This is a genomic window from Ancylomarina sp. YFZ004, assembly GCF_054254355.1.
In genome coordinates, this window is the sequence record NZ_JBTCHQ010000016.1 from 1 (window position 1) to 104,052 (window position 104,052).

Sequence of the window (104,052 nt, forward strand, 5' to 3'; positions counted from 1 at the left end):
TTGAAGTTTTTTAAAGAAATAATTTCTTACCAAAATTTCAACTCTCGTCGCAATAGTTACTCCAGATTTTTTAAGAACTTTTCGCTACTTAAGCGGCTGCAAATATAAGAACTTTAATTCTGAATTTGCAAGCCACGATTCATTTTTTTTTGAAATTTTATTTTCAGAAAAATTTAGAGCTAAAAAATGAGAATCTGATACAAAGATCAAAATTCTCAGCTCCTCGCGAATCGTGAGGTTGTTTAGTAGGTGTAAATAACCTTTTAAAAATAAAAAATTCCTACGACCACCCTACCACTGCCTATAAAATACTACTAAACAACCATTTTATAAATCCACTCTCCGTTGAAAGTGGCTACAAATATAGGGGTAAAACACAGCTAATTCCAAATGAATTCTAATAAAAAAACAAAGAAAAATAACATCACCTTGATTTAGTGGCACTTAATCTTCAAAATGATTTCAAATAAGTATTTTAAATTCTATTTCCCTGTAGAAAGCAACTCATCAAGTCGCTTCAATTGCTTATCGTCACCCAATACAAAAAGTTGGACATTTTCATCGAGAATAATATTTGGAGAAGGATTGTATATATAGTTTCCTTCATCATCTTTCAAACCAATAATATTAGCTCCTGAAACATTTCTTACATTCAAGTCTAAAATTGACTTACCTACAAAACAGTTTGCAAGTTTGGAACAAGAAACTTCTATTAGGTTTACGCCCTTAATTGATTGCAACAAAATCTTATCTATAAACTCAATAACATCAGGCTGAGCAACTAACTTAGCCATCTGTTTCCCACCAAGCAGGTCGGGCATAATAACATTATTAGCACCAGCGCGCTTCAACTTATTATCAGATTGTAATTTAGAAGATCGAGAAATGATTCGGATATCTGGACTCAACTCTCTAGCTGTAAGACAAACATACACATTAGCCGCATCATCAGGAATAGCAGTAATTAAAGCTTTCGCTTTCGATATATTCGCAGATATCAAAACTTCCTCAAGAGTAGCATCACCTTGCACAAACAACAGTTCAGGTATCATTCTAATTTTATCAATGCTTGACTCTTTTGAATCAATTACAATAACCTTTTCATCATGTTCTAGTAATTCTAGACTTGCTTGACGTCCGTTACGACCAAAACCACATACTATTACATGATCACTTAACTTCTCAATTTTTCTAGCCACTCTATAATCTTTTAAATTCCTACGAAAAACTCCATCTAAAATAAAACGGGTTACTGCTGAAACAATATAACCAAAGATACCAAAACTTGTCAGAATCAATAGAATTGTAAATATCTTACCATTATCTGTAAGATCATGCACCTCTTTAAACCCAACTGTTGAGATTGTGATCACTGTCATATACAACGCATCAATAAGACTATAGTCTTCATTAAGCTGCATATACCCTAGGGTACCGACACCAATAACAATAACCATGAGAATCAAAGCGAAACTCAGTGTTTTAACATTCTCTTCCCAGACTCTACGTCCCTTTAATGACATCCTTCGTATTTATGTGATAAAAAATAAAAACTAAATTAATCAATCTTATTAAATCACAATAAAGAAAATCATATTTATTATAAGCGAAGAATTCTGTTCCCTAGCTCACATTCCAAACATCTGAATTTATCGCAATACTCTGACTTGAGATGCAATAGAGACTGGGAATGATAAGCTGATTTCACATCTACTCCACACTCTCTCCAAGATTTAATAATCGAATTCCTCTCAGGCTTCATCTTTTCAAGACACGCTAAGGCCCTATCAACATAAAGATGATCCCCAATTTCTTTACCATAAACAAACAGAATGGGAACAATTGCATTGATAATTAATATATCGATGGTCGATTTACCCAGGACTTTCTTCTTAAAGTCAACTTTTTCTCCAAACCTGTAATGATTATCCCAATATTGAGAAGCCTGAGTTTCCAACAGCAGATAAAACTCATCAACATTTTCAACCTGTTTGATTTTAGAGAATAATGATTGTGACTGATAAATCAAATTAGCCAACTGAGCAATACGAACAGTTGGGAAGTTAACAGGGTGAATCCTCATAAATTTCCAACGCATTTTCTCAATAGACTTAAGCTTAAACTTGCTCTTCAAAAATCGATATTCTCTTTGCAAATCTGAATAATAGATATCCTCAGGAATAGAATCATCAAGAAAACCTGCTTGACCAAACAAAATGGCTTCCAATTGTAAAAGAGAATCCTTGTGTTTGGCGAGAATCTTCAGAGGAATTGATCTTGCTAGCTGCTCAAAAGGATCAGCATTTACCTTCAGACCAAAATATCGAGATAGTATTTGATAAAAGGTCTCTTCCCAAGAATTCCCATTTTGATGATAGATCTGTTTTATTTCATCCGACTTTCTCTCCATTCTTTCAAGCAACATTCTATCAAGCCAATGGTTTACAAAGAAATTATTCAACTTTGGGATATCAACTTGGCAAGGAATCCAAGACTGAGAAGACATCAAACTTTGATACCTTTTTAGATATTGATTTGGAATTTTCAGTTCCAAACAGGGTAACAATCGTCCATCAGACAAAACAACATCCCTATCATTTTCGAGAACAACATGTAAGATGACATTATTATAAGCAGAATCTACATCGTGATGATGCCTATACCAATCTGATGATTTCAAATGGATTTCAACATTTCCTGCCCAAAGCAGGTCATCGATTTTAATTCGAGCTTCAAAAAAGTCAGGTCCGGAATCTGTATTCAAGCTACCCGTATCGATTAATTCTAAATGATGCCCTTGACTTGATAACAAATTATCAGAATCAAAAAGTCGAAACTTCCAGATATAGTGGAGAAAATCCTCATTCATAAAACAGCTTCTAAGTTTTTAAATAGAATACTAAATTTATGATATGATTTCTAAGAATACAACAAAAAAAGCGATGATCTTAAGACCATCGCTTCTCTATACGCCTTATTACAAGACTATAAAATTCCTTTAGCATCCATTAAGACTGCCATTTCTTCTTGAAGTTCCAAGGCTTTTTCGCGAGCAACATCAGCAAAATTTGGTGTTGAATCTGCATAAATAATACCTCTTGATGAATTCACTAACAAACCACAATGGTCATTCATACCATATTTAGCAACTTCTTGCAAGCTTCCACCCTGTGCACCAACACCAGGAACCAGTAGGAAATGGTTTGGAGCTATCTTTCGAATATCGGATAACATTTCTGCTTTGGTAGCACCAACGACATACATCATATTATCCTGAGTACCCCACTCTTGTGATTTTTCAAGAACTTTTTCGAACATTTTCTGTCCACCTTCTTGAAAGAATTGGAAATCGAAAGCACCTTTATTAGATGTTAATGCCAATAGAATAACCCACTTGTCTTTATAAGAAAGAAAAGGTGTAACTGAATCTTCACCCATATAAGGAGCTACAGTAATTGAGTCGAAAGGCATATTCTCAAGAAAAGCACTGGCATACATTTTCGATGTATTTCCAATATCGCCACGCTTAGCATCAGCAATCAGGAATACTTCTGGGTAATTTTCCTTGATATAACAAACTGTTTTCTCAAGAGAAAGCCATCCTTTTGCTCCTTTACATTCGTAAAAAGCAATATTTGGCTTATAAGCGACAACCAAGTGAGCTGTTGCATCAACGATAGCTTTGTTGAATTCAAAAATTGGATCTTCCTCTTTTAGCAAATGTTCTGGCATCTTTTTCTCATCAGTATCCAAACCAACACATAGGAAAGACTTCTTTAATTTAATTTGCTCGAATAAAGCTTGATAGTTCATTTGTTATTTATTTTATGGTTGTTTAATTTCTTTTTATCTAAGACTCATTAAAATGAGATCAAAAAAAAGGCAGTAGTTAAAAACTACTGCCAAATATTATTATAAACCACTTTCCTTAAGTCGCTCTGCATTTTCTTCAACCTGAAGCTTATCGATAATCTCTTGGATATCGCCATCGATAATAGCACTCAAATTATACATCGTCAAGTTAATTCTATGATCGGTCATACGACCTTGTGGGTAATTGTAAGTTCTAATTTTAGCCGAACGGTCACCAGTAGAAACCATCGTCTTACGTTTAGATGAAATTACATCCAAATATTTTTGATACTCCAGTGCATAAATACGAGAACGCAGCTCAATCAATGCTTTATTATAATTCTTAAGCTGAGATTTTTGATCCTGACAAGTCACCACAATTCCAGTAGGATTATGAGTCAAACGAATAGCTGAGTAAGTTGTATTTACCGACTGGCCACCTGGACCTGAAGAACAGTAAGTATCCTTACGGATATCACTTTCTTTTACATCAATATCAAATTCTTCAGCCTCTGGCAATACCGCTACTGATGCAGCACTAGTATGTACACGACCTTGAGTTTCTGTTTGAGGGACACGCTGAACACGGTGTACACCTGATTCATATTTCAGGACACCATAAACGTTAGCTCCTGAAACATTCAACACAACCTCTTTGAAACCACCGGATGTTCCTTCACTACATGAAGACATAGATACTTTCCAGCCTCTGCCTTCACAGAATTTAGTATACATTCTGTGCAAATCACCTGCAAAGATACTAGCTTCATCACCACCAGCACCTGCACGGATTTCAACAATCGCATTTTTAGAATCCTCAGGATCAGCAGGCACCAAAAGCAATTTAATTTCTTCTTCCATTGCTGGTAATTGCTCCCCAAGTTCTTCCAATTCCATTTTTGCCATTTCGCGCAATTCGTCATCGCTTTCAGTGGCTAATATTTCTTTCGATTCAGCAATCGTTCCAAGTGCATTTCTATATCTCGTTGCAGCAGAATCGACTAACTCCAATTCTTTATATTCTTTGCTTAGCTTAACATAGCGTTTCATATCACTCATTATTTCAGGGTCGGTAATCAATTGACTAACCTCTCTGAATCGGATAAAAACACCTTCTAGTTTTCCAAGTAACACATTATCGCTCATCCTTATAATCTCTTAAATTTGCACAAAATTAGGAAAATAAAATCACATTAATCGACTTGAGGCTTATTATTAGAACATTTCAACATCTAAACCCATCATAATAACATGACTATTTTTTTTTCTACTAAGATAAAACAGAATCAACATATCTGATTCTGTCTGAATTTCATATACAAAGAAGCCGATCATCCTACAAAAGAACGATCGGCTTAATCTATATTATATATTTAGTATTCGAACTGTCCGAATTCACTTTTAATAGTCAGCTTTTTGCAATCAGAGGCTTCAACTCGTCCAACAATCTTAGCATCTACATCAAAACTCTTAGAGATCTCGATAATATCATTAGCAATTTCAGCGGGCACATAAAACTCATAACGATGTCCCATATTAAACACCTTATACATTTCGTCCCATTCCGTTCCACTCTGTTCTTTAATTAACTTGAACAATGGAGGTACATCAAACATATTATCTTTTACGATATGAAGATTGTCAATAAAGTGAAGAACTTTTGTTTGAGCTCCACCCGAACAGTGAATCATACCATGAATCTGAGAGCGATACTTATCTAAAGCTACTTTTACAATTGGAGCAAAAGTACGAGTCGCAGATAAAACCAATTTACCAGCATCCAAATCAGTACCTTCAACAGCATCAGTCAACTTGCAATTTCCTGAATACACTAGATCCTCTGGAACTGCTCCATCGAAACTCTCTGGGTATTTTTCAGCAAGATACTTAGAGAAAACATCGTGACGAGCAGACGTTAATCCATTAGATCCCATTCCACCATTGTAAGTTGCCTCATATGTAGATTTCCCGTATGAAGACAAACCAACAATAACATCACCCGCTTGGATTTTTTCATTAGTGATAACATCCTTACGTTTCATACGACACGTAACTGTAGAATCAACAATGATTGTACGAACTAAATCACCTACATCAGCCGTTTCACCACCTGTTGAATAGATATTCACACCTAACTCACGGTACTCTGCAAGTAATTCCTCAGTTCCATTAATAATTTCAGAAATAACCTCACCTGGGATTAGCTTTTTATTGCGACCAATGGTCGACGAAAGCAGGATATTATCAACGGCACCCACACATAGTAAATCATCAAGATTCATAATGATAGCGTCCTGAGCAATTCCTTTCCAAACCGATAAATCGCCTGTTTCTTTCCAATACATATAAGCCAGAGAGGATTTTGTTCCAGCCCCGTCAGCATGCATGATATTACAATACTCATCGTCTCCAGTAAGATAATCAGGAATCACCTTACAAAAAGCCTTTGGATAAAGCCCTTTATCTATGTTCTTTATTGCATTATGCACATCTTCTTTCGATGCGGAAACGCCTCTTAAGTTGTATCTTTCGTCTTTTTTCATGGTTGGATAGTAGTAAAAAAAGCGTCCTGCATGGCAGAACGCTTTTGTTAATTTTTTGCCGTCGTAAAGTTAGTATTTTTTCCCTTTAACGAAAGCTATATTCCTGAACTATCTCTTCGATCTTTTTGATCTGTCAGATCTTGACTCCGACTTCTTATCTATTCGTTCAATTTTAATCTCAGTTCTTCTATTCATCTGCATAGCAACCTGCTTGTCTTTCTTATTGCTAAGCTTGTATATAAACGCTTTACTAAGTATATCACCAACCTTTAGGAATGAATATTTATCCTGCCCCTCTTGCTTAACAACCCATGGTTTACTCTCACCAAAACTTAATGCTCTCAGGCGAGAACCGTTAACACCCTGCTCAACTAGATACTTAACACAGACTTGTGCTCTCAAATTAGAAACACTATCATTCACTGTTTTAGATCCAACATAATCAGTGTGAGAACTAAGCTCTATAATTATATCTTCATGTTCGTTCATGGTTTTCACTAGATCACTCAAAGCACTCTTAGCTTCATTTGTCAACGCCCACTCATTAAATCCGAACAAAACATTCTTTAAGCGAATTGGAACACCAATACCTTTAAGCTCAAAATTCAGGTCGATATTTAGCTTTTCATTCACAGAACCAGTCTCAATCACCATCTTTTCAGTTAAGAAATCATCTCCTGAAACTGTTATAGTGTATTTTGTATCAGCATGGACAGGCAACTTAAACTTACCATTCTCATCAATACTAATATTCGATTTCTCGTCTTTATCAGATTCCATCTTAACTCGAATATTCCTTCCGGCTAATCCCTCATCAAAACTAATTTGTCCTTCTACAACTTCAATTAACAATGAATCAATCTCCATCTTCTCAAATGAAAATATATCATCATTCCCTTTGTTCCTTGAAGATGCAAACAAACCTTTATTTTCTCCTGATTGAAAAACGATACTAAAATCATCAGCTATAGAGTTTATTGGGTACTTCATATTCTTAACATCCCAAACATCTGCACGAGGCTTAGCTGAATATATATCCAATCCACCCATTCCTTCTAATCTATCAGATGCAAAATACAACATTCCATTATCACGGCTATATGGGAAAATTTCATTTCTGTCGGTATTAATATCGGCACCTAAGTTGACAGGGCTTCCCCATTGACCACCTTCTGACTTTACCATCCAAATATCATTTCCACCGTAGCCGCCATCCATATCTGATGCAAAATACAGTGTTTCACCATCAGCTGAAATAGATGGGTGCCCAACAGAAAGCGAATCTGCCACAATATCAATCTTATTCAATTCGCCCCACTCTTCTCCCTGAATGGCAATACTATAAATCTTAGTTCCTCTATCTTTCCCATCAACTTTACGAGAAGATGTGAAATATAAAACGTTCGTTTCAGGATCTATACAGCCCGCTCCATCATTAAAAATAGAATTTACGCTATCACCTATACTAACGGGTCTTTGCCAAATAAATTCATCTTTTATTATTGTTTTTGAATCAATAACCTTTCCTCTTTTATTCTTTATATCTCTTTTTACCTCATTCGTATAATCAGATCGATATAGATTAGAGAATTTATCACCTGTTACGCCATCTTGTTTAACTCCAATGCGTCCTTTTCGGGTACTTGTAAATACAATAATATTTGTATCGCCACTAAAGTAATGAGGTGCAAATTCACTAGCCCTTGAATTAAGTTTATCCATAGGGTGGACCTTATAAGCCTGAGGGTTGTCTTTCCATTCTTTCATTCTTTCGAAGACTTCTACTAATCTTTCTTCATCTCCTCTTGAATTTTCAGGCACATAATCTTCATAAATGGAAAAAGCTTCTTCTGCATCTTCTATATTTCCATTCTTAATCTCAACCTGAGCAAGATGAATCAAAGCATCTGGAAAAGAATCGCGTCTTCGCGTTGCTTTTTTGTACCAACGTGCTGCTTTCTTAGGTTGATTTATTTTTTCAAAACTAAGTCCTGCTTTGAGAGCTACATCAGATTTAAATATATGATCATCTGATTTTTCGTAAGCCTTAGCATATTTAGATTCCGATTGATGATATAATCCTTTATCAAATAACTGATCGCCTTTGCGAGCGTAGTATTGTGGAGAACACGCCATGCAAAACAACAACGAAAGACCAAGTGTAGTTCCAGCTAAAACCTTCATATTAACAACAGTATAAAAAGTGCAAAATAAAATTAACTTTCCAATTTAGGAATTTCTGATAAAGATACAAAAGCAGATAAGCTTTCCTCTTATATTAAGAACATAAATATATGCACTCAGCTACAATAGATTCCGAAGAATATCTTTAAGCAAATTAAATACAAAAAAAGAGCCCCAACTTGGAGCTCCTTCTAATCTGCTTATTATAATTTAGGTTAGCCTATTTATTAATTATTGAACAATAATTCCCGATACTTAGGCAATGGCCACATTTCATTATCAACAACCAATTCAAGTCTATCGATATGATATCTAATATCATTTAAATAGTGGCAAACATTTTTATCGTATGCATATGCCGACTCAGTAGCATCTTCAATCATATTACACTCCTTACGAGCTGCAACCATTGCTACAACCTTAGCCTTAATTGAAGAAATATGACCTGAAATTTGCTTAATCAAATCTTTTCTTGCTCCAGCTAATTCTTCAAATTCGCTGTTAGTGAAAATATCTCTTAAACCTTGAACATTCTGTATCAACTTAGTTTGATAAGCTACTGCTACCGGAACAATGTGGTTAATTGCTAAATCACCAAGTACACGTGATTCAATCTGTATTTTCTTTGTGAACTTCTCCATCTCAACCTCAACACGAGCTTCAAGTTCTTTTTCACTCATAACACCACCACCAATTAATGCTTTCTTAGCTTCAGGATCTAAATACTTAGAAATAGATTCTGGCACACTCGTGATATTTGTAAGGCCTCTTTCTTTTGCTTCTTCCACCCAGTTGTCAGAATAACCATCACCATTAAAACGAATTGGCTTCGATTCAATAATCATCTTCTTCATTACCTGGAAAATAGCCTCATCTTTCTTAATACCTTCTTCAATTAGGAAATCTACCGAAGCTTTGAATTCGTTTAACTGAACAGCAACTGCTGCATTTAGAGCAGTCATTGCAGCTGCATTATTTGAACTAGAACCAACAGCACGGAACTCAAATCTATTTCCTGTAAAAGCAAACGGTGAAGTACGGTTACGATCCGTATTATCAAGAATAATCTCAGGAATACGACCGATACCCAATTTCAATGCTGTTTTTTCGTCTGGAGTCATCTTTCTTTCTCCAACTTCCTCAACAATTCTGTCTAACATTTTAGAAACTTCATCGCCTAGAAAAACAGAAATAATTGAAGGTGGTGCCTCATTTGCACCTAAACGATGACTATTGGATGCTGTTAAAATAGAAGCACGCAATAGGTCTTGGTTTTTAAAAACGGCCATTAACGTATTCACAACAAAACACAAGAATTGAATATTTGCTTTCGGATTTTTACCCGGTGCTAATAAAACAACACCTGTATCGGTACCCAAAGACCAGTTATTGTGTTTACCCGAACCATTAATACCTGCAAAAGGCTTCTCGTGGAATAATACTCTAAACTTATGATGACGAGCAACTTTTTTCATCACATCCATCAATAATTGATTGTGGTCGTTAGCCAAATTCGCTTCTTCGTAAATAGGAGCCAATTCAAACTGACTTGGAGCCACCTCATTGTGACGCGTCTTAACTGGAATACCTAATTTATGGCATTCTAATTCCAGTTCCATCATAAAATTAGTCACACGTTCTGGAATCGACCCAAAGTAGTGATCATCTAACTGCTGATCTTTCGATGAAGAGTGTCCCATCAAAGTTCGACCAGTTAAAGCCAAATCAGGTCTAGCCTGATACAATGCTTCATCAATCAAGAAATATTCTTGTTCCCAACCTAAATTGGTGTGTACCTTAGTTACGTTTTTATCAAAATACTGACAAACACCCACAGCGGCCTCGTCCACAGCTGCCAATGCTTTTAGCAATGGTGTTTTATAATCAAGCGCTTCACCTGTATAAGAAATAAATATAGTAGGAATACAAAGGGTTGTTCCTACAATAAAAGCAGGTGAAGACACATCCCAAGCCGTATAGCCACGTGCTTCGAAAGTCTGACGAATACCTCCTGATGGGAAAGAAGAAGCATCTGGCTCTTGTTGAGTTAGTAGGTCTCCAGAGAAATTTTCAATCATATGCCCGCCATCACCATAGTCTATAAAACCATCGTGTTTTTCTGCGGTACCATCTGTCAATGGCTGAAACCAGTGTGTGTAGTGCGTTACGCTTTTCTCTATAGCCCAGGCTTTCATACCTGCAGCAACACCAGAAGCCATTTTTCTGTCGATAGCGCCACCATTCTGATTGGCATCCATTACAGCCTTAAAAGCTTCTTTCGATAAGTATTTTCTCATAGAGTCCGTATTGAATACGAGATCTCCATAATAATCAGTCACCTTATTTGATGGCAAATTGATTTCCTTCGGAACCCTTGACAAAAGTTCTGTTAAAGCTTGAAAACGAATAGTGGACATGGTTGTTTGGTTTATAAGTTAGAATAAAGGGCTTTATTTATAAAAAAGTACTTTTTTATAAGTACACCCCCTATTTTGATACCACAAAGATGGCTAAAAGATTTTATTCAACAAAATCTAATTGAAAATACAGGGGGTACTGTTGAGATTTACTCGCAATAAACAAAAACACCCCTATCAGAAATAGGGGCTCAGGACAAAAAAACTATTAAAACAAGAAAAATATTTTTTATAATATTCCAATTAAAGCTGAAAATGAGAAATACTACGAGATATATGTATTAATTATCTACTGGAATTTTCTTCGCTTTTCTCAGAATATATTCTTTCACATCACTTTTGGAAGAAATTAAATCGTAGAATTCAGAAATATAAGCAAGCAACTTAAGGCGATTATCATTATCAAGGTATTCAAAACCAGAAATCAGTGTCATCAACTCATCACGATGTTCATGAAAAGTAGCAAAAGCCGTCTCAAATTCTTCATTAGTCCAACGATAACTTTTATAACGACGTTGGTATTTAGCTTCAAGATCTATTTGAGGATCGGGTACAAAATAATCATGGCCAATAAGTGCTGACCAATCGAAATCATATGGTACTGCAACTGGTAAACTGTGCTCATCAACCGACATCAGATCTACATTATGCAAACGTGAGACATCCCAATCACAATTTCCTATCATACATTGAAACAAAGACAGAACTAGTATATTAGAACGTAACACTTGATATTGTTTGACATTTCGAAACTTCAAAGCCTGACGCCCTATTCTGTCTGCCAAATGGGTTTTATCTTCTATAAAAAAACCATACCTCTGAATCGTATCACGAGCATGAACATCTATAAAATTAACATGTGCCAAACGTACTTGATAACTATAATCTGTAAAGACATTATACATTCTATAAATAAGAAACTCCTCAAGAGTATGCTGCTCATAGCCTTTCTTATAATTTTGGCAATGACTCACATATTTCAATTTATTTTGTCCTTGAAAAACAGTTCCATTTGTTTGATTAGTTTCAAATTTAAACCTTAAGGGTGGAAAATTGCACGTTTGTTTACGTAAACGGAAATGCCCTCTCGTTTTCAACTTGACTGCCATGTTTTTAAAAGCAGAAGAATGATTCTTTACGGTAAACTTAGCATCATGGTAAACTCTATTAGCTGAAACATCATCAAAAAGACTGACGTAATCAGCATAAAGGTCAATGCGAAGTGGTTTTTCCTCAGAGAAAACATCTGAAAAAGCAACACTATCCTTATTTTGAAAACTAGCTAAAACTTGAAAATAGTTCCCAGCTGTAATTAAAACTAGCAGCAATATAAATGGCCTTAGATTCTTCATCTTTATAATAAAATTTTTGAAGAAGAAAGAGCTCTTTTAGTTATTTAATATACTCCTTTTCTCCATTCAACAAACAGCGATAAAACTGATCACCGACAATTAATAATATTTGTGGTCGGAATTGCACATAACCCATGGGCACATTTAATGCACACAATTTTTTCTGAAATAAAAAACTAATCTCATCAAGTTCAGTATGACCAAACATGATCTGATTTACACCATAATATTTTAAAACCTCATCAACCTCAAATTCTGTAATCTTAGAATACGATCTCGATTCCACCATATAACCCCGATACCACAATGGGTTTCCTGGGAAATAGATTTTCTTTTTCAATTCTGCTGTTGACATCGATTCTGCATTCATTAAGCTGTATCGAATATCTCCATTTATCTGATCAATAGATAAGTTCTTCTTAACCACATCATAAGACAAACCTCCATGAACAAATAGTTTATCGTTTATTTTGATAACAGCATTCAAAGACCTTAACCATCTTCCTAAATCTGCATTTTCAGCAAAGAAATTATAATAGTTCGTTAATAATCTTTTACTCAAATTTCTGTACTTAGGAGCTATGTATCGAGAATCATTCATTAATACCATCACCTCGTGATTTCCTAATATCAAATGAACCTTTCCCCCTTTCTCTCTAGCCAGTCGAGATACGCGTCTAATAAAATACAAAGCTTCTGTTACCTGATCGCCTCTATCAAAAATATCACCAACAAAAACCAAGTGATTCTTTCCAAACAACCAATCTCCTTTTGCATTAATAACTTTATTGGCAACTAAAAGTTTTTTCATGGTTTTGAATTCACCATGAACATCACCTACAACCATTATAGAATCAACACCCGAATATTCTGATTGACTTGGCTTAGGCTTCCGTTTTCTTAACCAATATCGATTTTTATCACCATACATACCCTTAAATAGAAGAGAATCCTTCTTTACCTTGATAATCTTCTCCTTCAAGTCAATGGTATTCTCAGAATGCTTATGAGAAATATACCAAACCTTGACTTTGTCATTCTTCACCCAGAAAAAATGAGGTCCATCCAAATAATCAGGCAAATTGATCTTATTAACATCACCCGAAAAGATTTTGTCATAAGATGAAAAAGCACCTGAGCTTAGTCGTTTCTTTCTCTGAGCCTGTGCACAATACACAAACATTAAAAGAGACAAAAGCAAGATAAAACCTTTCATCTTAAAAATTAATTTATTTAACCACACCATATTTATCAATCTCAATACCAAAACAAACAATCTCCTATATATCAGTTAAATATGAATTCACCATTATAAATTAAGTGTTCACTATAGCTACAACTAGTGTTCATAAACGCACAGCTATCTAGTTCAAAAATGATTTTCGATTTTCTTAATTAGAAATGTTTTTTTGCAAAATAGTTGCGCCCAAATTTAAATGTCCCTTTTTACATATAACATCCCAACCGCGTTTTCTCAATTCTTTTGCAATAGCTGCATTTATCATGCCATGTCCTACCAAGATAGCAGTTTCTTCCTGACTAGCAAGCTTTTCTAGATTATCAGCTGACAAAACAATTCGTTTTTTGGCTTCTTCATAGCTTTCTATACTCTCATGATTAAAGCCCATCAACCAAAAAAGACGACTAACTCCTTTCCAAAGGTCTAAAGGGAGTTGGACTATAGAATTTGCATGAACAATCTTCAATTCAAATTCCCTAAAAATACTATCAGATACAATTACATATGAATCGCCAAAAAGACTGAGAGCTGTTTCTTGAGAACGAACTAAGCTTGAACAATAAATTTGATGGGGCTTATTTAAATCAATTTTCACCTTATTCAAATCTATTTCATGAATAGGTGCTTTATTGTAATTCTCAATATAGCTTTGAGCTTGACCTGAAGAACTTAAAAAGTTCTTATGCAAATTGGGTTTTGCATGACGAATCAAATAAATCTGAATTTTCCGATGCCCTTCTTTCAATAACTCATTTTGAACAAGATCAGAAACTTCCTTGACAGAAGTAAAAGGCAGATCGCACTTAATTTGCTGACCAAAAGAAGTTCCAATTGAAAAATAAACGATAATTATAAACTGAAGGAATAATTTGAACATATACGAAAATAAGAAATCTATCTGATATTACGCATAATTGTCTCTACTAGATAACATTCTCAGGAAGTTCAATATTGAATTTCTGAAGTCGACGATGCAAAGCATTCCAATTCAAGTTAAGAAGCTTAGCCGCCTGAGTTTTATTGTAATTACATTCCTCCAAAGCCCTAATGATAACTTCACGTTCAATCAAGGCTAAATCAAAACTATTAACCAATGGTGCTTGTGCTTCCTTTTCACTTACAAATGATGGGAAATGATCTAGATTCAGCGAATCACCATCACAAAGTATAACGGCACGTTCTATTAAATTTGATAATTCCTGGGTATTTCCAGGATAATTATATTCAATTAGCTTCCGCTCTGCATATGGATCAAATCCATGAATCATCTTTCTCATCTTCTCTGAATACTGACGTATAAAATAATTCATCAAAAAAGGGATATCTTCTTGTCTTTCGCGGAGTGGAGGGATAAATAAATTATACCCATTAAGCCTCTGCAATAGATCCATTCGAAAATTATTTTTAGATTTTAAGCCTTGTAAAGTATCACTACAAGCAGATATCAATCGAACATCTACATTACTCTTCTGTTTTGAACCAATTTTAGTATATGACTTATTTTGAAGAACCGAATTCAATTTTGCTTGTTGATAAATCGACAAGTCAATAATCTCATCAAAAAAGAGAGTTCCTCCTTTAGCTATTTCAATCCACCCCAACTGATCCCTTTGTCTAGTCTTTCTATTCTGATTGAAACCAAAATATTTCTTTTCAAACTTTGCATCAGAAACAGAAGCCATATTAATTGACACGAAATTTCTTGCTGCTCTAGCACTTAGATTATGAATTCCTTGAGCTATAGAATCTTTATACAATCCAATTTCTCCTGTTATGAGAACTGGCACTTGATCGTCCTCTGCTAACTCTTCCATCGTACTTTGAACTTGACGCATAGATTCACTACAATAAACAAAGTCTAAAGCACCTTTCCCATTTAGCTTCTGACTCAAAAAAGAATAATGCTTTTCAATATCCTTACTCTTCTTCTTCAATGCAACAAAGCTTTTTCCTCGTTCAATAGATATTTTTAAGGCTTTATACTCAATCGGTTTTTGCAAAAAATCAATAGCACCAGAATCAAAAGCTTCTTTTATTTGCTCATCTTCAGCACTACCACTAATAATGATTACATCTGTCTCAGGATGAATTTCCTTTACATTTTTCAAAACCTCCACACCAGTCATCCCTGAGAGATTGAAGTCACAAATTAAAACGTCTATTCGCTCTTTTAATAATAAATCAAAAGCATCGGATGGACAAAGTGCTGTATAAACAACAAAATCCTCTTCCAACCTACTTTGAGCTAATTTTAAGTAGACTGGATCATCATCAAGAATAAGGGTGCTTAATTTATTATTCATATTTTTTATATTCCAAAATGTATTCCCCACTTGAAAACTAAAAGACACAGCCACATATTTCCATGGCACATAATTAATTTAACAGCTTTTAAAATGGGATAACTAAACTACAATTTTTATTCATCAAACATCTAATTTTTAACATTTAAAGTTTTAAACATTGAAACATAAAAAAATAACACTTTCATGACATAACAAAACATAGATTTTCAACCAAAACTGAATTCTAAAATTATTTTTTTTGAAGGGAAAAATAGGGATACAAAAAAAGCCGATCTAAAAGATCGGCTTTCTGGGTGGTGCCACCTGGTTCCGAAAGCTTTCGGAACGAACCGTAAGTCACACATATTTTTCCAGAAGACGATTACTAATTTCAGGATACAACAACATATTCTCAATGTATTTCCTACTCTTCATACTCTTTATATGTGACTCGACAAGTCTTGCTTGTGCAATAGAATTGCAAATCATCTTATAATACAACATCCAATCATTTGCCCGCATAGTATATGAATGATCAAAGACTTTATCATTATGCAATTTTAATCTTTGATCGAAATCCTTACTATAGCCAACATAGTAACGGTCTACACTTTTACTATACAAAATATAGACAACAATTTCCATAAAAATAAAGATACAAAAAAAGCCGATCTAAAAGATCGGCTTCTTGGGTGGTGCCACCTGGAATCGAACCGGGGACACATGGATTTTCAGTCCATTGCTCTACCAACTGAGCTATGGCACCCAAAAGGTTATTCAAAAAATAATAGTGGTGCCACCTGGAATCGAACCGGGGACACATGGATTTTCAGTCCATTGCTCTACCAACTGAGCTATGGCACCTTATTATAATTTGTTTGTCAAGTTTTATATGTGGTGCCACCTGGAATCGAACCGGGGACACATGGATTTTCAGTCCATTGCTCTACCAACTGAGCTATGGCACCGCTTTACTTGAGCGACACAAAAGTAAGCAAAAAATTATCGCCTCCAAATAAAAACTACGAAAATAAACAGGTATTTTAATCGATATATAAAGTTCTTATTACCTTTGCAGCCTAATAAAACTCTATATGCTTTTCGAAACTCACACATTATCAAATGGTATCCGTTTAATCCATCGCCAGGTGGATCAAAAAGTAGCACACTGTGGAATCATTCTAAATACCGGATCGCGCGATGAAAGTGAAGACGAATGGGGAATTGCCCACTTTATTGAGCACGTAATTTTCAAAGGAACAACTAAGCGCAAGGCCTATCACATTCTAAACAGAATGGAAGATGTGGGTGGAGAACTTAATGCTTATACCACCAAAGAAGAAACTTGTATTTATGCCACTTTCTTAGATAAGGACTATAAAAGAGCTTTAGAATTAATCGGCGATATCAGTTTTAACTCGATTTTTCCAGAAAAAGAATTAGAAAAAGAAAAGGAGATTGTTCTCGATGAAATCAACTCTTATAAAGACAGTCCTTCAGAATTGATTTTTGATGATTTCGAAGATCTAATTTTCAAAAATGATCCTATCGGACGGAACATATTAGGAACGCCTGAAAACATTAAGAAATTTACAAAAGAGAACATCCAAAATTTCATAAAGAACAATTTCCATACTGATCAAATGGTTATTTCATCGGTCGGAAATATCTCTTTCAAGAAATTAGTAAAAATGGTTGAGCGATTTTTTGGTGAGATCCCTCAAAATTTGCGCACCAATAAAAGAGTGAAACCTAAAATATATAAGCCAAGAACTCTTGTTCTTGAAAAAAACACACATCAACGTCATTGCATATTAGGTAACGTGGCGTATGACTTAAACGACGAAAAACGGATTCCTTTATCACTACTAACAAACCTATTGGGTGGACCAGGTATGAATTCCCGTTTGAATCTTACTTTACGAGAGAGACATGGTTTGGCATATAATATAGAAGCTGGCTATTCTCCATATGTAGATACCGGTATTGTGAGCATCTATTTTGGGACAGATAAGGGTTATCTAGATAAATGTTTATCACTAATCTACAAAGAAATGGATCTCCTTTGCTCTAAGAAACTCGGAGCAATGCAATTGATACGAGCGAAGAATCAAATACTAGGACAAATTGCTATCTCTTGTGAAAACAATGAGAATTTGATGTTGAGCGTTGGTAAAAGCTACTTACTTTATGACAAAATTGATTCTCAGCAGGATATCTACGATAAAATCGAAAGTATTACTGCAGAGGAACTGCTTGAGGTCTCCAACGAGATATTAAATAAAGACCATTTGACCACTTTGATGTATAAATAAATCATGATTGAAGTAAACAAAGCCCTAGAAGATTACATACTTGGACACTCTGAGAACGAAGATCAGGTCCTAAAGGATTTAAGTAGAGAGACACATGTGAAGATGTTACGTCCCAGAATGCTTTCGGGGCATCTACAAGGAAAGTTTCTAAAGATGATCTGTCAAATGCAAAACCCTAAACGTGTTTTGGAAGTTGGGACTTACACTGGTTATTCTGCCATCTCAATGGCAATGGGAACTTCATCTGATTGTGAAATTCACACGATTGATTGTAACGATGAATTAGAAGGCTTTACTAGAAAATTCTTCAAACAATCTGGCTGCGAAGAGCGTATTAAATTTCATATTGGTGAGGCTTTAGACATTATTCCAAAGCTAACAGGTGAATTCGATTTGGTTTTTATTGATGCTGATAAACGTCAATACATTGAATACTACGAAGCCATAATGCCCCTATTAAAAGAAGGCGGCTTTATTCTTGCTGATGATGTTTTATGGGATGGAAAAGTGATTGAGAATATCGATCCTAACGATAAACAAACTCAAGGTATTCTAGATTTCAACAAACATGTTCAGGATGATGAACGAGTTGAAAACCTAATGCTTCCTATTCGTCACGGCTTAATGATGATTCGAAAGAAATAAATACGAGCGAACTTATATTTCAAGGCTTCAAAATAGAGAATCTCTCTTTTTGAAGCCTTTTTAATTCCAATCTTCTATTGGGTAAGTACGATCAGTCGTTTTTTTCCATCCATCTTTACAGTAATAGGCTTTTTAAATCTCACGTGTTTTATAGCTCCCTCAGCCTCAACCAAGTCTTGAGCCTTAAACATTTCATAATCAATATGTGATTCGGCCGAATGATGATAAACCGAACAATAGCCAATATTCATAGAGGTAACATTGTGAAAAAAATGAGATCCTGAGGAGGCTTCCAAAGGATAATCCTTGTAACTGGTTTCTACTATGAGTTTAGACCTGGAAATATCTTTCCACTTCACAGGAATGCCAATCCATCTATCACGAGTTCCCCAACGTCCAGGTCCGATAAGGATGTAATTTCGATTTTCATGATCCATTCTTTGATTAATTTCAGCAATCTTATCCGCAATCTCACTTGTCATATCTTTCACAAATAAATCTGGATCAACAAAAATAACGTCCGTAATATCTTCAACGATACCATTCCCCATTCCCTTATCAGAGAACATCAAGCTTGTAGCTGAATTAATTGTATCCATATCGATACTATAATCATCTGCTCCTGCGACTAAGGGTTTTATTTGCAAAATATAGAAGGCTGATTTCCCATCTTCATCTCTATTCAAATCAACAGAGAATTCTATCTCAACGGCTGAGCCCATTGCCTCTTGAACAATTTCAAGTACTGTTCGAATGGTTTTAGCCAAAGGAATATAATCGTATTTTAAAATATTCGCGAAATTTACAATCCTTGGTCCATATTTATCCAATCCTGGACTGATAATATCATTTTCAGTATCGTAAACTGAAGCACAATGTGTTAATGTTCCATGATCTTCTGCTTCATCAATGTCTAAACGAATAAGACCTGCTGTATCTCCTTCGAGCAAATTCAACTCTTCCTTTTTTAAATTAACCGCATAAAATTCAAGTTGTGAATTCTTGAATTGATCCTTAGGGGTATTATTCTCACTCGATGGAAATGCTGGTGAAAAACGATAAGCTTTTTCCCCATCAACCACATATTTCCCCAACCCAACAGCTACAACAGCAAAACCATCCTCTGGTTTCATATGTCCGTATGGGTAATAATTGTACGATTGAGCAACACCACTAAAGTGAGGATAGAAATAATCGCCATATCTGTTACCAACGACTTCCTGTATCACGATTCCCATCCTTTCCTCATCTACCGAATAATTACGCCCATGAATACTCGTTTGAGACTCATTGGAAAAAACAGAAGCATAAACCAATTTAATAGCATCCAAAACCTGTTCTAGCCTTTTATTTAAATCCGGATTACTATTGGGTAGTAAATAGGTTTGAAAAATCCCTGCTACTGGCTGCTGAAGAGAATCCTCAGATAAACCTGAAGATCTAACAGCCAATGGTTTATCAAAATTAGAGAGAATATGCTTGATTCGATTCTTCAATCGTGACCTCAAACGTCCTTTCAAGAATAGTTGCTGAATTTCGGCATAGTCTGAAACTTGCTTAATCTTATATATCAAACTATTACGCTCCATAAAATCCATATACTCATCAACACCAATTACGGCGGTCATTGGAGCTTTCACATTAATTCCGGGCACATAGCTACTCAAGTTTAAATTATAGAGCAATGAATTGACAAAAGCTAAACCTCTCCCTTTTCCTCCCAAGGATCCAGAAGACAACGATACAATATTCTCTGCATTAAAACCAGGTTGAGATTTAAAGGCGACGATCTTTCCTTTACGTTTTTCATTCCTAAACTCATGGATCATACTTATCAAATAGGACCGAATATCTTCTGCCGATTTAAAATCTGTCGTTTTATAACGGGCAATCATCTTTGCAATCTTAACCTCTCCACGAGCCATTAACCACAAAGAAAAATTATTACGATTGGCATGATAGATTAATGATTCTGCAGGTATATTATACAAATGCTCTTCAAATTCTCTAAGCGATTTTGCCGTTTCAATTGCATCGCCATGAATGTTCTTATACACAAAATCTCCAAAGCCTAGATATTCTTCAATAAAATCACGGATATCCTGACGCAAACTCTCTGAATTTTTATCAATAAAACTGCATTTTAATTCATCGGCATAAATGGCATTATCAACTTCCGATGATTGTAGTATAGCAGGTAAATTGGGCAATTCACTCCTAATCTGTTCGACCAATTTAATCCCAGCCTTATCATCCATCACATCATTCATCTTATACTTCACGTCAGAAATTAAACAGAGAAGATAATCCTTATAACGACTATAAATCGATAAGGCCTCTTCATAATTCAAAGCCAATAAAATTTTAGGTCGTGCCCGCATCCTCAAAATTTTATACTGAGGGTCGGTTGTAACATCATCGATAATACGTTGGGTTTGTGCCATCACACTCTGATACAGCAAGGGCAAATATCGAGAATAGTACTTCGCCGAATCCTCTACAAGCAGAATAACCCTCACCAAACCCACATCGGTATCATTCTCAGCATTAACCTGATCCTCCAAACTCTTAATCATGGCGATAAACACTTGAGACTCTCCATTCCAAACAAACATTTTATCGACGTAATGTAAGCTTTCACGCTGCTCTTCATAAAAACGAATATCAGCATCGTTATTCAACAACAGAAATATTGAGATATAAGGAAAATCTTTTTTCACCCTCTCACTAAGCTCTATTGGCGTCTTTTTATCGACACCAACCATCACAATAATCATATCGAAATGCTTAGAACGAAGTTGCTTCATTGCCTCATCGTAGCATGAAACACCGGTCACTCTTGGCATAGAAGATAAGTTCAACTGATGATACTCATCATATATCTGCTCAGTGAAACGCCCTTCTCGTTCAATATTATAGGCATCGTAAAGATTCGCCACCAATAAAATCTCCTTAACCTTAAAAGGCATTAGGTCGTGATAGACATCTCGGTTTGCATTATTTCTATTCAGATAATCATTCAGTAGATTCCTGTTCTCAACACGGACAAATGGCCCCTCAATGTATTCTTCGTCCGAATATTCTTCCTCCGTTTTCGTTATCAAATACTTTCCTGCTTCAGTATTGATATAACCCGAAATCATATTCGATATATTATCAATTAAATCTCTCTCCTCTTTAAGAAAAGGACCTTCGTATAAACCAGGAAATTCCTTGGTATAAAAAACTTCTATTAAGCCTGTTCTCTTATCAATACAATCAAAACTCTGACTCAACACCCACTTTGATTCGCTAAAATTTGGACTTAAAAATTGTTTCCCATCAAAACTAATACGCGCAGCCGTATAGGGCGGATATTGCATAGCCTCCTTCAATATAAAACTAATATGCTGTAAGGTATCGGGTATTGATTTAGCTTCCTTAATAATCCCAGTAGTCTTATTAATGGCAGACAACTCTTTTAGTCGCTCAATATTCTCCTTTGCTAATCGAGATACGTTTCTTTTATCTGGTTGTAAAGTCATAAGCCTAAATTTTGCACACTTCTAAATTTAACAAAAAATCAGATCATATAAAACCTTGACTCTCAAGTATTTCTTTTTTACCTTTAATAAGGAATCATATCCAATAGATTTCTCTCATTCTGCAAATTCTATTTTAACAATTTGACAACAAACTTTATTTCCAAACCTAAAACCACAGATATGACAAGTACGATGACAAGCACAAACAGATCGAGCTTTGGAGAGGAATTCATGAATAACTTAAAGAATCGGAATCCTGGTGAAATAGAATTTCATCAAGCTGTTCATGAGGTAACTGAATCCCTACTCGATTTTATTGAAGACAATCCCAAGTATAAGAATGCAAAGATTCTTGAACGTATGTCGGAACCCGAACGTATTATTATTTTCAGAGTCGCTTGGGTAGATGACAAAGGAGAAATTCAAGTCAATAGAGGTTACCGAGTTGAAATGAACTCAGCAATTGGTCCCTATAAAGGTGGACTTCGCTTTCATCCAACAGTGAATCTTGGTATATTAAAATTCTTAGCCTTTGAACAGGTATTCAAAAATAGCCTAACAACTCTGCCTATGGGTGGCGGAAAAGGTGGATCTGATTTCGACCCGAAACAAAAAACAGATGGTGAAGTGATGAGATTCTGCCAAAGTTTTATGACTGAACTATCAAAACATATTGGTCCTAATACTGATGTTCCTGCTGGTGATATTGGTGTTGGTGGTCGTGAAATTGGTTATCTATTTGGTCAGTATAAAAGATTGAAAAACGAATTCACTGGCGTTCTTACTGGTAAAGGACGAGAGTGGGGAGGCAGTTTAATTCGCCCTGAAGCAACAGGATATGGTACTGTTTATTTTGCTGACGAAATGCTTAAAACTAGAAATGATAATTTCAACGGTAAGATTGTAACTGTTTCGGGTTCTGGGAATGTGGCTCAGTTCACTACAGAAAAAGTAAATGAACTAGGAGGTAAAGTCGTCACTCTTTCCGATTCTTCAGGCTTCATACATGATCCTGATGGTATCGACGCAGAGAAATTAAAATTTGTCATGCGATTAAAAAATATAAAAAGAGGTCGAATTGAAGAGTATGCTAAAAAGTTCGGCGCTGAATATTACCCAAATGAAAGACCTTGGAAAATAAAATGTGATGTTGCTCTGCCTTGTGCTACACAAAATGAAATCAATAAGGAAGAGGCAGAACTATTAATCAACAATGGTTGTATTTGCGTTTCTGAAGGTGCTAATATGCCTTCAACACCTGATGCCGTTGAGGTTTATCTCAACAATAAAATCCTTTATGGTCCAGGCAAGGCAGCAAATGCCGGTGGTGTTTCTGTTTCTGGATTAGAAATGTCACAAAACGCCTTACGTATGAGCTGGTCTCGTGAAGAAGTTGACGGCCATTTGAAACGGATTATGCAAGATATTCATACCACTTGTGTAAAATATGGAAAAACAAAGGATGGCTTTATCAATTATGTGGATGGGGCAAATATTGGAGGCTTCGTAAAAGTAGCTGAAGCCATGCTCGCACAAGGTATCGTATAAAGAAAAAAGGCGCCAATGGCGCCTCTTTATTTATTCTATTAATCTATTATAAGTCTATTGATCCTGCCAATCGAAATCCTCTTCCATCTTTCACAAAACTCAGATCACCAAGTCTAAAATAAACGCCTCCTCGGTAAGAAACGCGTTCACACGAATCTGGAACATCTTCGAAACAAATCGATTCTGGAGCATCAACTCTTATATAACCATACTCTGGGTAATACTGATAATAACGACCCCTTGCATAGTAGTAATCACCATCGCAATGATTAATAATAGTTGGTCGAACTGAGAATTTCACTACAACATTCCCATATCTTGGATGTGCATAACATCTATGTCCATGACGTTTGTAATAACGACGAGCGACTTGTTTGTGGTGATTGTGCCCATGATTAGCATGACTGTTGTATCGGTGATTATCATGACGTCTCACTACTCTATCATTACGATAGTGATCGCCACCATAATGTCTGGTTTTCACCTTTGAATACTTTTCGTTATGTCTATGCTTCTTATGGCTCTTTGCATGATAATCTCTTTTCTTATCCTGCTTATGACCTTTTGTTCGTTTAGTATATTTACTTTTCTCGTTCCTGTTTCGCTCATCCTTATGTGATCTGTGTTGAGCAAATGTAGGTAGTCCTGAAAATATAATTGCTGCTACCAATACTATACTGGCAACCAACTTCTTTATTATCGATCTTCTCATGGCAATTGTATTTAAGTTTTCAAAAAACAGTTATCCTTTGGTAGGGATAAATCTTAAACTGATATATCACTCTTATTATTGCTCTACACTGCAAAGCTTGTGCCATAAAAATGAAGAAGCACCAAGCAAATGAATGCTTAGTGCCTATAAGAATATACAAATCAATTAGTTTAGATTTATTTTTTTATTTTATGATGCCCTTCTATAATATCCTCAATCAAACTATATATTAGTTAATTCCCTATCCCCCTCTAACTTTTATCATTCAAATCCTACATTTAATCAAAACTCAACAAAATAATTTATTAATAAACGTATATTAATAGAAACAAGAATAATATTTCTCATACTCTAGAATCAGCACCCTTAAAAACAACACTTTTATGAAATCCTCAACTCCAATTCTCCTTTTTCTAGCGGTTAGTCTTTTGACTCAATGTCATAAAAAACAAAATGAAGCCCCAGTGGAGACTAGTCCAATATCCACTAGTCCAGTATCGATTAGTTATGAACTGATTGTGGATGGCTTAACAATCCCGTGGGGCTTTACATTTCTACCGGACAGAAGTCTTTTAATAACTGAAAAATCGGGTATTCTATACCATTTTAAAGAAGGTCAAAAAAAAGAAGTTGAAGGTCTTCCCGATATATTTATGCGTGGTCAAGGTGGTTTAATGGACATAGTATTACATCCAAATTATGAAGAAAATAATTGGGTTTACTTCTCATTTGTTTCCACTCAAGGTGATGGAGAAGGCAGCAATACTGCTATTATGCGTGCTAGGTTAAATCCAGAAAAAAACATTCTAACTGATAATCAATTGTTGTATAAAGCTTCGCCTAATAGTACGGCAGGATACCATTTTGGAAGTCGAATCACATTTGATAATAATGGGTATTTATATTTTACCATAGGAGATAGAGGTAACAGAGACCAAAACCCCCAAGATATCAATCGAGATTGCGGAAAAATTTATCGTCTTTATGATGATGGTAGAATTCCCGAAGACAATCCTTTTGTAGGACAAGCCAATGCACGAACTGCCATTTATAGCTATGGACATCGTAATGGACAGGGCTTAACTAAACATTCCGAAACAGGAAAAATATGGATGCACGAACATGGCCCTAAGGGCGGAGATGAAATAAATATAATTGAAAAAGGGAAAAACTATGGGTGGCCAATTATTAGTTATGGCATTAACTATGATGGTACAATAATAACTGATTTAACACATAAGGAAGGAATGGAGCAACCTATTTATTATTGGACTCCTTCTATAGCACCAAGTGGTATGTGTTTTATTACTTCGGATATTTATAGAGATTGGAAAGGAAGCCTCCTAGTAGGTTCCTTAGCTTTTCAATATCTAGAGCGACTAGAGATTGAAAACAATCAGGTTATTAGCCGTGAAAAATTACTCCAGGATATAGGAAGAGTTAGAGATGTTCGCATAGGTCCAGATGGGCATATCTATGTCGCTGTAGAATCAAAAGGTATTATCAAAATTAATCTCAAAGAAGAATAAATGACAACCAAGATCATAACACTAAGCATCATATTAGCCTCTAGTTTTATTATGTGTAGAAATTCAGAATCCAGAAAAAGTAAAGAAAGAGGAGCTATAGTGTACAAAGATTTTTGCATCATGTGTCATCAAACAAATGGTAAAGGCACCAAATTAATTCCTCCTCTTGCAAATTCAGATTACCTTTTAACCAAAAGAAAAGCAAGTATAAAAGCTATCAAGTTTGGTCAGTCAGGTGAAATTATTGTAAATGGTAAAAAATACAATTCATCAATGGCTACAATGGGGCTTTCAGATGAGGAAGTTGCTGATGTCATGAATTACATTCTTAATTCCTGGGGGAATAAATCAAACGAAATTGTGACTAAAGAAGAGGTCAAACAACTAAAAAAATAATTTACTACATAACTCTTAAAAACTAAGATTCTAAAAGCAATGAATCAAATAAAATCCACCTTGTTCTTTCTTGTTTTATTCCCTGTGATAGCCAACTCACAAGAAACTATAGAACAAGACTCAGTAACCAGACATACATTAAAAACGATATATGTTAAGGCAGCCCGAATTGAAAGTCAGCTAGATCATCTGCCTTACGCTTATTCCGTTTTCCAGGTAAAACAAGCAGACCAATTCAAACCTCAACTTTCCTTACAGGAATTCATCAATCAAATCCCTGGACTGTATTCTCAAAATGCCAACAATAATGCTCAAGATTTAAGAATCTCGATACGAGGCTTTGGTTCTAGATCGGCATTTGGCATTAGAGGAATTAAACTTATTGTTGATGGCATTCCCGAAACCACTCCAGATGGACAGGGGCAATTAGATAACCTTAACCTTGGTATCATTCAACAAATTGAAGTAATTAAGGGAGCAGCCTCATCTCTATATGGCAATGCTTCAGGTGGTGTCATTGCTATTGAAACGAAAAAAAATTTCGACCATCCCTTTAGTGAATTGAGGACTTCAGTTGGATCATTTGGTATGCAAAACCATTCATTGAGTACAGGATTTGGAACAAGGCGCACAAAATTTATCATTTATGGAGCTTATAATTCATCCAATGCTTATCGAGATCATAGCAGGTATAGACAATTCTCTTTTAACACAAATATCTCACACAAAATAAATTCTCATTACAAACTAAATATCATTCTCAATTATCTGAATAGTCCTACAGCTCAAGACCCTGGAGGCTTAAATCTTGAAGAGGTAAAGACTAATCGTCAACAAGCAAGAAGTAAAAACCTTCAGTTCAAAACCGAAGAAAGTATAAGTCAATTAAAAACAGGACTGATTTTAAAAGGGAAATTCAATGATAAATTAAGTCTTAATACTTATGCTTTTTTTAGCTTTCGTAATTTTTTAGGCAAACTACCTTTTGAATATGGAGGTTTTGTTGATCTACTCAGAAACTATGGTGGACATGGTAGTAGTTTGACATTCTCGAATTCAAAAAATAAACTCAAACTAGGCTATGACATAGCTTTCCAAACTGATAATAGAAAACGATTTAAAAATATAGATAGTTTTCAAGGTGATATGACTTTAAATCAGCAAGAAAATTTTGGAAATATTGGGCTATATATACTGGATCATTTTTCCTATAAGAAATGGTATTTAACAGGAGGTTTACGCTACGATTATAACAGATTAGAAGCCAAAGATAGAATGACCGGTGATGGAGATCAATCTGACATTTTAACTTATCACGAGTTAAACCCAAGTATAAGATTTGCTTACAATTTCATCAACAAACAAAATATTTTTGCTGGCATCTCGACAAGTTTTGAAACACCTTCCCTTTCAGAATTATCTGCAAACCCGAATGGAGAACAAGGTTTTAATACAAAACTTAAAGCACAAACATCCATTAATTATGAGATCGGCTTAAAAGGGAAAGTATTAAATCGAATAAGTTATCAGCTCAACTATTTTTTTACTAAAACAAAAAATGACTTGGTTCCTTATGAGATAGAAGACTTTCCAGGACGAAGTTTTTACCGAAATGCTGGAAAGACAAATCGTAAAGGCTTGGAATTTGAAATGACTTATAATCCGAACAAAAACTGGAGCATCCAGACAACATATACTTTATTACATTTAAAATACGAAGCCTACATAATCGAAAATAATGACTACAAAGAGAATAATCTGCCTGGAATTCCCAAAAACATAGCTACTTTATCTTTACAATATCAAACTATTAAAGGTTTTCATGCCAATTTTCAAGCGAATTATATTGGTTCATTATTTGCAAATGATGCTAATACAACTAAAATTCCGCCTTATGTACTTTTAAATCTTAACTTCGGATATTCTCATCAACTTAAAGAACTTTCCATCAAACCCTTTGGAGGAATCAGAAATCTTTTAAATAAAAAATACAACGATAATATACGCATTAATGCTTTTGGTCAACGATATTATGAACCCGCCCCAAGAATAAATGCCTATGCCGGTGTTTTATTACAATTTTAAAAGTTAATTAATTCATATTCATTTTGTTTATTTTCTGATGCTTTTCTGAAGCTCGATCGGTAAAACTTCTTTTCTTAGGTCTGATTAAGACTCGTAAAGATTGATCGGAGGTGAAATAATTCCAAACCCAATTGATTAAGATGAAAAAGCGATTTTTAACACCTACAATAGCCATTAGATGAACAAACAGCCATAGAATCCATGCAAAAAAGCCTTGCATTTTGACACCTGGCAGATCAGCTACAGCCAAATTTTTACCAATTGTAGCAAGCGAACCCCTATCCTTATAATGGAAAGGCTTCATACTTTTATTAAGCAGATGGTTCTTTAAATTTTTAGCAAGATTACCTGCTTGTTGCAAACCAACTTGAGCGACCTGTGGATGTCCATTTTGAAAAACGCCCTCCTTTTGAATTGATAAATCTCCAATGGCATATACATGATTCAAGCCTGCCACTTTATTGAATAAGTCAACTCGAATTCGACCACCTCGAGAGGCTGCAATTTCAGAAATACCTTTAATCGGATTTGCAGTGACACCCGCAGCCCACACCAATGTATAGGAATGAAAGACTTCACCACTTTCAAGCTTAATTGTTAATCCATCATAGTCAGCTACACGAGCTTCAGTCTTCACAATTACACCCAACTTTTTTAAATAGGCTTCTGCTTTCTTAGATGCGACATCAGACATACCATTTAGTAATCGAGCCGATGCTTCGAACAAATACACATTCATCAAAGAAAAATCCAACTCTGGATAATCCTTAGGAAGAATTTCAGATTTCATTTCTGCTAAAGCTCCGGCCAATTCAACACCGGTAGGACCTCCACCAACCAAAACAATATTCATATAATTAGCAGCCTTTTCAGGATCTGATTCATTTAACGCCTTCTCATAATTTCTTAGAATCGAATTTCTAAGAAAAATTGCCTCAGAAACTGATTTCATTGGGATAGCAAATTGCTCTATATTTTTATTCCCAAAGTAATTGGTATCAACGCCAGTGGCCAAAACCAGATGATCGTATTTAAGTTTTCCTAAACTTGTAAAAATCTCCTGAATGTTTGGATTAACCTCTAATAGATCTGCCATTCGAAAATGGACATTCTGACGTTTCTGAAAAATTTTACGTAAAGGGAATGCAATAGAACTTGGTTCCAATCCAGAGGTTGCAACCTGATAAAATAGAGGTTGAAACTGATGGAAATTATTCCTGTCAATTAAGACTACCTGATAAGCTGTATTAGCCAATTGTCGAGCAAGTTTTAATCCTGCAAATCCGCCACCAATTATTACAACTCTTCTCTTCCCATTTTCAGGAATATTCTTAATTTTTTCCATTTTAAAATTATTAGAAAAACTGATCAGAATCCTTTAAATAATAAAAGACCTCTTTGTCTGATACAAAATAAAGAATAAATTCTCTAATAATCTAATTCGATGAAATTTTATATTTGTAGAATACAAAAAATCTCAGTTTTGAATAAGATCAAAACTGAGATTAATGACTTGATATTATAATTCTATATTATTTCTTTGAAGCAATAACTGACATCTCAACTAATAATTCTGGTCGTGCCATACGAGCTTCAACACAAGCTCGAGCTGGCTGGTGTCCATCCACTACCCAGGCATCCCAAACTTCATTCATTGCAGCAAAATCTTTCATATCGCGTACATAAATAGTAACGGATAAAATGTGTTTTTTATCTGATCCAGCTTTATCCAATAGCTCTTCTATTTTCTCAAGAGTTGTAGTCGTCTGTTCCTTGATATCAGTATTTGAATCTTTAGCGGTTTGTCCACATAAATATATCGTATTGTTGTGTTCTACGATACGGCTCATTCTCGGAGTTGAGTCTGTTCTTATTATAGTCATCTTGTTTATTGATTTAAGTTAATAGTTAGCTCGAAGATAATAAATCATCATTCAAGTAAACATTTATTGCTATCTTCATAAACAGTCAATTTTAGAAAATACAAAACCATGAAAATAATTACTTCTGTTCTAATCCTTTTTCTCGGATTTTCATCATGCGACGCCAGTAATAATGACACATTAAAGTGTGAAGTACAAAACCCTCTTGAAGATTTGGTTTGGCTTAAGGAATTTAAAGAATCTTTAAAGGATAGCGATGTGGTGAAAACAATTTACCAAGCTTCATACAAGAAAGAAACCGTTTTTTACGTAATGATTACCGACCCAAGAGTCAGATTAGCTTTTGGAGTTACACTTTTAGATTGTGAAGGGAAAGTCATTCGCGAATTCAAATCTGGCGAATATGAAGAATTCGACACTCAGGTATCAAACAAGATTGATCTATACAAACACATTCCACATAAAGATGAATGATTGTATCCGATTGAAAAGATTATTATTTGCCTAACACAACCAATCATGAATCACTAGCACATCGAAAACCAAGATTACTAGCTGACGAATCAATAGTATTGCTAGTTCTAGCTGCAACACGATAGCGATTACAATAAGAGTCATGACAAAGAAAAGACCCTCCTTTCATCAATTTCCGATTCATTGAGTCTGCAACTGGGCCTTTGGGGTTTATATTTCCTCCCTTTTGATTGGGGGCATTTGTCCACCAATCCTGACACCACTCCCAAACATTCCCAGACATATTATACAAGCCAAAACCATTGGGCAGATACTCGTCAACTGGAGCCGTTCCCAAGAAACCATCATCAAGACTGTTCGATATAGGAAATTCTCCTTGCCATATATTACATTTATGAACATCATTAGGCTTTAACACATCACCCCAAGGGTATAGCTTTTGTTCTAAACCTCCTCGAGCAGCATACTCCCACTCAGCCTCGGTAGGTATTCGTTTGCCTGCCCATTTACAATAAGCCAAAGCATCCTTATATGAAATATGAGCAACTGGATGATTCTCTCGACCCATAAGGTTTGAGTTGGGGCCTTCGGGCTTCTTCCAATATGCACCTTCTACTTGCAACCACCATTCCAATCCAGCTACACTTCGCCCCATTTGGAGCAACGATTGTGCTAATTGAGGAGGAAGAAGCAAATGAAAAACGAAAGACCAGCCATACTTCTGAGCATCCGTTATATATGAAGTTGCTTCAATAAAAGAAGCAAACTTAGAATTTGAAACGGCATATTTATCAATGTAGAAAGAATCTATCTCAATGTTTCGAATAGGTCCTTCAGCATCATCAACAAATGCTTTTTCAGAATCCGTTCCCATCAAAAATATTCCTCCGGGAATGCAAACCATATCATCCCAGTTTGTTTCTTTCAAAGGCTCAATTTCTTTTTCTTCAATAGGTTTATTAATTCCCACTCTCACTGACTGCGGCGTGCAGCAACATTTCATCTTCTTCATCGCATCTTATTAAGAGACTACAATGTCCGAATTTACAACAAAGAAAACAAGGAGCAAAAAAAAGCGCCATTCCTTGGAATGACGCTTCACTAATATATCAATATGAGTCTTACTTCATACTAGTAATACGATCTTCTAAAACTTTAACCTAAGAGTCGGCATCAGTCATTTTTAAAAAATCAATCTAAACATAAACAACTGATTATAATTAAGTTGTTGTAAACTTAAATAATGTTATATTAGTAATATTATTAATCTAAAAAAACCACAATGAAAAGATCTATTACGCTATTAAGCTTATTTTTAATGTTAACAACTGTATTTGTTGCATGCGACAAAGATGATGATTCAAACCCAACAGGATTAGCTGGAACATGGGAGATATCTAAAATCATCATCGATAAAATGGATAATAAAGATGTTAATTTTGAGATTACAAATGAAATGTTAAATCCCCTAGCCAAACAAAAAATTACATTCAATGCAGATGGAACTGTGAAATTTGGTTTTTTTACTGCAAAATGGGAACTTAAAGAAAATGACACAAAATTACTAATAACCTATCCTTCATTAGATGAGTATGAAGCAGATTCCGAAACTTTAAAAATTTCTATTCAGAACGACACTTTTATTATATCATCAGATGATATAGAATATACAAATTCTGATAAAGATGATGAAGGTGAATTTAGCTTTACTGAGCTTGACGAAAAATTCAAGACTAATATTAAAGATCAAGAATATATAGAAGTTTCTTCAGAAGAACATTTCTCAAGACAATAAAATTAAAAGGGACTATTGATTAAAAACAAAAAAGAGGGTGCCACATAGGCACCCTCTTCATATATATTAGAATGAGAATTACTTCATACTAGCAATACGATCTTCTAAAACCTTAATTTTAGATTCGGCATCAGCCATTTTCTTCTTCTCAATCTCGATTACTTTTGCAGGTGCGTTATTTACAAAACGCTCGTTGCTCATTTTCTTCTGAACTGACATTAAGAAACCTTGAGTATATTTCAACTCTTCGGCCATCTTCTTCAATTCTTCTTCAACATCAACAAGATCTCCAAGAGGAATAAAATACTCAATCGCATTTACAATGAATGACATGGCACCAGCCATATCACCATCTGCAGTTGTAATTTCCTTTAGGTTACACATTTTAGCAACTACACAGTCGAAAGAAGCATCGTAATTGTCTTCTTTTGCTTTGTAATTCATCTCTAAAACTTCCTTAAAGGCAATATTCTTCTGCTTACGAATGTTACGAACGCCAACAATCACTTCTTTCACCTGCTCAAATTTTGCTAATAAATTAGCATCATATGATTCTGGCTTAGGCATAACCGAAACCATGATACTCTCCTCTTCAGAGCGATCAGCAAATAATTGCCAGATTTCCTCTGTTAAGAAAGGCATGAATGGGTGCAACAACTGCATCAACTTCTCAAATAGAGCAACAGTTGAATCGAAAGTCTTCTTATCGATTGGTTGCTGGTAAGCTGGCTTCACCATTTCTAAATACCATGATGAGAATTCATCGCGGAATAAAGTATAAACAGTCATCAATGCTTCGCTGATACGATATTGATTGAATTGCTCATCCAATTGCTCCATTGTGTTGTTCAAACGCGCATGGAAAACTTCAGTTGCTATACGAGCATATTCTGGTTGCTCGATATCGGCAACTTCCCATCCTTTAACCAAACGGAATGCATTCCAAATCTTAGTCGTAAAGTTACGCCCTTGCTCTGGTAAGTTCTCGTTGAATAGCAAGTCTCCTCCGGCAGGAGAACACAATAGCATACCCACACGAACACCATCAGCACCATATTTCGCAATTAGATCTAATGGATCTGGTGAGTTACCTAACGATTTAGACATCTTACGGCCCTGCTCATCACGAACAATACCTGTCAGATAAACATTTTTAAATGGCTTTGCATCTTTATATTCATATCCTGCAATGACCATACGAGCAATCCAGAAGAATAGAATATCTGGTCCCGAAACAAGATCATTAGTAGGATAATAGTAATTAATTTCTTCGTTTTCTGGATTACGAATACCATCGAATACAGATAGAGGCCACAACCATGAAGAGAACCATGTATCTAACACATCCTCGTCCTGACGTAAATCTTCTGCTTGATATGTTTTTCCTGTTTTAGCCGTAGCTTCTACAAGAGCTTCTTCAATTGTTTTAGCAACAACATGACCACCTTCTGGCAAATAGTAAACTGGAATACGCTGTCCCCACCATAACTGACGAGAAATACACCAGTCCTTCACATTTTCCATCCAATGACGGTACGTGTTCTTGAACTTAGCTGGGTGCAATTGAATATCATCATTCATGACATGCTCCAAAGCTGGCTGCGCCAATTCCTTCATATTAAGGAACCACTGCATGCTCAACTTAGGCTCAATAACTGCATCGGTACGTTCAGAGAAACCTACTTTGTTCACATAATCTTCAGTCTTAACCATGTTACCAGCTTTCTCTAGATCTGGAAGAATCAAATCACGAACTTCGAAACGATCTTTCCCAACATAAAGCTGTGCAGCTTCACTCATGGTACCATTATCGTTAAAGATATCGATAGTCTCTAAATTATGACGATCACCAATTTCGTAGTCATGAATATCGTGAGCAGGTGTAATTTTTAATGCACCTGTACCGAATTCCATATCTACATATTCGTCCTCGATAATAGGAATAGAACGATTAACCAATGGTACGATACAACGCTTGCCTCTTAAATGAGCAAAACGTTCGTCATTTGGATTAATACAAACCGCTGTATCACCTAGAATAGTTTCAGGACGAGTCGTTGCAATGGTAATGTACTCATCGCTTCCTTCAACCTGATATCTTAAATAGTATAGTTTCGATTGTAATTCTTTGTGGATTACCTCTTCATCAGAAACAGCTGTTTGTGCAGATGGATCCCAATTTACCATACGAATACCACGATAAATTTTATCTTTCTTATATAGATCAATAAAAGTATCGATTACTGAATCGTAAAGACCTTCGTCCATAGTAAAAGCAGTACGATCCCAATCACAAGAAGCTCCTAATTTCTTAAGCTGCTCCAAAATGATGCCACCATGCTTTTCTTTCCATTCCCATGCATGCGCCATAAACTCTTCGCGAGTGATATCTGCTTTTGAAATACCTTCCTGCTTAAGTTTATTCACAACTTTTGCTTCTGTCGCAATAGATGCGTGATCGGTTCCAGGTACCCAACAAGCATTTTTCCCCTGTAATCTAGCTCTACGGACCAATACATCTTGAATCGTATTGTTCAACATATGCCCCATATGTAATACACCGGTGACGTTTGGTGGCGGTATTACGATTGTATACGCCTCTCTCTCGTCTGGTACAGAGTGGAAGAATCCTTTATCCATCCAATACTTATACCACTTGTCCTCCGATTCTACAGGATTGTACTTTGTTGGGATTTCCATTATTTATTGATTTACTGAGTTTTTAAATCCTAAACAGCTAAATTCTAATCAACTGTCTTTCAATCTAAGCAACTCATATTTAGATAATAATTGTTTGCGAAAAATTTGGCACGAAATTAAGAAATTCTGAGTTAAAAACCCTCGTTAAGTCATAGATTTTAAATAAAGTCGACACAAAATCAAGTCAGAAGATTACTGAAAGTGAAAAAAAGAAGAACTCCTTATACTATAATCTTATCAAATGAGATAAAACACGATCATATTTTAATTGACATAATAATTGAATGTCGATAACTAATTACAGAGTTTCAAAAACTAAATCCTTAAATATATCCTTAATTTAAAATTCGATTTACTTCAAAAATTTTATTTTTTAAATCCTTTACCAAAACTCTCTAAACAACAGTAATTATAATAATTACATCAATTTTTGCTACGCAAACGTTTTCGGATTAAAGATAAAGGCATCCGTAATTACACAAAAGCTCAACTATTTTCATATATTTAAGTATTAGTGTTGAAGAGCAGGTAAATAAGGCTTTTTTTTTATGCCAATCTGAATATATTTGTCTACAAATAAAGAAATATTTCTTCAATAAGAAACATCAAATTATTAGTTATATATACTTTGTCGTTTTAAGCTAAATTCGTTTGTTATTTTACTTTAAATTTTAGAAGCAAAACAGCATGAAGCATTTAAGCGACAATATTAAAATTTACACATATGAAAATAACGGTTGTAGGCGCGGGTAATGTAGGCGCTACTTGTGCAAATTGCATCGCTCAAAAAGAATTAGCAAACGAAGTAATATTATTGGATATCAAAGAAGGCGTTGCCGAAGGTAAAGCTCTTGATATGTGGCAAACTGCTCCAATCAATTATTACAATACTAAAGTAGTAGGTGTAACTAACGATTATACAGCTACTGCAGGTTCAGAAGTTGTTGTTATTACATCAGGACTTCCTCGTAAACCAGGAATGAGTCGTGATGACTTAATTTCTATCAATGCTGGAATCGTAAAATCGGTTACTGAAAACGTTGTGAAGCACTCTCCTGATGCAATCATCATCATTGTTTCTAATCCTTTAGATGTGATGTGTTACGCAGCTTATTTAGCAGCAAAAAAACCATCGACTAAAGTGTTTGGTATGGCTGGTGTACTTGATACCGCTCGTTACCGTGCATTTATTGCCGACGAATTGCAAGTTTCACCAAAAGATATTCAAGCTCTATTAATGGGTGGTCATGGTGATACTATGGTTCCACTTCCTCGTTATACTACTGTTGCTGGTATTCCTGTAACTGAGTTAATAGATGCTGATAAACTTGAGGCTATTATCGATAGAACTAAAAAAGGTGGTGGTGAGCTAGTAAACCTTATGGGAACTTCTGCTTGGTATGCTCCAGGTGCTGCAGCTGCTCAAATGGTAGAAGCTATTGTTCGTGACCAGAAAAGAATTTTCCCTGTTTGTACACTTCTTAACGGAGAATATGGCATGGAAGGCATCTATTTAGGTGTACCAGTTATTCTTGGTAAAAACGGTATCGAAAAAGTAATCGAAGTTAAATTGAACGATGCTGAAATGGAATTATTAAAAGGTTCTGCTGCCGCAGTTAAGTCGGTAATGAACGTTTTAGATGGAATGGATATCATCTAATTCTTATTCAACTACACAATATGAAAAGGCTTGACATTCGTGTCAGGCCTTTTTTTCTCATTATCCCATCCTAGAATAAGTGGACAATTAAATACTCTCAAATTATATTTAACAAGTATTAACCCTCCCTCCTAATTTATTAAACCTTCGATATATCTATATTAGCAGCTCATTTTCCCAAAACATCTGATGCGCTATATATTTATTCTTCTTTTTTCTCTAATATCAATCATCAGCACTGCTCAAAAAAACAGTAGTGTAAAAGGATGCGTATTTGATTCAAGCACACAAATCACAGTACCTGGAGCCAGCATTGTCATCACTAATCAGAGAGATTCTCTAGATAAAAGAGGAACTATATCAGATAGCAAGGGAGATTTCCTGATGAAAGTCAAACCGGGAGATTATCAGCTTTCAATTTCTTTTATCGGCTATAAAACCATACAGAAAACGATCCATCTCGACAAAACGTCAATAAATATTGGTCAATTAAATTTGATTGAAAACAAAAAAATGTTGAGTGAAATCAATATTGTTAAAACTCTACCCCCAACAAAGCAAAAAGGTGATACCACCCTATTCAATCCTGAGGCCTTTAAAGTAAATCCTGATGCTACAGCAGAAGAATTAATTGCAAAGATGCCCGGTTTTTACAGTCTTGATGGTAAGTTGACAGCACAAGGCCAGACGGTTAAAGAAGTTCTAGTCGATGGGAAAAAATTCTTTGGGAAAGATGTTAATCAAGCCCTGGAGACACTCCCTAGCGATATCATTAAAAAAATTGAAGTCTATGAATACAAAAGTGATAAAGCCAAGTTTTCAGGTTTTGAGGATAAGGAGAAAAGCAAAACGATAAACATTATTACCAAGCAGGAAAATAAGAACATGCGATTTGGTAGCATCGCAGCTGGTATTGGTAAAGAAGAAAAGTTTGCTCTAAAAGCTAAAGTCAATCAGTTTTCTGAAAATACTAGATTTACACTTGTTGGAAACTCAAAAAGTGTAAACGCTCCTCTTCACCTAAGTCGCAAAAGAGCATTTAGAAGATCGATTAGCGGCAATGAATTACAGCAAAACAATTTGGGTTTGAACTTTAATAACAGGGGTGTAAAAGAAAGCGAATTATCAGCTAACTACCGCTACTCAGAAAACGACACTAAAAATGAAAGCAGAAGTTTAAGCACCTATATCTCTTTTCCTCGTGAAGGTCATGAGTTATCTAAGAATAGCGTTTCGGATAACGATCAGGCAAGCCACAATATAAATATTGATTGGGATATAAGAAGCAATCCAAAAAATCAAATCATGCTGAGTTCAAATATATCAGCATCTGATTCAAAATCGAAAAACACCTCATTTTCTGAAACTCACAAATTAGATGAGTTCATCAATTCGAATAAGAATAAAACAGCATCGGACAACCAATCAACTGCCTTTAATCAGAATTTCATGTTCTCGAGAAGTTTAAATAAAGTGGGACGCTCGATATCTGTGCAAGCATCATACAATAAGGATGACAACAAGACCAATACTGATCAGAAATCTGAGATTAAAGGTCAAACTGATCAAGGCAATCAAAATATCGATCAGATATCAAATCAAAAAACAAATTCCAACAATTTTAGTTCTGGCATATCATTCAATGAAAAATTAAGTGATAAAAGTCGTTTGTCATGGGCTTACAACTATTCGAAAAATACGGAAAAAACGAAAAAAACGACTTACAATTTCGACACAAATACTGAGTCCTTTTCAAAGCTTGATACTCTTACATCAAACCAGTTTAAAAATTCAACAACTAACAACACCTCTCGAATATCTTACAACTATCGTAACGATAATCTAAGTTTCATGTTAGGGAGTGATTTTGAATACACCAATCTTAAAAACGATGAATCATTTCCAAATAAACGAGATCTAGAAAAAAATTACTTTACAATTTTGCCCTCTGCAAGTTTCTCCTACAATTTGAATGAAAATTCAATGTTCAATGTATACTACACAATGCGGACATCTAATCCTAGTGCTCAACAATTACAAGAGATCGTAAATGTGTCAAACCCTCTTTTTATATCAATGGGGAATTCAAATTTAAAGCAGACTCAAAACCATAATATCATGCTATTTTATAGATCTTCGAATATGGAGACTGGCCGTTTCACATCCCTAAGTATGAGTGTAAACAAAACAAACAAATCCATAAACAGGAGAACTATTGTCGCTGAAAATGACACCCTTATCAATGAAAAATACAAACTCCCAAAAGGGGGGCAATTCTCACAATCCATTAACCTTAATGGACAATACAATATTAGCGGTAGAATCACATATGGTATCCCTATCACGAAATTACAATCCAAATTAAACATCAACGCTTCGGCAAATTACATGCACAACCCAGCTTTGGTGAATGACAAAAAATCGTTTTCAAATTCATTAAACTTGAATCAAGGTTTTAAACTAAGTTCTAATATTAGTGAGAAACTAGATTTTACAGTTTCAAGTCGAACTCATTATTCTGTTTCTAAGAATACCAACCTTAAAACATCAAGTTCAAAATATTTCTCTCAAACCAATAGCTTAAGTCTATATTGGAATTTCATTAAGAGTTTTATTCTCAAAACAAACACCAGCTTTGAAAATAAAAATAACATCAGTACCAACACTATTGAAAACAACTGCTTGCTTGATATCGGTATTTCGAGCAAAGTGTTCAAAAATAAAAGAGGTGAAATTTCATTTGTCGCTTACGATATCTTAAATCAAACAAGCGAAAGAACACATCGAGTTAGAGATTTGTATACGACGGATAGCTATTCAAAGAAATTGAATAAATTCTACATGCTTAGCTTTACCTACAAAATTAGAAATGGGAATAAAGGCTAGGAAGTAATAAATGCTATATGAACAAGCGCAATGATTATGATATTATAAGTTAAAAATCATTTCAGTTGCTATCAGATTTTATTCATATAAATTTCAAAGAAGCGTTTAGATATTTAATAAAAAGCAAAATAGCCATATTCTTCCCTCTCATTCCTTATCTTTGATTTTCAAAAATTATAAAATCAAGGAAAGAACCCAAATGATTGATCAAGCTATCCGTATTCCCATTGAAATCATTGAGCTTGAAACTCAAAGTTTTCATCTTATCGTAAAATGCACTCTAAACGGAGAGCAAAGCGGTGATATGGTAATAGATACGGGTGCCTCAAAAACCGTTTTCGACAAAAACTTCGTACTCAACTACCAACACAAAGACCAGGACAAAGACGACTTGCAATCCTGTGGTTTAGGTGGTGAGGATATAGATTCTGATTTAGTTGAAATTACGAGTTTGAGTTTTGGTGATTTCACATCGGAGACTTTGAATGTTGTACTTATCGATTTGAATCATATTAATAAAATGTATGAGAAACATTGCCAACGCCAAATTTGTGGTTTATTGGGCAGTGATTTCTTACTTAATCATCAGGCCATAATCGATTATCAAAAAAGTCTCCTCATTTTAAGCAAAAAACAATAAAAACTATCTAAAGCAATGAGACTGAGCACAAAAATATAGTTCAATATAATTCGAAAAAAAATAATATATTTGTGCGTTAATTTGAGGTGAAAAATATAAAATATCACATAATAAGAATTTATTAAACCTAAACACATGCGAAATAAAGGAGCGATTAGACTTCTCGCTATTGTATTTGCCCTAGTGAGTGTCTATCAGTTGATGTTTACTTACCAAGTAAAAGACGTTGAGAAAGATGCTCGACTGTTTGGTGCAGGCGATATCAAGAAAGAGCAAACTTACCTGGATTCAATTCGAGGAGAAAAAGTATATAGTTTCTTAGGAATAAGAGATTATACTTACAAAGAGTGTAAAGAGCTTGAGATGAACTTAGGGCTTGACCTTAAGGGTGGGATGAACGTTACAATGGAGGTTTCTGTTGTTGACATCATCAAAGCAATGGCTAACAATAGCAAAGACGAAACTTTCGTTGCAGCTATTGCAAAAGCTAAGCAGATGCAAGCTGACTCTCAGAGTGACTTCGTAACGCTTTTCGGAAAAGCATTCAGCGAAATCAACCCAAGCGCTAAATTATCTTCTCCAGATATTTTCGGAACTCTAGAGTTAAAGGATCAGATTGCCTTTGGAGCTTCGAACGACGATGTTCTTAAGGTTCTTAAGACAGAGACAGAAGCGGCTATTGACAATACGTTCAATATCTTGCGTTCTCGTATCGACCGATTCGGTGTGGCACAACCTAACATTCAGAAAGCTGATGTGTCAGGTCGTATCATTATCGAACTGCCAGGTATTAAGGATGCTGCTCGTGTTCGTAAACTGCTACAAGGTACTGCAAGTCTTGAATTCTGGGAAACGTATACGTACAGCGAAATTGGCGGTGCTTTAAATGCAGTTAACACTAAGTTAGCTGAAATTAGTGCTCTTAGCGAAGTAATTGAAGCGACTCCTGAAGTTAAGAAGGTCGTTAAGGCTGACGAAGAGGTTGCTCTTTTAGATAAAATTGAAGGTGAGTCACAAGATTCATTAAGCAATGCTAAAGATCTAGCTAAGAAATACCCTTTATTCTCAGTTCTTAATCCTAACCAAGGTAGAGGCGGTTCTTCTCCAGCTGTTGTGGGTTACTCACACATTAAAGATACTGCTCGCGTTAATCGTATTTTCGAAATGCCAGCCGTTAAATCGGTTATTCCTCGTAATCTAAAGTTATTCTGGGGTGTTAAGGCTATCGACGATGGTGGAAATGTATTTGAACTTTATGCAATTAAAGTAACAAGTCGTGATGGCAAGGCTCCACTTGATGGTGACGTTGTAACTTCGGCTCGTGAAGAAATCGATCAGCAAACAGCGAGAGCTGAAGTATCGATGAGCATGAACGGTGAAGGTGCTAAAGTTTGGGCACGTTTAACTAAGGATAACCTACAGAGATCAATTGCTATTGTTCTTGACGGTTACGTTTATTCAGCTCCAACTGTACAAGCAGAAATTAAAGGTGGTTCGTCTTCTATTAGTGGTAACTTCACTATTGCTGAAGCGAAAGACCTTGCAAATATTCTTAAGTCAGGTAAGCTTCCTGCTCCTGCACACATTATTGCTGACGAAGTTGTTGGACCATCATTGGGACAAGAGTCAATTCAAAGAGGGATGTGGTCATTCATCATCGCCTTCTCATTGATCTTACTTTATATGTTCTTCTTCTATAGCAAAGGTGCTGGTCTTACAGCTAACATTGCTTTGATTACCAACTTATTCTTCATCTTCGGGGTATTAGCTTCATTGGGTGCTGTGTTAACTCTGCCTGGTATTGCGGGTATTGTCTTAACAATCGGTATGTCGGTTGATGCGAACGTACTTATTTTCGAGCGTATTCAAGAAGAGATGAAGTCTGGTAAAGGTTTAGCTTTAGCGATATCTGATGGTTACAAAAATGCTTATTCAGCGATTATTGATGGTAACTTAACGACTCTTTTAACTGGTATTATTCTTTACATTTTTGGTGAAGGTCCAATTAAAGGTTTCGCTACTACTCTTGTAATCGGTATTATCTCTTCATTATTTGCAGCGATTTTCATTACTCGTTTGTTCTTCGAAGGACGTCTTGAGCGCAAGAAAAACATTACTTTTACAACAAAACTTACTGATAACTGGTTGCGAAATACTGCAATTACATTTATCCAGAAAAGAAAAGTATTCTATATCATTTCTGCTGTAGCTATTCTAGCTTCAATTGGATCTTTATCCACTCGTGGATTAAATCAAGGTATCGACTTTACCGGTGGTAGAACTTACGTTGTAGCTTTCGATCAGCCAGTAGTTGTTGGAGAAATTGCAAAATCACTTGATGCTGTTTACGGACATGCTCCAGAGGTGAAAACATTCGGTGGTAATAGCCAAGTTAAGATTTCGACTAAGTACAAGATTGACGAAGAAGGAATTGATATTGATAATGAAGTAGAAGCTAAATTATTCGAAGGATTAAAAAAATATCTTCCAGCTGGAACGACTATGGAATCATTCCTTGAGAATAACCGTAAGATGTCTCAAAAAGTAGGTCCAACTATTGCCGATGATATTCGTCAGTCAGCAGTTTGGTCTATCTTATTTGCATTGATCGTGATCTTCCTTTATATCATGATTCGTTTCTCTAACTGGCAGTATGGTTTAGGTGCAGTTGCTGCACTTACTCACGATACAATTATTGTATTGGGTATATTCTCAATATTCAAAGGTTTCTTACCATTCTCATTAGAGATTGACCAAGCCTTTATTGCAGCAATTCTAACCGTAGTTGGTTATTCGATTAATGATACCGTGGTTGTATTTGACCGTATTCGTGAATACTTGGGATTACATCCTAAGCGCGATCCGGAAGAGGTTATTAACAGTGCATTGAACAGTACATTGCGTCGTACATTTAGTACTTCTCTTTCTACTTTAGTTGTATTGCTAGCGATCTTCCTTTTCGGTGGAACATCAATCCAAGGCTTTACTTTTGCATTAATTGTCGGTGTAGTAGTTGGTACATACTCTTCACTATTTATTGCAACGCCTATTGCTTATGATACAAAATTACGTATCCAGAAAGTAATTGCTAAAAAGAAATAAGACATATCATTCTTGATATATTTCATGCCCCGAGGATTTCCTCGGGGCATTTTTTATTCAAATGATTTCAGAATAGAATAATATTGCGAGCTACCCATTCTTAATTAGTTAATGGCTATACAAGAATCAATCACTTTTGGTATCTTTGAACAAACCTTAAATTGAAACATCATGTTATTATTTATAAGTGGACCTGAAATCATTATTGTTCTTCTCGTAGTAGTCATGCTTTTTGGTGCAAAAAAGATTCCGGAACTGGCAAAAGGACTAGGAAAAGGTATGAAAGAATTCAAGAAAGCGACCGACGATATTAAGAGAGAAATCAAAGATGAGTCTGAAATCATCGATAATCTAAAAGATTTCAAAGACGATATATCAAAGAAATTATAAGCCTGAATTAGTCATAAACAAAGGCTTAAACCTCATATCTAAAAAGGGAAAGGCAGAGGGTTTAAATTCTACTGCCTATTTTTATATTCAAACATCCCGCATCAATCTTTCAATTATATATGGATTATCTATATCTCATTATAGGCTTTGTCATTCTTTTATCGAGTGGTGATCTACTGGTAAAAGGGGGTGTTGCACTTTCTTCACATTTCAAAATATCTACACTTGTTGTTGGGGTCACCGTTATTTCTTTTGGAACATCAGCTCCAGAATTATTTGTGAGTTTAGGAGCTGCACTATCAGGTAGTCCTGATATTGCCATAGGGAATATCGTGGGATCAAATGTGTCCAATATTGCATTGGTTCTGGGATTCACAGCCATTCTCCTACCCTTACCTGTTAAGAGTAATTCAATCAAATTCGATTGGCCCGTTATGATGGGAGCCTCTCTCCTTTTCTTTGCCTTCGCACAAAATAACCTCATCGAAACCTGGGAAGGCATTTGCTTTCTAATCTTGCTAATTGGCTTTATGGTTTTCACTGTGATGAAATCACGTAACGCAAAGAAAGAAGAGTTTAAGACACCCAAACACACTATTTTCATGTCAGTCGTATTAATTGCACTGGCTTCAGTAGGTCTGTATTTTGGTGCCGATTTGTTGGTGGGTGCTGCCAAAAACATTGCTTTGGGTTATGGGGTTAGCGAACGTGTTATAGGACTAACACTGGTAGCTTTCGGGACCTCAGTTCCAGAACTGGCAACCTCAGCAATTGCAGCCTTAAAGAAAGAAATGGATATTTCTGTTGGTAATATTATTGGGTCAAACATCTTCAATATTTTCGGTGTTTTAGGAGTGACTTCAATTGTTAAAAATATTTTTGTTAGTGAGGATGCTCTTAATTTCGACTTAATTTGGATGCTCGCTATTTCTTTTCTCTTATTTTTGTTAATGTTACCATTAAAAAGAGCAAAGCTTCACCGTTGGAAAGGCCTTATTCTTATTTTAGTTTATTCTGCTTACGTCTTTTTTATTTTCAACAAATAATAAAACGAGAGCTTCAAATAGCCCATTTCTATGATTACAGCAAAACAATTAAAGAAAAGTTTTGGACAGGTTCATGTCCTAAAAGGATTAGACTTTAATGTTGATAAAGGTGAAATTGTTATTGTAGTTGGTGCAAGTGGGGCTGGAAAAACAACCTTACTACAAATCCTAGGAACCTTAGATCGTCCAGATTCAGGACAATTATTTTTTGATGGTGTCGATATTTCAAGCTTAAATGAAAAAGATCTTTCAGCATTCCGAAATAAGAATATCGGTTTTGTCTTTCAATTCCATCATCTTTTACCAGAGTTTACAGCATTAGAGAATGTTTGTATTCCTGCTTATATCGCTAAAAAGTCAAGACTAGAAGCAACAACAAAGGCTAAGGAACTTTTAAGCATGCTAGGTTTGGATCACCGTTTAGATCATAAACCATCCGAGTTATCGGGAGGTGAAAAGCAACGTGTTGCCATTGCTAGGGCTTTAGTCAACGATCCTATGGTTGTATTTGCCGATGAACCATCAGGTAACTTAGATTCTGTTACACGTCAAGAATTACACGAGATAATTGTAGACTTAAGAAACAAACTCAACCAAACCTTTGTTATCGTAACTCACGATTTGGAGATGGAACATATGGCTGATCGCAAGATTGTGATGACCGATGGCATGATTGATATTAGTGCCTAAAGTTCAAAACTCCCTGAATACTTATGAGTTCAAAACACAACTCATTAATTTTAAGTACTTCTAAATACTCAAGCCCATATACAATGAACCTTTCTAGTTCTGAACTCAAATCTTTTCTCGACGAAAAATATGATCTCTATAATCGAGAAACGTTCATTGAGACCGATCCCATTCAAATACCCAAAGCTTTTTCAAAAAAAGAGGATATTGAAATAGCAGCTTTTCTTGCTGCAACTATTGCTTGGGGTCAACGTCCCACCATTATCAGAAATGCAAAGAAACTCATGCAATGGATGGATGAAGCACCTCATGATTTCATCATGAATGCTGAGCAATCCGATCTTGATATTTTCGCAGAATTCAAACACCGAACATTCAATGGTGAAGATGCTATTTTCTTTATCAAAGCCCTACAGAACATCTATAAAAACCACAAAGGGCTTGAAGCCGTATTTTCCAATGCTACGGTAGATGGCTGTGATGCAAAAGATGCATTAGCCCATTTTAGAAAAATATTCTTCTCTATCGATCATCCTGAAAGAACAGAGAAACATGTTTCTAATGTTCTGAAAAAATCATCAGCCAAACGTCTGAATATGTTTTTACGATGGATGGTTCGAAATGATAAACGAAGTGTCGACTTTGGAATATGGAAAAAAATATCTCCAGCAGACTTATACTTGCCTTTGGATGTACATACAGGACGTGTAGGCAGAAAGCTAGGCCTTCTTAATCGCAAGCAAGATGATTGGCCAGCAGTAGATGAAATCACAAGATCACTTCGTCAGCTCGACCCTAATGATCCGGTAAAATATGACTTTGCTCTTTTTGGGCTAGGCATCTTCGAGAAATTTTAAACTAAGAAAAATAACATCACAATATTTCAAGCATTAAACTCATGGCTAATACCTATTTTCAATTCAAACAATTCAAAATAAACCAAGAAGGTTCTGCTATGAAAGTGGGAACCGATGGAGTTTTATTAGGTGCTTGGGCAGATGTTAGTGAAGCCGAATCCTTGCTTGACATTGGAACAGGAACAGGTCTAATTGCCATCATGTTGGCTCAACGAACAGGTCATAGTTCTAAGCTTGATGCCGTAGAAATCGATGCCTCATCTTATCAACAAGCTGTTAATAACTTTGAGGAATCACCTTGGTCAAATCGGATACAAATTTTTCATGCCTCATTTCAGGATTTTGTTCGTCAAAACTCAGAAAAATACGATCTTATTGTCAGTAACCCACCCTACTTTATCAACTCCCTTAAGGCAAAAAGTGAATCACGCACTCAAGCACGACATGCAGATGGCTTACCTTTCGAAGATTTAATTGAAGGAGCTAAAAATCTATTGAACCCGAAAGGGAAATTTTCAGTGATTCTGCCGGTGGCTGAAGGGGATTATTTTATTCGACTGGCACGTATTGCAGGTTTTAGCTTGAGCAAAAGAGTAGAAGTTCTCCCAAACCCAGGTAAACCTGCCAAGCGATTACTTATAGAATTAACTCTTACTAATTCAGATACCATTGAGACTCAACTTTGCGTGGAAAATGGACAGCGTCACGTTTATAGCCCTGAGTATATTAAGCTTTGTAAAGATTTCTATTTGAAATTCTAACCTGAAGAGCACATCACATTGAAGGCGAATTCTAAAGTAAAAAACTACCACGAATTCACGAATGAAAATAATTACTACTAAAATGCCCAAGTCATGAACTTAAGATATGCGAATTTCTAAAACGAAGGGCCTGATAAATTTAGTCTCTCAAATCATCATATCACCGCATCCTCACATCAACTAATCACCGATTGCTAGACCAAAATTTGTCCATTGTTCAACCAATTCTTCTCGGTTTGGATCATCACCCGCTTTTAATCGATTTAGGCGTTGATTAATAACTTCTTTACTTGAAAGAGATGAACGATAAGCCTCAGTTGCCAAGGAAGTGCTAAAAATACTAACACCAATCTTTTCTTTGCCTGTTAACTTAAATTCAGATCCCATTAGCTTCTTAAGGCTGACTCTAATATGACAAGAAAAAAGAACTTGATTATTGGAACTCAAACGAACCAGGCAAGCTTCATCCTGATCCAGAGTTGAGACACTCATATTTTCTCGCAGACGAATATCTTCGTACTCATACTTCTGAAAACGATCAAATAATTCCTCTTGCAGCTCATTCGAATTAAATCGACTAATATAATTTTCAAAGGCAGTTCGTGAATAAGGTTTTTCAATGGGAAGAGGAAAATTGATTCCAAATATTTGTTTATTCTTTCCCTGAGGATCCAACCAAATACTTAAACCCAAATTATAGATTTTATTCAATGTTAATGGCGAGTTGGTCGCAACAATAATATCAAGATAGTTCGCATCATTAGATAGCTTCAAGGTTAATTTATCCTCCGAAAAAAAAACATTAGCCTCTTTCTCTTCTAAAGAATTTTCAATAGACGATGCACGATTCCAAGATGATTGAAGTGCAGGCAAACTGCTACATGATGACACCAAGATTAAAAGCCCTAATAGGTAAAGTAGAATGAAATTTCTCATGAAGATTAATAGCTGATTGATCTACAAACTTAAGAAAATGAATAAGATTACTTACAAACTTCTTCATGCTCGGTGAAATAAACACCCAATGTCTTTAATTCCTTTAAAATGGGCTCATAAATTTGAGCATCAATGGGTATTTGCACACCCATCAAATTGATTTTAGATTGGAGAATTAATTTAGCTGCTATAGCCATAGGTAAACCAACCGTATAGGCCATAGCGGTATGCTTCTGGTCCGTTCCCTCATAACTCATCGAAGAGGTTATTCTCTTTTTCTGACCACCCAACTTATAAACAAACTGATGCTGCATTACCAAAAGGTCTTTATCATCAGGATCAAGTGTCCATTTCTCCTCTAATATCTTCTGAAGAATCAAAGCTGGTGTTCCCTCTTTTATCCCAAGTTTTTTATTTGAAAACAAATCTAACCATCTAAACTTTTCCATTATAGGATCATCTAAAGAAACTGCTATACAATCGGCAAATCGTTCTTCAACCGATCGTTCATCGTATGGTAGAAAACTCTCGATGTAGTCTCTATAAGTTAAGTTTTCTGAATTTCGCATCACATAAGATTCATCGGTACAGCCCAAGCGTACAAAAACATTCCATGCCTGACAGAATCCTGGTCGGCGCAAAGTACCACGCAAAATACTGGGAATATTATTTATACCATAAAGGTTCCTATATGACAGCGAATCCCTGTTAGGATAAACTTCGAAGTCGCCATATCCAGGTACACTCGTATTTTGGGGATGTGCAAAAACTTGCTGATAAGGTCGGTATTTATATTGCCCCTTCATTTTATATGTAGCAAGTCCTTTTCCTGCAGTAACAACATTACGGGGGTTCCAGGTAAATTTATACTGCCAAACATTAGTCGAACAGGAAGGTGCCAAAAGACCGCCACAATAAGATTTAAAACTCAATAGCTCGCCTCCCTTGGCCTTAATCTCATCAATTATTCTCATGGCCGACATATGATCGATTCCAGGATCGACACCCAACTCATTCAACAAAAGAACGCCCCTAGTCTTTGCCTTCTTATCCAAAATCTGCATCTCAGGTGAAACATAGGATGGACTCAGGAAATGCTTACTTTGTTTCACACATTCCCGAGCCATCATGATATGCATGGTGGCTGGCAACATTGAAATGACCAAATCAGCTTTACCTACTTCCTTGGCTCGTTCATCCTGATCAAAAACATCAAATTTGAGGGCCTGACCTTTAGCATGATTCTTAATCTTACATTCTGCAAGTTCTAAGGACATATCGGCCAAACGGACTTGCCATTGATTCTCTTCTGCATGTTTCAAAAGATACTCAATCAAGCTAGTAGAAGAAAGGCCTGCGCCAACTATTAATATATTATTCATAGTATAAGGGTATTCAAATTGGGTTTGGGTTAAGATTTTGATCATTAAATATTGCAAGAAAAGATCAAAATAAAAAGACTATGAGGTATTATTTCATCAGTAAACCTAAAAATTAACTTATGTTCTCCATAAAATCTGATTTTCGAGCTAATTATTTACGACTCAGTTGAACGCCCTCAGGGTTCCAGATGATTTATTCCTATCTATCCCCTTATTTCATAAAGGGCTATTCAGATTAAATCCCATCAGTATTTCACATAAGCAAAACCACGAAGTGATTTGTTATCACTATCCGCCTAAGGCGTAAAACCCGTGGTGTAAACATAACTCCAATCAGAACCCTGAAGGGGTTCAACTTATGGTAGGAAACACTTATCTCAAGTAAATAAAATCAAAAAATAACATAGCCCTTTTTAATAAGTCTCAATCAAAGCTTATATTTGTTCTAAATTTATTTTACCTTCCCTGATTCATTTTTCAGGTTAAAAAAAAGCTTGTTTGACATGAGTCCAAACTCCTGATTATTACTGAGTAAATGAGGCATCAACAAGCATACAGTTAATTAAAGCAGTTCATTAGCCAGTAAGAATGTGATGAATTTCGCAGCAAAGCAGGCCTTTAAAAATATCATCCCTTGGCAAAGCAAAGAAAAGCAGTTGAGACCCCTTTAATGAAACAGTATTACGATATAAAAGATAAGCATCCTGATGCTATTTTATTGTTTCGTGTGGGCGATTTTTATGAGACATTTTCAGATGACGCCATTCGCACTTCTGAGATATGTGGAATTACCTTAACCAAAAGAGCCAATGGTTCGGCAAGCTATGTAGAGCTGGCAGGATTCCCTCATCATTCTATCGACACCTACCTACCCAAGTTGGTTAGAGCAGGCATGCGTGTCGCTATTTGTGAGCAACTGGAAGATCCTAAAAAGACCAAAAATCTTGTCAAACGTGGCATTGTAGAGCTGGTGACACCAGGGGTATCCTACAACGATAATGTGCTCGAACATAAGGAGAATAATTTTCTTGCTTGTGTTCATCTGGAAAAGAAATCTGCAGGAATTGCCTTTTTAGATGTATCTACAGGTGAATTCCTAACGGCCGAAGGAAGTTTTGAGTATATCGATAAACTGATGGGTAATTTCCAACCTAAGGAAGTGCTTTATCAGAAAGGGAAAGAGGAACAATTCCACGAATTATTTGGTGGCAAATTCTACACCTTTACGATGGACGATTGGGTTTTTACCGAATCGGCAGCTCAGGACAGGTTATTACGACATTTCGAAACCAATTCACTAAAAGGATTTGGTGTACACAATCTACGCGAAGGTATAATTGCCTCAGGAGCCATCCTTCAATATTTAGATTTCACCAAGCATTCGCAGGCTGGCCATGTGACACAAATTGCACGTATAGAGGAAGATCGCTACGTATGGTTAGATAAGTTTACCCTTCGTAATCTGGAACTTTTTGGTGCATTAAACGAGGGGGCTCAAACGCTATCACAAGTGATGGACAAAACCCTTTCACCTATGGGATCGCGCTTGCTAAAACGATGGATTGCCCTTCCTCTTAAGGACCCTGCTCGCATCAACAACCGATTGGATGTGGTGAAGTATTTTCATACCAATGAAGAAAGCTGCTGGAACATAGAAGATGAAATCAAACAAATCGGTGATTTGGAACGTATCATTTCTAAAGTCGCAGTTGGAAGAATATCTCCTCGTGAGGTGGTGCAGCTAAAAAATGCGCTTATCGCCATTGAACCCATTCAGGCAACTTGCCTGCAATCGGGCAACGAGAACCTGGTGAAGATTGGTGAGCAGTTGAATCCATGTCACAGTATTCGTGAGAAAATTGAAAATGAAATTAAGGCCGACCCACCTGCGATGGTTAGCAAGGGTGGTGTGATCGCAGATGGGATATCTGACGATTTGGATGATCTGAGAAAGATTGCCTTCTCGGGTAAGGATTATCTTATACAAATGCAGCATCGCGAAAGTGAACGTACAGGTATACCATCACTAAAGATTGGCTTCAACAACGTGTTTGGCTACTATATTGAGATTAGAAACACACATAAAAATAAAGTGCCCGAGGAATGGATACGTAAGCAAACTCTAGTGAGTGCCGAGCGTTACATCACTCAAGAGCTAAAAGATTATGAAGAGAAGATTTTAGGAGCCGAAGAAAAAATACTGGCTCTTGAAACCCGATTATACAACGATTTGGTGATCAGCATCACCGATTATATCAGCTCAATTCAGCTGAATGCCTCAATGATTGCCCGACTGGATTGCCTGCTTTCTTTTGCCAAACTGGCCAAGGAGAATCGTTACAACTGTCCTGAAATAAACGACACTCAAGTGATCGACATCAAACAAGGGCGTCATCCTGTGATTGAAAAACAGCTTCCACTTGGAGAAAGCTATATTGCCAACGATGTGTATCTGGATAACGACAAGCAACAAGTTATCATTATTACAGGCCCTAATATGGCTGGTAAATCAGCCCTACTGCGCCAAACGGCTCTTATTGTGCTGATGGCTCAGATTGGTAGTTTCGTGCCAGCTGAAGAGGCTAAAATCGGTTATGTGGATAAGATCTTTACCCGTGTGGGTGCATCTGATAATATCTCCCTTGGCGAATCGACCTTTATGGTAGAGATGAACGAGGCGGCTAGTATTTTGAACAACCTTTCTTCTCGTTCTCTGATTCTTTTAGACGAATTAGGACGAGGAACAAGTACCTACGATGGTATTTCCATTGCCTGGTCAATTGTGGAATATATTCATGAGCACCCAAAATTCAAGGGTAAAACCCTATTTGCAACCCATTATCACGAACTAAATGAAATGGAACATTCTTTCAATAGAGTGAAAAATTTCAATGTCTCGGTTAAGGAAGTGAAGAATAAGGTTATTTTCCTACGTAAATTGGTTCCTGGCGGCTCAAATCATAGTTTTGGTATTCATGTAGCCCGAATGGCTGGCATGCCTAAATCCGTGGTTAAACGTGCCGATGATATCCTTGTACAGCTTGAGGGAAACAAAAATGGTGAGGCTTTAGCCAAACCAATTGGTGAGATTGCACAGCAGCGCGAAGGCTTTCAGATGAGTTTTTTCCAGATGGATGATCCCGTTCTGCAACAAATTCGTGACGAAATACGCGACATGGACCTAAATAACCTGACGCCACTTGAAGCTTTGAACAAGCTTAGCGAGATAAAAAAGATATCCGGATTGTAATCCGACAAGCATTTGACTGGGTTGAGAAAAAGTTTTTCAAAAAAAAATATTTTTTTTTACCCCAGTCATTTCAATACTGATTCTCTGACTTTCAGTAAGTCACGAACCCTGCGGTTTCATTAGCATTCTGCGAAAGTGAAAAAAAAGGAGCTATTTTCATTTTTTCTATTGCAGAATCAAAAAAAGCGCATATATTTGCAACGTCAAAACGAAAAAACAATGGCTGCCGAGCCTTGTTGATTCACCAGAAGGGAGCAAAAAAGCACAATGCGAGAATAGCTCAGTTGGTAGAGCACGACCTTGCCAAGGTCGGGGTCGCGAGTTCGAGTCTCGTTTCTCGCTCAATCCGTAAAGGATGCCCGGATGGTGGAATTGGTAGACACGCTGGACTTAAAATCCAGTGGCTTCACGGCCGTGCGGGTTCAAGTCCCGCTCCGGGTACGGATAAAAGCTTCAATCGAAAGATTGGAGCTTTTTTTATGCTCTAAATTTTCTTATCCCCTTCCCAACAGCACCTTCTGAATACAATCCAAATTCATACACCGAAAAAAAATTATGGGTTGAAAAACATTTAGGGTTTGAGATAGTTTCTCGACTAATTATTGCTTCAAACAAAAGATATCTTTTCAAAAATGAGATTGTATGTCTTAATTATTTCTCTGTGATAATTTTCAAGTCGTAATTTCATATATCTTTAAATATATTCATGATGAACAAAATAGGGTACTAATTTGTTTTCTTTATATATGAATGTACTATTAATAATAAACGACTCGCCTAAAATGAAAAAGTGCATAATAATTTTATTTTTATCCTTCTTTTTCTCTTTTACAAATTTTGCTCAGGTGACGACTGAAATTACCGGATACATAAAAGATAAAACCGATTTGCCTTTAATCGGGGCTTCGGTGTATCTCGAAAACACCACCAAAGGCGCTACTTCCGATGTAAATGGATATTACAGCATCACAAATGTAACACCAGATACTTATAATTTAATAGTTAGTTATTTAGGCTATGATGGACAAACCCGCTATAATATTGAAGTGAAATCGGTAGGCAATCAATTGTATAATTTCATTCTTTTAGAACAAAGTCAAAGCCTATCCGAAGTAGTCGTATCCAATAAAAATAAGGTAACAAGACCTCGGGAAACGCCGCTCTCAACACAAACCCTTAGTGCAGTAGAAATTGCAACCTATCCAGGAGGAAACAACGATGTGGTTCGTGTTGCTCAGTCGCTTCCTGGAATTTCTCCGTCACCAGGCGGTTTTCGTAACGATCTTATTATTCGCGGTGGAGCACCAAACGAATCAGTTTACTATTTGGATGGCGTTGAAATTCCCAATATCAACCATTTTAGTACTCAAGGTAGTTCGGGAGGCCCGGTCGGCATATTAAATGTTTCCTTTATCGATGATGTAAGTTTGGCGACATCGGCTTTTGGCAGTCAGTACGATAATCCTCTTTCAGGCGTATTACAATTTTCGCAACGTGAAGGAAACAACAGAAAACACAATACTAACTTTCGCCTGAGTGCCAGCGAGGCAGCCTTAACTCACGAAGGACCACTTTTTAAAGGAAAAAACAAGGAGAGCAAAACGAGTTATATTATTTCTGCACGTCGATCTTATTTACAATTCTTATTTAAACTCATAGGCTTGCCCATTCGTCCCGACTATTGGGATTACCAATACAAAATCACTCATAAACTAGACAAGTACAATACTTTAAATCTTATTGGATTAGGGTCTATTGACGAATTTGCAATTGATGCTTCGGGAACTATTGATGAAAATGAGCAGTCTACTTTAGATCAAGCTCCATTCATTGAACAACGCACCAATACAATTGGACTAAGTTGGAAGAATCGTTTTAAAAACGGCAAAGGTTTCATGCAAACAACCATCAGCAATAATTTGTTGATCAATGATTTTTCGAGATTCGAAGACAATGAAAATCAAAGTGGTTTGTACTTCAAAAATGATTCGCGCGAAATGGAAACAAAATTGCGATACAATCTTACCTATTATACCAACGATTGGAGATTAGTGGGTGGTTTTAATACGCAAAGAAGCGATTACAAAAACAAGACCATCGATAGTAACGAGGGATTTCAATACAATACGAAAATTGATTTTTTAAAGTATGGGCTGTTTGCTAACGCTACTAAATCGTTTTTCGATCAGAAATTGGATTTTTCCTTTGGCTTTAGAACCGATGGAGATAGTTTTACACAAGGCAATGATTTACTTTCGACTTTCTCTCCACGATTGGCTTTATCCTACGAATTTGCCGATGATTGGAAGATCAAGGCAAGTGTTGGTCGTTATTTCAAATTACCTCCTTATACCATTCTAGGCTATAAGGAAAATGATGTGTTTTTAAATAAGGATATTGATTATACCCGAAGTGATCATTACGTAATTGGCTTCGAACATATTATTGGGCCAGCCTCAAACATTAGTGTAGAGGGTTTTTACAAAAAATATGAAGATTACCCTGTTTCAGTTCGTGATAAGGTTTCATTGGCTAATAAAGGAGCCGATTTTAATGTGTTGGGAAATGAAGAGGTCGAATCAGTAGGGAAAGGTCGTTCCTATGGCTTAGAGTTTCTGTTTCAGCAGAAATTGAGTCATCGCTTTTATGGCATCTTTTCCTATACATTTTTCTACAGTGAATTCACAGGTTTCGATAGATCGGAATATCTGCCATCAGTTTGGGACAGCCGCCATTTAGTTTCTTTCACAGGAGGATACAAACTCAAGAAAAATTGGGAAGTAAGTGCTCGTTATCGATTTGCAGGAGAAACACCAATTGTTCCAACAAATATTGAGGAAACTACCGCCCGTTACCCGGATATTGTATTGGATTATAATCGTATTGGAGAAGAGAAACTCGGTATTTTCAGTCAATTGGATGTGCGAATAGATAAGAAGTGGAATTTTAAAAAGCTTTCCTTGGATCTGTTTTTCGAAATCCAAAACCTACTGGTGCGTAATTCACCGGAGGCACCCGAATACATTCTTCAAAGGAATGACATGGGGAGTGTAATTAATCCACGAAAATTAGTACCTCTTGCCGAAGAGGATGGTAAACCCATTCCAACTATCGGATTTGTTATCGATTTTTGATTAACAGTCTCCACAATTATTTATTCTTTTATAGATCAACACTCTGTTAAGTTTTAGATGGCTATACCTCTGCATACCATCAATCTAAATTTTCTTAATTCCCCTTCCTTCTTTTTAGCCACCTCCCTCGAACATCCCGAAAAACATCGGAACGGGTACTCCTCCTTAAAAAAGGAGGAGTAATTATAATCTCGACCCCATTTAAGAAGTAAGCTACTTCTCCATAAAATTGATGGTGCTTTTAAAATCACAATTCCTGCACCGAATCGTTACTTCCTTTATGGGACATACTCTTATAATGTAGTAAGCAAGGTACGTGAAGGCAAAGGCCGCTATCAACGTGCCCCAGAAGAATGATTCATCTTCAATATAGATAATGGTTGAGATAGCATCGTAAAAGCAGATAATGGCCAAAAACATTAAGATAATACCAACAGCTTTCCTTATAATCGGACGAATACCAATACATGTTTCATTCGAGTGTTCCCAGTCTGACTCTTTCCCAACTTCACATCTACACTTCGGATATACAACAGGTCGGTTTGTGTTTTTCATTATATCCAATTAACACACCAATTTACAAAGAAGCTAGATGAATTGACTCAGATATTTGATGAATGGATTGCATGAATCATCTCATACTCTGAGTATAAACCAGCTGCAAATGTCAGGCTATGACTAAATAGGTATTCTAAATTTAATGATCCTAAGAATTAAGGAACAAAAAAAGGAGATCATCAAAAATCCGAAACTCAATCCCAAAGGGATTGCATATTTATAACACTAGCATTAAATCACAATCGTTCGACTCCAAAGGAGTCGCATAAGCTTGTTAAAAATCATTCCTAAAAGCATACGAATCCGTTGGATTCAAAAAACTCGAACAGAACAGCGAACACTAAGAAACTTCTCGAATGTATAGAAACCGCTGGGGACATGTCATGCTCTGATTATATGCAAGCTGAAAGTGTTAGGGTATGACTAATTTCTTTTATTGATCCCGGGAATTCAGGAACAAAAAAAGTTAGATCCTCAAAACAATTATAATTATTGAGGTTTATATTGTTACTACCCTGTGGATAAGTTTAGACGAATTAGAAATTACTTATGCTTATTATTCGCTAAATTTGAGAGACCCAATATATAATTCCATAAACCTGTCTAACAGACAGCTTAAAGTGAGAATTTATAAAAAAATATCATACCAATGCTACAAACTTTGACAATCAGAACATAACAGCTTAAAATGGTAAAACGTTTGAAAGCAATGATACTAGATTAATGGGTAAAAAGAATAAGTATGAGCTTGGAACAACAATTGAAGTTGCGAATGAATATATATTGACCGTTTTTACACATTTTGACAATGCAAATCCAGCTTATCTATCAAAAGGAGAATATTTACTGTGTTTAGACAACTTGTGGAAAGAAATCAATAGGATTTATTCTCAGAGAAATATTAATATTCCTCTACTTGGTTCTGGAATTTACAGAATTGGTAATGATTTAAAGCTCCAAGATTATCTTGAGCAAATATTGAACTCTCTGAAACAATCTAATATGGATATTGCACACAATATAAAAGTGAGAATTGAATTACATGAGAGTGTTAAGGATAAGATAAATTTATTTGAAATTAAAAAAAGATTTTAAACCTAAAGCCATGGCAAACAAAACTGGAAATTATTGTGCACTCTACGTAAAAACACCCTTTAAGGAAACTAATATTGGAGCAAACGCTGCTAAAGATTTTGTCTATTACAATACTTTAAGAATGTGGAAAGGAAAAGACAATTTATTTCCCTTTGTTGATTCTCATATGAAAAACTATAATGTTCGTGACGATAGCGATTGGGATTCTACTTTAAAACCAAGATTAAGAGATAGATTGAATAAATCTAAGAACATTATTTTATTCTTAAGTTCAGATACGACAAACTCTAGAGCATTAAAGGAAGAAATAGATTTTGGAATAAATACAAATGGATTACCTGTTATTGTAATATATCCAGAGTATTCAGAAAAAAGCGATATAATTGATTGTACTGAAAAAACGATTAAGAAACAGATAGAAGATCTTTGGGATAAATTGCCAATATTTAGAGACTCTATGAATGAAGTGCCTACGATACATATTCCAATGAACAAAGTATTGATAGAAAAAGCATTAAATAATAAAGACTATAAAGTAGAAACGAAAGGAAAAGCTAGTAAATATTGGTATTCCTGTTAAATAATAACAACATCTAATCGAGTAGGCTCCCCCTACATTAGCCTATCGGAGAACCACTACTACACTTATACGAGATGGTTAAATAATAATCCAATATAAAAACAATGAAAAACACACTAGCCCTTATAGCATTCTTCATGCTATTCACTTTTTCGGCCTTTGCGCAAAATGATAAGGCCTATGAAAACACCCTGTCTGAAATGTTTGATGTTTCAGGATCGGAAGAAACCTTTAAAGCGGCCATCAACCAAATGTTAGCAGCCTACAAAGGGCAATACCCACAGGTTTCTGCTGAGATATGGAAAGAGTTTGAGGCAGAGTTTCAAAAAACATCGATGGATGAACTTGTACTGATGTTGGCTCCAGCTTATCAGAAACATTTGACTCAAAAAGATTTGAAAGAACTGATCAAATTTTACAAAACACCTATTGGGATAAAATTTGCTAAGAAAACACCGCTATTAACTCGCGAAGCCATGCAAGTTGGTCAACAGTGGGGCATGAAAATTGGTCAGAACTTCGCAGCCAAAATGAAGGCTAAGGGGTATTAATTCGAGCCAACACCTTATATAATTTGCTGCTCAGTTTTTATTACTTTGCAGCAAATTCTTTTTCATCACAAATCACGCTACATCTAAAAAACTCAAAATAATGAGCATCGTTCGTTTAATGACATGTGACACAGCTGTTGAAGCGAACCTAATTAAAGGTCGCCTTAAAAATGAAGGTATCGAAGCTTTTATTACCAATGAAAATTTCTCGAATTTAATGCCGCATTATAATCGCATCCTGAATTCTGGCATACAAATCATGATTAGTGATCTTGACTACAATGAAGCGAATGAAATTTTAGAATTAAACAGCACTCAAGAGCGTATTTGTCCCAATTGTCAATCGCCAAAGATCAAATTCAGTTTAGGTCAAAATAAAGTCAAAAAGATCTTTATCATCATCTTTTCTCTTATCACTGCTACACCATTCAACAATCTAAAAAGCGTGTACAAATGTCAAGATTGTAAGACTGAATTTTAAAATAGCAGGTTTAATTCTTTTGCATACCCTACAAATAGAAACAATGGAAACAAAAATCACCATCCTTTGCGAAAACGAGACAAGCAAAAGAGCAGCTCGATTTTGTCGATCTGAATGGGGCTTTTCAGCTTTTGTCGAAACAGAACAGGTCAACATTCTCTTTGACACTGGACATACCGATTTATACAAACACAATGCTAATGCACTTCGAATCGACCTAAATCAAAGTGATTTTGTTGTACTATCACATCACCATTGGGATCATACTAGTGGTATGCTTAGTCATGAATTTAAGGAGAAGAAAAAGCTTATTCTACACCCACACATTCTTAACAAGATCTCTGAAGAGAAGGCACAGCTATTTAATCGCGACTTTGAAATAATTGCTACAGAAAAAAGTATAGAGTTCGCTTCAGGGGTTTTCTATTTAGGCCAAATCCCAAGGAAAATGAGCTTCGAAAAAGGAGAACACAAGGGTGATCTTATGCTCGACGATTCTGCCATAGCCATAAAAACGGAGAAAGGCGTAATCGTATTAACGGGTTGTTCACATGCTGGCATTTGCAATATATGTGAATATGCCAAGGAAATAACCGGTCAAGATCTTTATGCTGTGGTGGGTGGATTCCATCTGAATAAAAAGAATGAAGCTCTCGTAAGAAAAACAATTGAGTATTTTAAAACGCAGAATGTAGAACATCTTTACCCTATGCATTGTGTCGATTTTCCTACTCTAGCTCGTTTTTACGATGAGTTTAATACAATTAAGTATGCCACTGGCGACGTTATTAAACTTTAAATAAAAGTCTAAAGGCATAATGATACAACCGCTAGTTTAATGCTAGCGGTTTTTGTTTTCTAAAAACTTTTCCCCACAGATTTTCGCTAATTGACGCAGAAAAAACCGAATTAAAATAGTCCACAAATTTCACTGATTAACACAAATTACAATCTACTTCTTTTCAGACTTGGCGTATAAAAACTTAATGGGCTTCACGGCAGGCTAATAAAGTTCGCTCTAAAATTTTCATTTTTTTCTTTGTAAACTTTGTGAAAAACTTAGCTCCCGAGTTTTTTCGGGATTAGCGGTAAAACAATCTCAAAAAAATTCTAGTCTTTCTTTTTTGCAAGCAAAAGAAAGACAAAACCTCGTGTTTATGATATAAAAACTTAGACGGCTATATTGCCGCCCAAAGAGACAATTGAGTTAAATGCACATCTTTACATAAAACACAACACATGGCATGAATTTTGTTAAGCTGTATTTATCAATAAAATATTTAAATAAAAAAACCTATGAAAGTAATGAATAGCATCACAAAAGTACTTTACGGCTTAGCAGCAATTGTTTTTCTAGTGGCTTGCGACAAAAGCGAAACTTCAGCCCCCGAAGACATAATTTATTATCAACCATTTAGTGTAAATATGCCAGATTACATTGACGATGTCATTTTATATGACGTTGATGGCGATATGATTAACGACTTAGAAATTACAAGAACAGTAGAAAAACAACCTGTGGACCTAGGCTTTGATTATAAATATAAGATTGAATTCAATTGCATAAATGAGTCAATGGAATTATGTGTTAATAAAACAGATAAAAAAAAGACCTTTATAAAATTAGACGATGATATTAGTTCTAAAGATCTATTTGAATGGAAAAAAACATTGGAAGTTTCAGGAACTGGAGGAAGTATATCTAAAGAACATCTCTCATCAAATTGGCGGATATATGATTACTTTGGATTTCAAATAATAAAGGGAAATAAAACACATTATGGCTGGTTTCACTTTAAACCTTTTGAAATACAAGAAGTCGCGATAAACAAAACAGCTAACAAATCAATCAAGGTTGGTCAAAAAGAGTAGTATGTGTGCTTATTGTTATAGTGGTTACAATTTAACAAGCACAAATAAATTTTCAACCGTCAGCATAAAGCTGGCGTTTTTTTTTATTCCGCGCTCAGAACGCAAAGGAAAAGTATATACTGTTTGCGTCACAAAAGATTTCTGGATTAGCGCAAAAAGCTCGGCGATATTTGCCTGAGATAGCATGTATTTCATAACTTCGCCTCATCAGATTAAAAACGATTATGAGCAAGACGATAAAGACAAACGCATTACGAATTCTCGATAAAAATGGGATTAGCTACGAGGCTAAAGACTCTTCTGACTTGGGAATGTCTAATAATCCGGATAATGACGCCTCGCTCATTCACAAAACACTAGTCGCTCGTGGAGTTAGCAATGAACTTTACGTTTTTATCATTCCCCTTTCAAACGAATTAGACTTGAAGAAAGCTGCCACAGCTGCTCAAGAGAAAAAGATCTTGATGCTTCCTGAAAAGGAACTATTACAAAACACGGGTTATATCAAGGGGGGCTGCTCGCCTATCGGCATGAAGAAACTTTACAAAACCTTTCTCGAACTTAGCTCAAGCAAAATGGAGCAACTTATTGTGAGTGGTGGAAAAGTCAAGTTTAGAGTCAAGCTAAAAGCCAAAGATTTAATGCAAGTTATAAATGCAGAAGCTGTTGATCTTATAAAGTAATTCCTTGATTCCCACAGATTACATCGATTAATTCAGACAACTACCCTTTGCGAGCTTTTCGAAAAGCTTAGCGCCCTTTACGGTGAAGAAAACACATAAATGTCTCCCCAGATTGTGCAGATAAATGCAGAAGCTGTTGTTCTCGTAAAATAGCTATCAAATAAGGTCGGGCACATAAGAATTCTTTTTAGTTTTGCAGCTGAATGTTAGCAAACAGATTAGGGATGAAAGATTTCAATAATAGATTATTAATGTGTGTGAAACAGGCTTTACCTGTGGGTTTAAAAACCTCATTATGGCTCATCAAACTAACCCTACCCGTTTCATTCGCTGTTCTCTTATTGGATTACTTCGGTTTGCTGGTCATAATGGCTGAATACACCAGTCCAGTGTTTAGAATCATAGGGTTGCCTGGGGTTGCGGCACTGGTCTTGATCACCAGCATCTTCACCAATATTTATTCAGTTGTAGCCGTGCTCACTACCTTGGCACTACCTGTTCGTGATGGTACCATATTGGCTGTTATGTGCCTCATCTCTCATGGTTTCCTCATCGAAACGGCTATTCTTAAGAAAACAGGCTCTTCGGCAACGCGCATGCTCTTGCTGCGCTTAGTCTCTAGTTTTATTATTGGTGGGCTGCTCAATTTGATTCTACCAGGCAGCCCTTCCGATGGCACATTCTCTTATCAGACTCAGAACGCTGATTTGACACAAGCCATCATCGCATGGTTACCTCAAATTGGTGCCACTCTACTAAAAATTGTCATTCTGGTTAATGCGCTTCTTATTGTACAGCGCTGCTTGGAGGAATTCGGCATTTTAAAATATATGACCAAACCCCTATCGCCATTTATGAAATTGATGGGCTTACCCAAGGAGTCTTCTTTCCTATGGATGGTTGGAAACACCATTGGCCTGGCATATGGTTCAGCCGTCATGCTTCAGAAAGTTGAAGAAGGTCAGCTCAAGCAAAAGGAATGCGATCTTCTAAATCACCACCTAGCCATATCACATTCACAGCTGGAAGATCCTCTTTTGTTTTTGAGTTTGGGCTACTCTATTCCTGTTCTTATTATTCCTCGAATTTTATTTGCTATAATCGTGGTTTGGCTTAGACGTATTGAGAATTCCCTAAGAGAAAAATATTCTCAAAGAAGATTCTCCCAAAGATCCCCCTCAGTTCTTCAAACATCTCCTTTAAAAGTGAAGAAATACAAAAGCATTTGACTTATTTTGATAAATAATAAAATTACGGATAGTCATATTTGATTCAAATTGTTAATTTTAAGCTAGATAAACCAAAACACAAAGAAATACGCGTTATGAGTCATAGATTTCTATTCATTTTTCTCCTCGCTTTATCCTTCTCTTCACAAGCTCAGAAAGTTGATTTATTATATTTTACTGATGCACATCAAATTTTCCCTCTTGATGATGTGAAAGGTGGTCGTGGAGGAATGGCTCGATTAAAAACAATAGTCGATCAGGTAAAAGAAACAAATCCCAATACTATCGTTTTGCATGGTGGGGATTTATGTGGTGGTGTTCTCTTTGGAGGGATGTATAAGGGCTTTCCGATGATTGAAGCTTTTAATCAGATACCTGTTGATCTTTGCAACTTTGGCCAGCACGAATTTGATTATGGTGCTGCACACTGCATCCGTTTAATATCAAAATCAAACGCACAATGGTTCAGCTCAAACCTTAAGAATAGAGATGGCGACACATTTGCAAATTTACCGACCTATATCATTAAAGAGGTTAATAATCTAAAAATTGCTTTTCTGGGCCTAACAGATGCAATGAACACAAGTGCAAAGGATAATCGTGTTCTGCAGGAAAACCTAATAGTGGCCCTTACAGAAGTCATGACGAATGATGACTTGAAAAAAGCCGATTTCTTAGTTGTTCTAAGTCAAACCAATCTGGAAAATAACAGACAAATTCTAAATCAGTTTCCTGAGATTGATATAATACTTACCGAAGAGCAATTTGAATACGAGAGTAATATCTTTTATAAAGGGAGTACGCCAATTGTTTCGACTGCAGGTAATATGAGCTCAATTGCTCGCGTTAGCCTCATGAAAAATGAGAATCTTAAAATTGATATCATCCCTTTGGATGACAACATTGCATCTGATCCTACGATATTGGAGCTTGAACAGTATTACCAAAAGGACATAGAACAACAACTCTCGAGAAGACTGAGTACACTTGAGGTTCCCTTAAGTTTTCGAAACGGCATCGAAAAAGAAAGTTTAGCTGGTAATCTCATTACGGATGCTTTTAGAGAATACCATCATTCTGACGTCGCCATTATCAATGGTTCAGGTATTCGAACCGATATACCTGCTGGAGATTTCACTGTAAAATCAGCTCGATCACTACTCCCTTTTGGAAATAAAATCTGCCAAATCGCTTTGACTGTCTCCGAACTAAAAGAAATATTAATGAGCTGCGTTGAAGATAAAAATGGAAAACTACTCCACGTCTCAGGTATATCCTATATCTATTCATCCAGAAACAAGGGAATTACAATCAAACAAAACGACAAGGAACTTAGGGATGACGAATGGCTCACTTTAAGTCTAAACAGCTATCTCCTAAATAAACTAGAAGGCGATTACGAAATTTTAATTGATGAATCCCAAGCTAAAACCGATTACGAAATCTTGTATGCATACTGTGAAAAAAGAGAAACGCTGCATCCTAAACTAGAAAACAGGCTCATTATCTCTGAAGAATAATAGCAAGACGAAGTTCCTCACTTCTTAGGCTTCAAAACCAGAATATTAGAACTCCTATCAGATATTAAAGCAGAACCCAAGAATACTTAACAGTATTAAAACGGGCCAACACACCTAAAGTTCAAAAAACAGGGGTTGAGTTATTTTTTGAGCATTTTTCAAATAAAATAATTCGATTATTTCACCTTCCTTGTCAAAAAATGACGTTTTGCATGGGGGTCGATCAAAATAAGGGTATTTTTATAAAATACTAACATATAAAAGAAGACAACCACATCCCCAATAGGGACCAAGCTTAGAAAAACATATCCTTTTTTGTCCACCTACCATTGGCAAGGGGGGCATCTTCAAAAACTCACTTTTCTAGGGGTGAAACGCCTAGAAACAAAGTGCTGTATAACAGAAAACACCAGCTTGTACTAGTAGCCATAAAACAGACACAAAGTCAATAGAATCAACACATATACAGTCTTTATAAACATTTTTCGAATTCCTCTATTCTGTTTGGAAAGCAAGGGCTATCTCGTCTATTTTAGCAATTGAAATAAAGACACAGATGCAAGTATGCAATCGTTATAATTTACATCTATTATAATGAGTCAATAATAAAAAATGCTCGCATCAGTCAAAGCTAAAAACACAAACATTAAATAAATATTTGCATCATGACAAATGCTTCAGTTGCTTTGAACCCAAACAAGTTGGTTCAATTTTTACAGAAAATGCCAAATGAATTCACTAAAGAAGATTTGATTCGTTACATCGAAGAGAATGGCATTCAGATGATCAACTTTCGTTACGTTGCTAACGATGGTAAATTAAAAACATTAAACTTTATTATAACTGACCGTAACCACCTTGATAGTATCTTGAGTACAGGTGAGCGTGTTGATGGATCAAGTTTATTTCCATTTATCGAAGCAGGTTCTAGTGATTTATACGTGATTCCACGTTTCAAGACTGCTTTCTTAAACCCATTTTCAGAGGTTCCAACTTTAGATATCCTTTGTTCTTTCTACACTGCTTTAGGCGAGCCTTTGGCAAGTGCACCAGAGCATATCCTTAAAAAAGCTCATGATTGTTTCAAAAAGAAAACAGGCATGACTTTTAAAGCTATGGGTGAGCTTGAATACTACGTTAAGAGTGCAAAAGCTGATCTTTATCCTGGTGAAGACCAAAAAGGATACCATGACTGTCAACCATTTACTCAGTGGGAAAATCTACGTCGTGAGGCAATGGTTCTTATTGCTCAGTGTGGTGGTAAAATTAAATATGCTCACACAGAAGTAGGTAACTTTATCGTTCGTGAAGATGGTTACGAGCAGCACGAAATTGAGTTTATTCCAGTTGAAGCAGAAGATGCAGTTGATCAATTATTAATTGGTAAGTGGATTGTTCGTATGCTAGCAGCTCGCGAAGGTGCATTAGTAAGCTGGGCTCCAAAAATTACAATAGGTAAAGCTGGATCAGGTCTTCATATCCATATGATGCTTGAAAAAGATGGCAAGAACCTATGTGTTGAGAATGGTAAATTAAGCGACACGGCTAAAAAAGGTATTGCTGGAATTATGGATCTTGCTGGTCCTTTAACTGCTTTTGGTAATACAATTCCTACTTCATACTTACGCTTGGTTCCTCATCAGGAAGCGCCAACTTATGTATGTTGGGGAGATCGTAACCGTTCTGTTTTGGTACGTGTACCACTTGGATGGTTAGGTTCTAAAGATATGATTAAAGAGGTAAACCCTCAACAGCAAGCTGATACTCGTGACTTCTCTAGCAAGCAAACTTTCGAGTTCCGTGTGCCTGATGGATCTGCAGACATCTATATGCTAGTTGCTGGTTTAATCGTAGCTGTACAGCATGGTTTAGAAGATGAAAAATCACTTGAAAGAGCTGAAGCTTTATATGCTGATATGGACATCTTTAGTTCAAACTTCTCTGAGAGACTTGAGAAATTAGAGCAATTACCAACTTGTTGTTTCGAGAGTGCTGATAGTTTATTAGCTAAACGTGAAGTATTCGAGAACAACAACATCTTCCCTATTGGAAGTATCGATGCAGTTGTTTCTAACCTAAAATCTTATAATGACAACGGTCTTAACGATCGTATTCTAGGTAATCACCAGGAGATTATGGATATTGTTGATAAGTATATTCACTGCATGTAATCAAATTGATTATACGTTTCTTGAAAAAAGGAAACCGACCAAATAAGAATACCGACTAACAATCAAAAAGGGATTTCAGCCAATGGCTGAAGTCCCTTTCTTTTTCTCACTTCCTCCTCAAATATTTCCCACAGATGACACTGATAATCGCAGATTTTCAATAGAATTACAATCTTCGGATCCACATATCAACAAATCACTACATAAACTCATCATCTCATCATCTCATCAATTAATCGTATCTTCGCATAAAACCGAAAAACACATGGATAAAAATATAAGCGATAGCTGGAAAGAGCATCTTAGCCCTGAATTTGACAAGGGATATTTCAAGCAATTAGAACAATTTGTTGATGGCGAGTATCAAGAGAATGAAATATATCCTCCACAAGAGCATATATTCAGAGCTTTTAATACATGTCCATTCGAAGATATAAAGGTTGTCATCCTGGGTCAGGATCCTTATCACGGTCCTAATCAAGCTAATGGTTTAGCCTTTTCAGTGAATGATAAGATGAGATTCCCTCCTAGCTTACGAAACATTTATAAGGAGCTAAACAAAGACTTAAACATTCCTATTTCAAGCAAAGGGAATCTTGAAGATTGGGCCAAGCAAGGCGTTCTCCTGATTAATGCAACCCTAACGGTTAAAGCCAACGAAGCAGGTTCTCATCAGCATAAAGGATGGGAAGAATTTACTGATGCAGCTATACAAGCTTTATCTGAAAAAAGAGAAAAGCTTGTATTTATCTTATGGGGCTCATATGCTCACAAAAAGGGACTTAAAATAGATAGAAAAAAGCATTTCATTCTTAAATCGGCTCACCCTTCTCCATTATCAGCTCACCGAGGTTTTTTTAAAAGTAAACCTTTTAGCCAGACAAACACGTATTTAAAAGAACAAGGCCTTGAGCCTATTGACTGGGAGTTAAAGTCGGAAGAAACACAGAAAACATTAGGTTTATAAATGAATTAGGGGCTATCGATAATTCGATAGCCCCTAATTTTTATTCTTTATTAAAATACTATTCGAGCTCAATAGTCAGTCGATGTATGATAGCCTTTTTTCCATTTCCTTTTAAGAGAATAGCTGTTCTGAAATTTCCATTATTGGTATATAAGGTTCCTATAAAATAAGGCGAATCGGCCTTACCCCCAATATGCTTCTTCTTTAAGCTCTTAGGTTTACATTGCGCAAAAAACTTAGCCATTATCTGCTTCGCTTGTGATCGGCTATAAATCGCTTCCTTATTTTGAATCTTCAACTCGATTCTATCACTAAAGAAAGTCGCCAAACTAATGCTGTTCCCTTGTTGGAATGCAGTAACCAAACCTTTAGGTAACTCCTGCTTTTGCTGAGCAAAGGCTGTGATACTCATAACCTGAATGGCAATGATAAGTATGTATTTTAAAAATCTCATAAAATGAATGTTTATCTTAAATTCAAACTCACTAGAACAAATACCATGCTGAATTTAAAACGCAAGGTAATAAGAAACTGTTTAAAAATTTATCCTTTAGTTTTTTAATAAGTAAAAACCTCACAACTGCGTTAAATTATCTTTCAATAGAACCACTATTCAAATCAAATTTGCCTTGTTCTGAGTCTTTTTATTTCGATAACATATCCTAAAAATAAATTTAAACAATTTCTAAGAAAGTACTAAAAATTTATCTTTTCGCTTTATTATCATGATTAAAGGACTCTTTATATTTTATTTAAGATCTTCTGATCTTATCTTTGTCCTATCAAAAAACGATGTCACTTATCATAGACGAATAAAAGCGTAAATAGTTTAATCTAAACACTGAAATTTGTTTAAAAAATCAGCATATCAAATATGAAGACCACCTTACTAGTCATTGGAAAAACAGATAAAGACTTTGTGATAAAAGGCATAGAAGAATATCAAAAAAGGTTGGTACACTACATGCCTTACGAGATGAAGATTATTCCTGATATCAAAAACACCAAGAATTTATCGGAGCAGCAGCAAAAACAAAAGGAAGGTGAATTAATTTTGGCACAAGTGAAAAGTGGCGATCTAATGATTCTATTAGACGAAGGTGGCAAAGAATTTTCATCAACAGCTTTTTCACAATTTATCGAACAAAAAATGCTTAGCGGTATCAAGAACCTTATTTTTGTGATAGGTGGCCCATACGGTTTCTCTCCAGAGGTGTACCAGCAAGCACAGAGTAAAATTTCCCTTTCCAAGATGACCTTTTCACATCAAATGATTCGTATGATATTTACAGAGCAACTTTATAGAGCAATGACAATTCTGCGCAACGAACCTTACCATCACGTTTGATCATCTCACTAAATTATGCTAATTTAAGAGCTGTATAAATTTCGATCTAAATCAGCTAAATATTGATGTTTCAAAAGAATTGGCATCAAACTTGTTCAAAGGATCTGGATTGAATTTATATCGTATCACTTATATCCCAGGTCTTGAAAAAAAACAAACTCATCATCTTCCTAAGCGTCGTCTTTACTCTTTCAATACTTATTGGAATAAAAACTGACTATCAGGCAAATGCCGACAATAATTCTCAGACTAAACTTGATCATTTTCAAAAAGTTTTTCTTGAAAAAGAAGCTTTTCTTGATCAATACACCAGTTACTTGTCTGAAACTTTGTCGAAAGAAAATGAGTTTATTACTGAAAATGATAAGCTTAGCAAACAGGAGGCTGAACTAAAGGATAAAGGACTATCCTTATTTGCTATTGAAAATGACAGCCTGATTTATTGGAGCAATAATTCAATCAACCTTCCCTTATCCGTTATCGACGAGAAATTCGAATCTAAAATTGAATTCATTGATAATGCCTGGTTTTACATCAAAAAAGCGAAGATAAATAAGAAGCAACTGCTTGGATTGATAATGATCCAAAAGGAGTATACCTATGAGAATGAATATTTAAAAAACCATTTTGAAAAAGCATTCGATTTATCTGATTCCTACATTGTACATATTGATGACAATGACCCGAATGCAATAAAAAACAGCAAGGGTAAATCACTTTTTAGTTTAGAAAAAGAAAAGGATAATTTTCTATCTCAACCCGATTTCAATAAAGCTGTCTATTTCTACTTTCTAAGTTTATTGTGCGGTATTCTATTGGCCATTCAGATCATTCGGTTACGAAGAAAGTTATGGTTTCGCACCATCGGTATTCTTGTCTTTGGTTTTCTTTTGGTCTGGTTACGACATATCATGCTTAGCAAAGGTATTCCCGATGTATTCTCAAGCATGGAGCTTTTCTCACCTGTTCTTTTTGCATCTTCATTCTACTTCCCCTCTTTAGGAGATTTTGCCATAAATAGCTTCTTCATCTTCAGCTTTATTTATGCCTACATCAAGTATTTCCCTTATCAGGTTATGCTCAGAAATAGAGCTCTGACGTACAACTATATTTTCTTATTCATTAATCTGATATTCTTTTATATTTTATATGCGACCATCAGCGTTCTATTTAAAAACTTGGTTTTAGATTCGAGTTTATCCTTCCAGATGTTTGAGATTAAAAGCAATTGGATCTATTCCATATTCGGTTTAGTTGTATTGATCCAACTGTTTTATGGCCTTATTCTTCTAGGCAAACTCACCAATAGAAGTATTAAAGATAAGATATCTATACCCTTTAGATTTTTAGCAATCTTCCTTTTTTTCGGCATCATATCCCTTTCAAAAAAAATTATGGGAATGCCAATTGATTGGTTGGAATTAGCCTTTGAATTTTCGCTATTAACAGCAATTATACTCATCGACAAGCTTGTTAAGCCGAGTTACTTCCACACCTTTTTTATCAGTTTACTACTATGCGTTTCTATTTTTATTAGTAATAGAATAAACACTTTTTCAGATCAAAAGGAAAAGCAGGTGCGTGTTCTTGAGACACTTAACTTATATTCAGAATACAGTCCTATATCAGAATCTTTACTTATTGAACTCGAGAAACAGATAAAATCTGATCCTAAATTAAAGCAACTTTGTAAAAGCCCTGTTTCCAACGAAAATAAAATCACAGACTACCTGCAACGTAATTTCTTAGTTGGCTATTGGGAACAATTTCACCTACAAATCACAATTTGTGGTGAAACAGATGAGCTAAATGTAGAACCTGATAATCAAATTCGCAACTGTTATAAATTCTTCGAGGAGATGATTCTCAAGAACGGTGAAATTATCGTTGGTAGTAACTTCTACAACTTAAACGAATACGATGGGATGGTTTCCTACTTGGGGAAAATTGAGATCGAATCTTCAAAACAGAATAGCCATCGAATTTTTATTCGCCTCGATTCAAAATCAAGATCACAAGGTTTAGGTTACCCAGATCTTCTTCTCGATGAAAAGGTGCGAGTTCAAGCTACAGGGAAAGATTATTCCTATGGAAAATATCGAAAGGGTAAGCTAATTGCCTCATCAGGTGAATTCAACTATTACTTAAACGATGCTGGCTTTGGTAAATCAGAAGATAGCCATTCCTTGAAAAAACTAGATCATTATTCACACCTCATTTACCGATTTGGAGAGAATTCGCTAGTGCTCAGTTCTCCCGAAATCACCTGGTTTAAGAAATTCATAAGCATACCTTACATCTTTATACTTTTCTACATTTTCACCATCATCATTAGCTTTATTGAGCGATTCCCATGGCATCTGAGATTCAAGTATAGTTTCAAATACCGTATCCAATATTCGATAATTGCAGTCTTAATGCTTTTTTTCCTTCTATTGGGAGGTGGTAGTATCTATTACAATATTGAACAGTTCAACCATAAGCACAATAAAGAATTAGGTGAGAAATTACAGATTATAAAACAGGAAATAATTCCTGAGCTCCAATTCAATCCCAATAAAAGTGCCATTACTGAAAAATTACAGCAAATATCTAATTTGATCTTCGCTGATATACATCTTTATAGTATCAAAGGAGAATTAATCGCCTCATCGCGTCAAGAGATTTTTGATAAGAAACTACAAGGCAAACAAATGAACTTCTCGGCTTTCTATCAACTATTCCATAAAGAACGAACTCACTTTATACATAAGGAACAAATTGGAAATATGGAATATCTCTCGGCTTATGAAAGTCTGGTAGATGCAGATAATCAGCGCTTGGCTTTCATTAATCTGCCTTATTTCATAAAAAGTCAGGATCTAAAATCAGAACTTTTCAATTTAATCCTAACGGGAATCAACCTGCACCTCTTTATGATTTTGATTGCTATATTTGTCTCAATTATCATTTCAAATAAGATTACTCAGCCTTTAAGGCTAATTGAAAATAAGTTACAAAGTACACGTTTGGGCAAGCACAGTACAGCCATTGCATACAGTAAAAATGACGAAATCGGCAGCTTGGTTAAGGTATATAATAAGATGCTGGTTGATTTGGAACAGTCGGCAGAGCTCTTGGCACAATCAGAACGTGAGACAGCATGGAGAGAGATGGCGCGACAGGTGGCCCATGAGATTAAAAACCCACTTACGCCTATGAAATTGAGTATTCAATTCCTACAACGTCGTTACGATGATCAGTCACCTGACTGGGGTAAACACCTAAAACAGGTTAGTGAAACACTTATTCATCAGATAGACACACTGTCATCCATTGCAACAGCCTTCGCAAACTTCGCAAAAATGCCAGAATTGAAGTCGGAAGATTTAAATTTGGTTGAGATATTAAAACATGCCTTTTCACTATATCAAAACGACAAACATGAAATTGAGCTAACCTTAAATGGAATTGAAGAGGCAATGGCTAGCCTGGACAGGGAACAGTTTGTTAGAATCTACGTTAACTTACTAAACAATGCAATTGAATCTATCCCAAGTGATCAGGAAGGAAAAATCACCCTGGATCTGAAAGATGAAGATGAGTATTGGCTAACTTCTGTAACTGACAATGGTAAAGGTGTTGAACCTAAGATTAAGGGAAGACTATTCTACCCGAACTTCACAACGAAGTCGAGCGGAATGGGCTTAGGTCTTGCCATTGTTAAGAATAGCGTGGTACAAGCGGGTGGTGAAATATGGGTAGAGTCAGAACTTGGTAAAGGAAGTTGTTTTTACGTCAAGATACCAAAGCTGAAAAACAGCTAGTGTAAAACACAATATTTACAGATATGAGATTCAGTTCCGACTACTTGACCTCATCCATGGCTATCAAATTATGCAGAATAGCATAAACGGTCAATCCAGATACAGATTTAATACCTAGCTTATGCGTAATGTTTTTTCTATGCGTAACGACGGTATGAATACTAATGAACAATTGATCTGCGATCTCTTTATTGGTTAAACCAAGGGCAATATGTTTTAAGATATTTTTCTCACGAGCACTAATAGGCTCATCTAATTTTACATTTTTATTCTTCTTATCTAAATCATATTTCAAGCTTTCTAAACAAGATAGGATCTTGCTTTCTCCGTCATTATAATGTATAAATGCATCAGCAGAATACTTATTTCCTGCCTCATAATCATTCGTTATAATCACAAGCTTACAAGCCTTTAATTTACCACACTCCTTATTAATTAGCACGACATTAGCTTCCAATAAATCTGGGTTTAGAATTAGAATATTGGGCTTAAGCGTACTTAAACTTTCAAACAATCCTTCAGCCTTATCCATTTTCTGAATAACCTGATTATCACCTAAATTTTTAAGAATGCTATCCAGACCTTTTTGAATCAGATATGAAGCTTCGGCAATTACAATTGTAATGTTATTCATAGCTTCAATTTAAATTAGTTCAGTAACAATCTTCTCCATGGAAATCATTTTCGGGAGCAAAACTTTATCCTCAATTCGAGAATGATAGTTCAAATCCTGTTCCAGCATAAAGAGTAACTGAATAATTTTATGATATAAACTTGTATTCAAAGGCGGCGTTAAATATTTAATCATGATGGTTTTTAAATCCATCAACTTTTCTTCCACATCATCATGTACATCCTGATATCTGGAAATAGAAAATGAATCATAAATTTTTCTATTTCTATCTGAAACGACACCCGTTTTATAAATCTCTTCAACAGCCAATACATAAGGAAAAACAACCTCTTCCTCGTGCATAATATGCTCTGTCAACTCATTTTTGTATCCATCGTAAAAATTTCTTATCAGGAGTATATATTTTTCATCTTCAGCTTCGGCATGCTGCAACGACTCAATTAAATCCTCAATCTCGAAAAGCTTCTCATTCAAATAGCTTGTGTGAGTCATTTTCAGATAAGCTACAATATCCTTTGATGGAATAGACTGTAATTCTTCTTTTGGGAAATAATCTTTATCGTGATATGTGTTTACCAATTGTAAAAAGAAATTGAGATCGACTTTAGTCTCATCACAAATCTCCTTAACCGTTTGATCGCCGAATCCCAGATTAATTCCAAAACGATAAATAACAGGAATTAACATGTAATTCATTTGAATGACATCCGCCATTTTCATATCCTTTGTAATACGCATATGATTGCTTTTTAATGATTGATGAATTAAATTACACAATATTCTGAAGATAACAAGACGAGAGCTCAAAAACAGACAACATTGTCCGAATAGAGCTCTCATGTATTAAATAGAAAAACTGAAATCGAATGAAATATTAACACTAAAAAAGAAATATTATGGCAAAAGATTTCTTGATCTTCATTTGATTTCAGCTTCCTTGGCTTTGTTTTGTTACGACAAAAATAGCTTCATAAAAACTGTGCTGCAATACCAATATGTTGGTATTTATGAAAACTGGGATACAAAAAAAACGTGCATTCTACCTCTTTGATAAAATGCACGTTTTGTATTTTAAACTACAGAATAAAACCTGTAACTATATTATTTCTTTCTCATCAAAATCTGAATTGGCACCCCTGAGAAGTCCCAATTATCACGAATTTGATTCTCAAGATAACGTCTATATGAATCCTGAATATACTGAGGCAGGTTACAATAGAACACAAAAGTTGGTGCGTAAGTCGGCAACTGAGAAACAAACTTGATTTGAATAAATTTACCTTTTACAGCAGCTGGTCTAAAGCGTTCAATAGCCTTAAGCATTATCTTATTCAACTCCGAAGTTTTGATCTTGCGAACACGATTTTCGTATACCTGAATAGCAGACTCCAAAACCTTAATCAAACGTACTTTTTCAACAGCCGAAGTGAAAATAATAGGCACATCATTAAAAGGAGCCATTTTATTACGAATTTCAGCTTCGAATTCCTTCATGGTATTGGTATCTTTCTGAAGCAAATCCCACTTATTAACCATGACAACACAACCCTTACGGTTTTTAATCATGATCTCTAGAATAGCCAGGTCTTGAGCCTCAAGACCACGAACAGCATCTAAAATCAAAACACAAACGTCAGCACTCTCAATGCTTCGGATTGAACGCATTACTGAGTAAAACTCTAAATCTTCGTTCACCTTTGGTTTCTTACGAACACCAGCCGTATCCACCATTATGAAATCGTGACCAAAGCCTTGGAAACGTGTATGAATTGAATCACGAGTAGTACCCGCAATGTCAGTTACAATATTTCTTTCAACACCTAATAGTGCATTTACAGTTGACGATTTTCCAACATTAGGACGACCAACAAAAGCAATACGAGGCAATTCTAAATCTTCTTCTTCAGGCTTCTCAATAAAGTCGCCAACTAAAGCATCAAGCATATCTCCCGTTCCCGAGCCATTTACCGATGAAACAGGGTAAACCATATCACCTATTCCCAAAGAATAGAATTCATTGGCAGCATACATCATTTCAGAATTATCAGCCTTATTGGCAACGACATATACCTTCTTCTTGCTGCGACGAAGAACCTTCGCTACCGCCTCATCGAAATCGGTTAGTCCATGTCGTACATCTAGAACAAATAAGATGGCATCTGATTCCTCAATCGCTAACATCACCTGTTTACGAATCTCATCTTCGAAAATATCATCCGAATTAACTGAAAATCCACCCGTATCAATTAGAGAAAACTCTGTTCCATTCCAATCTGCCTTTCCGTAGTTTCTATCACGAGTTACACCCGCTGTCTCGTTCACAATCGCCTTACGTGTTCCTGTTAAACGATTAAAAAGTGTAGATTTTCCAACGTTTGGACGACCTACAATTGCAACAATATTGCCCATTTCTTAATTATTTTTTCAATCTGATTTTCAATAGAAAATCAAGAATCTATATTCAAATTTATTTGAGCGAATACGTCGTCTCTCTTAGACCGTTCCATCACTCATCCCATAAGGGAACTATATTTATTTCTGGTAACCGAAGTTTTTCAACTGAGAGTCTTTGCTTCTCCAGTCTTTTGCGACTTTTACATAGAGTTGTAAAAATACTTTCTTACCAAAGAAAGCTTCAATATCCATACGAGCTTCAGTTCCTACTTTTTTCAAAGCACCACCTTTATGCCCAATAATAATACCTTTTTGTGAAGTTCTTTCCACATGTATTACAGCCATAATTCTTAAGATCTTTGGCTCGTCTTTATATTCTTCAACTTCAATCTCAACACTATAAGGTACTTCCTTATCGTAGTTCATTAAAACCTTCTCTCTGATAATCTCAGTAACGAAGAATTTAGAAGGTAAATCAGTCACCTCATCTTTTGCAAAATATGGAGCTCCTTCAGGAAGTAACTCAAGAATACGGTTGAATAAGTTCTCAACATTGAAATTCTCCTTTGCAGACATAGGGAAAATCTCTGCTTGAGGAATTTTCTCTTTCCAAAGATCAAAAAGTTTAGTCAATTTAGCCTGATCCGTTAAGTCAATCTTATTAATAATCAACAAAACAGGAACAGTGGAATTTTGAACCTTTTTCAAGAAGTCCTCATTCTTGTCAATGGTTTCAACCACATCGGTTACATAAATAATGATATCTGCATCAACTAATGCTGAAGTTGAATACTTCATCATCGATTCCTGCAGCTTATAATTCGGTTTCAACACACCGGGTGTATCCGAATATACAATCTGGAAATCATCTCCATTTACAATCCCTTTGATTCTATGGCGAGTGGTTTGCGATTTCGAAGTAATAATTGAAATACGTTCTCCAACCAAATTATTCATTAGGGTTGATTTGCCAACATTGGGATTACCAATGATATTTACAAAACCTGATTTATGTGGTGTTTTTTCTGTCATATCGTGATTATGAGGTTTCCTGATTCTGAAAGTTAAGCTTACTACTTTTCATAAACAGCAATAAACCAAAATCTTATAAGCAAAATCTCGAAACATTTTGAATTTGCAAATATAAGACTTTTTCTTGGAAGGAAAGAACAAGTATTTGATTTAATTGTGATTGACTTACTACCTTCATCAAATAAAAGAGTTCTTTGGTAAAAACTCAAAGATATAAAGACAAAAAAGCACCCTCGAACTAAATCGAGAGTGCCTCCATATATTATCAAACTACAGTCTAATTTTCTACAGCTTCAGAAGGAAAGGTTAAAGTTCCAGCATCTGCCACTTCACCTAATGAGACTTCTACATCTGCTTTTTCTACTTCTTTAAGACCACTTTCAACGGTAGGAATAGCAACTACTCTATAAGTGTTTGCCTCCAAAGCACGAATCAAGAATTTGCCTTCTTCATTTGGATAGGTAGAAATACTATCCGTTCCAACAATAGCATATACCACACAATCTGTATCGGTAGGGTTTATCATACCTTTAATAGCACCCGTTTGAGCTTCCATTTCTGCTCTAATTACTGGTTTAAGGATAAATTTATCCTTATTACCAGCTTTAACGATAGATTTAGCTGCATCAAAATCTAAAACCAACTTATATGTAACACCAGCCTCAAGCATAGTATGTATCTTAATCTTAAGTCCACTTTGTGAAGCTGATGGTGTATCTAAATCTAATAATTCACCATTCACACCAATCTGATTATTTTCACCCAACACCAATCTAATTTCTTGTAATTGTCCTTCTGGTAATTCAATTTCTCCAAGAATGGCTTCTTCTCCATTGGTTAGTTTCAATATATCGTATACTTTATTATCAACACCATCAAGGGATTCCCAACCTCCATTATTAATTTTCACATCCACCACATCTATCAAGACAGATTCATAATCTGCTGGTGCATCTACAAGGCTAACTTTAATTTTTGCCATTTTACTATCATCGCTATCACAAGCTGAAAGTAATGCCATCGCGATTAAGCACAAACTGATAATTTTATTCATCTTTTTTAAGTTTTTAGAATGAGCATTTAATACAAGTATATGACTTTATAGGGAAATAGCCAAACATACATTACACTTCAAACACCTACTAATCAGACATAATACAAAGCTATTGTCTGGAAAATCATTTCTTAATATCACAAAGTAGAGTTTATCACACAAACACAACATATAGAATATCAGATTCTTACGGAGATCACATTAATCAAGCCTGATAAATTGTGTTTAGTTCACATTACTCTTTTTCAACATAAAAAATGCTTACAAAAAAACATTAAATACTGCTTCACATCACAAAATAATGGCTATTAGAATATAGAAAACTCATATTCGTCAAAGTCAACTGAAATCAATTTAATGAATATTATAATACAAATACATACAAAAAAAGCACCCTCGAACTTAATCGAGAGTGCTTAAAATATTTGAATGTCTTTAAAAAGACTACTTCTTCATCATCTCAGCATAGTGCTTATAGAACAATGGAATTGTATTGATTCCGTTGAAGAATTGCTCCAATGGGAAGTTTTCGTTTGGTGAGTGAATAGCATCAGCCTCAAGACCGAATCCCATTAATACTGATTTAGTACCCAAGATCTCTTCGAAAGTAGAGATAATTGGAATAGATCCACCTGAACGAACAGGAACTGGACGCTTACCGTAAACCTCAGTATAAGCCTTATCAGCTGCTTGGTATGCAGGAATATCAATTGGACAAACATAACCTTGACCACCGTGAAGAGGTGTAACCACAACTTTCACACTGTCAGGAGCGATTGCCTCAAAGTGCTCTTTAAATAGAACAGAAATCTTTTCCCAGTCTTGGTTAGGAACCAAACGAGTAGAAATTTTAGCATTTGCTTTTGAAGGCAATACAGTTTTAGCACCTTCGCCAATATAACCACCCCAAATACCACAAATATCGAATGATGGACGAATTCCTGTATGCTCAGAAGGTGTATAACCTTTTTCGCCAGCCAATTCTTTCACATCAATTGCTTTCTTGTATTCTTCAACATCGAAAGGAGCTTTAGCCATCATAGCACGCTCTTCTTTTGTTACTTCAATAACATCATCGTAGAATCCAGGAATAGTAATATGACCATCCTCATCAACCATCTGAGTAATCATTTTAGCCAACACGTTGATTGGGTTTGCAACGGCACCACCAAACAATCCTGAGTGAAGATCGCGGTTAGGACCTGTTACTTCAACTTCCCAATACATCAAACCACGAAGTCCTGTAGTGATAGATGGTATATCTGGAGCAATCATTCCTGTATCTGAAACCAAGATGATATCTGCCTTCAACATTTCTTTATGCTCTTCACAAAACTTAGGAAGATTAGGAGAACCTACTTCTTCTTCACCTTCAATCATGAACTTTACGTTACAAGTCAAGCAATCGTTCTTAACCATGTATTCGAAAGCCTTAGCATGCATAAAAGCTTGCCCTTTATCATCGTCAGCACCACGTGCCCAAATCTTACCGTCTTTTATTACTGGCTCGAAAGGATCAGTATCCCAAAGCTCAACTGGATCAACAGGCATAACATCCATATGTCCATAAACCAAAACAGTTGGTAAAGCTGGATCAATGATCTTCTCACCATAAGTTACAGGGTTTCCTTCTGTCTCTAATACGACTGCTTTATCAGCACCAGCATCTAACATCAACTGCTTCCAGTATTCAGCAGCTTTGTACATTTCTGGTTTGTTAGCTTCAATTGAGCTAATCGAAGGAATGCGAATCAATCCAAATAATTCATCAAGAAATCGATCTTTATTCTCCTCGATATACCCTTTAATGTTGTCCATGTTGTATGTGTTTAAATTGAGTTTAAATTTTAGAGTGGTAAATATACAAATCCGAACTTCAAAATTCAATTAAAGATCGTTAATTAAGCTATCCTAAAGTTATTTAATAACACGACTCATCATTTAAAGGCAAAATTCCATATTATTCAAAAAAATTACAAATCATAATATTATAGCTTTTAAATATTATATTGAGATTCAAAATATGAGAGAAACATGAACAACTCAAAAACTAGTATTGAAGTTTTAATCTTCAGCTTTAGTATTCTTAGTCTGATTTATTTCACTCTATTATTTCTAAACAACTATGTATTTAATTTTGACGACACAATAATTGAGGTATTCCAGGAATTATTGACCATTCCCTTTTTGCTTGGCACACTAATTCTCCTAGTCCTTTCAGCAAGATCAGTGTATCTAAGGCCATTTACATTCAAAAATCTTTCAAGCTGGTCTTTATTGATCTTGATTATTCTTTCAAGTGTAGTTTTTGGAAGTTTCTTTATCAGCTTTTAAGTGAGATGATATATAATGACGTAAAAGCAGCTTGCATAAATAAGCACGAATTCACGAATTAAATTTGATTTACAAGCTTAATAAAACAATCACGTATCTGAGAGAAGTTTAGAGTACGTCAATAATCACACACAATTACTTAATTGGATAATAAAAAAAACCGTAGACTAGCATACATGCCTATCTACGGTTTTATATTTTTATCCAATTTTAAAGTACAGATGAGTTATTTTGTAACAGATCTGATAAATCAGATTGCCACCGAACCATCATCTATCTTTTAATATGGTAGATTTCTTCAATATTCTCAGCTGCATATTCCAATTCTTTATACCAATCTTCACCATACTTGCGGATCAAAGGCTCTTTTAAGAATTTATAAACAGGTGTTCCCGTTTTGAAACCCAACTCTCGGGCAGGTCCACAAATACTCCACTTGTTATAATTTACGGCATCGAACTCTGGGTATTTTTCAATTCGGATAGGATATAAAGAGCATGAAATGGGTTTACGATAGGTAATTTTTCCATCAAGAAAAGCCTTTTCGATACCACATAGGGCTAGCCCATTTTCAAAAACAGTATAAACGCATTCTTTATCATTAATGATTGGCGTAACCAAATCGCCATCGACATCAATAACCGAAGTCCCTTGTTTTTCAATTTCAGCAATACCCTTTTCATTCAAGTATTCTTTAATTTTAGGGTAAATTTCTTCTAGAATTGCCTTCTCATCCTCATCTAATGGAGCACCAGAATCTCCTTCAATGCAACATGCACCTTTGCATTTACCAAAATCACAAATAAATTTCTTCTCAATCACATCGAGACTTACTATGGCATTTCCTATCTGTAACACTATATAAAATATTTAAGATTTGAGGTTTCTATTATTAGATGAGCTATTTACAACAAACCCATGAGCTAAAAAAAAGAATCCGTACTATCGGCAAAGATAATACGGATTTTTATAATGAAGTAAACTTTTAGATATAAAGCCTGAGACTGATTTTGAGAATACAGGTTCTCAGGCCTCACATCTAATTCTTTTATAATCTATTTTACGATCAAAGATTTACCAGTCATGTCAGATGGCTGCTCAAGTCCCATAATATCGATAATGGTTGGAGCAACATCAGCTAAAATACCATCATTCAACCCCTTAGGATTCTCAGTCACCCAGATACATGGAACTGGATTAAGAGAGTGAGCTGTATTTGGTGATCCATCTGCATTTACTGCAAAGTCTGCATTACCATGATCAGCAATAATAATCACATCGTAACCATTTGCTTTAGCAGCTTCTACAACCTGCTTAGCACAAGTATCAACCGCTTGAACTGCTTTTGAAATCGCTTCGTAAACACCGGTATGTCCTACCATATCGCCATTAGCAAAATTCAAACAAACGAAGTCTGCCGACTGAGCATTCAATTCTGCTGTAATCTTATCTGCAACCTCAGGAGCAGACATTTCAGGTTGTAAATCGTAAGTTGCTACCTTTGGTGAAGCCGCTAACAAACGAGTTTCGCCTTCAAACTCAGCCTCACGACCACCTGAGAAAAAGAATGTTACGTGAGCATACTTCTCTGTTTCAGCAATACGAATTTGTTTTCTACCTGCTTTAGATACAACCTCACCCAAAGTATTCTGAACATTATCCTTATCGTAAATAACATTCACACCTTTGAAGTTGGCATTATAACAAGTCATGGTATACCACTCAACATTCATTTTATGCATACCAAACTCTTGCTTATCTTCTTGAGAGAAAACAGTTGTCATCTGGCGCAAACGGTCGGTACGGTAATTAAAACAAATCACCACATCACCTTCTTCAATTTTAGTCAAAGGAGCACCTTCAGCATCAACAGCAAAAACTGGCTTGATAAATTCATCACTGATACCTTCAGCATATGAATCTTCAATAGCCTTAATCATGTCGGTAGCTGGTTTACCTTCAGCCTTGGTATATAAATCGTAAGCTAACTTAACTCGCTCCCAGTTATTATCACGATCCATACCGTAATAACGACCAACTAATGAAGCCAATTTCGCAGAACCTTCAATCTCACTCACAAAGTTCTTAACAAACTCTAATCCTGACTTAGGATCTGTATCACGTCCATCAGTTAAACCATGAACAAAAACATCTTCTAATCCAGAAGCTTTAGCAGCCTTACAAATTGCTACAGCATGTGCACTTAGAGAGTGTACACCACCGTCGCCAATTAGACCAATTAGATGAAGCTTTGTATTATTTTTCTTAGCAGTAGCAAAAGCTTTCACCAATTGCTCGTTATCTTTAAGAGTATTGTCTTTAACAGCAAGATTAATTTTTACTAAATCTTGATATACAACACGTCCAGCACCAATATTTAGATGACCGACTTCTGAATTACCCATTTGTCCTACAGGTAAACCAACAAAATTACCCGCAGCTTGAAGTGCTGAGTTTGGATATTTTGCTAACAAACTATCAATATATGGTGTTTCAACTGTTGAAATAACATCTGAATTCGATTTATCTCCTATTCCCCATCCATCAAGGATCATCAATAAAGCTTTCTTATTATCAGCCATTTGTCGTATTTTGATTATTCTGTATTTGTATATTCGTTTTGCAAAACTACCTTATTATTCTTAATAATAAAAGAACTTACTATACTGAGAACCTTTATTTTACACCGGAAACGTTTGCTTAAATAAAATAAATACAGACCTCAAGGTATTAATTAAGAGAGAGATTACAAATATCTAATTTTAATCGTGAACTCGACTTTCGTCTGTTCTAATATTCGAACGAATAACTATCAAGAACTTATGGCAATATTTTTGTTAGCAAAAATGTTAACTTTATAGATCAACTAATTTTCTAACTCAAAAAATCCCGATGATCAAATTCAATAAAACGTGGCTATTCGCCATCCTACTTCTTTTTGTTTTTACTGCTTGTAAAAAGGATGATGATGACGATAAACAAGAAGAAACAACTGCCGTTGAGGTTCTAGATGGCATTATGAACGAATGGTATTTATGGAATGATGAATTACCGACTCTAGATGTCAGCAATTACAGTGATTTGAACACCTATTTTAATGATCTTTTAGTGGACCAGGACAAATGGAGTTTCATCGCAAATTTAGATGCCCTTTTAGCTTTCCTAAATAATGGAACTTACACGGGTTATGGTTTCGACTTACAATTTGAAGAAGGTAACAATGTCCCTCGAGTTAGCCTTGTGTACAATGAATCTGATCTTACTGATGCAGGCATTACCCGATCATGGAAACTTTTAGAAATCAATAATCAATCTACTAGTTCGATGACTGAAAATGAAATTAGAGATTTACTTTCAAATAACACAATCGCCTTACTATTTGAAAATAATTCTGGGGAGCAAAAATCACTCGATCTTGCAAAAAAAGAGATGAATCAGAACACTGTTATCAAACGATCAATTATTCCGACATTAAATAAAAAAGTAGCCTACCTGGTTTTTGATAGCTTTTTAGGAAGTTCTGAAGCAGAATTAAATGAAGCATTCGATTATTTTAAATCTGAAGGTGCAGAAGAATTGGTTCTGGATATGAGATATAATGGCGGTGGAAGTACAGAAATTGCGAACCAACTTGCAGGCTTAATTTCGGGGAACAACTATGCCGGTGATATTTTTTCAAAATATATTTTTAATGAATCCAAAAGCTATGAGAATTTTTCAGAACAATTTATCACTCAAGGTTCTGCACACTATTTCGACAGAGTTTTCGTGATTACAACATCAGCAACGGCTTCTGCAAGTGAATTGGTCATCAACTCTCTTATACCCTATATGGGAAACGAGAATATAAAGCTTATTGGTAGTACAACACATGGAAAACCTGTTGGGATGTACGTCTTAGAAGTTCCTGAATTCAATCTGGCAGTTTTACCTATAACCTTCCATATTACTGATAAAAATGGTGAAGGTTATTACTTTAATGGTATTCCTGTGAATCATGAAGTTGAGGATGATATCACTCATGATTGGGGAGATATTGATGAAACCAATTTAAAAGCAGCACTCGATTATATCAATAACGAAACGTTCCCAGCTACTACAGCTAGAGTTAAAACGGGATTCAAAAAAGAGTTTGTTCGTAAAGGTTTGGATGAGATGATTAGCGCTTTCTAATATTGTATTGACAACAAAAATTTAATGTAAAGAGGTAGCCATTCAGCTTACCTCTTTTATTTTGTTGCAGAACTAAATACCATCGAAACAAAAAAGACCTACCTTTGCGCCCTAATATTATCAGTACGAATATAATAAGTCACTTTCGATGGAAACTAAGAAGTTAACGCAATTCAGTCCGGGAGCCGGTTGTGGATGTAAAATATCGCCAAAAGATTTAGAAGCTATTTTAAAGTCAAGTGCCCCTCATATAAAAGATCCTAATTTATTAGTTGGTAACGATAGCAAAGATGATGCTGCAGTTTTCGATTTAGGAAACGGTACCGCTGTAATCAGCACCACCGATTTCTTCACACCTATTGTCGACGATCCATACGACTTTGGTCGAATAGCTGCAACCAATGCCATTAGCGATGTGTATGCTATGGGTGGTAAGCCAATTATGGCACTTGCCATTCTAGCTTGGCCGTTGGATAAATTACCGGCCGAACTGGCCCAACAAGTTATCGAAGGGGCTCGCGATGTGTGTGCTGATGCTGGCATTCAGTTAGCAGGTGGTCATTCTATTGATATTTCTGATCCTGTTTTTGGTCTATCAGTAAACGGAATTGTATCAACTGATCGAATCAAACAAAATAACACGGCAACATCTAATTGCAGTCTTTTCCTTACAAAGCCACTAGGTATTGGTGTGTTCACCACAGCTGAAAAGAAACAATTAATTGCCCACGAAAACAATCAAACTGTTGTTGATTTGATGTGTGCCTTAAACAAGGTTGGTCAGGTTTTTGGAGAATTAGAATATGTAAAGTCGATGACTGACGTGACTGGTTTTGGTCTATTAGGTCATCTTAGTGAGATTTGTGAAGGTTCAAATGTAAATGCTACAATTAACTATCAAGATGTTCCTAAAATGGAAGGTGTTGAAGCATTAATTGAACAAGGTTCTACTCCAGGAGGAACACGTAGAAACTGGGCATCATATGGTCATTTAGTTGGTGAGATTACTGAATTGCAGAAATCACTTTTGTGCGATCCTCAAACTAGCGGTGGACTTCTTGTTGCTGTTGATAATAAACATATCAATGCATTTAAAGAAGTAGCTAAAGCTGAAGGTTTCGTTTTGGAGTCAATTGGTGAGCTTTCTGCTCGAACCAATGATACAGAAGCTTATATCAACATTAAATAGGACATAGGATATGAATAATTCAAATACTTTAGTTCAGATAGATAAAAATGGAATGGGAACTGGCGACCAAGAATTAGGTCTTATTCTTATTTCAAATTATTTAAAACTAAGCTTAAGCAACGATCAGTTACCAAAAATCATCACATTTTATAATGCTGGTGTAAAATTAACATGTACTGATTCTCCAGTTATTGAAACTTTACAAGAAATGGAGAAGGCTGGTGTAAAAATGATCATCTGCAAAACTTGTATAAACTTTTACAAACTTGAAAATAAGCTTGAAGTAGGTATTCAAGGTACAATGCAGGATATTATAACACTACAAGCTGATGCGTCTAAAGTAATTAACCTTTAGAATAAAAAACTCATATAAAGAACAAGCCCATCTGACATTGTCAAATGGGCTTGTTTATATCTATATCAATCAAGACTAATAATGTGTCAAGATATTGATCTCTTTTTGTGTTAGAAATCTGAACTTACCACGAGGCAGATTTTTCTTTGTTAATCCTGCAAAATAAACACGGTCTAGTTTCTCAACTTTATAACCCAAGTGCTCAAAAACACGACGAACAATTCTGTTCTTACCCGAGTGAATTTCGATACCAACCTGTGATTTATCCTTAGCATCTACATAACTAATCTCATCAGCCTGAATAACCCCATCTTCCAGCTCAATACCTTCAGCAATTCTAGTCAATTCATCTTTAGTAATCACACGATCTAAATGAACGTGATAAATCTTCTTTCTTTCGTAACTAGGGTGAGTCAACTTCTTGGTTAAATTACCATCATTGGTAAATAACAAAACACCAGTGGTTGCTCTATCCAATCTTCCAACCGGATAAATACGTTCACTACAAGCATCACCAATCAAATCCATCACAGTTTTTCTGCCAGTAGGATCATCAAGAGTTGTTACAAAATCCTTAGGCTTATTCATCAAAAGATATACTTTTGCCTCAGCCATCAAACGAGCACCATCCAAACGAACATCATCATCTTTGCTCACCTTAGTTCCCACCTCGGTAATAGTGATACCATTCACCATAATCTGGCTGTCTGCAATCAGTTTGTCAGCCTCACGACGAGAACATACACCTGAATTAGCAATGTACTTATTCAAACGTAACATACCATCAGCAGGACCATTCAAACGGTTAAATTCCAACTGCTTTTTCTTTGAATAACGACTCTTAATTTCAACTGTTTCTTCACCTTCTACAGTTTCTACAGCATCTAAAGCCTCTTCAATATCTTCAACGGTTTTCTCAGAACGTTCCGCATTATCTCTATGCTGAAATCTCTTTCTATCCTTATAGCTTCTTTCTGTACCCTTTGACGAAAATTCTTCTTTAGGTCGGCGAACAACAGATTTTCCAACTCTCAAACCAGAACCTCGTTTTTCCTCGCGAGGAGTAGGCTTATTTTTACCTCTAAAAGCTTTTTTGTTCTTCTTATGTGTCGATTCAGAACTATCCGATGCTCTTGGTGCTCTGTTTACACGCGATTCGCTAGAACCATCCTCATTCCTTTTTGAACGAGTATCCGTAGCTCTGCCCTGATAAGGACGATCGCTTTTAGCAGATCTATCAGTTTTTTTATGCGAAAACTCAGAATCAGTTCTATCCCCTTTTTCCGATGATCTTGGTCCTTTATTGAATTTTGATTCACTAGAACGACCTTCTTCATTTCTTGATGAGCGGAACGATTGCTTTCCTCTTTGCTTGTTTCCGTATTTCTTATCTTCCATTATTTTAACAACTTTTCGTTATTATTTAGCCTACAAAGTTATTAAATATCAGCAAATATCTACTCTATATCAATGAAAAAGGGAAAAGCTAAGATCTGGAAGACAAAAACATGAGTCGTTTAAAATTCTACGAAGCATCACAAACCATCTACCTGTAAGAAATCAAGTAATAAAATCGATAATCTGCATACATTCTTATGTTTCAAACTAATAGTTTATTATTTTTACATGATTTTCGAAAAGATCACGAGAAGGCAAAATAACAAATACACTTCTCTAAAAAAACTGTCAATCTAAAAAAACAAAATATGGCATTAATTAAATCAATATCAGGAATTAGAGGGACCATTGGTGGACAAGTTGGCGATGGATTAAGTCCACTCGACATTGTGAAATTCACTGCAGCATATGGCACTTGGGCTATTAGACGTCACGAGGGTAAACGCGTAAAAGTTGTGGTTGGTCGCGATGCTCGTATTTCAGGTGAAATGGTCGATAGAATTGTTGTTGGTACTCTAATGGGATTAGGTATTGATGTGGTTGAAATTGGATTAGCAACAACACCAACAACTGAAATTGCAGTAACCAGCGAACAAGCTCATGGTGGAATTATCCTAACGGCAAGTCACAACCCAAAACAATGGAATGCCCTTAAATTATTGAACGAAAAAGGGGAATTCCTTAACGACGAAGATGGTAAATTGGTTTTATCCATTGCTGATAATGAAGATTTCCTTTTTGCTGATGTTGCTGATTTGGGCCAAGTTACACACGTAACTGATTATAACGAAAGACATATTCAAGAAGTTTTAGACCTTAAATTGGTTGATGTTGAAGCGATTCGAAAAGCAAACTTCTCAGTAGCTATCGACGCCGTCAATTCTGTTGGTGGTATCGTACTCCCTCAATTATTAAAAGCATTAGGCGTAAATAATGTAATAGAACTTTATTGCGAGCCTAATGGTCATTTTCCACATAACCCAGAGCCACTACCTGAGCATTTAACTGCCATTGCTGATGTAATGAAAGAAGGTAAAGCTGATGTTGGTTTTGTTGTAGATCCTGACGTAGACCGTTTGGCTATGGTTTGTGAAGATGGTAGCATGTTTGGTGAAGAATATACACTTGTAGCAGTTGCTGATTATGTATTAGCAAACACACCAGGAAACACGGTATCTAACATGTCTTCCACTCGTGCTTTAGCTGATGTAACAAATTCTCATAATGGAGAATATACCGCTTCAGCAGTTGGCGAGGTTAATGTTGTTACTGAAATGAAAGCTAAGAATGCTATTATTGGTGGAGAAGGTAATGGTGGGATCATCTACCCAGAGTCTCATTATGGTCGTGATGCTTTGGTTGGAATCGCTCTTTTCCTAACTCATATGGCTAAAAAAGGCAAAAAAGTATCTGAAATTCGCGCTGAATACCCTAGCTACTTTATCTCTAAGAACAAAATACTGTTGACTCCTGAAATTGATGTTGATGCGATTTTAGTTGCCATGAAAGAGAAGTATAAAAACGAAAAAGTAAACGATATTGATGGTGTAAAAATCGACTTTGCTGAAGAGTGGGTTCACCTTCGTAAATCGAATACAGAAGCAATTATCCGGATCTATTCTGAAAGTAAGGACGAAGCTAGAGCTGAAGCTTTAGCAGCGAAAATTATTTCAGAAATTAAAGAGATAGCTGGAATTGAGTAAATAGGTTTAAAAAAGAATAATTAAATGTGAGATCTACTTGCATCAAAATAATTGAAGGTGCTACGAATAACTTTGTAGCATCTTTTTTTTAACTATCATTTTCAGCGACACCTTTTGTCGTTGTGCCATATTACATTTGTATTCATCTAAAAAACAATGCAAATGGAGAAAAAAAAGGAAATTCTAAACGCAATAGGACAAGTCTATGACGGGGTAAAATATGTGAAATGGTACGAAAATGATTTTGGAGAAATTAATAATGACTTATTATTACTCGAAAAATATTTTAATATATCTAAAATACATTCTCTATTTATTGCTATAATATTTGTTCAAAATTACAAAGGTTTTCCTGCAGAAATCAAGCACCTAGCGCAAATTTTAAAGTGTAACCCAATAAAAATTTTAGAAGTTTCAGATGTATTAAATGATCTGGTAGATAAGTCAATAATTAAAAGTCAATCTTCAAGGTTGAATATGAAACTGGCTTTTGTGAGATCTGAATATATAATAAATGAAAAAGTTACAGAAGCAATCCTAAATAACTGTGTTCTGCCTGATCTGGATACAAACAGTAAGAAAACTGTTTTAGAAATAATTGAAACGATCATTTTACTTGGAGAAAGAAGAGACGAAGATGAATTATCATCGCGAGAGCTTTTCAGAATGATAAATAGTATAATCGATCAAAACACCAGATATCCTTTAATCAAAAGCATTAATCACTGGAATTTAAAAGCTCCCGAAATATTTATGCTCTTTTATATCACATGGGACTCTCTCATGGGTGTAGAAAAAACACCTTTGTCAACAATAGTTGAGATAATATTCGAAAATAAGGTGCGAGGCGTAAAATTCATTCAAGAGGTGATATCAGAAGAAAATAATCTGATTAAGAAAAATTTGATTGAACTTGAAATATCAAATTTTATTAATGACAGTTACGTATCTCTTTCTCAAGCTGCATTAAAATTGCTTGATGATGAAAATATTAAAATTAAATCGGACATCAGAAAGAAAGATAATGTAATAGAGCCTGAAAAAATTAAACAAAAGGAATTATTTTATAATAAAGCTGAAGAACAACAAATTGAATTGTTTGGGAGTATGCTTATTGATGAGAAATTTAAGGCATTTCAAAATCGACTAGCTGAAAAGAAACTACCACAAGGTTTAAGTGCTATTTTTTATGGTTTTTCAGGTACAGGGAAAACAGAATCTGTTTATCAGATTGCAAAATCAACAAATCGAGAGATCATCAAAATTGATATTAGTCAATCGAAATCGATGTGGTTTGGTGAAAGTGAGAAGTTAATCAAGAAAATATTTAAAGATTATAAAGAGTATGCCTCTCAGCTCGAATTAGTGCCCATTTTATTATTTAACGAAGCTGATGCCATCCTTTCGAAAAGATCCGATTCTTCAATATCTAACACTTCGAATACCGAAAATGCGATTCAAAATATATTACTAGAAGAGCTCGAAAACTTCGAAGGAATTTTTGTTGCCACTACAAATCTAATAGGTAATTTAGATACCGCTTTCGAAAGAAGATTTCTATTTAAAATTGAATTTTTCAAACCCGAAAGTTATCAACGAAAACAAATATGGTATTCAAAATTCAAACAGTTAGATAAAGTGAACTGCGGAATACTATCAAAGAGTTACGATTTTTCAGGAGGTGAAATCGAAAACATATCAAGGAAATGCGAAATGCACGAAATTGTTCATGGTGATTACCCTAAAATGGAACAAATAGTAGAGTTCTGTAATTGTGAGCGATTATCAAACAATATTCACCGAAATACGATTGGTTTCTAAAATGAAAATGTTTTATGGCTATAAAAGATATATTGATTCGTCAGAATTTAATTGTCAATTTAATAACAAGAAGAAAACGCATTACTTTAGAGGAAATACTTAATGCGATTTATGAAGAGGGGAAATATATCAGCTGCAAACTTGATATCTCAACTCGAACCTTGCAAAGAGATTTCATTGACATAAAAACAATTTATGCCCTTGAGATTAAATACGACAGACGTACTAAAGAATATTTTATACATGAAGAATATAATCCAGAAATTAACCAACGAATTATTGAATCACTAGATTACCTTCAATTTCTGAAATTTGATAACAGCATACTTGATTGTGTACAGGTAGAAGCAAGAGAGATTGGAGGACGAGAAAATCTAAGGCCACTTATTCAGGCAATTAAAAACAAGAAAAACGTTGATTTTACTTATACCAAATTTAATGGTGATATAAGTAATCGGCATCTGTCACCTCTGGCTCTAAAAGAATACAGAAACAGATGGTATATCATATGCGAAGATGCAAATATTATCAAAAGTTTTGCTTTAGATAGAATAAGTGAATTGAAAATAAGCAATGAGAGTTTTTCTTCTGAAATAGGCTTTGATATTAAAGCTCATTTTAAAGATTCTTTTGGTATCGATGGTCCAAAAAGCACTTTCCCAGAAGAAATTATATTAAAGTTCAATCATTTTCAGGGGATGTATATCAAATCGATGAAACTACATCCTTCTCAAGAAATAATAGAAGAAAATAAAGAATACTTAAAAGTAAAATTAAAGATTCACATCACGAATGATTTTATTATCGAATTATTGTCACTTGGTGGTAATGTAGAAGTTATTTCTCCAGTCAGTTTAAGAGAAAGAATGCAAGAAAGATTGAAGGAAGCCTATCTTCAATATCAATAAAATATTTACAATCTAAAAGTAAAATATATGCAAGGAATTTATGTGGTTATGCTAAGCAACAAGGAGTCTCAACCGATTTATAATGGAGCAATAACACACGTTAATTATATGAATGTTAAATATGGCAAAGCTGAAAATCTAGAGAACAGAAGGAATAATTATCTTGGAGAAGATTTCTCTGTAGAGAAATTTATTTCTTATTCTATACCAGAACATATTTTAACTCTAGCAGAAATTGAACAATTATTACATCCCTTATTCATAACATACCGCCACGGTGCTTCTCGTGAATGGCTTGCAAATATTAGCTCTGAAGACGTTCAGGCTAAGATCGAAGCCATTTTTCTTGAAAACAACATTGAATCTCAAAAATTAGTAGAGAATTTTTGTCAGGATGAAATCTCTGGAGAAAATGCGATGGAAATTGTTAATATACCAGATAATATCGATCATGTAGCCCTAACTCTAGAATCGCTTAATTATTTAGAAGCCGAAGGTTTCACAGATGAATTATTCAGAGAATTGCACCATCTCAACACCTCATTAAGTGGACATAGAGAATATTGTGAAGCTCCAAATAGAACATTTAGACGAGGAAATAATATGCTGTTATCAAACAGATTGGAATATATCGTAAATAAGCATGAACAAGGCGAGAGAGACTTTGAAAAACTTTGCCTGGAATCAGAACAAAATATCCTTTAATAAAATTCTATGACAATTAGGAATTTAGTAATATTACTAGTCTTAACCTTCTCTGTTTCGACTTTAATAAGTGAGATATTATTGAAGTATAGATTTTCGGAATGTGATACGCATTCCGAAAATTTTCAAAATGATACAATTCAATCTATCGATCCATATGAATTAGATCAAATTCCTACAAATGATATCTCTAACTTGATTAATAGTTTTATCAATTATTCAGAAAAGAAACATGATCCTTCATTTAAGAATTGGATGACGGATTCCCTTCTTTGGATAAAAAATAATGATTCAGAAAAATTATATTTTATAAATATAGATGAAGAATTTTCGACTAATTGTTCTGTAGCATATACTCGACTAACTCATCAAAATAAGGAATTGTATCATATAACTAATGGAACTATAAAACCTGGATTATGGTGTATTACACTCTGCAAAGATGAGAACGCAATAGAAAGAATGATCATTGAAAATGTAAATATTTCACAAGAAATATCTTTCAGCTTAATAGATACTATTTTAAGTCAAAAACTTAAAGCTAAGAGGATCAATAAAATTCGCCATCAAATTAAAGATGCTTCTATTTATAAATATCATATTCAAAACAATTTGAACATTTCATATCTGCTCCAAATACACTGTAATGGAGGATCAAAAGGTAACATCATTTCTTTCCTTGTTAAACAACTGAGTACACCATAAATATGATGAGAAGCAATAAAATCAATTAAAGGGCACCTCTAGAATCTTCAATTGATTACTAAGATTCATTATGTACAAAATACTGCTTTTTATTACGTGAAAAGTATATCTAAAGCTAACACAGGATTAAAATGTCCGACCTAAGTAAGTTCTTTTAATAACAAAATAGATATCAGTATTAAAGATTGACAAACTGAATTGTATTAGAATTAAAATTGGGGATGCATAATCTCTTTTTATCCTTTATTATAAAGATATCTGCAGGTCCATTATGTCCTTCCGATATTAAAACTGGTGGATTTTTAAATGATGAATCAAAACGATAAACAGCATGACTACCCCATGAGGAAACGTAGATATTTCCAGCATAATCAAATGCCAAACCATCCAGATTACTAAGCTCAGTAGTCACCAAATCACTTAATGTTGAATCAGTAAGATTGAACGATTGGATTTTAGCATTCTGTCCCCAGTTACAGATTAAAACAGCATTTCTTTCGCAATCAAACAATAAACCATTGGGGTTTTTGAGATTGCTTACCAGACTTGAATATTCTCCTGTTTTGAGCGATATCTGGTAAATTACTCCTGTACTGGTATCAGATACATAAAGATTTCCCTTATTGTCACTTGTGACATCATTCATGAAAACCGCACCTTTAATCGAAACATTAAAGACTCTACTGGCATCGGACAATAAAAAGCCTTGAACAGAAGTATTGTTGACTGATATCAATGTATCACCAACAATCAATAGGCCTTTAGGAGCATTTAAATCGGATATTACGAAATTAGTCAACTTATTGTCTGAGTTCAACTGCACAATTGTATTTCCTGACTTGTTCGAAATGAAGTACTTGTCTGCTACTTGATCGTATACTATACTTTCAGGATTATTGTACGATTGTGCCATCGAAATACTGCATAACAATAGTAGCATACTAAGAATAAAGGGATATCTAATCATAATCAATTTTATATCGTGTTGAGTTATTTAATATTAATATGAGTCATGAAATGGGATATACCCTATCCATTCATGCCATTTTGAATCAAATACTTCCCTAATCTTAGATATCGTTTAACTAAAACGATAAATTATTTTATCAAACATATATATTTTTCATCCTGTAACTATGACTTAATTCTTGTTTCTCTTCTAACTAAATTAGAATTGAATATTACCAAATAAATACTAAATAAATCCCTATACCAATTCGATATCTGATACTTTTAAAAAAAACTCACAAATATTATGTAACATATTATCAATGGAATTACAAACGATTTAAATAAGTCTTCATATAGCTTGCTTCACTTTCTATTTCAAGACCTTAGGCTCTTTTTCTAAAACAAGTCAAAAAGCATTTTTTTTACTTGGATTTTTATTTACTTTTGGCGCAAATGAAGTTCTAAACAAAATTCAATCTTGGTACTTGGATACAGGTCATCGTTTAAGAGATTCTTAAACATTGAAAAGCGATCTGACTGCTATAAAAAAACACATAACAAATGCCACAAATTTCGGATAAAGGACGCTTGATGCCAGAATCACCAATTCGTAAATTGGTTCCTTATGCAGAAGCTGCAAGAGCTGCAGGTAAAACTGTATACCCATTGAATATTGGTCAGCCAGACATTAAAACTCCAGAAGTTGCAATGGAAGCGATTAGAAATTGTACTGCAAAGGTGATTGAGTATTCTCACTCAGCAGGTAATATTTCTTATCGTAAGAAATTGGCTAAGTATTATCAGAACATCGGAATTAACGTTGATGAAAATGAGATGTTGATTACCACTGGTGGTTCTGAAGCAATCACTTTCTCGTTGATGTCTTGTATGAATCCGGGTGATGAAGTTTTAATTCCAGAACCGTTCTACGCAAATTACAATGGTTTTGCAGTAGCTGCTGGTGTAGTGGTTAAGCCAATTACTTCGAGCATAGAGAACGATTTTGCTTTACCTTCAATCGAGGAGTTTGAGAAATTGATGACACCTAAAACTAAAGGTATCGTTATTTGCAACCCAAATAATCCTACTGGATATCTTTATTCAAAAGATGAGTTAAATCAATTGCGAGAATTGGTTCTTAAGCATGATTTGTATTTATTCTCTGATGAAGTTTATCGTGAGTTCTGTTACGATGGTGAAGAGCATTTCTCAGCTATGAACCTTGAGGGTTTAGAGCAGAATGTAATTCTTATGGACTCAGTATCTAAACGTTACTCTGAGTGTGGAGTTCGTATCGGAGCATTAATTACTAAGAACAAAGAGGTGATCACTACAGCTTTAAAATTTGCTCAAGCTCGTTTATGCCCTCCTGCTTTCGGTCAGATTGCTGCTGAAGCTTCTCTTGATACGCCAGCTGAATATTTCACTGAAGTTTATAACGAATACATCGATCGTCGTAACTTCACTGTTGAAGCTCTTAATAATATGGATGGGGTTTATTGCCCAACTCCTAAAGGTGCTTTCTATACAGTCGTTAAACTTCCAATTGATGATTCTGATAAGTTTGCTCAGTGGATTCTTGAAGACTTCGAATACAAAAACCAGACTGTAATGGTTGCTCCTGCTACAGGATTCTATGCAACTCCTGGTTTAGGTAAAAACGAGGTTCGTATTGCTTACGTTCTTAAAAAAGAAGATTTAGCTAAGGCAATGGAAACTTTAGCTGAAGCACTTAAGGTTTACCCAGGAAGAACTATCTAGTTCAAAATATATAATATAACAAAGGCTGTTCAGATCGAACAGCCTTTTATTTTTATATCAAATCGCAAGCATCAGCTGGCATCCAGTGCTTGTCTTTACCATCCCATTTCACATTACAACCAATTGGATTGGTTACAGGAACAGAAATTGGCTTCCCTGCCAAATACTCATCAATGGCTCTCTCCAAATCTCTAACTTTAACTTTTAAAGTATCTTTAGGATTATCTACTGCTCGTCCGGTATAAATCAACTTTCGCCCTTCATCAAAAAGATAAAAATGGGGCGTTTTTAAAGCACCATAAGCCTTAGCAATCTCTTGATCTTCATCATATAGATAAACCCAAGGAAAGTCATACTCTTCCATTCTATCCACCATATGGTCGTAATCATCCTCCACATAAGTATTAGCTGAATTGGAGTTAATAGCAACAAATTCTAAGCCATGTGGAATGTATTTATCAGCAATAACACGCGTATCTTCATCCGAACCTATAACGTAAGGACAATGATTACAAGTGAAAAAGACAACAAGTAGTTTAGATGATTTAAAATCTGAGAGTTTATATGATATACCGTCGGTTGCTGGTAATTTGAATTTAGGCGCTTTGTCGGATAATTGTAAGGTAAATGCCATTGTCTTGAAATTTAAAATGAATAAAATTCAAGTTAAAGATTATTCTTAAGTATTCTAAATAAATATTCATAAAATTATTCACCTGGAATCACCAAAATTTATTTCAGATCTGGATAGATAAGGTACTTTTTTCTGATTGATTTAAATTCATCAAGCTTCTTTTGCCATGACTTTCTTATTTCGGATTCAGATTGACCTTGAATAATTTGTTGACGCAATTGCTTTGTGCCAGCCAACTTCTCAAAAAATGAATTGAAAAACTTGGTTTGATCATGTAATTCTGAATAAGCCTTTAGTAAAAAAGATAAATCAAGTTCTTTTAGTTCTCTTAAACTTTCAATATTTATCAATCTTAAATCATCTCCCTTACATATTTGATCTTTAAATTTTGGATTCTTACTAGCACCTGCAATACTTCTGGGTTTAAACTCGAACTTCCCCTTTTTCAATAGTGGGTGTCCATAAGCTTGAAAAGGAAAATCGGTTCCTCTACCAGCACTAACAACAGTTCCTTCAAAAAAGCACAGGGATGGATAAAGTTGGGTCGATCTATAGTTCGGTAAATTTGGTGATGGTTTTATGGGTAATTTATAAATTGAATTTCGTGTCCAATTGTCACACGCGACAACTTTTAAATCACATTGAACTCCATTCTTCAACCACTTTTCACCATTAATCATTTTCGCATATTCACCTATTGTCATCCCATAAACAATAGGTACAGGGTGCAAACCAACAAAAGATTTACAATCCTCTTCCAAAACAGGTCCATCAATATAATGAGCATTTGGGTTTGGCCTGTCCAAAACCAATAAAGGAATAGCATTCTCAGCACAAGCTTCCATCACGTAATGCAAAGTCGATAGGTAGGTATAGAAACGAACACCAACATCCTGCAAATCAAAAACAACAAGATCGACATTTGATAAATCTTCGGGATATGGCTTCTTGTGCTTCCCATATAATGAGACAATAGGCAAATTTGTCTTCGAGTCTACGTCATCATTAACTTTCTCACCAGCGTCAACATTACCTCTAAATCCATGTTCCGGACTGAATATCTTCGTCAAATTGACTTTTTTTGACAAAAGAAAATCTACCAAATGATCCTTACCCACAAGTGAAGCCTGATTAGCTACAATCGCAATATTTTTCCTATGCAATAGTGATTCATATTCTGAAAAACGTTCGGCAGCAGGGGTAACTTTATATGGCTTTGTTTGAGAACAAGCCATTTGAAAAATCAAAAAACACAAAATAAATGTGAAGAGATAGGTTTTGTTTCGTTGCATTCTTCTAATTTTAGATTTACTAAGTGTGAAATTACTATTTTTGTATCTAACACCTAAAAGCGATTGAATTATTATTAACACTTAAGTGTAGTTGATTATAAAGTAAACTCTGATTAAAAATATCGATTTGAATTTAGAACTCTATATTGCCAAGAAAATCACATACAAAAATAAATCTGACCGTCAGATTTCTCGTCCTATCATTAGCATTGCTACTCTAGGAATTGCTTTGGGTTTATCTGTCATGATTCTTGCAATAGCTATTGTTACAGGTTTTAAAGCTGGTATTACAGAAAAAATAACAGGCTTTGATTCTCATATTCAAATTAGCAACTACGACAATAACAATTCATTCGAAACTTATCCAATCGATATAAACTTAGTTCCTTTAGATCGTTTGTCACAAATTGAGGGGATAAAACACATACAGAGTTTTGCCACTAAACCTGGCATTATAAAAACTAAAGAAGAAACTCAAGGTGTCGTTCTCAGTGGAGCATCCTTAGGTTACGACTGGTCCTTCTTTAAAGATAAATTAGTTAAAGGTGATACCATAAGCATGATTCCTTCAAAAAAAAGTAATCAGGTTCTCATCTCTGAAAAGTTAGCTAATCTTCTCCATTTAAAAGTAGGTGAAAAACTAATTATGTACTTTGTACAACAACCAATTCGAATGAGAAGTTTTACCATCTCTGGCATTTATAATTCGGGTATGGATGAATTTGATAAGCTTTTTGTGATTTGCGACATGCGACATATTCAGAAACTAAATAATTGGGACGACAATCAAGTTAGTGGTATTGAAATTACATTGACCGATTTTAAAAATCTGGATAAAACAAAAGAACTAATACGCGATAATATAAGCGGAATTTTCACTGAGGACGGATCAACATTTAAAGTCAGAAGTATCAAACAAAGACATCCTCAAATATTTAACTGGCTTGAGATGCTCGATCTTAATGTGTGGATAATTCTTGGCTTAATGATACTAGTAGCAGGGTTTAATATGATTTCAGGCTTACTTATTATTATTCTGGAGAAGACCAATATGATTGGTATCCTTAAGGCTCTCGGTACAGATAATTGGTCAGTTCGAAAAATATTTCTCTATCAATCATCCATGATTATTGGTAAAGGAATGCTTTGGGGAAATCTCATCGGTATCGGAATCTGTTTGATTCAATATCATTTTCAGCTTATAAGTCTCGATCCTGTGAATTACTACTTAGATACGGTACCCATTAATCTAAATCTATTTCACCTTTTCTTATTAAATATTGGAACACTTATCGCGACTGTGAGTATGCTTCTTGTTCCATCTTATTGGATTACTCGTATTACACCAAGTAAGGCAATAAAATTTGACTAATCTAAAACACAATTATCTAGTCACATACCAATATTTACACATTATAACTTGTAAATTATCTAAGTACTCCGAAGTTTGAAGCGAGGTTTTCCTTATATTTAATGGTAGTTTAAAATACCATCAAAATGATACATCCAAATTCAATAAATAATATAGATCAATTCGTAGAAGATTTCATTAGAGAATTCCAGAAAGGCTTACCTGGTTCTGAAGCTCAACAAAAAATGTCTCCTTCAATTCGTAATCATTCTAATAATAAAAATGATCCTAGTCTGGCTAGAGACAGTAGTGTCTTAATTCTCTTTTACCAAAAAGGAGACCAGCTATATTTCCCTCTAATTGAAAGAAGCAATGGAGATCATAAGCATAGTGGCCAAATCAGTTTACCTGGAGGAAAATTTGAGCTTAGCGATAAAAATCTTGTTGAGACGGCTATTAGGGAAACCGAAGAAGAGTTAGGCTTATTGGGAGAAAAAATACATATTATTGGACCTACCACGGGTCTGTACATCCCAATCAGTAATTTCCAAGTTCAACCTATAGTTGCCTATTATGAAGGCTTACCTCAATTCAAAGCAGATTCTTTTGAAGTCAATCAAATAATTGAAACCAATATACAAGAACTATTTAAGGCCGATAATAAGCATGAAGAGATGATCCATAAAAATGGATTTGATATAAAGGCACCTTATTATAATGTAAAAGGACATAAACTGTGGGGTGCAACAGCAATGATTGTATCAGAGCTTGAGGAATTACTCAAGAGAGCTAGTCTCATCGAGTAAAACCGTATTCTGATAATGGTCATATATTAAAAGAATTTTTTTCACATAATTGTAAGGTTCTCTTCCTCTACAATAACCATATCTCACAACCGGATCTTTATAAAATTCCGGTTTTGATTTATTTAGGAGATAATAATCAACACTACCTTGCCATAAATCGGGATTCTGACCATTCTTCTTAGCCAAGCGTCTTGCATCAAGAATATGGCCTAAGCCTACATTATACGAACCTAACAAGAATTTAAGCTTATCTGTTTTATCTATAAGGACCTTATCTAATCGACGACTTAAATACTTCAAGTGTTTTGCCCCAGCCTTTAGATTTTCTTCAGGTTTAGAATCTTCATCAACATCATAACGAAAAGCTGTTTCTGGCATCAATTGCATCAAACCAAAAGCACCAACCCATGATTTAGCATTAGGATCGAAATGGGATTCTTGAGAAACTAAAGCTGATAATAATCTCCAATCCCAATCAATTAGCTTTGAGTTTTTCTTAATTAGATCATCATATTTCGAAATTTTACCACTCTTGAGCGTAAAATATTCGCTATTGTGACGTCTTACAATTCTTGAACTCAAGTAGTATTTACGATATATCTGGTTGTATCTCGCTGTCTTTTTAAAATTTAAGAACCAAGTATTAATTTCTTCAGTTAATTCGTCGCTCCCTTTTCTTAATGCCCAAGCCATATCCTGTGGAAAACTAATCTCAGTATCAGTATCGATATTAGGGTAGTAGCTTTTATTCACTATGGCCACATTTTGATCAGCTATCGTATAATCAATTTCGCCTTTTGAAACTTTTTCAATTAGTTCTTCAACCTCTATTCGCTCAAGCTTCTCGATATTGATAGAACGTCCTATCTCTTTAGAGAGATTTTCTAATCTCTCTACATAAGCCGATGCTTGTTGGACATAAATCTTTTTACCCCCAAGTTCTATTTGATTTCTAATGATAGGTACAGAATCCGATTTTAAAGCTTTACGCTGTATTAGAACCTGTTTTGATTGACTATGTGGTAAAGTGAAATTAAACCGCTCTTGTCTATCTTGAGTAATAGCTAGGTTCATTCCAATAAGATCTATATCACCATTCTCTAAACTAGAAAAAGCTGACTGAAGATCATTTTCAACGTTCAAGATTAATTTCACATCAAGTTCTTCAGCAAGAGCACTCAGTAATTCATACTGAAAGCCCATGGCTCGTCCCTTATAGATGAAATAGTTTGTCGAATTATAATCAGTACTCACTCTCAATTTACCGCGTAGCTTGATATGCTTTAATCCAAGCACAGTCTTGTCTGGCTGACGTAATCGTATCGTTTGTCGATTTTGATTACATGTCTGCAGGAAGATCATGAGTATTAGAGGGATGATTAACTTAATATATTTAAATTTAAACATATGCGATTTCTTACCGTTATTTAAGTTAATTAAAAACGGATAGCTAACCAAAAAACAGATTGTTCATTGGTCAAATTAACATGAAATATTTAATCGTAGAATGTCCATCGCAATCCATATTTAAGCATACCTGGATTGATTGGATAATGAAGAGAGCTGAAGTAGTTTTTACTACCCATATTAGCATTTAAGTGCTCGTACATGACAAAAATACGAGTTCGTTTAATTCTAAAATTGAAATACAAATCAACCTTGGGATAATCGCCTAACTCTTGCTCTTTCTGCAAGAAAAATTGTCCAGTTGATGGCATATAATTTGGAGCGTAAAATGAAGTATTGTAATAAACAGAAAATCCTGCTTGTATGCCTAAGGCACCATTAAAAAAAGTGTTTGAATAATAATTATTACTATAGACTGATAGATCTGGTAATGGTAAAATATTTTCATTAGAACTCATCTGTCCTACAAATCTCTGGCTTAAAGTAAACTTACCTAATCTAAAGTCCTTCTCAATATAAGCCGTTGCAATCTGAATAGATTTGTTCGTTTGAGAAACAATTGTATCGTATCCAAAATACGTGTAATTCTCTAAGTTATTAATATGTCCACCTATCTTGAATCCGTATTTCTTTACTTGATATTCTAATCCTAAAGATAGTTCTTTGCTTTTATTTAGATTTAACGACCATTGTTGATGGTTACCATGGTATTCAGTCATTAAGAAATCAGGTGTCTTTGATTTAATTTGTGACGTAATCTCAAGATTTTGTCTATTTGTTGAGTCGCCAAATTGATATATCAAATTTCCATCAAGTTGATAATCGTTTTGATTGTATCCTTCAAAAACATAAGCTCCTGAAAATTTCCAATTCCAATTTTTTCCTGTTTGACGAAAGATACTTGTCATCAACTGGGTGTTATGAATATTCTTATCCTTTTGTATGAATGTATTTTCACCAATAGGTCTACGTAGATTGTAAGTAGAAATTTGATTTAACAAGCCTAAACGGGCACCAAAACTCAACTTCTTATTCTGATTTTCATTAAAGACGATATGAAAACCATTACTAAGCATCTTAAGTGTTGTTTCATCAGCACTCTTATCATTATTCAAATAAGTGCTCTTGAAAAAATCTTTATTTACTATACCTTCCTTAAATTCTCTACTATCTGATTCAAAATTAAAATCATGAATAAATCTGACTGGATAAATCTGACTGGTATCACCATCAATAATCAGATCTTTTCCATTACCTAAATTATAGTATTGATTTGCAGTAAAATTAAAATTTGAAAGCTTATTCTTAGTTCCAGTTAGCTTAACCTTTACGTTTTCAGGATCGATTATAGAATCTCGAATCTGTTCATCACCATCAACTCCACCATTTTCATTTACTTGAATTCTATTCTGATTCATTACAAAATGAGCACCATATCGGCCCTTCTCGTAATTAGAGAATAAATTAAAATCGTACAATTTAGTTTTCTGATTTTGATATTGTCCTTCGCTTGAAATCAAGTTAAAACTTATACCTACATTCCAGAAAGGGTTAATGTTCTGAGTATGGAGAATTCGAAGTTTATTTTCAGCTCTATCTTTAGATCCTGCTGTTTCATAAAAGAAACTTGTATAAGGTGTCGTCGTATTAAAAAACAGGACTTCTTTTGGCATGTTCATATAAGCCTCAAAAGTATTAAAGAACATAAAAGGCTCGTTACGAACACGATCTTTGAATATTAAACTCTGATAAGGTGATCCGAAATTCCCCAGATATGAATTAGCAATCGATCGCTGATAAATGGGATTAAAGTTCTGGATGTTGCTCAATAAGGTATCCACATGAAGATATGATTTTCGGGTACCATAGTCTGAAAGTCGCCAGGTTTTAATATGCGATTCAACACTATTATAGCCTAAGCTATCCATTTCATTTTTTTCTCCATCACGCTTTAAACCCGATTCTCCCGAGCTACCTTGTATTCGGTTTCCGAGTTTTTTTTGGGCAGCCAAAGACAAGCTTAAGCATAGAGTAAATATAATTAATATGAAAGTTTGTTTCATAGCCAGCAAATATAAGGAAAGTGTATCTAAGAAAATTATTTTTCAACCATTTATCGGTTAAAAAACATTAATACTTGACGAAAATATGCAATAGATTGACGAAAAACACCACACCTAACACTACTATTAATCAGTCGATTAAATGAATTATGCATTTAACAATGAGATATGTGTTTTTTGAGAATAATTCCTAGTCATATTGCAATATAAATATCAAGATTCTACTTTAAACAACATTGATTATAAAGGAATTGAGAGTTAATTTCCTTTCAATTTCAGGCATATATCCTGATCTGGAATTAGGGCAT

General features: G+C 35.2%; 78 protein-coding genes, 5 tRNA genes and 1 pseudogene. 45 read left to right on the top strand and 39 right to left on the bottom strand.

The window, feature by feature from the left end; genetic code table 11:
• Window positions 1-482: 482 nt before the first annotated feature.
• The 15 genes from ACXR6G_RS18470 to ACXR6G_RS18540 all read right to left on the bottom strand — a co-directional run bounded on the left by ACXR6G_RS18470 (window position 483) and on the right by ACXR6G_RS18540 (window position 16,841).
• Window positions 483-1,523 (bottom strand): potassium channel family protein, encoded by a 1,041-nt coding sequence (locus tag ACXR6G_RS18470; RefSeq protein WP_458362936.1) that lies wholly within the window; start codon window positions 1,521-1,523, stop codon window positions 483-485.
• A gap of 77 nt (window positions 1,524-1,600) precedes the next feature.
• The gene (locus tag ACXR6G_RS18475; protein ID WP_458362937.1) at window positions 1,601-2,869 is read right to left on the bottom strand and encodes a DUF2851 family protein; all 1,269 of its coding nucleotides are present in this window, start codon (window positions 2,867-2,869) and stop codon (window positions 1,601-1,603) included.
• A gap of 116 nt (window positions 2,870-2,985) precedes the next feature.
• A complete protein-coding gene (gene pyrF, locus ACXR6G_RS18480) occupies window positions 2,986-3,813 on the bottom strand; it encodes an orotidine-5'-phosphate decarboxylase (protein WP_458362938.1) in 828 nt (275 codons plus the stop codon).
• A 99-nt stretch (window positions 3,814-3,912) separates the two neighbouring features.
• Entirely contained in the window at window positions 3,913-4,998 is a 1,086-nt protein-coding gene (prfA, locus tag ACXR6G_RS18485) for a peptide chain release factor 1 (protein WP_458362939.1), read from the bottom strand.
• Between the two features lie 227 nt (window positions 4,999-5,225).
• On the bottom strand, window positions 5,226-6,395 hold the full coding sequence (locus ACXR6G_RS18490; RefSeq protein WP_458362940.1) for an AIR synthase related protein: 1,170 nt from the start codon (window positions 6,393-6,395) through the stop codon (window positions 5,226-5,228).
• A gap of 108 nt (window positions 6,396-6,503) precedes the next feature.
• Window positions 6,504-8,579: an OmpA family protein gene (locus tag ACXR6G_RS18495; RefSeq protein ID WP_458362941.1), complete on the bottom strand. Its 2,076-nt coding sequence runs from the start codon at window positions 8,577-8,579 to the stop codon at window positions 6,504-6,506.
• 227 nt (window positions 8,580-8,806) lie between these two features.
• Window positions 8,807-10,996, bottom strand: coding sequence for a glutamine synthetase III family protein (locus ACXR6G_RS18500; protein WP_458362942.1), 2,190 nt, complete (start codon window positions 10,994-10,996; stop codon window positions 8,807-8,809).
• Between the two features lie 281 nt (window positions 10,997-11,277).
• Window positions 11,278-12,348: a hypothetical protein gene (locus ACXR6G_RS18505; RefSeq protein ID WP_458362943.1), complete on the bottom strand. Its 1,071-nt coding sequence runs from the start codon at window positions 12,346-12,348 to the stop codon at window positions 11,278-11,280.
• A gap of 40 nt (window positions 12,349-12,388) precedes the next feature.
• Window positions 12,389-13,564, bottom strand: coding sequence for a metallophosphoesterase (locus tag ACXR6G_RS18510; RefSeq protein ID WP_458362944.1), 1,176 nt, complete (start codon window positions 13,562-13,564; stop codon window positions 12,389-12,391).
• Between the two features lie 175 nt (window positions 13,565-13,739).
• Window positions 13,740-14,465: a histidine phosphatase family protein gene (locus ACXR6G_RS18515; protein WP_458362945.1), complete on the bottom strand. Its 726-nt coding sequence runs from the start codon at window positions 14,463-14,465 to the stop codon at window positions 13,740-13,742.
• Between the two features lie 46 nt (window positions 14,466-14,511).
• Window positions 14,512-15,891 carry a sigma-54-dependent transcriptional regulator gene (locus ACXR6G_RS18520; RefSeq protein ID WP_458362946.1) on the bottom strand — a complete coding sequence of 460 codons (1,380 nt, stop codon included), beginning with the start codon at window positions 15,889-15,891 and terminating at the stop codon, window positions 14,512-14,514.
• Window positions 15,892-16,230: 339 nt separating this feature from the next.
• The gene (locus ACXR6G_RS18525) at window positions 16,231-16,518 is read right to left on the bottom strand and encodes a GIY-YIG nuclease family protein (protein ID WP_458362947.1); all 288 of its coding nucleotides are present in this window, start codon (window positions 16,516-16,518) and stop codon (window positions 16,231-16,233) included.
• A 48-nt stretch (window positions 16,519-16,566) separates the two neighbouring features.
• Window positions 16,567-16,639, bottom strand: a tRNA-Phe gene (locus tag ACXR6G_RS18530).
• A gap of 25 nt (window positions 16,640-16,664) precedes the next feature.
• Window positions 16,665-16,737, bottom strand: a tRNA-Phe gene (locus ACXR6G_RS18535).
• Between the two features lie 31 nt (window positions 16,738-16,768).
• A tRNA-Phe gene (locus tag ACXR6G_RS18540) sits at window positions 16,769-16,841 on the bottom strand.
• A 126-nt stretch (window positions 16,842-16,967) separates the two neighbouring features.
• Here ACXR6G_RS18540 and ACXR6G_RS18545 point away from each other — a divergent pair.
• Together ACXR6G_RS18545 and ACXR6G_RS18550 are read left to right on the top strand one after the other, a co-directional pair.
• Window positions 16,968-18,188: a M16 family metallopeptidase gene (locus ACXR6G_RS18545; RefSeq protein ID WP_458362948.1), complete on the top strand. Its 1,221-nt coding sequence runs from the start codon at window positions 16,968-16,970 to the stop codon at window positions 18,186-18,188.
• 3 nt (window positions 18,189-18,191) lie between these two features.
• Window positions 18,192-18,833, top strand: a complete 642-nt coding sequence (locus ACXR6G_RS18550) for an O-methyltransferase (RefSeq protein ID WP_458362949.1) — start codon at window positions 18,192-18,194, stop codon at window positions 18,831-18,833.
• A gap of 74 nt (window positions 18,834-18,907) precedes the next feature.
• On the opposite strand, the gene ACXR6G_RS18555 is transcribed toward ACXR6G_RS18550, so the two are convergent.
• Window positions 18,908-22,357: a PEP/pyruvate-binding domain-containing protein gene (locus ACXR6G_RS18555; protein WP_458362950.1), complete on the bottom strand. Its 3,450-nt coding sequence runs from the start codon at window positions 22,355-22,357 to the stop codon at window positions 18,908-18,910.
• Between the two features lie 180 nt (window positions 22,358-22,537).
• Here ACXR6G_RS18555 and gdhA point away from each other — a divergent pair, with 180 nt between their 5' ends.
• Window positions 22,538-23,905, top strand: a complete 1,368-nt coding sequence (gene gdhA / locus ACXR6G_RS18560) for an NADP-specific glutamate dehydrogenase (protein WP_458362951.1) — start codon at window positions 22,538-22,540, stop codon at window positions 23,903-23,905.
• A gap of 46 nt (window positions 23,906-23,951) precedes the next feature.
• On the opposite strand, the gene ACXR6G_RS18565 is transcribed toward gdhA, so the two are convergent.
• Complete coding sequence (locus tag ACXR6G_RS18565) at window positions 23,952-24,617, bottom strand: hypothetical protein (RefSeq protein ID WP_458362952.1); 666 nt, start codon at window positions 24,615-24,617, stop codon at window positions 23,952-23,954.
• Between the two features lie 464 nt (window positions 24,618-25,081).
• Here ACXR6G_RS18565 and ACXR6G_RS18570 point away from each other — a divergent pair, with 464 nt between their 5' ends.
• Genes ACXR6G_RS18570 through ACXR6G_RS18580 form a run of 3 tightly spaced genes read left to right on the top strand, consistent with a single transcriptional unit; the run spans window position 25,082 to window position 28,627 of the window.
• Window positions 25,082-26,146 carry a PQQ-dependent sugar dehydrogenase gene (locus ACXR6G_RS18570; protein ID WP_458362953.1) on the top strand — a complete coding sequence of 355 codons (1,065 nt, stop codon included), beginning with the start codon at window positions 25,082-25,084 and terminating at the stop codon, window positions 26,144-26,146.
• Window positions 26,147-26,542, top strand: coding sequence for a c-type cytochrome (locus tag ACXR6G_RS18575; RefSeq protein WP_458362954.1), 396 nt, complete (start codon window positions 26,147-26,149; stop codon window positions 26,540-26,542). It abuts the gene before it with no gap.
• A 39-nt stretch (window positions 26,543-26,581) separates the two neighbouring features.
• Window positions 26,582-28,627: a TonB-dependent receptor family protein gene (locus tag ACXR6G_RS18580; RefSeq protein WP_458362955.1), complete on the top strand. Its 2,046-nt coding sequence runs from the start codon at window positions 26,582-26,584 to the stop codon at window positions 28,625-28,627.
• A gap of 7 nt (window positions 28,628-28,634) precedes the next feature.
• Here the strand turns inward: ACXR6G_RS18580 and ACXR6G_RS18585 are convergent, their stop codons facing one another.
• Window positions 28,635-29,972, bottom strand: coding sequence for an NAD(P)/FAD-dependent oxidoreductase (locus ACXR6G_RS18585; protein ID WP_458362956.1), 1,338 nt, complete (start codon window positions 29,970-29,972; stop codon window positions 28,635-28,637).
• 187 nt (window positions 29,973-30,159) lie between these two features.
• Window positions 30,160-30,510, bottom strand: a complete 351-nt coding sequence (locus tag ACXR6G_RS18590) for a RidA family protein (RefSeq protein WP_458362957.1) — start codon at window positions 30,508-30,510, stop codon at window positions 30,160-30,162.
• 108 nt (window positions 30,511-30,618) lie between these two features.
• On the opposite strand from ACXR6G_RS18590, the gene ACXR6G_RS18595 reads away from it, so the two are divergent.
• Window positions 30,619-30,984 carry a hypothetical protein gene (locus ACXR6G_RS18595; protein ID WP_458362958.1) on the top strand — a complete coding sequence of 122 codons (366 nt, stop codon included), beginning with the start codon at window positions 30,619-30,621 and terminating at the stop codon, window positions 30,982-30,984.
• 43 nt (window positions 30,985-31,027) lie between these two features.
• Here ACXR6G_RS18595 and ACXR6G_RS18600 read toward each other — a convergent pair whose 3' ends face one another.
• Window positions 31,028-31,996, bottom strand: coding sequence for a formylglycine-generating enzyme family protein (locus ACXR6G_RS18600; RefSeq protein ID WP_458362959.1), 969 nt, complete (start codon window positions 31,994-31,996; stop codon window positions 31,028-31,030).
• Window positions 31,997-32,266: 270 nt separating this feature from the next.
• On the opposite strand from ACXR6G_RS18600, the gene ACXR6G_RS18605 reads away from it, so the two are divergent.
• Window positions 32,267-32,779, top strand: coding sequence for a lipocalin-like domain-containing protein (locus tag ACXR6G_RS18605; protein WP_458362960.1), 513 nt, complete (start codon window positions 32,267-32,269; stop codon window positions 32,777-32,779).
• A 78-nt stretch (window positions 32,780-32,857) separates the two neighbouring features.
• On the opposite strand, the gene ACXR6G_RS18610 is transcribed toward ACXR6G_RS18605, so the two are convergent.
• Window positions 32,858-35,479, bottom strand: coding sequence for a valine--tRNA ligase (locus ACXR6G_RS18610; protein WP_458362961.1), 2,622 nt, complete (start codon window positions 35,477-35,479; stop codon window positions 32,858-32,860).
• Between the two features lie 724 nt (window positions 35,480-36,203).
• On the opposite strand from ACXR6G_RS18610, the gene mdh reads away from it, so the two are divergent.
• The 9 genes from mdh (at window position 36,204) to ACXR6G_RS18655 (ending at window position 47,511) form a co-directional block, all read left to right on the top strand.
• The gene (gene mdh, locus ACXR6G_RS18615) at window positions 36,204-37,139 is read left to right on the top strand and encodes a malate dehydrogenase (protein WP_458362962.1); all 936 of its coding nucleotides are present in this window, start codon (window positions 36,204-36,206) and stop codon (window positions 37,137-37,139) included.
• Between the two features lie 189 nt (window positions 37,140-37,328).
• Window positions 37,329-40,025, top strand: a complete 2,697-nt coding sequence (locus tag ACXR6G_RS18620) for a TonB-dependent receptor (RefSeq protein ID WP_458362963.1) — start codon at window positions 37,329-37,331, stop codon at window positions 40,023-40,025.
• A gap of 199 nt (window positions 40,026-40,224) precedes the next feature.
• Window positions 40,225-40,665: an aspartyl protease family protein gene (locus ACXR6G_RS18625; RefSeq protein WP_458362964.1), complete on the top strand. Its 441-nt coding sequence runs from the start codon at window positions 40,225-40,227 to the stop codon at window positions 40,663-40,665.
• 135 nt (window positions 40,666-40,800) lie between these two features.
• Window positions 40,801-43,767: a protein translocase subunit SecDF gene (gene secDF, locus ACXR6G_RS18630; protein WP_458362965.1), complete on the top strand. Its 2,967-nt coding sequence runs from the start codon at window positions 40,801-40,803 to the stop codon at window positions 43,765-43,767.
• 171 nt (window positions 43,768-43,938) lie between these two features.
• Entirely contained in the window at window positions 43,939-44,157 is a 219-nt protein-coding gene (gene tatA, locus ACXR6G_RS18635; protein ID WP_458362966.1) for a twin-arginine translocase TatA/TatE family subunit, read from the top strand.
• Window positions 44,158-44,276: 119 nt separating this feature from the next.
• A complete protein-coding gene (locus ACXR6G_RS18640; protein WP_458362967.1) occupies window positions 44,277-45,203 on the top strand; it encodes a calcium/sodium antiporter in 927 nt (308 codons plus the stop codon).
• Between the two features lie 30 nt (window positions 45,204-45,233).
• Window positions 45,234-45,893 (top strand): ABC transporter ATP-binding protein, encoded by a 660-nt coding sequence (locus tag ACXR6G_RS18645; protein WP_458362968.1) that lies wholly within the window; start codon window positions 45,234-45,236, stop codon window positions 45,891-45,893.
• Window positions 45,894-45,916: 23 nt separating this feature from the next.
• Window positions 45,917-46,750 carry a TIGR02757 family protein gene (locus ACXR6G_RS18650; protein ID WP_458362969.1) on the top strand — a complete coding sequence of 278 codons (834 nt, stop codon included), beginning with the start codon at window positions 45,917-45,919 and terminating at the stop codon, window positions 46,748-46,750.
• A 41-nt stretch (window positions 46,751-46,791) separates the two neighbouring features.
• Window positions 46,792-47,511: a tRNA1(Val) (adenine(37)-N6)-methyltransferase gene (locus tag ACXR6G_RS18655; protein WP_458362970.1), complete on the top strand. Its 720-nt coding sequence runs from the start codon at window positions 46,792-46,794 to the stop codon at window positions 47,509-47,511.
• A 180-nt stretch (window positions 47,512-47,691) separates the two neighbouring features.
• Here the strand turns inward: ACXR6G_RS18655 and ACXR6G_RS18660 are convergent, their stop codons facing one another.
• Both ACXR6G_RS18660 and ACXR6G_RS18665 read right to left on the bottom strand, forming a co-directional pair.
• Window positions 47,692-48,447: a hypothetical protein gene (locus ACXR6G_RS18660; protein ID WP_458362971.1), complete on the bottom strand. Its 756-nt coding sequence runs from the start codon at window positions 48,445-48,447 to the stop codon at window positions 47,692-47,694.
• 47 nt (window positions 48,448-48,494) lie between these two features.
• The gene (locus tag ACXR6G_RS18665) at window positions 48,495-49,829 is read right to left on the bottom strand and encodes a saccharopine dehydrogenase family protein (RefSeq protein WP_458362972.1); all 1,335 of its coding nucleotides are present in this window, start codon (window positions 49,827-49,829) and stop codon (window positions 48,495-48,497) included.
• A gap of 634 nt (window positions 49,830-50,463) precedes the next feature.
• Between ACXR6G_RS18665 and mutS the strand changes: the two genes are divergently transcribed.
• The 4 genes from mutS to ACXR6G_RS18685 all read left to right on the top strand — a co-directional run bounded on the left by mutS (window position 50,464) and on the right by ACXR6G_RS18685 (window position 56,213).
• Entirely contained in the window at window positions 50,464-53,079 is a 2,616-nt protein-coding gene (mutS, locus tag ACXR6G_RS18670) for a DNA mismatch repair protein MutS (RefSeq protein ID WP_458362973.1), read from the top strand.
• Window positions 53,080-53,348: 269 nt separating this feature from the next.
• A tRNA-Gly gene (locus ACXR6G_RS18675) sits at window positions 53,349-53,421 on the top strand.
• Between the two features lie 15 nt (window positions 53,422-53,436).
• A tRNA-Leu gene (locus ACXR6G_RS18680) sits at window positions 53,437-53,520 on the top strand.
• Window positions 53,521-53,861: 341 nt separating this feature from the next.
• Window positions 53,862-56,213, top strand: coding sequence for a TonB-dependent receptor (locus ACXR6G_RS18685; protein ID WP_458362974.1), 2,352 nt, complete (start codon window positions 53,862-53,864; stop codon window positions 56,211-56,213).
• 213 nt (window positions 56,214-56,426) lie between these two features.
• Here the strand turns inward: ACXR6G_RS18685 and ACXR6G_RS18690 are convergent, their stop codons facing one another.
• Window positions 56,427-56,768, bottom strand: a complete 342-nt coding sequence (locus tag ACXR6G_RS18690; RefSeq protein WP_458362975.1) for a hypothetical protein — start codon at window positions 56,766-56,768, stop codon at window positions 56,427-56,429.
• A gap of 720 nt (window positions 56,769-57,488) precedes the next feature.
• Here ACXR6G_RS18690 and ACXR6G_RS18695 point away from each other — a divergent pair.
• The 11 genes and pseudogenes from ACXR6G_RS18695 to ACXR6G_RS18745 all read left to right on the top strand — a co-directional run.
• Window positions 57,489-57,866 (top strand): annotated as a pseudogene (locus tag ACXR6G_RS18695) (macro domain-containing protein); the annotation flags it as partial.
• 10 nt (window positions 57,867-57,876) lie between these two features.
• Window positions 57,877-58,446 carry a TIR domain-containing protein gene (locus tag ACXR6G_RS18700; RefSeq protein ID WP_458362976.1) on the top strand — a complete coding sequence of 190 codons (570 nt, stop codon included), beginning with the start codon at window positions 57,877-57,879 and terminating at the stop codon, window positions 58,444-58,446.
• Between the two features lie 104 nt (window positions 58,447-58,550).
• On the top strand, window positions 58,551-58,997 hold the full coding sequence (locus ACXR6G_RS18705; protein WP_458362977.1) for a DUF2059 domain-containing protein: 447 nt from the start codon (window positions 58,551-58,553) through the stop codon (window positions 58,995-58,997).
• Between the two features lie 100 nt (window positions 58,998-59,097).
• The gene (locus tag ACXR6G_RS18710; RefSeq protein WP_458362978.1) at window positions 59,098-59,478 is read left to right on the top strand and encodes a putative signal transducing protein; all 381 of its coding nucleotides are present in this window, start codon (window positions 59,098-59,100) and stop codon (window positions 59,476-59,478) included.
• Window positions 59,479-59,521: 43 nt separating this feature from the next.
• The gene (locus ACXR6G_RS18715) at window positions 59,522-60,277 is read left to right on the top strand and encodes an MBL fold metallo-hydrolase (RefSeq protein WP_458362979.1); all 756 of its coding nucleotides are present in this window, start codon (window positions 59,522-59,524) and stop codon (window positions 60,275-60,277) included.
• A gap of 497 nt (window positions 60,278-60,774) precedes the next feature.
• Window positions 60,775-61,350, top strand: coding sequence for a hypothetical protein (locus ACXR6G_RS18720; RefSeq protein WP_458362980.1), 576 nt, complete (start codon window positions 60,775-60,777; stop codon window positions 61,348-61,350).
• A 224-nt stretch (window positions 61,351-61,574) separates the two neighbouring features.
• Window positions 61,575-62,033, top strand: a complete 459-nt coding sequence (locus ACXR6G_RS18725) for a YbaK/EbsC family protein (RefSeq protein ID WP_458362981.1) — start codon at window positions 61,575-61,577, stop codon at window positions 62,031-62,033.
• Between the two features lie 203 nt (window positions 62,034-62,236).
• Window positions 62,237-63,262 (top strand): hypothetical protein, encoded by a 1,026-nt coding sequence (locus tag ACXR6G_RS18730; RefSeq protein ID WP_458362982.1) that lies wholly within the window; start codon window positions 62,237-62,239, stop codon window positions 63,260-63,262.
• A gap of 95 nt (window positions 63,263-63,357) precedes the next feature.
• Window positions 63,358-64,782 (top strand): bifunctional metallophosphatase/5'-nucleotidase, encoded by a 1,425-nt coding sequence (locus ACXR6G_RS18735; protein ID WP_458362983.1) that lies wholly within the window; start codon window positions 63,358-63,360, stop codon window positions 64,780-64,782.
• A 665-nt stretch (window positions 64,783-65,447) separates the two neighbouring features.
• Window positions 65,448-66,953, top strand: coding sequence for a glutamine synthetase family protein (locus ACXR6G_RS18740; RefSeq protein WP_458362984.1), 1,506 nt, complete (start codon window positions 65,448-65,450; stop codon window positions 66,951-66,953).
• Between the two features lie 265 nt (window positions 66,954-67,218).
• Window positions 67,219-67,920, top strand: a complete 702-nt coding sequence (locus ACXR6G_RS18745; RefSeq protein WP_458362985.1) for a uracil-DNA glycosylase — start codon at window positions 67,219-67,221, stop codon at window positions 67,918-67,920.
• A gap of 58 nt (window positions 67,921-67,978) precedes the next feature.
• Here ACXR6G_RS18745 and ACXR6G_RS18750 read toward each other — a convergent pair whose 3' ends face one another.
• Window positions 67,979-68,374, bottom strand: coding sequence for a DUF4783 domain-containing protein (locus ACXR6G_RS18750; protein WP_458362986.1), 396 nt, complete (start codon window positions 68,372-68,374; stop codon window positions 67,979-67,981).
• Window positions 68,375-68,794: 420 nt separating this feature from the next.
• On the opposite strand from ACXR6G_RS18750, the gene rlmH reads away from it, so the two are divergent.
• Window positions 68,795-69,268: a 23S rRNA (pseudouridine(1915)-N(3))-methyltransferase RlmH gene (rlmH, locus tag ACXR6G_RS18755; protein ID WP_458362987.1), complete on the top strand. Its 474-nt coding sequence runs from the start codon at window positions 68,795-68,797 to the stop codon at window positions 69,266-69,268.
• 143 nt (window positions 69,269-69,411) lie between these two features.
• Window positions 69,412-73,074, top strand: coding sequence for an ATP-binding protein (locus ACXR6G_RS18760; protein WP_458362988.1), 3,663 nt, complete (start codon window positions 69,412-69,414; stop codon window positions 73,072-73,074).
• 40 nt (window positions 73,075-73,114) lie between these two features.
• Here ACXR6G_RS18760 and ACXR6G_RS18765 read toward each other — a convergent pair whose 3' ends face one another.
• From ACXR6G_RS18765 to gpmI, 8 genes are all read right to left on the bottom strand, one after another.
• Complete coding sequence (locus ACXR6G_RS18765) at window positions 73,115-73,708, bottom strand: response regulator transcription factor (RefSeq protein WP_458362989.1); 594 nt, start codon at window positions 73,706-73,708, stop codon at window positions 73,115-73,117.
• A 9-nt stretch (window positions 73,709-73,717) separates the two neighbouring features.
• Window positions 73,718-74,446, bottom strand: coding sequence for a hypothetical protein (locus tag ACXR6G_RS18770; protein ID WP_458362990.1), 729 nt, complete (start codon window positions 74,444-74,446; stop codon window positions 73,718-73,720).
• A gap of 363 nt (window positions 74,447-74,809) precedes the next feature.
• Entirely contained in the window at window positions 74,810-76,117 is a 1,308-nt protein-coding gene (der, locus tag ACXR6G_RS18775) for a ribosome biogenesis GTPase Der (protein WP_458362991.1), read from the bottom strand.
• 123 nt (window positions 76,118-76,240) lie between these two features.
• Window positions 76,241-77,134, bottom strand: a complete 894-nt coding sequence (gene era / locus ACXR6G_RS18780; protein ID WP_458362992.1) for a GTPase Era — start codon at window positions 77,132-77,134, stop codon at window positions 76,241-76,243.
• Window positions 77,135-77,411: 277 nt separating this feature from the next.
• The gene (locus ACXR6G_RS18785; protein WP_458362993.1) at window positions 77,412-78,188 is read right to left on the bottom strand and encodes a DUF4382 domain-containing protein; all 777 of its coding nucleotides are present in this window, start codon (window positions 78,186-78,188) and stop codon (window positions 77,412-77,414) included.
• Between the two features lie 444 nt (window positions 78,189-78,632).
• Window positions 78,633-80,006, bottom strand: a complete 1,374-nt coding sequence (locus ACXR6G_RS18790) for a dipeptidase (RefSeq protein ID WP_458362994.1) — start codon at window positions 80,004-80,006, stop codon at window positions 78,633-78,635.
• A 789-nt stretch (window positions 80,007-80,795) separates the two neighbouring features.
• Complete coding sequence (locus ACXR6G_RS18795; protein WP_458362995.1) at window positions 80,796-81,380, bottom strand: DUF3109 family protein; 585 nt, start codon at window positions 81,378-81,380, stop codon at window positions 80,796-80,798.
• A 197-nt stretch (window positions 81,381-81,577) separates the two neighbouring features.
• Window positions 81,578-83,104, bottom strand: a complete 1,527-nt coding sequence (gene gpmI / locus ACXR6G_RS18800; protein ID WP_458362996.1) for a 2,3-bisphosphoglycerate-independent phosphoglycerate mutase — start codon at window positions 83,102-83,104, stop codon at window positions 81,578-81,580.
• A 310-nt stretch (window positions 83,105-83,414) separates the two neighbouring features.
• Here gpmI and ACXR6G_RS18805 point away from each other — a divergent pair, with 310 nt between their 5' ends.
• From ACXR6G_RS18805 to ACXR6G_RS18815, 3 genes are all read left to right on the top strand, one after another.
• The gene (locus ACXR6G_RS18805; protein WP_458362997.1) at window positions 83,415-84,695 is read left to right on the top strand and encodes a S41 family peptidase; all 1,281 of its coding nucleotides are present in this window, start codon (window positions 83,415-83,417) and stop codon (window positions 84,693-84,695) included.
• 148 nt (window positions 84,696-84,843) lie between these two features.
• A complete protein-coding gene (selD, locus tag ACXR6G_RS18810; RefSeq protein WP_458362998.1) occupies window positions 84,844-85,884 on the top strand; it encodes a selenide, water dikinase SelD in 1,041 nt (346 codons plus the stop codon).
• 10 nt (window positions 85,885-85,894) lie between these two features.
• Window positions 85,895-86,239, top strand: a complete 345-nt coding sequence (locus ACXR6G_RS18815) for a DsrE family protein (protein WP_458362999.1) — start codon at window positions 85,895-85,897, stop codon at window positions 86,237-86,239.
• A 75-nt stretch (window positions 86,240-86,314) separates the two neighbouring features.
• Here ACXR6G_RS18815 and ACXR6G_RS18820 read toward each other — a convergent pair whose 3' ends face one another.
• Window positions 86,315-87,637, bottom strand: coding sequence for a pseudouridine synthase (locus ACXR6G_RS18820; RefSeq protein WP_458363000.1), 1,323 nt, complete (start codon window positions 87,635-87,637; stop codon window positions 86,315-86,317).
• Between the two features lie 308 nt (window positions 87,638-87,945).
• Here ACXR6G_RS18820 and glmM point away from each other — a divergent pair, with 308 nt between their 5' ends.
• The 5 genes from glmM (at window position 87,946) to ACXR6G_RS18845 (ending at window position 93,479) form a co-directional block, all read left to right on the top strand.
• Window positions 87,946-89,340 (top strand): phosphoglucosamine mutase, encoded by a 1,395-nt coding sequence (glmM, locus tag ACXR6G_RS18825; RefSeq protein ID WP_458363001.1) that lies wholly within the window; start codon window positions 87,946-87,948, stop codon window positions 89,338-89,340.
• Between the two features lie 162 nt (window positions 89,341-89,502).
• Entirely contained in the window at window positions 89,503-91,161 is a 1,659-nt protein-coding gene (locus ACXR6G_RS18830) for an ATP-binding protein (protein ID WP_458363002.1), read from the top strand.
• Between the two features lie 14 nt (window positions 91,162-91,175).
• Window positions 91,176-92,069, top strand: coding sequence for a helix-turn-helix transcriptional regulator (locus tag ACXR6G_RS18835; protein ID WP_458363003.1), 894 nt, complete (start codon window positions 91,176-91,178; stop codon window positions 92,067-92,069).
• A gap of 27 nt (window positions 92,070-92,096) precedes the next feature.
• Window positions 92,097-92,774, top strand: a complete 678-nt coding sequence (locus tag ACXR6G_RS18840; protein WP_458363004.1) for a hypothetical protein — start codon at window positions 92,097-92,099, stop codon at window positions 92,772-92,774.
• Window positions 92,775-92,783: 9 nt separating this feature from the next.
• The gene (locus tag ACXR6G_RS18845; RefSeq protein ID WP_458363005.1) at window positions 92,784-93,479 is read left to right on the top strand and encodes a hypothetical protein; all 696 of its coding nucleotides are present in this window, start codon (window positions 92,784-92,786) and stop codon (window positions 93,477-93,479) included.
• Window positions 93,480-93,657: 178 nt separating this feature from the next.
• Here the strand turns inward: ACXR6G_RS18845 and ACXR6G_RS18850 are convergent, their stop codons facing one another.
• The gene (locus tag ACXR6G_RS18850) at window positions 93,658-94,446 is read right to left on the bottom strand and encodes an SMP-30/gluconolactonase/LRE family protein (RefSeq protein ID WP_458363006.1); all 789 of its coding nucleotides are present in this window, start codon (window positions 94,444-94,446) and stop codon (window positions 93,658-93,660) included.
• A 545-nt stretch (window positions 94,447-94,991) separates the two neighbouring features.
• Between ACXR6G_RS18850 and ACXR6G_RS18855 the strand changes: the two genes are divergently transcribed.
• Complete coding sequence (locus ACXR6G_RS18855; RefSeq protein WP_458363007.1) at window positions 94,992-96,191, top strand: pyridoxal phosphate-dependent aminotransferase; 1,200 nt, start codon at window positions 94,992-94,994, stop codon at window positions 96,189-96,191.
• Between the two features lie 52 nt (window positions 96,192-96,243).
• Here the strand turns inward: ACXR6G_RS18855 and ACXR6G_RS18860 are convergent, their stop codons facing one another.
• On the bottom strand, window positions 96,244-96,825 hold the full coding sequence (locus ACXR6G_RS18860; protein ID WP_458363008.1) for a thioredoxin family protein: 582 nt from the start codon (window positions 96,823-96,825) through the stop codon (window positions 96,244-96,246).
• A gap of 98 nt (window positions 96,826-96,923) precedes the next feature.
• Window positions 96,924-98,117, bottom strand: a complete 1,194-nt coding sequence (locus ACXR6G_RS18865) for an exo-beta-N-acetylmuramidase NamZ family protein (RefSeq protein WP_458363009.1) — start codon at window positions 98,115-98,117, stop codon at window positions 96,924-96,926.
• Window positions 98,118-98,244: 127 nt separating this feature from the next.
• Between ACXR6G_RS18865 and ACXR6G_RS18870 the strand changes: the two genes are divergently transcribed.
• Complete coding sequence (locus ACXR6G_RS18870; protein ID WP_458363010.1) at window positions 98,245-99,489, top strand: ABC transporter permease; 1,245 nt, start codon at window positions 98,245-98,247, stop codon at window positions 99,487-99,489.
• Window positions 99,490-99,614: 125 nt separating this feature from the next.
• Entirely contained in the window at window positions 99,615-100,274 is a 660-nt protein-coding gene (locus ACXR6G_RS18875) for an NUDIX hydrolase (protein WP_458363011.1), read from the top strand.
• On the opposite strand, the gene ACXR6G_RS18880 is transcribed toward ACXR6G_RS18875, so the two are convergent.
• A complete protein-coding gene (locus ACXR6G_RS18880) occupies window positions 100,245-101,681 on the bottom strand; it encodes a transporter substrate-binding domain-containing protein (protein ID WP_458363012.1) in 1,437 nt (478 codons plus the stop codon). The two genes, ACXR6G_RS18875 and ACXR6G_RS18880, sit on opposite strands and share 30 nt — an antisense overlap.
• Before the next feature lie 89 nt (window positions 101,682-101,770).
• Entirely contained in the window at window positions 101,771-103,744 is a 1,974-nt protein-coding gene (locus ACXR6G_RS18885) for a putative porin (protein WP_458363013.1), read from the bottom strand.
• Between the last annotated feature and the right edge of the window lie 308 nt (window positions 103,745-104,052).

Excerpts from the sequence above, each read along its gene's own strand:
- ACXR6G_RS18470 (WP_458362936.1), bottom strand. The coding sequence starts at position 1,523 with ATGTCATTAAAGGGACGTAGAGTCTGGGAAGAGAATGTTAAAACACTG.
- secDF (WP_458362965.1), top strand. The coding sequence starts at position 40,801 with ATGCGAAATAAAGGAGCGATTAGACTTCTCGCTATTGTATTTGCCCTA.
- ACXR6G_RS18490 (WP_458362940.1), bottom strand. The coding sequence starts at position 6,395 with ATGAAAAAAGACGAAAGATACAACTTAAGAGGCGTTTCCGCATCGAAA.
- ACXR6G_RS18660 (WP_458362971.1), bottom strand. The coding sequence starts at position 48,447 with ATGAGAAATTTCATTCTACTTTACCTATTAGGGCTTTTAATCTTGGTG.
- ACXR6G_RS18815 (WP_458362999.1), top strand. The coding sequence starts at position 85,895 with ATGAATAATTCAAATACTTTAGTTCAGATAGATAAAAATGGAATGGGA.
- ACXR6G_RS18735 (WP_458362983.1), top strand. The coding sequence starts at position 63,358 with ATGAGTCATAGATTTCTATTCATTTTTCTCCTCGCTTTATCCTTCTCT.
- ACXR6G_RS18545 (WP_458362948.1), top strand. The coding sequence starts at position 16,968 with ATGCTTTTCGAAACTCACACATTATCAAATGGTATCCGTTTAATCCAT.
- ACXR6G_RS18885 (WP_458363013.1), bottom strand. The coding sequence starts at position 103,744 with ATGAAACAAACTTTCATATTAATTATATTTACTCTATGCTTAAGCTTG.
- ACXR6G_RS18830 (WP_458363002.1), top strand. The coding sequence starts at position 89,503 with ATGGAGAAAAAAAAGGAAATTCTAAACGCAATAGGACAAGTCTATGAC.
- ACXR6G_RS18645 (WP_458362968.1), top strand. The coding sequence starts at position 45,234 with ATGATTACAGCAAAACAATTAAAGAAAAGTTTTGGACAGGTTCATGTC.
- ACXR6G_RS18590 (WP_458362957.1), bottom strand. The coding sequence starts at position 30,510 with ATGACTATAATAAGAACAGACTCAACTCCGAGAATGAGCCGTATCGTA.
- ACXR6G_RS18820 (WP_458363000.1), bottom strand. The coding sequence starts at position 87,637 with ATGGAAGATAAGAAATACGGAAACAAGCAAAGAGGAAAGCAATCGTTC.
- ACXR6G_RS18855 (WP_458363007.1), top strand. The coding sequence starts at position 94,992 with ATGCCACAAATTTCGGATAAAGGACGCTTGATGCCAGAATCACCAATT.
- gdhA (WP_458362951.1), top strand. The coding sequence starts at position 22,538 with ATGACAAGTACGATGACAAGCACAAACAGATCGAGCTTTGGAGAGGAA.
- ACXR6G_RS18865 (WP_458363009.1), bottom strand. The coding sequence starts at position 98,117 with ATGCAACGAAACAAAACCTATCTCTTCACATTTATTTTGTGTTTTTTG.
- ACXR6G_RS18585 (WP_458362956.1), bottom strand. The coding sequence starts at position 29,972 with ATGGAAAAAATTAAGAATATTCCTGAAAATGGGAAGAGAAGAGTTGTA.
- ACXR6G_RS18495 (WP_458362941.1), bottom strand. The coding sequence starts at position 8,579 with ATGAAGGTTTTAGCTGGAACTACACTTGGTCTTTCGTTGTTGTTTTGC.
- rlmH (WP_458362987.1), top strand. The coding sequence starts at position 68,795 with ATGAAGACCACCTTACTAGTCATTGGAAAAACAGATAAAGACTTTGTG.
- ACXR6G_RS18575 (WP_458362954.1), top strand. The coding sequence starts at position 26,147 with ATGACAACCAAGATCATAACACTAAGCATCATATTAGCCTCTAGTTTT.
- ACXR6G_RS18710 (WP_458362978.1), top strand. The coding sequence starts at position 59,098 with ATGAGCATCGTTCGTTTAATGACATGTGACACAGCTGTTGAAGCGAAC.
- ACXR6G_RS18620 (WP_458362963.1), top strand. The coding sequence starts at position 37,329 with ATGCGCTATATATTTATTCTTCTTTTTTCTCTAATATCAATCATCAGC.
- ACXR6G_RS18655 (WP_458362970.1), top strand. The coding sequence starts at position 46,792 with ATGGCTAATACCTATTTTCAATTCAAACAATTCAAAATAAACCAAGAA.
- ACXR6G_RS18835 (WP_458363003.1), top strand. The coding sequence starts at position 91,176 with ATGGCTATAAAAGATATATTGATTCGTCAGAATTTAATTGTCAATTTA.
- pyrF (WP_458362938.1), bottom strand. The coding sequence starts at position 3,813 with ATGAACTATCAAGCTTTATTCGAGCAAATTAAATTAAAGAAGTCTTTC.
- ACXR6G_RS18740 (WP_458362984.1), top strand. The coding sequence starts at position 65,448 with ATGACAAATGCTTCAGTTGCTTTGAACCCAAACAAGTTGGTTCAATTT.
- ACXR6G_RS18725 (WP_458362981.1), top strand. The coding sequence starts at position 61,575 with ATGAGCAAGACGATAAAGACAAACGCATTACGAATTCTCGATAAAAAT.
- ACXR6G_RS18550 (WP_458362949.1), top strand. The coding sequence starts at position 18,192 with ATGATTGAAGTAAACAAAGCCCTAGAAGATTACATACTTGGACACTCT.
- ACXR6G_RS18610 (WP_458362961.1), bottom strand. The coding sequence starts at position 35,479 with ATGGAAATCCCAACAAAGTACAATCCTGTAGAATCGGAGGACAAGTGG.
- selD (WP_458362998.1), top strand. The coding sequence starts at position 84,844 with ATGGAAACTAAGAAGTTAACGCAATTCAGTCCGGGAGCCGGTTGTGGA.
- ACXR6G_RS18730 (WP_458362982.1), top strand. The coding sequence starts at position 62,237 with ATGTTAGCAAACAGATTAGGGATGAAAGATTTCAATAATAGATTATTA.
- ACXR6G_RS18555 (WP_458362950.1), bottom strand. The coding sequence starts at position 22,357 with ATGACTTTACAACCAGATAAAAGAAACGTATCTCGATTAGCAAAGGAG.
- ACXR6G_RS18770 (WP_458362990.1), bottom strand. The coding sequence starts at position 74,446 with ATGCGTATTACAAAGGATATGAAAATGGCGGATGTCATTCAAATGAAT.
- ACXR6G_RS18595 (WP_458362958.1), top strand. The coding sequence starts at position 30,619 with ATGAAAATAATTACTTCTGTTCTAATCCTTTTTCTCGGATTTTCATCA.
- ACXR6G_RS18705 (WP_458362977.1), top strand. The coding sequence starts at position 58,551 with ATGAAAAACACACTAGCCCTTATAGCATTCTTCATGCTATTCACTTTT.
- ACXR6G_RS18665 (WP_458362972.1), bottom strand. The coding sequence starts at position 49,829 with ATGAATAATATATTAATAGTTGGCGCAGGCCTTTCTTCTACTAGCTTG.
- ACXR6G_RS18600 (WP_458362959.1), bottom strand. The coding sequence starts at position 31,996 with ATGAAGAAGATGAAATGTTGCTGCACGCCGCAGTCAGTGAGAGTGGGA.
- ACXR6G_RS18845 (WP_458363005.1), top strand. The coding sequence starts at position 92,784 with ATGACAATTAGGAATTTAGTAATATTACTAGTCTTAACCTTCTCTGTT.
- era (WP_458362992.1), bottom strand. The coding sequence starts at position 77,134 with ATGACAGAAAAAACACCACATAAATCAGGTTTTGTAAATATCATTGGT.
- ACXR6G_RS18790 (WP_458362994.1), bottom strand. The coding sequence starts at position 80,006 with ATGGACAACATTAAAGGGTATATCGAGGAGAATAAAGATCGATTTCTT.
- tatA (WP_458362966.1), top strand. The coding sequence starts at position 43,939 with ATGTTATTATTTATAAGTGGACCTGAAATCATTATTGTTCTTCTCGTA.
- ACXR6G_RS18880 (WP_458363012.1), bottom strand. The coding sequence starts at position 101,681 with ATGTTTAAATTTAAATATATTAAGTTAATCATCCCTCTAATACTCATG.
- ACXR6G_RS18750 (WP_458362986.1), bottom strand. The coding sequence starts at position 68,374 with ATGAGATTTTTAAAATACATACTTATCATTGCCATTCAGGTTATGAGT.
- ACXR6G_RS18500 (WP_458362942.1), bottom strand. The coding sequence starts at position 10,996 with ATGTCCACTATTCGTTTTCAAGCTTTAACAGAACTTTTGTCAAGGGTT.
- ACXR6G_RS18715 (WP_458362979.1), top strand. The coding sequence starts at position 59,522 with ATGGAAACAAAAATCACCATCCTTTGCGAAAACGAGACAAGCAAAAGA.
- ACXR6G_RS18525 (WP_458362947.1), bottom strand. The coding sequence starts at position 16,518 with ATGGAAATTGTTGTCTATATTTTGTATAGTAAAAGTGTAGACCGTTAC.
- ACXR6G_RS18520 (WP_458362946.1), bottom strand. The coding sequence starts at position 15,891 with ATGAATAATAAATTAAGCACCCTTATTCTTGATGATGATCCAGTCTAC.
- der (WP_458362991.1), bottom strand. The coding sequence starts at position 76,117 with ATGGGCAATATTGTTGCAATTGTAGGTCGTCCAAACGTTGGAAAATCT.
- ACXR6G_RS18860 (WP_458363008.1), bottom strand. The coding sequence starts at position 96,825 with ATGGCATTTACCTTACAATTATCCGACAAAGCGCCTAAATTCAAATTA.
- ACXR6G_RS18565 (WP_458362952.1), bottom strand. The coding sequence starts at position 24,617 with ATGAGAAGATCGATAATAAAGAAGTTGGTTGCCAGTATAGTATTGGTA.
- ACXR6G_RS18515 (WP_458362945.1), bottom strand. The coding sequence starts at position 14,465 with ATGTTCAAATTATTCCTTCAGTTTATAATTATCGTTTATTTTTCAATT.
- ACXR6G_RS18580 (WP_458362955.1), top strand. The coding sequence starts at position 26,582 with ATGAATCAAATAAAATCCACCTTGTTCTTTCTTGTTTTATTCCCTGTG.
- mdh (WP_458362962.1), top strand. The coding sequence starts at position 36,204 with ATGAAAATAACGGTTGTAGGCGCGGGTAATGTAGGCGCTACTTGTGCA.
- ACXR6G_RS18850 (WP_458363006.1), bottom strand. The coding sequence starts at position 94,446 with ATGATTAGATATCCCTTTATTCTTAGTATGCTACTATTGTTATGCAGT.
- ACXR6G_RS18700 (WP_458362976.1), top strand. The coding sequence starts at position 57,877 with ATGGCAAACAAAACTGGAAATTATTGTGCACTCTACGTAAAAACACCC.
- ACXR6G_RS18605 (WP_458362960.1), top strand. The coding sequence starts at position 32,267 with ATGAAAAGATCTATTACGCTATTAAGCTTATTTTTAATGTTAACAACT.
- glmM (WP_458363001.1), top strand. The coding sequence starts at position 87,946 with ATGGCATTAATTAAATCAATATCAGGAATTAGAGGGACCATTGGTGGA.
- ACXR6G_RS18650 (WP_458362969.1), top strand. The coding sequence starts at position 45,917 with ATGAGTTCAAAACACAACTCATTAATTTTAAGTACTTCTAAATACTCA.
- prfA (WP_458362939.1), bottom strand. The coding sequence starts at position 4,998 with ATGAGCGATAATGTGTTACTTGGAAAACTAGAAGGTGTTTTTATCCGA.
- ACXR6G_RS18640 (WP_458362967.1), top strand. The coding sequence starts at position 44,277 with ATGGATTATCTATATCTCATTATAGGCTTTGTCATTCTTTTATCGAGT.
- ACXR6G_RS18625 (WP_458362964.1), top strand. The coding sequence starts at position 40,225 with ATGATTGATCAAGCTATCCGTATTCCCATTGAAATCATTGAGCTTGAA.
- ACXR6G_RS18690 (WP_458362975.1), bottom strand. The coding sequence starts at position 56,768 with ATGAAAAACACAAACCGACCTGTTGTATATCCGAAGTGTAGATGTGAA.
- ACXR6G_RS18765 (WP_458362989.1), bottom strand. The coding sequence starts at position 73,708 with ATGAATAACATTACAATTGTAATTGCCGAAGCTTCATATCTGATTCAA.
- ACXR6G_RS18745 (WP_458362985.1), top strand. The coding sequence starts at position 67,219 with ATGGATAAAAATATAAGCGATAGCTGGAAAGAGCATCTTAGCCCTGAA.
- ACXR6G_RS18785 (WP_458362993.1), bottom strand. The coding sequence starts at position 78,188 with ATGAATAAAATTATCAGTTTGTGCTTAATCGCGATGGCATTACTTTCA.
- ACXR6G_RS18475 (WP_458362937.1), bottom strand. The coding sequence starts at position 2,869 with ATGAATGAGGATTTTCTCCACTATATCTGGAAGTTTCGACTTTTTGAT.
- ACXR6G_RS18840 (WP_458363004.1), top strand. The coding sequence starts at position 92,097 with ATGCAAGGAATTTATGTGGTTATGCTAAGCAACAAGGAGTCTCAACCG.
- ACXR6G_RS18805 (WP_458362997.1), top strand. The coding sequence starts at position 83,415 with ATGATCAAATTCAATAAAACGTGGCTATTCGCCATCCTACTTCTTTTT.
- ACXR6G_RS18685 (WP_458362974.1), top strand. The coding sequence starts at position 53,862 with ATGAAAAAGTGCATAATAATTTTATTTTTATCCTTCTTTTTCTCTTTT.
- gpmI (WP_458362996.1), bottom strand. The coding sequence starts at position 83,104 with ATGGCTGATAATAAGAAAGCTTTATTGATGATCCTTGATGGATGGGGA.
- ACXR6G_RS18720 (WP_458362980.1), top strand. The coding sequence starts at position 60,775 with ATGAAAGTAATGAATAGCATCACAAAAGTACTTTACGGCTTAGCAGCA.
- ACXR6G_RS18510 (WP_458362944.1), bottom strand. The coding sequence starts at position 13,564 with ATGAAAGGTTTTATCTTGCTTTTGTCTCTTTTAATGTTTGTGTATTGT.
- ACXR6G_RS18505 (WP_458362943.1), bottom strand. The coding sequence starts at position 12,348 with ATGAAGAATCTAAGGCCATTTATATTGCTGCTAGTTTTAATTACAGCT.
- ACXR6G_RS18875 (WP_458363011.1), top strand. The coding sequence starts at position 99,615 with ATGATACATCCAAATTCAATAAATAATATAGATCAATTCGTAGAAGAT.